The 112,508-nt window shown below is 57.2% G+C and carries 120 protein-coding genes, 1 tRNA gene, 1 pseudogene and 1 other annotated feature (1 of these 123 running past the window's edge); of the genes and pseudogenes, 63 read left to right on the forward strand and 59 right to left on the reverse strand.

Features of this window, described 5'->3' with window-relative positions:
* Positions 1-122: 122 nt before the first annotated feature.
* Positions 123-374 carry a hypothetical protein gene (locus VB780_RS03835; protein WP_323349818.1) on the reverse strand — a complete coding sequence of 84 codons (252 nt, stop codon included), beginning with the start codon at positions 372-374 and terminating at the stop codon, positions 123-125.
* 278 nt (positions 375-652) lie between these two features.
* Between VB780_RS03835 and htpG the strand changes: the two genes are divergently transcribed.
* The 6 genes from htpG to VB780_RS03865 all read left to right on the forward strand — a co-directional run bounded on the left by htpG (position 653) and on the right by VB780_RS03865 (position 6,744).
* Positions 653-2,632, forward strand: coding sequence for a molecular chaperone HtpG (htpG, locus tag VB780_RS03840; RefSeq protein ID WP_323349819.1), 1,980 nt, complete (start codon positions 653-655; stop codon positions 2,630-2,632).
* Between the two features lie 201 nt (positions 2,633-2,833).
* The gene (locus tag VB780_RS03845; protein ID WP_323349820.1) at positions 2,834-3,154 is read left to right on the forward strand and encodes a hypothetical protein; all 321 of its coding nucleotides are present in this window, start codon (positions 2,834-2,836) and stop codon (positions 3,152-3,154) included.
* Positions 3,155-3,235: 81 nt separating this feature from the next.
* Positions 3,236-3,826 (forward strand): hypothetical protein, encoded by a 591-nt coding sequence (locus VB780_RS03850; protein WP_323349821.1) that lies wholly within the window; start codon positions 3,236-3,238, stop codon positions 3,824-3,826.
* 267 nt (positions 3,827-4,093) lie between these two features.
* Positions 4,094-4,552, forward strand: a complete 459-nt coding sequence (locus VB780_RS03855; RefSeq protein WP_323349822.1) for a hypothetical protein — start codon at positions 4,094-4,096, stop codon at positions 4,550-4,552.
* A 354-nt stretch (positions 4,553-4,906) separates the two neighbouring features.
* Entirely contained in the window at positions 4,907-5,365 is a 459-nt protein-coding gene (locus tag VB780_RS03860; protein WP_323349823.1) for a hypothetical protein, read from the forward strand.
* A complete protein-coding gene (locus tag VB780_RS03865; protein ID WP_323349824.1) occupies positions 5,365-6,744 on the forward strand; it encodes an FAD-containing oxidoreductase in 1,380 nt (459 codons plus the stop codon). The genes VB780_RS03860 and VB780_RS03865 overlap by 1 nt, the downstream gene beginning before the upstream one ends.
* A gap of 14 nt (positions 6,745-6,758) precedes the next feature.
* Here VB780_RS03865 and VB780_RS03870 read toward each other — a convergent pair whose 3' ends face one another.
* The 3 genes from VB780_RS03870 to VB780_RS03880 form a co-directional block, all read right to left on the reverse strand.
* The gene (locus VB780_RS03870; RefSeq protein WP_323349825.1) at positions 6,759-9,158 is read right to left on the reverse strand and encodes a phosphoketolase family protein; all 2,400 of its coding nucleotides are present in this window, start codon (positions 9,156-9,158) and stop codon (positions 6,759-6,761) included.
* Positions 9,159-9,690: 532 nt separating this feature from the next.
* The gene (locus VB780_RS03875) at positions 9,691-10,221 is read right to left on the reverse strand and encodes a ComEA family DNA-binding protein (RefSeq protein WP_323349826.1); all 531 of its coding nucleotides are present in this window, start codon (positions 10,219-10,221) and stop codon (positions 9,691-9,693) included.
* Between the two features lie 10 nt (positions 10,222-10,231).
* Positions 10,232-10,603: an NINE protein gene (locus VB780_RS03880; protein WP_323349827.1), complete on the reverse strand. Its 372-nt coding sequence runs from the start codon at positions 10,601-10,603 to the stop codon at positions 10,232-10,234.
* A 166-nt stretch (positions 10,604-10,769) separates the two neighbouring features.
* Between VB780_RS03880 and VB780_RS03885 the strand changes: the two genes are divergently transcribed.
* The 5 genes from VB780_RS03885 to ileS all read left to right on the forward strand — a co-directional run bounded on the left by VB780_RS03885 (position 10,770) and on the right by ileS (position 20,110).
* Positions 10,770-11,723 carry a J domain-containing protein gene (locus VB780_RS03885; protein ID WP_323349828.1) on the forward strand — a complete coding sequence of 318 codons (954 nt, stop codon included), beginning with the start codon at positions 10,770-10,772 and terminating at the stop codon, positions 11,721-11,723.
* A 150-nt stretch (positions 11,724-11,873) separates the two neighbouring features.
* A complete protein-coding gene (gene acnA, locus VB780_RS03890) occupies positions 11,874-14,555 on the forward strand; it encodes an aconitate hydratase AcnA (protein WP_323349829.1) in 2,682 nt (893 codons plus the stop codon).
* Positions 14,556-14,760: 205 nt separating this feature from the next.
* The gene (locus tag VB780_RS03895) at positions 14,761-15,786 is read left to right on the forward strand and encodes an anti-sigma factor antagonist (RefSeq protein ID WP_323349830.1); all 1,026 of its coding nucleotides are present in this window, start codon (positions 14,761-14,763) and stop codon (positions 15,784-15,786) included.
* A 160-nt stretch (positions 15,787-15,946) separates the two neighbouring features.
* The gene (locus VB780_RS03900) at positions 15,947-17,056 is read left to right on the forward strand and encodes a Ycf66 family protein (RefSeq protein WP_323349831.1); all 1,110 of its coding nucleotides are present in this window, start codon (positions 15,947-15,949) and stop codon (positions 17,054-17,056) included.
* A gap of 171 nt (positions 17,057-17,227) precedes the next feature.
* Entirely contained in the window at positions 17,228-20,110 is a 2,883-nt protein-coding gene (gene ileS / locus VB780_RS03905; protein WP_323349832.1) for an isoleucine--tRNA ligase, read from the forward strand.
* On the opposite strand, the gene VB780_RS03910 is transcribed toward ileS, so the two are convergent.
* From VB780_RS03910 to VB780_RS03920, 3 genes are all read right to left on the reverse strand, one after another.
* Positions 20,093-20,644 carry a DUF1697 domain-containing protein gene (locus VB780_RS03910; protein WP_323349833.1) on the reverse strand — a complete coding sequence of 184 codons (552 nt, stop codon included), beginning with the start codon at positions 20,642-20,644 and terminating at the stop codon, positions 20,093-20,095. The two genes, ileS and VB780_RS03910, sit on opposite strands and share 18 nt — an antisense overlap.
* Positions 20,645-20,668: 24 nt before the next feature.
* The gene (locus VB780_RS03915) at positions 20,669-21,730 is read right to left on the reverse strand and encodes a potassium channel protein (RefSeq protein WP_323349834.1); all 1,062 of its coding nucleotides are present in this window, start codon (positions 21,728-21,730) and stop codon (positions 20,669-20,671) included.
* Positions 21,731-21,877: 147 nt separating this feature from the next.
* Complete coding sequence (locus VB780_RS03920) at positions 21,878-22,075, reverse strand: hypothetical protein (RefSeq protein WP_323349835.1); 198 nt, start codon at positions 22,073-22,075, stop codon at positions 21,878-21,880.
* Positions 22,076-22,303: 228 nt separating this feature from the next.
* Here VB780_RS03920 and gloB point away from each other — a divergent pair, with 228 nt between their 5' ends.
* The 6 genes from gloB (at position 22,304) to VB780_RS03950 (ending at position 29,903) form a co-directional block, all read left to right on the forward strand.
* Complete coding sequence (gene gloB / locus VB780_RS03925) at positions 22,304-23,101, forward strand: hydroxyacylglutathione hydrolase (RefSeq protein ID WP_323349836.1); 798 nt, start codon at positions 22,304-22,306, stop codon at positions 23,099-23,101.
* A 94-nt stretch (positions 23,102-23,195) separates the two neighbouring features.
* Positions 23,196-23,543 (forward strand): NAD(P)H-quinone oxidoreductase subunit M, encoded by a 348-nt coding sequence (locus VB780_RS03930; protein WP_323349837.1) that lies wholly within the window; start codon positions 23,196-23,198, stop codon positions 23,541-23,543.
* A gap of 191 nt (positions 23,544-23,734) precedes the next feature.
* On the forward strand, positions 23,735-26,113 hold the full coding sequence (locus tag VB780_RS03935) for a PP2C family protein-serine/threonine phosphatase (RefSeq protein ID WP_323349838.1): 2,379 nt from the start codon (positions 23,735-23,737) through the stop codon (positions 26,111-26,113).
* A gap of 47 nt (positions 26,114-26,160) precedes the next feature.
* Complete coding sequence (locus VB780_RS03940) at positions 26,161-27,804, forward strand: CHAT domain-containing protein (protein WP_323349839.1); 1,644 nt, start codon at positions 26,161-26,163, stop codon at positions 27,802-27,804.
* Between the two features lie 103 nt (positions 27,805-27,907).
* Positions 27,908-28,531, forward strand: a complete 624-nt coding sequence (locus VB780_RS03945; RefSeq protein ID WP_323349840.1) for a hypothetical protein — start codon at positions 27,908-27,910, stop codon at positions 28,529-28,531.
* 205 nt (positions 28,532-28,736) lie between these two features.
* Entirely contained in the window at positions 28,737-29,903 is a 1,167-nt protein-coding gene (locus VB780_RS03950) for a tetratricopeptide repeat protein (RefSeq protein WP_323349841.1), read from the forward strand.
* Here the strand turns inward: VB780_RS03950 and VB780_RS03955 are convergent.
* The gene (locus tag VB780_RS03955; protein WP_323349842.1) at positions 29,869-30,399 is read right to left on the reverse strand and encodes a phosphoribosyltransferase; all 531 of its coding nucleotides are present in this window, start codon (positions 30,397-30,399) and stop codon (positions 29,869-29,871) included. The two genes, VB780_RS03950 and VB780_RS03955, sit on opposite strands and share 35 nt — an antisense overlap.
* 245 nt (positions 30,400-30,644) lie before the next feature.
* On the opposite strand from VB780_RS03955, the gene VB780_RS03960 reads away from it, so the two are divergent.
* Positions 30,645-32,069, forward strand: a complete 1,425-nt coding sequence (locus tag VB780_RS03960) for an MFS transporter (protein WP_323349843.1) — start codon at positions 30,645-30,647, stop codon at positions 32,067-32,069.
* Between the two features lie 39 nt (positions 32,070-32,108).
* Here the strand turns inward: VB780_RS03960 and VB780_RS03965 are convergent, their stop codons facing one another.
* The 3 genes from VB780_RS03965 to VB780_RS03975 all read right to left on the reverse strand — a co-directional run bounded on the left by VB780_RS03965 (position 32,109) and on the right by VB780_RS03975 (position 35,726).
* Positions 32,109-32,552: a hypothetical protein gene (locus tag VB780_RS03965; protein ID WP_323349844.1), complete on the reverse strand. Its 444-nt coding sequence runs from the start codon at positions 32,550-32,552 to the stop codon at positions 32,109-32,111.
* A 190-nt stretch (positions 32,553-32,742) separates the two neighbouring features.
* A complete protein-coding gene (locus VB780_RS03970; RefSeq protein WP_323349845.1) occupies positions 32,743-33,399 on the reverse strand; it encodes a DUF2301 domain-containing membrane protein in 657 nt (218 codons plus the stop codon).
* Positions 33,400-33,473: 74 nt separating this feature from the next.
* A complete protein-coding gene (locus VB780_RS03975) occupies positions 33,474-35,726 on the reverse strand; it encodes a GAF domain-containing protein (RefSeq protein WP_323349846.1) in 2,253 nt (750 codons plus the stop codon).
* A gap of 194 nt (positions 35,727-35,920) precedes the next feature.
* Here VB780_RS03975 and rplS point away from each other — a divergent pair, with 194 nt between their 5' ends.
* From rplS to rplL, 8 genes are all read left to right on the forward strand, one after another.
* Positions 35,921-36,286 (forward strand): 50S ribosomal protein L19, encoded by a 366-nt coding sequence (gene rplS / locus VB780_RS03980; protein WP_323349847.1) that lies wholly within the window; start codon positions 35,921-35,923, stop codon positions 36,284-36,286.
* A gap of 45 nt (positions 36,287-36,331) precedes the next feature.
* Positions 36,332-36,404, forward strand: a tRNA-Trp gene (locus VB780_RS03985).
* Between the two features lie 235 nt (positions 36,405-36,639).
* Entirely contained in the window at positions 36,640-36,864 is a 225-nt protein-coding gene (gene secE, locus VB780_RS03990) for a preprotein translocase subunit SecE (RefSeq protein WP_416349198.1), read from the forward strand.
* Positions 36,864-37,571 carry a transcription termination/antitermination protein NusG gene (nusG, locus tag VB780_RS03995; RefSeq protein ID WP_323349849.1) on the forward strand — a complete coding sequence of 236 codons (708 nt, stop codon included), beginning with the start codon at positions 36,864-36,866 and terminating at the stop codon, positions 37,569-37,571. The genes secE and nusG overlap by 1 nt, the downstream gene beginning before the upstream one ends.
* 3 nt (positions 37,572-37,574) lie before the next feature.
* Positions 37,575-38,000 carry a 50S ribosomal protein L11 gene (gene rplK / locus VB780_RS04000; RefSeq protein WP_323349850.1) on the forward strand — a complete coding sequence of 142 codons (426 nt, stop codon included), beginning with the start codon at positions 37,575-37,577 and terminating at the stop codon, positions 37,998-38,000.
* 93 nt (positions 38,001-38,093) lie between these two features.
* Entirely contained in the window at positions 38,094-38,810 is a 717-nt protein-coding gene (gene rplA / locus VB780_RS04005; protein WP_323349851.1) for a 50S ribosomal protein L1, read from the forward strand.
* 43 nt (positions 38,811-38,853) lie between these two features.
* Positions 38,854-39,012, forward strand: a sequence feature (ribosomal protein L10 leader region).
* 79 nt (positions 39,013-39,091) lie between these two features.
* Positions 39,092-39,652, forward strand: coding sequence for a 50S ribosomal protein L10 (gene rplJ, locus VB780_RS04010; protein WP_323349852.1), 561 nt, complete (start codon positions 39,092-39,094; stop codon positions 39,650-39,652).
* A 61-nt stretch (positions 39,653-39,713) separates the two neighbouring features.
* Positions 39,714-40,121: a 50S ribosomal protein L7/L12 gene (rplL, locus tag VB780_RS04015; RefSeq protein ID WP_323349853.1), complete on the forward strand. Its 408-nt coding sequence runs from the start codon at positions 39,714-39,716 to the stop codon at positions 40,119-40,121.
* A gap of 479 nt (positions 40,122-40,600) precedes the next feature.
* Here the strand turns inward: rplL and VB780_RS04020 are convergent, their stop codons facing one another.
* Positions 40,601-41,935: a TrkH family potassium uptake protein gene (locus VB780_RS04020; RefSeq protein WP_323349854.1), complete on the reverse strand. Its 1,335-nt coding sequence runs from the start codon at positions 41,933-41,935 to the stop codon at positions 40,601-40,603.
* A 133-nt stretch (positions 41,936-42,068) separates the two neighbouring features.
* Here VB780_RS04020 and VB780_RS04025 point away from each other — a divergent pair, with 133 nt between their 5' ends.
* Positions 42,069-42,929, forward strand: coding sequence for a methyltransferase domain-containing protein (locus VB780_RS04025; RefSeq protein WP_323349855.1), 861 nt, complete (start codon positions 42,069-42,071; stop codon positions 42,927-42,929).
* A 91-nt stretch (positions 42,930-43,020) separates the two neighbouring features.
* Here the strand turns inward: VB780_RS04025 and VB780_RS04030 are convergent, their stop codons facing one another.
* Complete coding sequence (locus VB780_RS04030; RefSeq protein ID WP_323349856.1) at positions 43,021-44,355, reverse strand: DUF3747 domain-containing protein; 1,335 nt, start codon at positions 44,353-44,355, stop codon at positions 43,021-43,023.
* Between the two features lie 514 nt (positions 44,356-44,869).
* Complete coding sequence (locus VB780_RS04035) at positions 44,870-46,909, reverse strand: hypothetical protein (RefSeq protein ID WP_323349857.1); 2,040 nt, start codon at positions 46,907-46,909, stop codon at positions 44,870-44,872.
* Between the two features lie 233 nt (positions 46,910-47,142).
* On the opposite strand from VB780_RS04035, the gene VB780_RS04040 reads away from it, so the two are divergent.
* A complete protein-coding gene (locus tag VB780_RS04040; RefSeq protein ID WP_323349858.1) occupies positions 47,143-47,325 on the forward strand; it encodes a CsbD family protein in 183 nt (60 codons plus the stop codon).
* 170 nt (positions 47,326-47,495) lie between these two features.
* Here VB780_RS04040 and VB780_RS04045 read toward each other — a convergent pair whose 3' ends face one another.
* Both VB780_RS04045 and VB780_RS04050 read right to left on the reverse strand, forming a co-directional pair.
* Positions 47,496-47,852, reverse strand: a complete 357-nt coding sequence (locus VB780_RS04045; protein WP_323349859.1) for a Spx/MgsR family RNA polymerase-binding regulatory protein — start codon at positions 47,850-47,852, stop codon at positions 47,496-47,498.
* Between the two features lie 237 nt (positions 47,853-48,089).
* Positions 48,090-48,317 carry a Calvin cycle protein CP12 gene (locus VB780_RS04050; protein WP_323349860.1) on the reverse strand — a complete coding sequence of 76 codons (228 nt, stop codon included), beginning with the start codon at positions 48,315-48,317 and terminating at the stop codon, positions 48,090-48,092.
* A gap of 355 nt (positions 48,318-48,672) precedes the next feature.
* Between VB780_RS04050 and VB780_RS04055 the strand changes: the two genes are divergently transcribed.
* Positions 48,673-49,923 (forward strand): FIST signal transduction protein, encoded by a 1,251-nt coding sequence (locus VB780_RS04055; RefSeq protein ID WP_323349861.1) that lies wholly within the window; start codon positions 48,673-48,675, stop codon positions 49,921-49,923.
* Between the two features lie 98 nt (positions 49,924-50,021).
* Here the strand turns inward: VB780_RS04055 and VB780_RS04060 are convergent, their stop codons facing one another.
* Complete coding sequence (locus tag VB780_RS04060) at positions 50,022-50,930, reverse strand: hypothetical protein (protein ID WP_323349862.1); 909 nt, start codon at positions 50,928-50,930, stop codon at positions 50,022-50,024.
* Positions 50,931-50,981: 51 nt separating this feature from the next.
* Positions 50,982-51,707, reverse strand: coding sequence for a M15 family metallopeptidase (locus tag VB780_RS04065; protein WP_323349863.1), 726 nt, complete (start codon positions 51,705-51,707; stop codon positions 50,982-50,984).
* A gap of 148 nt (positions 51,708-51,855) precedes the next feature.
* Here VB780_RS04065 and VB780_RS04070 point away from each other — a divergent pair, with 148 nt between their 5' ends.
* The 6 genes from VB780_RS04070 (at position 51,856) to VB780_RS04095 (ending at position 55,809) form a co-directional block, all read left to right on the forward strand.
* The gene (locus tag VB780_RS04070; RefSeq protein ID WP_323349864.1) at positions 51,856-52,320 is read left to right on the forward strand and encodes a hypothetical protein; all 465 of its coding nucleotides are present in this window, start codon (positions 51,856-51,858) and stop codon (positions 52,318-52,320) included.
* 63 nt (positions 52,321-52,383) lie between these two features.
* Positions 52,384-52,833 carry a hypothetical protein gene (locus tag VB780_RS04075; RefSeq protein WP_323349865.1) on the forward strand — a complete coding sequence of 150 codons (450 nt, stop codon included), beginning with the start codon at positions 52,384-52,386 and terminating at the stop codon, positions 52,831-52,833.
* 135 nt (positions 52,834-52,968) lie between these two features.
* The gene (gene chrA / locus VB780_RS04080) at positions 52,969-54,243 is read left to right on the forward strand and encodes a chromate efflux transporter (protein WP_323349866.1); all 1,275 of its coding nucleotides are present in this window, start codon (positions 52,969-52,971) and stop codon (positions 54,241-54,243) included.
* A gap of 65 nt (positions 54,244-54,308) precedes the next feature.
* A complete protein-coding gene (locus VB780_RS04085) occupies positions 54,309-54,542 on the forward strand; it encodes a toll/interleukin-1 receptor domain-containing protein (protein WP_323349867.1) in 234 nt (77 codons plus the stop codon).
* Between the two features lie 53 nt (positions 54,543-54,595).
* Entirely contained in the window at positions 54,596-55,318 is a 723-nt protein-coding gene (locus tag VB780_RS04090; RefSeq protein ID WP_323349868.1) for a GUN4 domain-containing protein, read from the forward strand.
* A 65-nt stretch (positions 55,319-55,383) separates the two neighbouring features.
* Entirely contained in the window at positions 55,384-55,809 is a 426-nt protein-coding gene (locus VB780_RS04095) for a hypothetical protein (RefSeq protein ID WP_323349869.1), read from the forward strand.
* A 21-nt stretch (positions 55,810-55,830) separates the two neighbouring features.
* On the opposite strand, the gene VB780_RS04100 is transcribed toward VB780_RS04095, so the two are convergent.
* Positions 55,831-56,457 (reverse strand): Uma2 family endonuclease, encoded by a 627-nt coding sequence (locus tag VB780_RS04100; RefSeq protein WP_323349870.1) that lies wholly within the window; start codon positions 56,455-56,457, stop codon positions 55,831-55,833.
* 34 nt (positions 56,458-56,491) lie between these two features.
* Positions 56,492-57,190: a response regulator transcription factor gene (locus VB780_RS04105; protein WP_323349871.1), complete on the reverse strand. Its 699-nt coding sequence runs from the start codon at positions 57,188-57,190 to the stop codon at positions 56,492-56,494.
* Positions 57,191-57,373: 183 nt separating this feature from the next.
* Here VB780_RS04105 and VB780_RS04110 point away from each other — a divergent pair, with 183 nt between their 5' ends.
* Positions 57,374-58,330, forward strand: a complete 957-nt coding sequence (locus VB780_RS04110; protein ID WP_323349872.1) for a hypothetical protein — start codon at positions 57,374-57,376, stop codon at positions 58,328-58,330.
* Here the strand turns inward: VB780_RS04110 and VB780_RS04115 are convergent, their stop codons facing one another.
* From VB780_RS04115 to VB780_RS04150, 8 genes and pseudogenes are all read right to left on the reverse strand, one after another.
* A complete protein-coding gene (locus VB780_RS04115; protein WP_323349873.1) occupies positions 58,331-58,639 on the reverse strand; it encodes a DUF3181 family protein in 309 nt (102 codons plus the stop codon).
* A 16-nt stretch (positions 58,640-58,655) separates the two neighbouring features.
* Complete coding sequence (locus VB780_RS04120; RefSeq protein ID WP_323349874.1) at positions 58,656-58,940, reverse strand: 2TM domain-containing protein; 285 nt, start codon at positions 58,938-58,940, stop codon at positions 58,656-58,658.
* A 30-nt stretch (positions 58,941-58,970) separates the two neighbouring features.
* Positions 58,971-59,504: pseudogene (locus tag VB780_RS04125) on the reverse strand (TrmH family RNA methyltransferase).
* Between the two features lie 97 nt (positions 59,505-59,601).
* Complete coding sequence (locus tag VB780_RS04130; protein WP_323349875.1) at positions 59,602-60,249, reverse strand: DUF3386 domain-containing protein; 648 nt, start codon at positions 60,247-60,249, stop codon at positions 59,602-59,604.
* A gap of 444 nt (positions 60,250-60,693) precedes the next feature.
* Positions 60,694-62,115, reverse strand: coding sequence for an aspartate aminotransferase family protein (locus VB780_RS04135; protein WP_323349876.1), 1,422 nt, complete (start codon positions 62,113-62,115; stop codon positions 60,694-60,696).
* A 90-nt stretch (positions 62,116-62,205) separates the two neighbouring features.
* Positions 62,206-62,979 carry an anti-sigma factor gene (locus tag VB780_RS04140; protein WP_323349877.1) on the reverse strand — a complete coding sequence of 258 codons (774 nt, stop codon included), beginning with the start codon at positions 62,977-62,979 and terminating at the stop codon, positions 62,206-62,208.
* A 4-nt stretch (positions 62,980-62,983) separates the two neighbouring features.
* Entirely contained in the window at positions 62,984-63,568 is a 585-nt protein-coding gene (locus VB780_RS04145; protein ID WP_323349878.1) for a sigma-70 family RNA polymerase sigma factor, read from the reverse strand.
* 165 nt (positions 63,569-63,733) lie between these two features.
* Entirely contained in the window at positions 63,734-64,381 is a 648-nt protein-coding gene (locus tag VB780_RS04150; protein WP_323349879.1) for a CHRD domain-containing protein, read from the reverse strand.
* A 223-nt stretch (positions 64,382-64,604) separates the two neighbouring features.
* On the opposite strand from VB780_RS04150, the gene VB780_RS04155 reads away from it, so the two are divergent.
* Positions 64,605-65,660: a dipeptide epimerase gene (locus VB780_RS04155; protein ID WP_323349880.1), complete on the forward strand. Its 1,056-nt coding sequence runs from the start codon at positions 64,605-64,607 to the stop codon at positions 65,658-65,660.
* Positions 65,641-66,684: a DUF1611 domain-containing protein gene (locus VB780_RS04160; protein WP_323349881.1), complete on the forward strand. Its 1,044-nt coding sequence runs from the start codon at positions 65,641-65,643 to the stop codon at positions 66,682-66,684. The genes VB780_RS04155 and VB780_RS04160 overlap by 20 nt, the downstream gene beginning before the upstream one ends.
* Before the next feature lie 5 nt (positions 66,685-66,689).
* Here the strand turns inward: VB780_RS04160 and infA are convergent, their stop codons facing one another.
* The 21 genes from infA to rplC all read right to left on the reverse strand — a co-directional run bounded on the left by infA (position 66,690) and on the right by rplC (position 77,870).
* Positions 66,690-66,914, reverse strand: a complete 225-nt coding sequence (gene infA / locus VB780_RS04165; RefSeq protein ID WP_017297627.1) for a translation initiation factor IF-1 — start codon at positions 66,912-66,914, stop codon at positions 66,690-66,692.
* 57 nt (positions 66,915-66,971) lie between these two features.
* The gene (locus VB780_RS04170) at positions 66,972-67,526 is read right to left on the reverse strand and encodes an adenylate kinase (protein ID WP_323349882.1); all 555 of its coding nucleotides are present in this window, start codon (positions 67,524-67,526) and stop codon (positions 66,972-66,974) included.
* Positions 67,526-68,839, reverse strand: coding sequence for a preprotein translocase subunit SecY (gene secY, locus VB780_RS04175; protein WP_323349883.1), 1,314 nt, complete (start codon positions 68,837-68,839; stop codon positions 67,526-67,528). The genes VB780_RS04170 and secY overlap by 1 nt, the downstream gene beginning before the upstream one ends.
* Before the next feature lie 110 nt (positions 68,840-68,949).
* Positions 68,950-69,396, reverse strand: a complete 447-nt coding sequence (gene rplO / locus VB780_RS04180) for a 50S ribosomal protein L15 (RefSeq protein ID WP_323349884.1) — start codon at positions 69,394-69,396, stop codon at positions 68,950-68,952.
* Positions 69,397-69,432: 36 nt separating this feature from the next.
* Positions 69,433-69,954 carry a 30S ribosomal protein S5 gene (gene rpsE, locus VB780_RS04185; protein WP_323349885.1) on the reverse strand — a complete coding sequence of 174 codons (522 nt, stop codon included), beginning with the start codon at positions 69,952-69,954 and terminating at the stop codon, positions 69,433-69,435.
* Between the two features lie 66 nt (positions 69,955-70,020).
* Positions 70,021-70,380 carry a 50S ribosomal protein L18 gene (gene rplR, locus VB780_RS04190; RefSeq protein ID WP_323349886.1) on the reverse strand — a complete coding sequence of 120 codons (360 nt, stop codon included), beginning with the start codon at positions 70,378-70,380 and terminating at the stop codon, positions 70,021-70,023.
* A 3-nt stretch (positions 70,381-70,383) separates the two neighbouring features.
* Entirely contained in the window at positions 70,384-70,923 is a 540-nt protein-coding gene (gene rplF / locus VB780_RS04195) for a 50S ribosomal protein L6 (RefSeq protein ID WP_323349887.1), read from the reverse strand.
* Positions 70,924-71,005: 82 nt separating this feature from the next.
* A complete protein-coding gene (gene rpsH, locus VB780_RS04200) occupies positions 71,006-71,407 on the reverse strand; it encodes a 30S ribosomal protein S8 (protein WP_035991897.1) in 402 nt (133 codons plus the stop codon).
* 26 nt (positions 71,408-71,433) lie between these two features.
* Positions 71,434-71,979 carry a 50S ribosomal protein L5 gene (gene rplE / locus VB780_RS04205; RefSeq protein ID WP_323349888.1) on the reverse strand — a complete coding sequence of 182 codons (546 nt, stop codon included), beginning with the start codon at positions 71,977-71,979 and terminating at the stop codon, positions 71,434-71,436.
* Positions 71,980-72,043: 64 nt separating this feature from the next.
* Positions 72,044-72,391, reverse strand: a complete 348-nt coding sequence (rplX, locus tag VB780_RS04210) for a 50S ribosomal protein L24 (RefSeq protein WP_323349889.1) — start codon at positions 72,389-72,391, stop codon at positions 72,044-72,046.
* Positions 72,391-72,756: a 50S ribosomal protein L14 gene (gene rplN / locus VB780_RS04215; protein ID WP_017297637.1), complete on the reverse strand. Its 366-nt coding sequence runs from the start codon at positions 72,754-72,756 to the stop codon at positions 72,391-72,393. The genes rplX and rplN overlap by 1 nt, the downstream gene beginning before the upstream one ends.
* 9 nt (positions 72,757-72,765) lie before the next feature.
* Positions 72,766-73,017 carry a 30S ribosomal protein S17 gene (gene rpsQ / locus VB780_RS04220; RefSeq protein WP_017297638.1) on the reverse strand — a complete coding sequence of 84 codons (252 nt, stop codon included), beginning with the start codon at positions 73,015-73,017 and terminating at the stop codon, positions 72,766-72,768.
* Between the two features lie 16 nt (positions 73,018-73,033).
* Complete coding sequence (gene rpmC, locus VB780_RS04225) at positions 73,034-73,306, reverse strand: 50S ribosomal protein L29 (RefSeq protein WP_323349890.1); 273 nt, start codon at positions 73,304-73,306, stop codon at positions 73,034-73,036.
* Between the two features lie 4 nt (positions 73,307-73,310).
* A complete protein-coding gene (gene rplP / locus VB780_RS04230; RefSeq protein WP_073609628.1) occupies positions 73,311-73,730 on the reverse strand; it encodes a 50S ribosomal protein L16 in 420 nt (139 codons plus the stop codon).
* 56 nt (positions 73,731-73,786) lie between these two features.
* On the reverse strand, positions 73,787-74,521 hold the full coding sequence (rpsC, locus tag VB780_RS04235; RefSeq protein WP_323349891.1) for a 30S ribosomal protein S3: 735 nt from the start codon (positions 74,519-74,521) through the stop codon (positions 73,787-73,789).
* A gap of 66 nt (positions 74,522-74,587) precedes the next feature.
* On the reverse strand, positions 74,588-74,944 hold the full coding sequence (gene rplV / locus VB780_RS04240) for a 50S ribosomal protein L22 (protein WP_073609630.1): 357 nt from the start codon (positions 74,942-74,944) through the stop codon (positions 74,588-74,590).
* 24 nt (positions 74,945-74,968) lie between these two features.
* On the reverse strand, positions 74,969-75,247 hold the full coding sequence (gene rpsS, locus VB780_RS04245; protein ID WP_323349892.1) for a 30S ribosomal protein S19: 279 nt from the start codon (positions 75,245-75,247) through the stop codon (positions 74,969-74,971).
* 62 nt (positions 75,248-75,309) lie between these two features.
* Positions 75,310-76,173, reverse strand: coding sequence for a 50S ribosomal protein L2 (gene rplB / locus VB780_RS04250; protein WP_323349893.1), 864 nt, complete (start codon positions 76,171-76,173; stop codon positions 75,310-75,312).
* Between the two features lie 53 nt (positions 76,174-76,226).
* The gene (locus VB780_RS04255; RefSeq protein WP_323349894.1) at positions 76,227-76,532 is read right to left on the reverse strand and encodes a 50S ribosomal protein L23; all 306 of its coding nucleotides are present in this window, start codon (positions 76,530-76,532) and stop codon (positions 76,227-76,229) included.
* A complete protein-coding gene (gene rplD, locus VB780_RS04260) occupies positions 76,525-77,157 on the reverse strand; it encodes a 50S ribosomal protein L4 (RefSeq protein WP_323349895.1) in 633 nt (210 codons plus the stop codon). Before rplD ends, VB780_RS04255 begins: the two co-directional genes overlap by 8 nt.
* Positions 77,158-77,234: 77 nt before the next feature.
* On the reverse strand, positions 77,235-77,870 hold the full coding sequence (gene rplC / locus VB780_RS04265) for a 50S ribosomal protein L3 (RefSeq protein ID WP_323349896.1): 636 nt from the start codon (positions 77,868-77,870) through the stop codon (positions 77,235-77,237).
* A 465-nt stretch (positions 77,871-78,335) separates the two neighbouring features.
* On the opposite strand from rplC, the gene ndhN reads away from it, so the two are divergent.
* From ndhN to VB780_RS04340, 15 genes are all read left to right on the forward strand, one after another.
* On the forward strand, positions 78,336-78,803 hold the full coding sequence (gene ndhN, locus VB780_RS04270; protein WP_323349897.1) for an NAD(P)H-quinone oxidoreductase subunit N: 468 nt from the start codon (positions 78,336-78,338) through the stop codon (positions 78,801-78,803).
* 64 nt (positions 78,804-78,867) lie between these two features.
* On the forward strand, positions 78,868-80,178 hold the full coding sequence (ldpA, locus tag VB780_RS04275; protein WP_323349898.1) for a circadian clock protein LdpA: 1,311 nt from the start codon (positions 78,868-78,870) through the stop codon (positions 80,176-80,178).
* Positions 80,171-82,057 carry a R3H domain-containing nucleic acid-binding protein gene (locus VB780_RS04280; RefSeq protein WP_323349899.1) on the forward strand — a complete coding sequence of 629 codons (1,887 nt, stop codon included), beginning with the start codon at positions 80,171-80,173 and terminating at the stop codon, positions 82,055-82,057. Before ldpA ends, VB780_RS04280 begins: the two co-directional genes overlap by 8 nt.
* A gap of 137 nt (positions 82,058-82,194) precedes the next feature.
* Positions 82,195-82,596 carry a photosystem II protein Psb27 gene (psb27, locus tag VB780_RS04285; protein WP_323349900.1) on the forward strand — a complete coding sequence of 134 codons (402 nt, stop codon included), beginning with the start codon at positions 82,195-82,197 and terminating at the stop codon, positions 82,594-82,596.
* Positions 82,597-82,753: 157 nt separating this feature from the next.
* Positions 82,754-82,867 (forward strand): 50S ribosomal protein L36, encoded by a 114-nt coding sequence (gene rpmJ, locus VB780_RS04290; protein WP_071527191.1) that lies wholly within the window; start codon positions 82,754-82,756, stop codon positions 82,865-82,867.
* Between the two features lie 212 nt (positions 82,868-83,079).
* Positions 83,080-83,463 (forward strand): 30S ribosomal protein S13, encoded by a 384-nt coding sequence (rpsM, locus tag VB780_RS04295; RefSeq protein WP_323349901.1) that lies wholly within the window; start codon positions 83,080-83,082, stop codon positions 83,461-83,463.
* A gap of 172 nt (positions 83,464-83,635) precedes the next feature.
* Positions 83,636-84,028 carry a 30S ribosomal protein S11 gene (gene rpsK / locus VB780_RS04300; RefSeq protein ID WP_035991933.1) on the forward strand — a complete coding sequence of 131 codons (393 nt, stop codon included), beginning with the start codon at positions 83,636-83,638 and terminating at the stop codon, positions 84,026-84,028.
* Positions 84,029-84,097: 69 nt separating this feature from the next.
* Positions 84,098-85,045, forward strand: a complete 948-nt coding sequence (locus VB780_RS04305; RefSeq protein ID WP_323349902.1) for a DNA-directed RNA polymerase subunit alpha — start codon at positions 84,098-84,100, stop codon at positions 85,043-85,045.
* Positions 85,046-85,142: 97 nt separating this feature from the next.
* Positions 85,143-85,493, forward strand: coding sequence for a 50S ribosomal protein L17 (rplQ, locus tag VB780_RS04310; RefSeq protein ID WP_323349903.1), 351 nt, complete (start codon positions 85,143-85,145; stop codon positions 85,491-85,493).
* Positions 85,494-85,539: 46 nt separating this feature from the next.
* Entirely contained in the window at positions 85,540-86,412 is an 873-nt protein-coding gene (gene truA / locus VB780_RS04315) for a tRNA pseudouridine(38-40) synthase TruA (protein WP_323349904.1), read from the forward strand.
* 71 nt (positions 86,413-86,483) lie between these two features.
* Positions 86,484-86,942 (forward strand): 50S ribosomal protein L13, encoded by a 459-nt coding sequence (gene rplM, locus VB780_RS04320; RefSeq protein WP_323349905.1) that lies wholly within the window; start codon positions 86,484-86,486, stop codon positions 86,940-86,942.
* Complete coding sequence (gene rpsI / locus VB780_RS04325; RefSeq protein WP_323349906.1) at positions 86,942-87,355, forward strand: 30S ribosomal protein S9; 414 nt, start codon at positions 86,942-86,944, stop codon at positions 87,353-87,355. Before rplM ends, rpsI begins: the two co-directional genes overlap by 1 nt.
* Before the next feature lie 119 nt (positions 87,356-87,474).
* Positions 87,475-87,735 carry a 50S ribosomal protein L31 gene (rpmE, locus tag VB780_RS04330; protein ID WP_323349907.1) on the forward strand — a complete coding sequence of 87 codons (261 nt, stop codon included), beginning with the start codon at positions 87,475-87,477 and terminating at the stop codon, positions 87,733-87,735.
* Between the two features lie 59 nt (positions 87,736-87,794).
* Complete coding sequence (prfA, locus tag VB780_RS04335; RefSeq protein WP_323349908.1) at positions 87,795-88,895, forward strand: peptide chain release factor 1; 1,101 nt, start codon at positions 87,795-87,797, stop codon at positions 88,893-88,895.
* Positions 88,896-89,021: 126 nt separating this feature from the next.
* Entirely contained in the window at positions 89,022-90,341 is a 1,320-nt protein-coding gene (locus VB780_RS04340) for a DNA repair exonuclease (RefSeq protein WP_323349909.1), read from the forward strand.
* A gap of 106 nt (positions 90,342-90,447) precedes the next feature.
* Here the strand turns inward: VB780_RS04340 and VB780_RS04345 are convergent, their stop codons facing one another.
* On the reverse strand, positions 90,448-91,194 hold the full coding sequence (locus tag VB780_RS04345; protein ID WP_323349910.1) for a sulfite exporter TauE/SafE family protein: 747 nt from the start codon (positions 91,192-91,194) through the stop codon (positions 90,448-90,450).
* Positions 91,195-91,553: 359 nt separating this feature from the next.
* On the opposite strand from VB780_RS04345, the gene VB780_RS04350 reads away from it, so the two are divergent.
* Together VB780_RS04350 and VB780_RS04355 are read left to right on the forward strand one after the other, a co-directional pair.
* The gene (locus VB780_RS04350) at positions 91,554-93,977 is read left to right on the forward strand and encodes a M48 family metalloprotease (RefSeq protein ID WP_323349911.1); all 2,424 of its coding nucleotides are present in this window, start codon (positions 91,554-91,556) and stop codon (positions 93,975-93,977) included.
* A gap of 675 nt (positions 93,978-94,652) precedes the next feature.
* Positions 94,653-95,099 (forward strand): RNA-binding protein, encoded by a 447-nt coding sequence (locus VB780_RS04355; RefSeq protein WP_323349912.1) that lies wholly within the window; start codon positions 94,653-94,655, stop codon positions 95,097-95,099.
* Between the two features lie 93 nt (positions 95,100-95,192).
* Here VB780_RS04355 and VB780_RS04360 read toward each other — a convergent pair whose 3' ends face one another.
* On the reverse strand, positions 95,193-95,648 hold the full coding sequence (locus tag VB780_RS04360) for an SRPBCC family protein (protein ID WP_323349913.1): 456 nt from the start codon (positions 95,646-95,648) through the stop codon (positions 95,193-95,195).
* A 242-nt stretch (positions 95,649-95,890) separates the two neighbouring features.
* Here VB780_RS04360 and VB780_RS04365 point away from each other — a divergent pair, with 242 nt between their 5' ends.
* Together VB780_RS04365 and ppk1 are read left to right on the forward strand one after the other, a co-directional pair.
* A complete protein-coding gene (locus tag VB780_RS04365; RefSeq protein ID WP_323349914.1) occupies positions 95,891-97,552 on the forward strand; it encodes a mechanosensitive ion channel in 1,662 nt (553 codons plus the stop codon).
* A gap of 240 nt (positions 97,553-97,792) precedes the next feature.
* Positions 97,793-99,955 carry a polyphosphate kinase 1 gene (ppk1, locus tag VB780_RS04370; RefSeq protein ID WP_323349915.1) on the forward strand — a complete coding sequence of 721 codons (2,163 nt, stop codon included), beginning with the start codon at positions 97,793-97,795 and terminating at the stop codon, positions 99,953-99,955.
* On the opposite strand, the gene VB780_RS04375 is transcribed toward ppk1, so the two are convergent.
* On the reverse strand, positions 99,952-100,824 hold the full coding sequence (locus VB780_RS04375; RefSeq protein WP_323349916.1) for a type II CAAX endopeptidase family protein: 873 nt from the start codon (positions 100,822-100,824) through the stop codon (positions 99,952-99,954). The two genes, ppk1 and VB780_RS04375, sit on opposite strands and share 4 nt — an antisense overlap.
* On the reverse strand, positions 100,817-101,104 hold the full coding sequence (gene clpS / locus VB780_RS04380; protein ID WP_323349917.1) for an ATP-dependent Clp protease adapter ClpS: 288 nt from the start codon (positions 101,102-101,104) through the stop codon (positions 100,817-100,819). The genes VB780_RS04375 and clpS overlap by 8 nt, the downstream gene beginning before the upstream one ends.
* Positions 101,105-101,449: 345 nt before the next feature.
* On the opposite strand from clpS, the gene VB780_RS04385 reads away from it, so the two are divergent.
* Positions 101,450-101,833: a hypothetical protein gene (locus tag VB780_RS04385; protein ID WP_323349918.1), complete on the forward strand. Its 384-nt coding sequence runs from the start codon at positions 101,450-101,452 to the stop codon at positions 101,831-101,833.
* A 158-nt stretch (positions 101,834-101,991) separates the two neighbouring features.
* Here VB780_RS04385 and VB780_RS04390 read toward each other — a convergent pair whose 3' ends face one another.
* Positions 101,992-102,225, reverse strand: a complete 234-nt coding sequence (locus tag VB780_RS04390) for a hypothetical protein (RefSeq protein ID WP_323349919.1) — start codon at positions 102,223-102,225, stop codon at positions 101,992-101,994.
* Between the two features lie 318 nt (positions 102,226-102,543).
* Here VB780_RS04390 and VB780_RS04395 point away from each other — a divergent pair, with 318 nt between their 5' ends.
* The 3 genes from VB780_RS04395 to VB780_RS04405 all read left to right on the forward strand — a co-directional run bounded on the left by VB780_RS04395 (position 102,544) and on the right by VB780_RS04405 (position 106,481).
* Positions 102,544-102,861 carry an STAS domain-containing protein gene (locus tag VB780_RS04395; RefSeq protein ID WP_323349920.1) on the forward strand — a complete coding sequence of 106 codons (318 nt, stop codon included), beginning with the start codon at positions 102,544-102,546 and terminating at the stop codon, positions 102,859-102,861.
* A gap of 78 nt (positions 102,862-102,939) precedes the next feature.
* Positions 102,940-105,618 carry a TIGR03960 family B12-binding radical SAM protein gene (locus VB780_RS04400; RefSeq protein ID WP_323349921.1) on the forward strand — a complete coding sequence of 893 codons (2,679 nt, stop codon included), beginning with the start codon at positions 102,940-102,942 and terminating at the stop codon, positions 105,616-105,618.
* A gap of 59 nt (positions 105,619-105,677) precedes the next feature.
* Complete coding sequence (locus VB780_RS04405) at positions 105,678-106,481, forward strand: hypothetical protein (protein WP_323349922.1); 804 nt, start codon at positions 105,678-105,680, stop codon at positions 106,479-106,481.
* A 78-nt stretch (positions 106,482-106,559) separates the two neighbouring features.
* Here the strand turns inward: VB780_RS04405 and VB780_RS04410 are convergent, their stop codons facing one another.
* Entirely contained in the window at positions 106,560-107,675 is a 1,116-nt protein-coding gene (locus tag VB780_RS04410; RefSeq protein WP_323349923.1) for an extracellular solute-binding protein, read from the reverse strand.
* Between the two features lie 193 nt (positions 107,676-107,868).
* Between VB780_RS04410 and VB780_RS04415 the strand changes: the two genes are divergently transcribed.
* Complete coding sequence (locus tag VB780_RS04415) at positions 107,869-108,840, forward strand: threonine/serine dehydratase (protein WP_323349924.1); 972 nt, start codon at positions 107,869-107,871, stop codon at positions 108,838-108,840.
* A 1-nt stretch (position 108,841) separates the two neighbouring features.
* On the opposite strand, the gene VB780_RS04420 is transcribed toward VB780_RS04415, so the two are convergent.
* From VB780_RS04420 to VB780_RS04435, 4 genes are all read right to left on the reverse strand, one after another.
* A complete protein-coding gene (locus VB780_RS04420) occupies positions 108,842-109,135 on the reverse strand; it encodes a hypothetical protein (RefSeq protein WP_323349925.1) in 294 nt (97 codons plus the stop codon).
* Positions 109,136-109,172: 37 nt separating this feature from the next.
* The gene (locus tag VB780_RS04425) at positions 109,173-109,835 is read right to left on the reverse strand and encodes a DUF938 domain-containing protein (protein WP_323349926.1); all 663 of its coding nucleotides are present in this window, start codon (positions 109,833-109,835) and stop codon (positions 109,173-109,175) included.
* Between the two features lie 107 nt (positions 109,836-109,942).
* On the reverse strand, positions 109,943-110,323 hold the full coding sequence (locus tag VB780_RS04430) for a hypothetical protein (RefSeq protein ID WP_323349927.1): 381 nt from the start codon (positions 110,321-110,323) through the stop codon (positions 109,943-109,945).
* A 418-nt stretch (positions 110,324-110,741) separates the two neighbouring features.
* A complete protein-coding gene (locus VB780_RS04435) occupies positions 110,742-110,981 on the reverse strand; it encodes a hypothetical protein (protein WP_323349928.1) in 240 nt (79 codons plus the stop codon).
* Positions 110,982-111,451: 470 nt separating this feature from the next.
* Between VB780_RS04435 and VB780_RS04440 the strand changes: the two genes are divergently transcribed.
* Positions 111,452-112,508, forward strand: partial view of a hypothetical protein gene (locus VB780_RS04440; RefSeq protein ID WP_323349929.1) — the 5' portion only. It continues 623 nt past the right edge of the window; only the first 1,057 of its 1,680 coding nucleotides appear in the window; it begins with the start codon at positions 111,452-111,454; the stop codon falls past the right edge of the window.

Below are 112,508 nucleotides of genomic sequence, written 5' to 3' on the forward strand. Positions count from 1 at the left end.
AGAAGCTAGAGAATCACATTGGTGCGATCTGGACGTTCATCCACGACTACAATCGCCGCGTCAGAGAGAAGTTGGCAGAACGGGAATCGCCTACGTTTTCCTCTGTCCTTTACTAAAGTGCACTACCTGAACGGAAACCCATTCTCGCCGCCAATTTTGAAAAACAGCAGCAGCGCCATCACGTCCACAATGGGCGCAAAAATCGCGTCTACCCCCGTGGCCGACCCTTCCTGGGCCAGGGCCGGAGGAACGATAATTAGCAGCAGCAGGGCCGTTAGCGCCAAAATTCCCCAGGGGCGGCGCTGGCCAATGGTCTGCCAAAAACCACCCGGGCGGGCTAGCGCAACGGGCGGCATGTTTTTGAGATAACTCATGGGCTTTTTGCGGTAGAGGTCTAAGGGGCCAGCGATCCACAGGGCGCGGAAGCATAGTAAATGTCGGGAGACAATGCACAGAGCATTTGACCTTCCCAGGTACAGATAACAAGTTTTTTGGGGCTTTACTGTTACTTCAGACACTCTCTGCCCCACCGCCAGCGGCCACAGTGGGGTCGACCGAACCTCTAAGTGCAGAAATCGCCGCTTGTGGAATTTGCCAACAGCGTCAAAAATTGCCTTTAAGTAACCACTAGCTGAACCACTACCGAACCGCCATGACGACGATTCTGGAACAGGGCAATATCTCGATCCATACCGAGAATATTTTTCCAATTATCAAAAAAGCGCTCTACTCGGAGCACGAGATTTTTCTGCGAGAGCTGATATCTAACGCCGTAGACGCGATCAAAAAACTCTCTATGGTGGCCCGCTCCGGCGAATACTCCGGCGACATTGGCAGCCCCGAAATCGAAGTCAAGTTTGACAAAGACCAGAAAACCCTCAGTATTTCTGACACCGGCATCGGCATGACCGCCGACGAGGTGAAGCAGTACATCAACCAAGTAGCCTTCTCCAGCGCCGAAGAATTCATCACCAAATACAAAGACAGCGCCGCCGCCGACCCAATCATCGGCCACTTTGGTCTGGGCTTTTACTCTTCGTTTATGGTGGCTAGCACCGTCGAGATCGACACCCTCTCCTACCGAGAAGGGGCTGAGGCCGTGCACTGGAGCTGCGATGGCTCGACCCAATTTGAACTGAGCGCCTCGGAGCGCACCACTGTCGGCACCACCATCACCCTGCACATGATGGAGGGCGAAGAAGAATACCTCGAACCGGCCCGCATTCGGCAGCTGATTAAAACCTACTGCGACTTCATGCCGGTGCCGATTAAAATCGACGGCGAGGTCGTCAACAAGCACGAAGCCCCCTGGAAGCAGTCGCCCAGCAGCCTCACCGACGACGACTACCTGGAGTTTTACCGCTACCTCTATCCCTTCCAGGAAGACCCGCTGCTGTGGATTCACCTCAACACCGACTACCCCTTCGTGGTCAACGGCATTCTCTACTTCCCTAAGCTCAAGCCCGACATCGACATCACTAAGAGCAGCATTAAGCTCTACTGCAACCAGGTCTTCGTCACCGACAACTGCGAAGAGGTGGTGCCCCGCTTTCTGCTGCCCCTGCGCGGCGTCATCGACAGCACCGACATTCCGCTGAACGTGAGCCGCAGCTTTTTGCAGGGCGATCGCACCGTGCGCCGCATCGCCGACTACATCGCCAAGAAAGTTGGCGACAGCCTCAAAGCCCTGTACCGCGACGACCCTGCCAAATACATCGCCAGTTGGCAAGACCTGGGCAACTTCGTCAAGTTTGGCTCCCTCAACGACGACAAGTTTAAGGAGCAGGTCAAAGACATCCTGATCTTCCGCACTACCGCTAAGCTGGGCGAAGCGGAAGAAGCTCCCAAAGTCGAAGTGCAAACCGACGAGGGCGACGCCTGGTCAGAAGTGGCTGACGCCGCCAAACCCGCCACCGACGCCAAGGGCAACTTCTACACCACTCTGCAAGAGTACCTGGAGCGCAACAAAGACAAGCACGAAAACCGCGTTTTCTACGCCACTGACGAGGTTTCCCAGGCCACCTATATCGAGCTGTTCAAGAGCCAGGGCCTAGAGCTGCTGTTCATGGATTCGTTCATCGATACCCACTTTATTCCGACCCTGGAGCGGGAATACTCCGATGTGAAATTTGTGCGGGTGGATGCGGATCTGGACGACACTCTGCTCGACAAAGAAAAGCAGAGCGAAATCGTAGACCCGGCCACCAACAAGACCCGCGACGATGAGGTCAAAGAGATGTTTGAGCAGGCGATCAACCGTCCCCGCGTCAACATTAAACCTCAGGCGCTGAAGGGCGAAGGGGCTCCCCCGGCGATGGTGCTGCTGCCCGAAGAAGCCCGCCGCATGCAGGAAACCATGGCGATGATTCAGCAGCAGGAGATGCAGTTCCCCGACGACCACGTGCTGATGGTGAATACGGCCCATCCGCTAATTCAAAACCTGCTGGGACTGAGCCAGAGCACAATCATCGGGGCCGACGGCGGCAGCTCCCCAGCGGGCGATCTGGCGACGATGATCTGCAACCAGGTTTACGACACGGCGCTGATGGCCCAAAAGGGCTTTGATGCCGATGGCATGAAGACTTTTGTGGAGCGATCGAACACACTGCTAACGAAGCTGACTGAGCGATAGAAAACTGCTTCTGTAGACAGACCCCTAGGTTCTTCAAGAACCTAGGGGCTTTTTAGGTTTTTCTTAATATAGTGAAAACGATCCGTGGCCAAGTATATAATTCGACGCTGATAGCATAAAAAAGCTTGATGCGGAGAAGATAAAAATATTCGATGGAGTGATCAAGCTAAAACTATCCAGTCCTAATATACACAGATACTCATGAACGAAAAAGATAATCAAGTCAGGGCAGAAAATAATCAAAATACTAGCATAAAAAATTGGCTAATTGGAGGAGGAGCAGTCGCTCTTCTTGGTGCCTTAGCAGCTGTTCTAACCCCACTTCCAGAATTGATTGAGTCTCTAAAGCCAGGTGAAAATGAGCCTCCTGTGGCAAAAGTTCACGTCATTCAACCAGAATCTGATAGTCACCTAAATGATAGCCTCAAGGCTCCTATCATAACCATTCCAGAGGGTGTTGAACTCCGCCTAGAATCCATTTCTTCTGATGCACAAGATGGCAGCGCATTGAAGCACATATAGTTGGTAAATGGCACAGAGGTTTCGAAAGGTAATTACTTTGCTATTACACTGCCCAGTCAAGGAGGCATCTATGCTGTCACTTTGAAGGTTATCGATAGGCGAAATACAGAAAGCACCGAATCCATAGGTGTAAAAGTAATTGACAATTCTCAGGAAGCTCCATCTTATCAATGGCTTGAGGCTACAGCAAGCAATGTCCCGTCAAATGCCTTCGTAGCTGCCGAAGAATTTACATCAGAGATCGAGGGGAATCGGCTTCTTTTCTTGTGTAGGGCGGAGATTTCTGGAAGAAAAGTTCCTGGCAAAGTAGTTAAAGGGCTCTGTAACATACCCAGCTATAAAGTAGAAGATGGAGAAATAAAAGAACCAGAAGAAAAACTGGCAAGAGACTATGAAATCCTAGTCTCTGAGCGCGAAATAAGCTGGGAAAGACCTAGTTCGAATTCTGAAAATGTTAACGGTCTACCAGAAGGAACTCTAATGTCAGACGATCGATTCTTAACAGTTATATGTCGCACCAATTATTCTCAGGAGGTTCCGGATAGTAAAGATCAAGAAACCGGCAGTGGAGATCATCCGGGAATATTAGAGCCTAGCCTAGGTTTATGCTTATTTCCATGGGGAGGAACTGTTAAAAGTAGCAGCAATTATGAAATTTTAATTGCCAAGTAGTAAATTGGATGAAACGGAGTGGAACCCGCCGCTGAACTTATTTCTGTTGAGTTTGAGGGTTGTGCCAGTTCACCCATGGTTGCTCATGTCTTCCAATGTCAAGGGTGGGGTTAAAAGAATAAACACCCTATATGGTCACCTGGCCTAACCCGCCGCTGCGCCTCTGTCATGCGATCGCTCATGGGTGCGATCACTCGAAAACTTTGAGATAAGCGCTATATCTTTGGTTATTCCCAGCTACAGCAAATTCCTCAACCTGTTTTCAAGATGAACGATCGCTCTTGGCAGAAGATTCACGGCATTGTAGAACGAGGGCATCAGGTAGCCTCCGGGTCTGCTCTAGATAGCCCGTATCCGGCTAGCACTATTGAAATGCAAACGCCTTTCTTTAGGGGTTTGGGCTTAGACCTGTCAGGCTATTTCCCAGGAACGCTCAATATTTCCATTAGCCCTAGCACCTTTCAGCTCACCAACCCTGAACTCACCTTTCGCCAGGTCGAGTGGACCGATCGCCATCCTCCCGAAGACTTTTCCTTCTCGCGCTGTCGAGTTTTGTTTCAAGCCTCAACCTATAACTGCTGGATCTACTACCCTCACCCAGAAACCAAAAAGCGCAACTTTCAAAACCCATCCATCATCGAAATAATTGCGCCACCAATACCAAATATCAAATACGGAGACAGGGTCGAGGTTGAGTACAATCCGTTAGAAGTCTCTGTAAATTAGCAACTTAAAGAGATGGGATGAGCGTATTCAAATGCGTTCTTTGGTCAATCTGCCAGAGCGCGATCGCCCATCAACCCTGTCAACCTACCACGCTATCCCTAGTTCTCAAACAGTCAACAGCAACGGTATTTTCGTGGGTAAAGCTTTCCTCACAGGAGCCGTTGACTCTACTAACTATGTATGCCATGATTTTCGCCATCGTAGTGCCCGTGACGATCAACCAATTCTTAACCTTTGGTTACTAGAATTCACAAAAGCCGGATTTTATAGACCGTCGCTCTATCGGTGAGTTCTGGACGAGATAGCTCAGAGGCCAGGCGATCGTAATTAAGTGCATACAGGTGAGGTTGCCCTATGGTTTACTTGCTGGCGCTGCTGATAGGCATCATCGCCGGTCTACGCACCATGACCGCGATCGCCGCTACAAGCTGGGCCGCCTACCTGGGCTACCTCAGCCTCGACGGTAGCTGGCTCGCCTTTCTCGGCTATCGCTTCAGCCCTTGGATCTTCTCAGCGCTGGCGCTGGGTGAATTTGTCACCGATCAACTTCCCTTTACGCCCAGCCGTAAGGTTCCGGCCCAGTTTGGCGCTCGCATTGTCAGCGGGGCCATCTCCGGGGCGGCGATCGCCCTACCTAGCGGCACGTGGATAGGCGGACTGATCGCGGGCGCGGTGGGTGCAGTGATTGGCACATTGGGCGGCGCGGCGGCACGATCGCGCCTCGCCACCGCCCTGGGTCGTGACCTACCGGCGGCGCTGATCGAAGATGCAATCGCCATCCTTGGCGCAGTATTAATTGTGGGGCTGCTGTAATGACTCAATCCTTTGATGCACTGATTATTGGTGCCGGTCAGGCAGGGCCACCGCTGGCCGGGCGGCTGACCGCAGCGGGCATGACCGTGGCGCTGATTGAGCGGCATCTAGTAGGCGGCACCTGCGTCAACACCGGCTGCACGCCGACCAAAACCTTGGTCGCCAGCGCCTACGCCGCCCACCTGGCTCGCCGCGCCGCCGACTACGGCGTGGTGCTCTCGGGTGCGATCGCGGTCGATATGGCCCAGGTCAAGGCGCGTACTAAGGCCGTGGTGGCAAACTCTCGTAGCGGCCTTGAGGACTGGCTTGGCAGCATGGAGCGTCTGACCCTGTTCCATGGCCAGGCACGCTTTGAAAGCGCCAATACCCTGCGGGTCGGTGACGAACTCCTGAGTGCGCCGCAGATTTTTATCAACGTGGGCGGTCGGGCGCGGGTGCCCGAGATGCCCGGTGTGCAAGAAATTGACTATCTGACCAACACCTCCATGCTGGCGCTCGACAGCCTGCCCCGGCATTTGGTGGTGGTGGGCGGTAGCTACATTGGACTAGAGTTTGCCCAGATCTACCGTCGCTTTGGGGCAGCGGTCACGGTGGTAGAAAAAGGCCCGCGCCTGGTTTCCCGCGAGGACGAGGATATATCCGCCGCGCTTCGAGCCATGCTCGAAGCCGAGGGGGTGCAGGTGCGCACCGGGGCCGAGTGTATTGCCTTTGCCCCCCACGCCGATGGGGCGTCGGTGCACCTCGACTGTGCCGACGGCGAGCCTGAGGTAATCGGCAGCCACGTGCTGCTAGCGGTGGGGCGTCAGCCCAACACCGACGATTTGGGTCTCGATCGCGCCGGTATCGCCACAGACAAGCACGGCTATATCACTGTTGACGATCAGCTCCGCACCAGCGTACCGGGCATCTGGGCCTTGGGCGACTGCAATGGCCGGGGCGCGTTTACCCACACTTCCTACAACGATTTTGAGATTGTTGCGGCCAATCTACTCGACGGGGCTGAGCGGCGGGTGAGCGATCGCATCCCCGCCTATGCCCTCTACACCGACCCTCCCCTGGGGCGCGTCGGCCTGACCGAGGCCCAGGCCCGCGCCACCGGACGCCCCCTGCTCATGGGCACCAGACCCATGAGCAAAGTAGGCCGCGCCATTGAGAAAGGCGAGACCCAGGGCTTGATCAAAATTGTGGCCGATGCCGAGACCCAGCGCATCCTTGGCGCAGCAATTTTGGGCGTTGGCGGCGATGAGGCCATTCACGGGCTAATCGACATCATGACCGCCGACCAGCCCTACACTACTCTGCAAAGGGCCGTGCCCATTCACCCCACGGTGTCTGAGCTGCTCCCCACCGTGGTGGGCGAAATGCAGCCGATCACCTAAGGGGATTACTGCTTCTAATAGGGCCACTGCCAGTTGACGATTTCATCCTGGTCTTTGCCCTCGGTGTGGGCATAGGTGAGGCACTCGATGATCTTGTTCTTCATCTTTTCCTTCACGTGGGCCGCCGCCGAACCCAGCTTGGGCACCCGATCGATCACGTCAATGACCAGGTTGAAGCGATCGATCTCGTTGTTAATCGCCAACTCTAGCGGGGTGTTGATGTTGCCCTGCTCCTTGTAGCCCCGCACGTGAATGCGGTCTTGGTTTGAGCGGCGATACACCAGCTTGTGAATCAGCCAGGGATAGCCGTGGAAGTTAAAGATAATCGGCTTGTCGGGGGTAAACAGCGAGTCGAAGTCGCGGTTGCTGAGCCCGTGGGGGTGCTCCCCAGACGAAATCAAGGTGAACAGGTCAACCACGTTGACAAACCGCACCTTCAGATGGGGAAACTCTTCCCGTAGAATGGCGGTCGCCGCCAGCGACTCTTTGGTGACAATGTCGCCGCAGCAGGCCATCACCACGTCGGGGGCATCGGGCTCGGTGCCGCAGTCGTCGTTGCTGGCCCAGTCCCAAATGCCCAGACCCTTGGTGCAGTGGATCACCGCCTGCTCCATGTCGAGGTACTGGAGATGGTTCTGCTTGTCGGAAACAATCACGTTGATGTAGTCCACGCTGCGGAAGCAGTGGTCGGCCACCGACAGCAGGCAGTTGGCGTCGGGCGGAAAGTAAACCCGCACCACGTCGGGGCTTTTGTTGGTCACCAGATCGACATAGCCGGGGTCTTGGTGGCTAAAGCCGTTGTGGTCTTGCCGCCACACCAGCGACGACAGCAAAATGTTCAGTGACGACACCGATCGCCGCCAGGGCACGTGGTTTTTGCAGATATCCAGCCACTTGGCGTGCTGGTTAAACATCGAGCTGACCACGTGGGCAAAGGCCTCGTAGCTGTGAAACAGGCCGTGGCGACCGGTGAGCAGATAGCCCTCCAGCCAGCCCTGGAGGGTGTGCTCGCTGAGCATTTCCATTACCCGGCCATCGCGGGAAAGCTCGCCGCCGTCGAGGTCTTCGGGCAAAAAGTCAGCCATCCAGGCTTTCTTAGAAACCTCGTACACCGGGTTGAGCCGGTTAGAGGCGGTTTCGTCTGGCCCCATGAGGCGAAAGTTGTTGGGGTTGTGGCGCATAATTTCGCGCATGAGAATGCCCAGGGCCTTGGTGTTCTCAAATTCCACGCTGCCGGGTTTGGGCACGGCGATCGCATATTCCCTGAAATCAGGCATCTTCAGCGCCTTGCGCAGCATGCCGCCGTTAGCGTTGGGGTTAGCGCTCATGCGGCGGGGGCCAACGGGGACCAGCTCCCGCAGTTCTGGAACCAGAGTGCCGTGCTCATCGAACAGTTCCTCAGGGCCGTAGCCGCGCATCCACTCGCCGAGCAGGCGCAGGTGTTCGGAGTTGCTGTGCATGCCGCCCATGGGCACCTGGTGGGCCCGCCAAAACCCCTCTACCTTATGGCCATCGACATCCTTCGGCCCCGTCCAGCCCTTGGGGCTGCGCAGCACAATCATCGGCCAACGGGGGCGATATACATTGCCGTTGACCCGCGCATCCCGCTGAATTTCTTTAATCTTAAGGACGCATTCTTCCATCACCGCCGCCATTTTTTGGTGCATCTCGGCGGGGTCGCTGCCCTCCACAAAGTAGGGGGTATAGCCATAGCCCACAAACAACGCTTCCAGCTCTTCGTGGGAAATGCGGGAGAGAATGCTGGGGTTGGCGATTTTGTAGCCGTTCAGGTTGAGAATCGGCAGCACCGCCCCATCGCGGGCCGGATTGATGAATTTGTTGGAGTGCCAGGAGGTGGCCAGTGGCCCGGTCTCGGCCTCACCATCCCCCGCCACGCAGGTGACGATGAGATCGGGGTTATCCAACACCGCCCCGTAGGCGTGGGAAATGCTGTAGCCCAGTTCGCCCCCTTCGTGGATCGAGCCAGGGGTTTCGGGGGTGACGTGGCTGCCGATGTGGCCGGGGAACGAAAACTGCTTAAAGAACCGCTGCATGCCGTCTTCATCCAGGGTCTTATCGGGGTAGATCTCCGAGTAGGTGCCCTCTAGGTAGACCGGCCCCAGCACCCCGGGTGCCCCATGGCCCGGCCCGGCCACAAAGATCATGTCGAGGTCGTATTTCTTAATCAGCCGGTTGCAGTGGATGTAGGTAAAGCTCAGGGCGGGGGAGGCCCCCCAGTGGCCTAGGAGCCGATATTTGACATGCTTAGACTCAAGGGGTTCTTTCAGCAGGGGGTTGCTGCGCAGGTAGATCATGCCTACGGCGAGGTAGTTACAGGCCCGCCAGTAGGCGTGCATTTTGCGCAACTCTTCGTCGGTGAGGGGTTTGGTTTGGGGAGGGGAAGCTACTACCATGGCGTTAATTCCAGCAAAAAGTGCTCGTTGTCCTTAAGGGAATCCAAAAAGAGCTTTCACTCGGGCGCATTTAGAGATGGGGAGACTACCGGCCAAAGATAGCAATCCCCAAACCGTTGCATATGCCCTTTTCACTCTTATTGAGCGATCCAGATAAATATCCATCCAGAGTTTTACCGCAACAGTCCTAACGGGCCGAGCTTGCATCCCTAAACAGAACGTTTATTTAGAGCGAGTGCTCTTTGGTTAATGTTCTAGAGCATTTTCTATTGTCTGGACAATACTCTTGCGAAATTAAGCTGAGATTATGGTTCCTAAAAAATGACTGCAAACCTTATTGAATAAGCGATTGAGGCGATTGAGCGATCGCAATTATCGTTTTGTTTCTATGCCTTTAGGAAACTATTCACTCCATAGAATCAAACCAATGGCCGATGCGATCGCCCATTTGGCAATCCCATCAAATAGCTTAAGCTAGCTGTTTTTGTGGGGATGGCTACAGCTATTTCTAGAGACCGTTAAACCTTAATTTTTAAGGCCGCAGATAGTACATCAGAGTCTGCACCAGGTCAGGAGCCAAGCCTAGGCGGCGCTGCAAATCAGCTAAATCTTGGTAGGGGCCACGGCGCGATCGCTCCTGCACCACAGCCTCAGCCACTGCGGGGGGCATCCCCGGCAGGCTGCACAGCTCATAGACCGTGGCCTGGTTGAGACCCACTCTAGGCAGAGTGCCGCAGTGCTCCTCGTAGTAGCAAAATGACAGCACCGGGGCTAGGGGAGTAAGCTGGGTCGGGGCCGCCCCCAGCGCCGCCGCCAGATCCTCCAGGCAGTGAAACTGTACTCCGGCCTGCCGCAGGCGCACCAGTCCCTGGGCTTGGCGAATCGACAGGCCCGGCAACCGCAGCCAATCATCAACCGTCGCCCGATTCACATCCAGCGTGAACCCTAGCTTGGCGGCTTGGGCAACCTCCTGATAAGACCCCAGCCGATAGCTCGGGTCTTGGCTCAAGCGAGCCGCCAGGGGATGTAACTGTGCCCTCAAAGCCTGCCAACGTTTTAGCACTGTCGTATCCCTAAGCTACTCGATCGAGCAGTTGGCGGCGCTTTTGCTCAAACTCCAGCTCCGAAATCAACCCATCCTGGCGCAGGGTATCTAACTCCCGCAGGGCTGTCCCCAGGGCGCTAACCTGGGCAGGGTCAAGACCCTCTTTAGCTCGACTGGGGGAAGTCTCCAGCGGGGCAAACGCGTCGCTGGGTTGAGCGAGCAGTAAAAATCCCTCAACGGCACAGGCAACCCGAGGAATCGGCGTCCAGCTCAGGAGCAAATAGAGGGTGCCCCAGACGGGCTGCCCCAGATAAAACTTATGGAATCCGGATACCGGGGCTAACACCCCTAGCCACGCTAGAATGACGGCTGTTCGACGGGAACGCTGTGCTAACATCATCGCCCTTCGCTGTTATGGGGAACCCGTAGAATCTAAAAGCTTTGAGCTAATCTTGTAAATTCAGTATAAGACGGGCGTAAAGAATCGACATCACCCGCTAGATTCTGATATGTCGTTCTCGCGAAATCCGTAACAATAGAAGAATCTTCTCTAGCTCTGCCCCTGAATGCCTCACGCTGCCTTCACCCCCGAATGGCTCAACCGCTATACCGATCCCTATGCGCTACTGGGTGTGTCAGTAGCGGCCGATGAGCGTCGCATTCTGAAGCGCTATCGAGTGGTGGCTAAACAACTGCATCCCGATGCTTTAGTCGAGGTGCCGGCAGAACTGCGCCTGTTGGCCGATCAGGTGCTGCCCAAGCTAGTCAACCCCGCCTACCAGCGCCTCAAGCAAGACAAGGGCCGCAATGAGGTGCTGGCAACCCTGCGCTTTAAGGTGCGACGCCTCAGCCGCGATCAGCAGATCCAGCCCACCAGTAAGCCTGGCAAATATTTGCTAGATGTGGCCGAGGCCGAAGTTGACGTGTTTTACGAGCAGGCGGTTGACCAGCTGTGCGGTCGCCAGTACGAGTCTTTAGCTGACTTTGAGACTTGTACCCAGCAGCTCAGCGAGATCAACCTGGTGTACCTGCGCCGCAAGATGGGTGCTCCAGTCATTCGCGAAAAGCGAACCGGGCTAGTGGCCGCCGCCACAATCTCCTCCGAGCCCCTGGCAGACCTACCCGCCAACGACGCCCGGGCGTCGTCGGGGCTAGCGTACGCTGAGCGCCATTTTGGCCGAGCCCAGGAATATCTCAAGGGTAAAAACATTCAGGCCGCTATTCAAGAACTCAAAGACGCCCTCAGAATTGATCCTCAAAACAGCAGTTACCACTGTCTGATGGGTCAAGCCTATCTGCTGCAAAAGCTGCCCGGTATGGCCAAGGTGCATTTTAAGCAGGCTCTGCGCCTCAACCCCAAGAACGCCGTAGCGCTCAAGTATGCCCGGCAGCTCAACCTGCCTCTGGATCAAACCCCGCCCCGCCCCGCAACTACCCCCTCTCAGAACAGAACTAACGATACTAACAGCACTAAGCGATCGCTGTTTGGCGGACTATTTTCTAAAGATCCCAGCCGCTAAGCTCTAGGCAATCCCTGGACAATCTTCGGGTTCAAAGGGTGATTGGCAACACAGCCTACAGCGCAGTGGTGCGACCAGTGTAATAAAATCGCAACGCTATCTATGATCTAGGTAGATAGATCCCCGTCGCGATCGGAGAGCCCAAGCCCTGTGAATAGTTTTGACGCCAAGACCCACCTCACCGTAGGCGATGCCACCTACACCATCTACAGCCTGCCCGCTGCGGCAGCGGCCCTAGGCGACATCAGCCGCCTGCCCTTCAGCCTCAAGGTGCTGCTCGAAAACCTGTTGCGCCACGAGGACGGGCGATCGGTTACCGCTACAGACGTGCAGGCCGTCGCCGACTGGCTCACAGACAAAACCTCCAGCCGCGAGATTGCCTACCGCCCGGCCCGCGTGCTGATGCAGGACTTCACCGGCGTACCCGCCGTGGTCGATCTGGCCGCCATGCGCGACGCCATGGTCAATCTAGGGGGCGACCCCGACAAAATCAATCCCCTCTCCCCGGTCGATCTGGTGATCGACCACTCGGTGATGGTCGATTCCTTCGGTAGTGCCGATGCCTTTGGCCAAAACGTCGAGAAAGAATTTCAGCGCAACTTTGAGCGCTACGCCTTTTTACGCTGGGGCCAGAGCGCCTTCGACAACTTCCGCGTCGTGCCCCCCGGCACCGGCATTTGCCATCAGGTCAACCTAGAGTATCTAGCCCAAGTGGTGTGGACGAAGGACGACAATGGCGAAACCGTTGCCTACCCCGATACCCTGGTGGGCACCGACAGCCACACCACGATGATCAACGGCCTCTCGGTGCTGGGCTGGGGCGTGGGCGGCATTGAGGCCGAGGCGGCTATGCTGGGTCAGCCGATTTCCATGCTGATCCCCGAGGTGGTGGGCTTTAAGCTCACCGGGTCGCTGCCCGAAGGGGCCACCGCCACCGACCTGGTGCTCACCGTAGTAGAAATGCTGCGGGCCAAGGGCGTGGTCGGCAAATTTGTCGAATTTTACGGCGATGGTCTCGACCACCTCACCCTGGCCGATCGCGCCACCATTGCCAATATGGCCCCCGAGTACGGGGCCACCTGCGGCTTCTTCCCCATCGATGGCGAAACCATCCGCTACCTGGAGTTCTCGGGTCGCGAGCCCGATCGCGTCGCCCTGGTCGAAGCCTACGCCAAAGCCCAGGGCCTCTGGCGCGATGCCACCGCCCCCGAGCCAGTCTTCACCGACTCCCTATCGCTGGATCTGGCGACAGTAGAACCTTCCCTAGCCGGGCCAAAGCGGCCCCAAGACCGCGTCACCCTGGCGGCGCTGGCCAACCAGTTCAAGACCTCTGACTTCCCCGGCTTTAGCGGCAAGCCCTACGCCGAAAAGCAGTCCGTCCCTGTGGCCGGTACCGACTACAGCCTCACCGATGGCGATGTGGTGATCGCCGCCATCACCAGCTGCACCAACACCTCTAACCCTTCGGTAATGATTGGTGCCGGGCTAGTGGCTCGCAAAGCCAGAGCGAAAGGCCTCACCGTCAAACCCTGGGTCAAAACCTCCCTCGCCCCCGGCAGTCAGGTGGTGAGCGACTACCTCGAAAAGGCCAACCTGCAAGAAGACCTGGATGCCCTGGGCTTTAACCTGGTGGGCTACGGCTGCACCACCTGTATTGGCAACTCTGGCCCCCTGCCTGCCCCCATCGCCAGCGCCATTGAGGAGCACGACCTGGTGGTGGGCGCAGTGCTGTCGGGCAACCGCAACTTTGAGGGGCGCGTGAGTCCTCACACCAAGGCCAACTATCTGGCCTCGCCGCCCTTGGTGGTGGCCTATGCGATCGCAGGCAACCTCGCCATCGACCTCAAAACTGACCCCGTTGGCCAAGACCCCGCAGGCCACCCCGTCTACCTCAAAGACATCTGGCCCACCAGTGCCGAAATCTTCGAGGTGATGACCGCAGCCCTCACCCCCGAGATGTTCCGCAGCCGCTACAGCAACGTGTTCACCGGCACCGCCGACTGGCAACAGATCGAGACACCCGAGAGCCAAACCTACACCTGGAACGGCGACAGCACCTACGTGCAAAACCCGCCCTACTTCGATGGCATGCCCTCTAGCGTCAATGGCCAAGCCTTTGCCGACATCATCGGCGCACGGCCCCTGGCCCTGCTGGGAGACAGCATCACCACCGACCACATCTCCCCCGCTGGGGCGATTAAAACCGATAGCCCGGCGGGCAGCTATCTGGTGGGCAACCACGTCACCGCCGCCGACTTCAACTCCTACGGGTCGCGCCGGGGCAACCACGAGGTGATGATGCGCGGCACCTTCGCCAACATTCGCCTCAAAAACGAAATGGTGCCTGGTTCCTCCGGCGGCGTGACCAAATACATGCCCGACGGCACCGATATGTCCATTTATGATGCCGCCATGAAGTACCAGGCCAGCGGCATCCCCCTAGTCGTCATCGCAGGTAAAGAGTACGGCACCGGTTCATCCCGTGACTGGGCTGCCAAGGGCACCCGCCTGCTGGGGGTCAAGGCCGTGGTCGCCGAGAGCTTCGAGCGCATCCACCGTTCTAATCTGGTGGGCATGGGGGTGCTGCCCTTGCAGTTTAAAGATGGGGTGCACCGGGGTGTGCTGCACCTCGACGGCAGCGAAACCTTTGACCTCACCGGGCTCAGCGGCGGCATTCAACCCGGTATGACCGTCAACCTGCTGATTCACCGAGACGACAAGGGCAGCACCACTGTGCCGCTGCTGTGCCGCATCGACACTCTAGATGAGGTGGAATACTTTCGCCACGGCGGCATTTTGCCCTACGTGCTGCGGCAGCTTCTGGCGGTTTAGGACGGCGCTGGAACTGTGGCGCTCGGTGGCCGTCAAGGGTAGGAATACTCAGGTGCTCCTAATCAACTCATCAACGACTCGTTAAGACTCGTTGAAGTTGGAGGCGTGGTCAAGGCAACCCCCGACCGCGCCTCCTATAGTTTGGACATTGTCGAGGGAACCCTGACAGTACCTATTGCCACTAACCATTACCAGGGATGCCGGTATGACCTCATCCATTGCCCCAGATCAGGATCCACAAGTAGTAGCAGAGCAGCCCTCCGGTGAGGCGATAGAAACCGCCCGGGTCGTTAGCGTGCCGTCTACCTTAACCGTTGTTGAGGCGGTCGAGTTTGAGCAACAGGTTAAACGCCACTGCCTGAGCCAACCGGCCCCTGAAACCATCATCATTGACCTGAGTCAGACCCAGTTCATCGACAGCAGCGGCTTGGGAGCCCTAGTGATCTGCTACCGCACCTGCCACACCAAAGGGATTGCCATGGTGTTGCGGGGTGTACAAGAGCAGGTGCGCATGGTGCTGGCCCTGACCGACCTAGAGCAGCTGTTTACCTTCGAGCCCGTGGCGGGCGAACCCGAAGGCCCGGCAACAAAGCCCGAGATGCGCTTTGTTGCCCTCACCACTCATCCCTCGGTGGCCTCTAAGGGCAAACGCCTGATGGATATTCTGGGCGCGCTAGTGGGCCTGGTGTTGACTGCCGTGCTATCGGTGCCCATTGTGATCGCCATTAAGCTCGAAGACGGCGGCCCAATTTTCTTCAAGCAGGTGCGCTGCTCTTGGATGGGCAAGCGCTTCAATATCTGGAAGTTTCGTTCTATGGTGACCGACGCCGAGGCTCTGAAGGCCCAGGTCAAAAACGAGGTGGAAGGGCCGCTGTTCAAAAATGAAAACGACCCCCGCATTACCAAAGTGGGCCGATTTCTGCGCCGCACCAGCCTAGACGAGCTGCCCCAGTTTTGGAACGTGCTGCGGGGCGACATGAGCCTGGTGGGCACCCGACCCCCCACCCCCGATGAGATTGAGCAGTACAATGTGCCCGAGTGGCAGCGTCTCGACGTGAAGCCGGGCATGACTGGCGAGTGGCAGGTCAACGGTCGTTCTACGGTGAAAAAGTTTGAAGACGTGATTCGCATGGATCTCGACTACCAGAAGAACTGGAGTTTGGCTTACGATATCCAGCTCATTCTCAAGACCGTTCTGGTGCTGTTCTCGAAGAAAGCTGGTGCATCCTAGTGAGTGGATGGTTAGGTGGGTGGATGGGCTGAACAACTCCTGCCATCTTTGGGCTTAAGGAGAAGTGGGATTTTCCGCTTCAGAGAGGTTGTCCGATCGCGCCTGGTCTAGCAAGCCGCGATAGAGTAGTGGGGTCGAGGTAGCGGGCACGGCGGGCGGCATGGGGGTTTACGTTCTAGCGATCGCGGTTTGGTTGGGCAGCCTCTCGCTTTATGGGGCCGCCTTCTTTTTCCCTGAGGTGCATCGCCGCCACGATTTTTTTTGGAGCGGGGTGGGGGCATTCTATGGCCTGGTGCTGTGGTTTAGCGCCGTTCAAACCTCGCCTACTGAGCTGCTCGGGCATCTAGCTAGCGTGGTGCTGCTGGGCTGGCTGGGCTGGCAAACCCTGAGTCTGCGCCGCAAGCGCACGCCCCTAGATTTGCAGACGCCAGTTACCCAAGATTCTTGGCCCACCTTTGGGCGGCAGGTAAAGCAGTGGTCGCTCGACTTGCTGCGGAGTACTCCCCTAAAGCGCTGGCTGCCTGAGGTAGACGACGACAGACTGCCGGGCGATCCGGCGATCGCCACCAGCGAAATCCGAGCCTCATCCCTCAAAGATGTGGACTACGAATTTGTCGATGAGCTAGCGCCCAGCCCCCGTCAATCGAAGTTTGCTGGGAATATGGGCCACATTCCAGAAGCGATTGTTTTAGAGCCAGTCAAGCCTCCATCTTCACCCTCTGCTCGGGCGAAGCGATCGCCGCGCCCCTCCGCACCGCAGACTGCGCCAGCCCCTAAAAATCCCCAGGGTTCACCCAAACCGCCCTCAGTTCGGGCAAAGCAGCAGCCCGCTACGGCTGGGGCCAGGTTGGCCGGGTTCAAAGCCTGGGTAGGCGATGTGATGAAGGCCAAGACCAGTCCCAAACCCAAGCGAGCGGTGATCGAAATTCCGCCCCGCCCGTCGTCGTTGGCTAAATCCAAGCGTCCGCCCGTTCCCAGTGCCGATTCGATTGCCGAACCATCGAGCCTCGACCCGTCATTGACGGTAACGATTGTCGATACTGAGGCGATCGAGAGCGCTGACTGGGGCGATTCTCTGAGGGATACTCGTGCCGAGCCGGTTCCCGATTCTGGGATGCCGCAGACGTCATCCTTGGCGAATCGCAACCGTTCGATCCCGCCAGAACGTCAGCCTGATGCCGAGGAAGAAATTATCCCAGAGCCCCAGACCCGCGAGTCTCCCGGCATCCCTGACGGCGAGGAAGAGGAAAATTGGCCCGATGACCTCTAATGATTTGGGGAGCGTTCCCCCGGCTCTTAACGCCGAGATTAACCCTGCAATTGCCCTCAACCTGACCTAATGTATAGAGATGGCTCACCCGAGACTGGCCCCGGTCATAGTCGCGGGCCAAATCTGCCATAATGGCGCGAGCATTCTTTTACCTTTAGTCAATCTCCGGCTGTGACAGACACCAAAAGCTACAAAGATACCGTTCTTCTCCCCCAGACCAGCTTTGACATGCGGGCCAACGCCACCCAGCGCGAGCCCCAAATTCAAGCCTTTTGGGCCGAGAACCAGATCTACGAAACGCTGTCGGTCAACAACCCCGGCGAGGTCTTTGTGCTGCACGACGGGCCGCCCTACGCCAACGGCGACCTGCACATTGGCCACGCCCTCAATAAAATTCTCAAAGACACCATCAACAAATACCAGCTGCTCAAGGGCCGCAAAGTGCGCTACGTGCCCGGCTGGGATTGCCACGGCCTGCCCATTGAGCTAAAGGTGCTCCAGGCTATGGACCCAGAAGCACGGGCAAACCTGACGCCGCTCAAACTGCGCTATAAGGCCAAGGCCTTTGCCCTCAAGACCATCGATCGCCAGCGGGAGAGCTTTAAGCGCTACGGCATCTGGGGCGACTGGGATCACCCCTACATGACCCTGCTGCCCGAGTACGAAGCAGCCCAGATCGACGTGTTTGGGCAGATGTACCTGAAGGGCTACATCTATCGCGGCCTCAAGTCTGTGCACTGGAGCCCCACCTCCCAGACGGCCCTGGCAGAGGCCGAGCTAGAGTATCCCGAAGGCCACACTTCCCCTAGCATCTATGCCGCCTTCCCGATGGTGAGCGTCTCCCCCGACGCGAAGGCGGCGCTAGAGCCTTACCTGGGTGAGCTGGGCGTGGCGATCTGGACGACAACCCCCTGGACTATCCCCGCTAACTTGGGCGTGGCGGTAAATGGGGAGCTGACCTACGCCGTCGTAGAGGTCGCGTCTGGAAAGCCGTTTAAGTACCTGATCATCGCCAAGGATTTGGTGGAGCGGATGAGCCAAGTCCTCGGCTCTCAGCTCACGGTGAAATCCGAGATCAAAGGCGCAGCGCTAGAGCACTCTACCTATCGCCATCCCCTGTTCGATCGCACCAGCCCCATCTTGATCGGCGGCGATTATGTCACCACCGAATCGGGTACGGGCCTAGTGCACACAGCGCCCGGCCACGGCGAAGAAGACTTTAAAGTTGGCCAGCGCTACGGGTTGCCGGTACTGTCTCCCGTAGACGAAAAAGGCGATATGACTGAGGAAGCTGGCCCCTTCGCCGGGCTGAACGTGCTCACCAATGCCAACCCGGCGGTGATTGAAGCCCTCGACAAGGCCGGTTCGCTGCTCAAGCACGAGCCCTACGTTCACAAGTACCCCTACGACTGGCGCACCAAACAGCCCACCATCTACCGCGCCACCGAGCAGTGGTTCGCCTCAGTCGAAGGGTTCCGCGAGGCCGCGCTGAAGGCGATCAAGTCAGTGCAGTGGATTCCCGCCACGGGCGAGAAACGGATTACCTCGATGGTGGGCGATCGCTCCGACTGGTGCATCTCGCGCCAGCGCACCTGGGGCATGCCCATTCCTGTGTTCTATGACGAGGAAACCGGGGAACCCCTGCTGAATGAGGAGACCATAGCTCACATTAAGGCCATCTTTGCCGAAAAGGGCTCTGACTCGTGGTGGGAATTACCCGAGGCCGAACTGCTGCCCGAGCAGTATCGCAACAATGGCCGCACCTACCGCAAGGGCACCGACACCATGGATGTCTGGTTCGACTCCGGCTCTTCCTGGGCGGCGGTGGTTCAGCAGCGCGGCGAGCTGGAGTATCCGGTGGACATGTACCTGGAAGGCTCTGATCAGCACCGGGGCTGGTTCCAGTCGAGCCTGCTGACCAGCGTGGCGGTGAATGGCTGCGCCCCCTATAAAACCGTGCTCACCCACGGCTTTGCCCTCGACGAGCAGGGCCGCAAGATGAGCAAATCCATCGGTAACGTGGTGGATCCGGCGATTGTGATCAACGGCGGCAAAAACCAAAAGACCGAGCCCCCCTACGGAGCCGATGTGCTGCGCCTGTGGGTGTCATCGGTCGATTATTCCTCCGATGTGCCTCTGGGGGGCAACATCCTCAAGCAAATGGCGGATGTGTACCGCAAGATTCGCAACACGGCGCGGTTTCTCCTGGGCAACCTGCATGACTTCGACCCCGCTAAGGATGCGGTGCCCTACGACCAGCTGCCCGAGCTCGATCGCTACATGCTGCACCGCATGACCGAGGTGTTTGCCGATATTACCGACGCCTTCGAGACCTACCAGTTCTTCCGGTTCTTCCAGACGGTGCAGAATTTCTGCGCGGTCGATCTGTCGAACTTCTATCTCGATGCCGCTAAGGATCGGCTGTACATCAGTGCGGCAGATTCGTTCCGCAGGCGGAGTTGTCAGACTGTTCTTGCCATTGCGATCGAAAACCTGGCCCGTTCCATCGCCCCGGTGCTCTCCCACATGGCCGAAGACATCTGGCAAAATCTGCCCTACCCCACCGCCCACAAATCTGTGTTTCAGGCGGGCTGGGTGCAAATGGATGACCAATGGCAACAGCCCGCTCTAGCCGAAACCTGGAGCCAGATCCGCACCGTTCGCCAGGAGGTGAACCGGGTGCTGGAGCAGGCCCGCACCGCTAAAGACATTGGCTCTTCACTAGAGGCCAAGGCGCTGCTATACGTCGCCGATCTCGAACTGCGGGCAAAGCTGGCGGCGATGAATCCTACGGATGCAGTCGCTCCCGGCTCCAACCACGTGGATGAGCTGCGCTACCTCTTCCTGGTTTCCCAGGTCGAGGTGCTGGATACCCCTGAAGCTCTCGCTGGCGTCAAATGCAGTAGCGAATCCGACGCGCTGGGTATTGGCGTGGTGGATGCCGATGGGCAGAAGTGCGATCGCTGCTGGAATTACTCCAGCCATGTAGGGGATAGTAGTGAAGATCCGACGATCTGCGATCGCTGCATTGAGGCCCTAGCTGGAACGTTCTAGGCTCTGCGCGATGTCCCGAATAGCACTCACGGTTTTCCAGTTGCGGCTGGTCATGGCGACACCGAGCAGTTTCTCGGCGTTGGCAGCCAGCCTTGAGCGACCGATGCCTGCTGGCGCGTAGAGGTAGAACACCTTGTCGAGCAGTCGAAAATCTTCGCCGTCTTTCCTGAGTTCTGCTAGCTTTTCTAGTTTGAGATTTTCAGGAGCGGTGGCCAGAAACCCGAGATGTAGCGTTTTTGGGTCAGCCGCCGCTTGAGGAAAAGGGTTTTTTGCGATCGCCCGCTGCATTTCCTGGAACCCTAGAATGAGGACGTAGGGTTCAAATCCGCACTGCTGTCCAATAGCCAAGCTGATCTGATTAGCAAGCCTTAAAGCATCTTTTTCTTTACTTTCAAACACAGCATTGCCCGATTGAATGTACGTCTTAACCTGGCGGCAGCCAATCGCCTCAAGCATTGCCACCAGCGCCTGCATGGGGAGCCTATTTTTCCCACCCACATTAATGCCCCGAATTAGAGCGATATAGATTGTCATGGAGTATCCTCAGGTCTCCTTTTTCTAACGCGCAATTGGGCTGATGATCTGGCTCAGCAGCCGCAGCTGATCGGCGTTGCCCATGCTGATTACCATGTCGCCAGGGTAAAGCCGGGTGTCGGCAGTAGGGCCAAAAATCAGCCCCCCATCATCCCGGCGAATCGCCAAAATCAACGCTCCAGACCGGCTGCCCAGCTCAGCCTCCGACAGGGTTTTGCCAATGACGGGGCAGCTCTCAGGCAGCAGCAAAAACTCCTCGACGTAGACCGTGCGCTCGGCCCCGGTGAGCATGCCGTCCAAAAAATCCACCACCTGAGGGCGCAGGGCGGCGGCGGCCATGCGCTTGCCGCCGGTAATGTAGGGCGATACCACCACATCGGCCCCGCCCCGCTGAAGTTTGAGAATGGCCTCTTCACTACTGGCCCGAGCAATGGTGCGGATACCGGGGGCGAGGGTCTTGGCCGAGAGCACAATGTAGAGGTTTTCAGCATCGGAGGGCAGAGCCGCCACGAGGCAGCGAGCCCGATCTACCCCGGCCTGCATTAAAGTCTGATCCTGGGTGGCATCGCCCTGAAGCGAGATGTACCCGAGCTGCTGGGCAATTTGAATTGTGCCATCCTCAGAGTCCACCACGACAAAGGGAATTTGCTCCACAGAGAACTCGCTTGCCACCTGCCGCCCGGTGCGCCCTAGTCCGCAAATAATGTAGTGGCCCTGCAAAGATTCCATCAGTCTGCGCCGATTGAGTAACCGAAACCCAGCCTGAAAGTGCCCTTGTACAATGGCCTCGGTCAGACTGTTGAGAATATAGGCAATTACGCCAACTCCCATCATGATTAGCACAATGGTAAACAGTCGGCCTCGGGGACTGAGGGGGTTAATCTCCCCAAACCCAACGGTCGATAGGGTAATCACCGCCATGTAGGTGGCATCGAGCCAGCTCCAGCCTTCCACTAGGCGGTACCACAGCACTCCTGAAAGCACCACACCCCCCAGGGCGATCGCGCCACGAATCAGGTGTTGCCGGGTGCGCCGATAGTTTTCTTCGACAATCGTTTCGCCATAGCGGGGGCGGTTAGGGCGCACGGGGGTTGACCACTAAAACTTGGCTTTAAACACTGGCCCTAGAGCACGGCCCAGCTATAGGCTACCGTAGCTGTAGCTGCCCTAGGGCTTTAAAGGCAAAGCGCCCCGGGGTTAGCCAGGGCGCAACGTTTCCATCTGAAGAGAACTCTAGTCGGCCAAACGCACTCGCCCAGCGCGAATGCTGTCGAATATCTGATTGATGTACTGGCGATCGCGGCTGGACAGCAGAGGGTTGCTGAGCATCGCCGCCGATAGGCTGAGGTGGTCGCGGCGGCTCAGCGTTCCTTGCTCTAGGGCAACGCTCACCAGCGATTGAATATCTGGGGCAGGCAGAGACGACACCATGATTGCAAATCCTCGGTTCAGGAGTGACGATAGTAAAAGACCCTGGGCTGAGCCTCAGGAGCGATGTAGCGAAAGCTACAATTTAATGCTTCCTTCAGCATGCCCAATCTTTGGAGGGTACGGTTGAGCTACGGATAAAGATTCAGTAAACCTGTATTAAAGCTTGAGCAACAGCAGGTTTTCCATCGAGAAGTTACGGAAAAAACAGTGCAGAGCCAGAAGAACCGTTTGGAAATTCATCGGATAGCGGCCTTTCGCGACAACTATATCTTCGTGCTCCACGATGCCGTGCGGGGGCAGGCCGCCGTGGTTGACCCCGGCGATGCGCAGCCAGTGCTGCAAACCCTAGAGGAACTGGGGGCAACGCTGACCGCTATTCTCAACACCCACCACCACAGCGATCACGTGGGCGGCAATCGTCAGCTGCTGGAGCGATTTCCCCAGGCCCAGGTCTATGGTGGGGTCGAAGATCGGGGCCGCATTCCCGGCCAGACCCATTTTTTACGGGAGGGGGACAGGGTACCAATCTGCGACGGGCAAGCTGCGATCGACGATCAACGCACCGCCGACGTGATCTTTGTGCCCGGCCACACCCGTGCCCACATTGCCTACTACCTAGCTCCGGCCACCCCCAACGACTGGGGGGAACTCTTCTGCGGCGACACGCTGTTTGCCGGGGGCTGCGGTCGCCTATTTGAAGGCAGTCCGCAACAGATGGTTGAATCGCTGGGCAAGCTGCGTCAGCTACCCGACACTACGCGGGTTTGGTGCGCCCACGAATACACCCTGAACAACCTTAGATTTGCCGTTACCATAGATGGCACCAATGCCACCCTGCAACAGCGGCTGACGCAGGTGCAGGCCGCCCGTGCCCAAGACCAGCCCACGGTACCCGCCACCTTGGGGCTTGAGAAACAAACCAATCCCTTTCTTAGGTGGGACAATGCCAGTCTGCAGCGGGCGATGAATAGTACCTCAGCATTACAAACCTTTGCCCGGCTGCGGGGCAAAAAAGACCAGTTCTAGCCTCTCGCCAGGGAGCGGTTGCTATACAATCACAACAGCGCATCCTGGGGGCAAACACCCTAGATCACAATTAATAGAAGGGCAAAACCTGGCTATGATGCTCAAATCGACCACCCGGCACATTCACATCTACACCGCTATTGTTGCCAACAACGAGCTGGTGCCCAGCGACGACAAGCTCACCCTAGACATTGACCCCGACAACGAGTTCAACTGGTCTGAAGACGCCGTCAAAACCGTCTACGCCGAGTTTGACCGCCTGGTCGATGCCGCCGCCGGAGAAGATTTGACCGACTACAACCTGCGCCGCATTGGCTCTGATTTAGAGCATTTTGTGCGACAACTCCTGCAGCAGGGAGTCATTAGCTATAACCTCAAAAGCCGCGCCCTCAACTACAGCATGGGGCTACCTCGAGTTGAGGCTGACGGGTCGGCTAACTAGGGTCTGCCCTACTGACCTGGTGAAACTAGTCAACCGTCGTCGATACAGGGGCAAGATCATGTCCCCGCCTCTGTTCCTGGTCTGGCCCTGGTCTAGGTTAGCTACGCTGGGTCTAAAGATCCTGGCCTTAGATAGGCCGGGGTTAGATACCATGAGAGCTGAAGAGCTGTTTACCTGCCCCCAGACGGATCGTGATCCAGTGCTCTAACCCATCCTGCCGGTCGGTCTCGACCCCACCCGCTAGCCGCTGTAAGGTCTGCCAGACCCCTCTGCTGTATCGCTTTTTGCTGGCGGTTAGCGATGGGCCTTTAACGGTTCGATCTGGCACGTTGGTAGCCGGTCGGTTTTTGGCTTGGGGCGATGGCCAAAAACGGCCTCAGGGGGGGCATCAGCTCTGGCTTGACACGCGGCCCGACACGCCGACACCGCCCCTAGACAAAATTCCGGCTTCGGTGCTGGCTTACCAAAAGTTGTTTCACCTGGCCCAGCATGTCCCCCGTCCCTATGCCTACCTCACCTCAGAACAAACTGGCATAACGTCTACGGTGCTGCTTCTGGAGGGCGCTCCCATTGGCATGCGACTGCACCCCCAAGCAGCCAATGAGAAAGGAGAACTCCCCGGACAGGGCAAGATTGAGGCCGCTATTCTGCCTTCCCTATCTCAACGGTGGGCGGAAGGGTCGCCGTTGGAGCAGCTCAACTGGCTGCGGCAGGTGGCGGCCCTATGGCCCACGCTCGTTGGAGAGCAGGTGGCCACCACCCTGCTAGATCTCGACGACCTGCGGATAGATGGAGCCCTGCTGCGGCTTACCCGACTGGTGGCCGATGCCCCCAGCCCTACCCTGGCTCAGCTCGGCCAGCGGTGGCAGTCTCTGGGAGCTACCGCTCAACCGCCAGTACGTTCCTACCTGGGCTGGCTGATCAAGGCTCTCAAAGATGGCGGGTTAACCTCTGCCCAAGACCTCGTTGCTGAGTTGGAGGGGGCCATTGAGACCTTGGCTCAGGGGCTATTGGTGACCGTAGACTGGGCCGCAGATACCGACCAGGGGCCGACTCGCGATCGCAACGAAGATGCCTGTTACCCCGAAAACGATCCGCGCCAGCAGCGGCTGCCCTGTCCGGCAGACCGCATCACCACCCTGCCGCTGCTGCTGGTGTGCGACGGCATCGGTGGCCATGAGCAGGGCAGTGTGGCGTCCCAGACGGCCATCAAGCTGCTTCAGCAGGAGCTAGAACCTCTCACTCAGCAGGCTTACCCGTCTCCAGGGGCGATCGCCCAGTGCCTCAAGCAGGCCCTGATCTTGGCCAACGATGCCATTTCCGCCCGCAACAATGATGAGCATCGCTCGGCCCGCGCCCGCATGGGCACCACGGTGGTGGTGGCTCTGGTGCATTTTCCCTACGTTTCCATTGCCCACATTGGCGACAGCCGCGCCTACCGCATCAGCCCCCACACCTGCTACCAAATCACCGTCGACGACGACGTTGCGTCGCGAGAAGCGCAGATGGGCTATGCCCTCTATTCAGAGGCCGTGCAGCTACCCAGCGGCGGGGCACTCATTCAGGCGCTGGGCATTAGCGATTCGGGCCTGCTGTACCCCTCGGTGCAGCATCTACTGCTCGATGACCCGGCGGTGCTGCTGCTCTGCTCTGACGGTCTCAGCGACTACGATCGCGTCGAAGCGCTGGCCCCTCATCTAATAGCCCCCCTAACCACTGCCCCCGGCCCTCTCAGCCCGGCCGTAGCTGCTCTGATTGAGCAGGCAAATCGGCTCAACGGCCACGACAACGTCACCGTTGGACTGATGCGGTTTATACCCCAGCCCAGCCCGCTGCCGACCCTGCCTGCGGGCTCTCTGCGGCAGGCAGACAACGTCATCTCCAGTGTCCCAAGGGCTGCCAACCTGACCGAGGAGCCCGCAGCCGCCTCAGCCACTCGCCTTGTGGCCCCGGCCCCACCCGCCGATTTAGCTCCTACCCCTGCGCCTTCAGGTTTTCCCTGGGCAGCCTTTTTGGGGGGCATGGGTGCGGTGCTAGCGGTATTAGCGGGTTTGGGCTTAGCCGTTAGCCGCAGTTCCTCTGAGCCGGTTGCTCTGCAGCCGTTGGCCACCCGCTGGTCCTTACCGGCCCTGACCGGTCGACCGCTGCCAGAAGCGGCCCTAGCGGCGATCGTTGAAGTCCAGGTCGGATCGTTTTGGCAGTCCGCGCTGGGTGCGGTAGGCAACGGTGAATTACTGCGGTTGAACCAGCAGCCTGCTCTCAGTTCGGCTGCTGAAGCCCTCCCGATGGTAGCCACGGGTAGCGTGCTTAGGGTGGTCAGCCGCCAAACCACGGCGGATAATGTCGACTGGGTGCAGTTGCGGGTCTGCTCTATTCCCTCAGGCGAGTCCCTTGAGCAGCAGCCTCAGGAAACCGATCAAAGCCCCCCCGCTCTCTCCCCTGCCCCCGACCTAGGTCAACGCCTGTTGGCTCCGGGCGAAGAGGGCTGGGTGCAGACGCGGCAGCTCTACGGGGCCGCCGCGTTTCTAGAGCTTGTTACCCCGGCCCAGGCGGGTCGCTGTACGCCCTAGCCCCCGCGCCTATACTCTTCTTTGGCTCTACTGCCCTAGGCTTGCCTATGCCGTCGTCCGATGACCTCACCCTGTGCCTTGCCATCGATCGCCTCACCCAGGCCGACTCTACTCACTACGCAATTTGGGTGCTAGAGAGCCCATTCCCCGGTGGCTACGCCCACCACGATCGCCTCTGGGATAGCCAGATGGCTCAAATTTGGGAGAGTTGGCAGCAGTTTTTTTCGCTGCGGGGGCTGCCCCAGGTGCCCCACGTGCCCTCGGCCTACGTGCCGCAGTTTCACCTCGACGACCTGCTCGATCGGGTGGCTCCGGCAGCGGAAGCCGGGGGCTACACCGGGCGGCTGATGCAGGGGCTAGGGGTGAGCCTGTGGGAGTGGCTGTTTGACGGCCCCATTCGCCAGACCCTAGAGCGCAGTCTGGGCATGGCGATCGGCCAAAATCGACCGCTCAAGCTGCGGCTGGAGGTGCGCCCGCCCGAACTCATTAGCCTGCCCTGGGAAATTATGCAGCCCCAGCCCGGCTGCCCGGCCCTGTCGCTGGGGCCGCAGGTGTTGTTTAGCCGCACCGCCAGCGCCGTCGAGCCGCTGCCCGAGGCCGAGCTAGACACCTCGCTGAGAATTTTACTGGTGCTGGGCCAAGACGACCCCGGCACCAATGCCGGAGGCACCGAGCAGGTTCTGCAGCTGCCCCAGGAGGCTGAAGCTCTGAAACAGCTGCTAGAGCTGAGCGCCTCTCGCCTCAGCTACCAAGGGGCTAACCCAGTGGTTTGCCAAGTGCAGACCCTGCTAGAACCCGACGCTAAAACCCTGCTCACAGCGCTAGAAACCGGCTACTTCAACGTGTTCTTTTACGCGGGCCACGGGGTGCCGGCCCCCGACGGTGGACTGCTGTTTTTGCGCCGGGAGGGAGGCAGCCTCAGCGGCACAGAGCTGGCCCAGGGCCTGGCCCGCAACGGCATTCGCCTGGCGGTGTTCAACACCTGCTGGGGGGCTCAGCCCGATCTGAAACAGCAGCAGGTGATTCCCCGCAGCAGCCTGGCGGAGGTGCTGCTGCACCATGGGGTACCGGCGGTGCTGGCCATGCGCGACTCCATTGCCGATGAGGAAGCGCTGAGTTTCATTCAGGTGCTAGCTCGAGGTCTGGCCGAACGCCAGCCGGTCGCTCAGGCGGTGGCCCTGGCTCGGCAACATCTGCTGACGGCCTACCGCTTTAATCATCCGGCCTGGACGCTACCGGTGCTGTATCAACACCCCCAGTTTGGTGGACATCTGCTGCGCGAGGCGGCCCTGGCCGTGACCCAGCTGCCGGGACAAGATCTGCGCATGACCCAAGCGGTTGTGCTGCGCTGTCTGGCTACCCCCACCCGCCTGTGGCGGCTCTACGACGGCTACCTGCGGGTGGGGCGACTGCCCGACAACGACCTGGTAATTTTAGAACCCTGGGTCTCGGGGCAGCACGCCGAAATTTTTTGCCGCACCCAGTTTGAGAATGGCGTACAGGAGACCTACTATTACCTGCGCGATCGCTCCCGCTATGGCTCGTACTACTTTGACAACCACGGCTGGCACCACGTTCACCGGGATGAGGTGCCCCTGACTCTGGGTACGGCCATTCGGTTTGGCAGTCCGGAGGGCGAGCTGATGGAATTTACCCTGGAGGGTAACCCCAAATCGTCCCCGCCCTGCTAGGAAAATCAGAAAATGGTTCACTCTGTACGGAATCTCCCCGCAGCGCATTGTATCCACAGTCATCAGGCTTTGTTATCCCTCTTGTGCATCTGTAGTTAACGCTATGAACCAGTCCTCCCCGTCTTCTAACTCCGCCTCTGAGCCCGCTATGGCCACCGAACACGATCTGCTTGCCAGTATTCTCACCCCCGAAACCGGGTACCCCTGGCAGCCGCTGGCCCCCGAGGCCGAGGGCTATCTAGCCCGCCTAGAGACAGAGTTTGACGCCGTAGACGATGGAGAGCTGACTACCGCGATCGCCGCAGGATGGCAAGTTCTGGCCGCCCAGATGGCGACCCAGATGGGCAGCATAGAAGTTTCTCCAGCGGTCAGCTCGGTGCTTGAGCATCTGCGACAGTTCCAGAGTCGTGTGCCCAGCGCGCTGCTGCACAGTCTGGCGACCTCGGCTACGGCCCTGGCCCGCAGTGGCCAACCCCTCATCGAGCAGCTGGTACAGTGCGTCGATGACATTCTGCCCGGCTGGAACGCCGACGATTTGGCGGTACTGGCGCGTCCTCTGGCCTACTCTCTTCGCGATGGCCGGGGCGAAATTTTAGAGCTTAACCTGCGGGCAATTCCGGCCACCGACTGGGCCTCACTCTCTGATCTGGAGCGGGCGCGCCTCACCCTGACCGTGGCTTCGGTGGCCCTTAAGATGGCCCAGGTCGAGGGCAGCGAGTCGCTGTAGGCGAATTTTTCTGCAAACCCTGCTTTTTTCTGCAAATCTTTCTGTTGAGAGGGGCGATCGCGGCTGCCGGTCAGCGACTCTATAGGGCAGCGGCTACCGCGACCAAAGACCCCGTTACGAGATCGTAACGCTTCACTGACAGGGGCAGTTTCCTGGGGAACCATGGGGATAGTTGCTTTTCTTCGCCCCCCTATTTTTAAGTTTTATGGGACTTTACCTAACCCCCTGGCTACGTCGTCAGCAGGCTCGCTATTGCTATCGGCAGGCTTTAACCCAAATTCGCAAGGGCAATATCGAGGCCGCGATCGCGGTGTTGCCCCAGGCCCTAGACCACGCTCCCCATCCGGCCAATATTCACATTGAGCTGGGCAAGGCCCACTGGCAAATCGGGAATACGGCGGCGGCGCTGGAGCAGTTTACAGCTGCGATCGCCCTTGACCCTGCCAACGTGCGCGCCTACGGCAATCGCGGCCTGCTCCACTGCCAGCAGGGGCAAGACGACCTGGCCCTGTCCGACTGGCAGCAGGGGCTCCAGCACCAGCCCGGCCATGCTCTGATCCACTACAACCGGGGGCTGCTGCACTTTCGGCAGCAAAACTATGCCGCCGCCCTGGCCGATTTTGACGCCGCCATTGCTACCAACCCCAACCTGGCCGAGGCATATCTGCACCGAGGCCATGCCCACGAGCAGCTGGGCCAGTCCGCCGCCGCCGCCCACGACTGGGAACTGGCTCTCTGCAACGATCTCAACCTTGCCCAGGCACGGCTGAAGCTGCACCAGCTACAGCAGGTTGACCGCGATCGCGCCCTCTCCCAACGCTTGCAGGCGGAGCTGGGGCTAAGGCAAATTAGCGTTGAAGTCGAGCACCAGGATGACCGTCTGCGCATTCAGATCCATCGCCCCGTGGGAGTAGGTCTAAACTATTTCACCCTGCCTGAGCAAATTCGCGCCCTGCTCATCGGCTGGCAAATGGATGACATCTATAGCTTCGACCTCACCGGTCAGGTGCAAGACCAGTCGGTGGTTGAGTGGCGGGGCCACTACAAGGTGTTTCAAGGCCAGCCCTGCCCCCCAACCCGGTGGCATCGAGTGCTGCTGACTGCCTTCGTGATTTTTCCGCCCCTGGGGATTCCGGCCCTGGCCTACGCCATGAACCTGCGCCAGGCCTACCAGCAGGGCGACTACCTCAGCGCCCTGCGAGCCTCTAGGGCCATTCATGGGCTGTGCCGCGCCGGAGGCATTATTTCCCTAACGTTGGCCACGATGGTGGTGGGCTACTGGGGCTACCAACGTTTCTACGGCCCGCCCGAAGCCTCGGCGGCCCCGGCTGAGCTAGCTAAGCCGCCGGTTCCGGCTGAGGCTGATGACTAGCCGCCAACTCGGCCGGGCTCATGGTTTCGTAGCGCTCAAAGGGCTGATGAATCCAGGGATTGTCGGGCAGGTAGACCACGTGATAGTCAGGCTTGACGATCGATTCGGCTTTGTACCACAGCACCGCTGTCCGCACATCTTCAATGTAGAAGCCGTATTTGTGATGCAGCCAGGCCAGGGATTTCTTCAGGCTGTAGCCCGAGTCCACTAGGTCATCGACGATCAGCACCTGGCTGCCCAGGCTGGGGGTGGTCATGCTCAGATCGCGAGAAAAGGTAATCGACCCTCGGGTGCGGCCATCGGCCCCGCCGTAGGAGGCAGTGGACAAAATCGCCAGAGGCACATCGAATAGCCGACAGAGGGTATCGCCAATCCGCAGCCCACCCTTGGCCAGGCAGACAATTTGGTTGAATTCCCAGCCCGACTCATAGATCTGAATCGCCAGCTTTTCAATATCTCGGTGGTAGTCGTCCCAGGTTACGTAAAAATCAGCCATATCCATCCTCCTTTGGAGTAGCCCCCAGCCGGCCGCTAGGCTCAGTCCGGTTTAAGCCCAAGTGATTTAAGCCCAAGTGTAGAGTTTTGCCTAGGGAAGCGCTACAGTTCCTAAGCTGGACTCGGCGTAGAGCAGTAGGCGATGGGGAAATAATACACTGAGGACGCCTTGGGAATGGTGATCCCCCGAGCTGTTGCCGTTTCATCGATCGAGTATCGAGTGTGAATTCACTAAGCAGGTAATCTATGGCTTCTAACGTGCCTTCCGCCGCCGCTGCTCCCGCCAAGTTTTCCCTCTGGGGCAAGCTGGCCTTTGGAGCCGGCGATATTGGGCCAGGGATGACCGCCAACCTGCTGGCGTTTTCGTTTTTGATTTTTTTGACGACAGCGGCGGGCCTGAGCCCGGTGGCGGCGGGGTCGGTACTGGCGATCGGGCGCATTTGGGATGCGGTGAATGACCCGTTCATTGGCTACCTGAGCGACAAAACCCGCACCCGCTGGGGCCGCCGTTACCCTTGGATTGTGCTGGGGGCGATTCCGTTTGGGGTGACGTTTTTTCTGACCTGGGTGGTGCCGGGGTGGGAGAGCGACACCGCCCGGTTTTGGTACTACGTAGTAATGTCGCTGCTGTTTCAGGTGTTTTATACGGTGGTGAACCTGCCCTATACCACCCTCACCGCCGAACTGACCAAAGACTACGACGAGCGTACTGAGCTGACGGCCTTTCGGCTGGGGTCGTCGCTGTTTGGGGCGATCGCCGCTCTCGGCCTCGGCCTGGTGATCACCCAGGTGATTGCTGACCAGCGCCAGCAGTACTTAGTCCTAGGAGGCATCTGTGCGGTGCTATCGGTGCTGCCGCTGCTGTGGTGCGTGTGGGGCACCTATCCCTACGCGGTGCAGCGCAACGCCCTTCAGCCCGGCCCTACGGACGAAGTAGCGCTGCCCTTTCTCCAGCAGATTAAAGTGGTGTTTGCCAACCGGGCCTTTGTGTTTGTGGTCGGTATCTACCTGTTTGCCTGGCTGGCCCTACAGATGACCGCCAGCATCATTCCCTTCTACGCCACCTTTTGGATGGGGCTTGACTCTTACTTTTTGGCGGCGCTGCTGGTGCAGGGCACCGCCATTTTGATGATGGTGGTGGTGAACTATCTCAGCCGCCGTCTCGGCAAGCAGGAGGTGTTTTACATCGGCATCGGCACCTGGATCATTGCCCAGATTGCGCTGTTCTTTGTGCAGCCGGGGCAGGTGGCGGCGCTCTACCTGTTGTGCATTGTGATTAGCTTTGGGGTGGCCACCGCCTATGTGGTGCCCTGGGCCATGCTGCCCGATGTGATTGAGCTAGACGAGATCAAAACCGGCCAGCGGAGAGAAGGTATTTTCTACGCTTTTATGACGCTGCTGCAAAAGGTGGGCTTGGCCCTGGGGCTGTTTTTGGTCAGCCTGGCCCTGCAATTTTCGGGGTTTATCAGCGAGGCGACGGTGCAGCCCGAGTCGGCCCTACTGGCGATTCGCATTTTTATTGGCCCAGTACCGATGGTGCTGCTGGCTATGTCAATACTACTAACCCGCTTTTACCCCATCACCCGCCAAATGCACCAAGAAATGCTGCTGCAACTGGCTGAGCGCGATCACAACCAGGGACAGAACGATAGGGACGACTCAAGTGTTTGAAATGCCTAACCAGATTAGGCATAGCCGTTTTTGCCCCTGCTAGAGTTCTAGAAGCTCCCGCAGAAACTCGTAGGGTTCCACCTCCCATGGGGGTTCGGGCACCAGGTAGCTGAGGCGATTCAAAATATCGGCCTCTATGGCGGCCATATGGGCGTGGGTGAAGATTTCGGTCAGCGCTGCGCGATCGCGCAGCGGAGCCAGTGGGTTGGCCAGCTGAGGTGCAGTATCCGCCAGAGAATAGAACCCTGCGGCATGATCACCAGTGATTGATGGTTTAGCGGGTGTCAGCTCTGGTCGGGGACTGGGCGATCGCTCTCTGGCCACCGCAGTCTGGCTATAGCTAAACAGAGCCTTAACCCATGGGTCAGCTTTCAGTGACTCTGTACCTAAACCGGGGTGCGTCTGCTCTAGACCAGGCGCGTTCAACCCCGCCGCAGATTTCGCAGGGGGCAGGGCTGCCATAGGGCCAGAGATGTTGCTCATAGTACTCCAGGGGAATAAGGATCTGCCGAAGAAAGTGAGCCTCCTAAGCCGCCACCTCCCGCCAGCACAACATCCCTAGCAGGTCGTAGGCCTGCCAGGTTCGCCCATAGACGTATCCTCAGTATAAATGCGGAGGCGAATCGATGAATTAATCCCTAAGCCACCGTTACAAAGGGATTAACTAAATGGATCAGGCATTTGAGCGCTGCTGCTTTAGGTAGACAAAAACCGACTTATCGCCAATGTCGGGCACCAGGGGCTGCACAGCCTTGCGCAGGGCAAACACCCCAAACAAAACGGCCCAGGCTGCCAGCAGTCCCTGCTTTGCCGCCCAGGGCAGCACGTCAAACAGGTGACCTAGCAGCAGCAGTGGCACCAGCAGCGTCAGCAGTTTGGTCTCTAAACGGTCAAAACAGAAGGCTTCCTTGAAAAAAATACCGGTCAGGGCCACAAAGGTAAACCCAATCCCCCACAGCACCCCAGGCGTATCCACCACCGTTTGAGCCAGGGGGCCGTCAATGGCGTGGGAGAAGATCAGCGACGCCAGCCCTCCCACTAGCCAAACCCCTTGCAGCAACCGATGCAGCGGCACCAGATAGATGTGAATGGTGGCCAGGCTCAGCCCTAACCCAAGCCAAAACAGCGTGTAGAGCACACTGATGGCTTGCACCAGGCCAGGGTTTTGGTTAAACCCCAGCGCTAGAACAGTCCCTAAGCCAAACGCCACCGCCGCCACCATGAGGCCGCTACGGTATAGCACTACCCCTCGGCGATCGCTCTGGGTGATGGTGTAGTCGCCAAATTGCCCGGTATAGATCACCGGAGGCGGCAGGGGGGTCTCATTCATAGCGCTGTCCATTGCCGTTTGTCCAGTAAAGAAATCTACGGTTAACCCGTGTCTTTATCTTATCGAGTTAGGGCTTATCGAGTTAGGGCAGGCTGGGTAGGTAGAGTAATCGTAAAGCAGGTTTGGCTGGCATCGCTGGCCACCGCAATATCTCCCCCCAGGTGCGTGACCAGCTTTTTCACCAGGGCCAGCCCTAGACCGGTGCCCCCCTGCTTCCAGGGGTCGGCGCTGGGCACCCGATAAAACTTGTCAAAAATCCGCGTCATCTCTGCCGCCGGAATTGTCACCCCGGTGTTGGTCAGCGCCAGACACACCCGATCGCTGGCATCGTCCGGATGGGGCAGCACCTCTAAGGTGATGTATTCCCCCGGCGGAGTGTATTTACAGGCATTATTCAGCAGTTCGGCCAGCACTCGCTCTAGGCTGGCCAGGTCGGTGTACAACACCGGCAGAATCGAAGGCGTCATTAGCCGCAGGGTTTGGTTACGACTCTTGGCGCGGGTCACAAAACTGTCAATCCAGCCCGCTAGCCAGGTTTCCAGTAAAATGGGCTCGGGCTGAATGGGGTGATTGCCCACGTCTAGGCGCTGGAGATCGAGCAGGTCATTGATCAGGCTGATCTCACGCTCGCACTCCTCCTGCAGAATGCTGTAGTAGCGCCCAATCCGCGTCTGTTCGGTCTTGGGCTTTTGCAGGTCGGCGGTGAGGTCAAATTCCTGGTTTAAGGTAACCCCCAGCAGTTGCAGCGCTACCCGCATGCTAGTTACCGGGGTGCGCAACTCGTGGGAAACCGTGCTGAGAAAGTCGTCCTTTAAAGTATTGAGCCGCTCTAGCTCAGCCACCTGAGACTGGGCCGCCTGGTACAGTCGGGCCTGACGAATGGCGATCGCGCACTGGTTCGCCACCTGCTGTACCAGGCGAATTTCAAGGTCGTTGAAGCCGTAGTCGCGATCGTTGATCAGCCACAGATCCCCCAGCACGCCCCGATCGTCCACTACTGGGCAGGCCAGCATGGCCACGTAGCCCCGCACTGGGTTAGGCTCCACCGAGCAAAACTGAAAATACTGACCATCCAGCAGCTGATGGTACACCTCCGGAAAGGCCTCCATCTGGGCAACTCGCCCCTGGTAAGACGGGCTAGAGCTGTTGTACTCGTAATAGATGGTCGAAGTGCCCTGCTCCAGGTCGTAGAGCGAGGTATTGGATCCCTTCACATCCAGAGCCTCGGTCAGCTCCTTCACCGCCGTCAGCATGATTTGATTCACATCTAGGCTGTCGCGCACCCGGTCGGTGATGCGCTTTAGCGTCGCCTCAAACTCTAGGGCGGTCTGCAACTCCTCGGTGCGCTGGGCCACCTGCTGCTCTAGGTCAGTATTCAGTCGCTGCACCTGGTTATAGAGGCGGGCCTGCTTGATCGCCCCCCCCACTTGGGTAGACACCTCCCGCAGGGTCTCAATTTCCCAGGCCGCCCAAGGCCGGGGGCCGCTGCAATTTAAGGCACACACCAGTCCATAGAGGGCGTCTCCCTGAACGATTGGCATAATCAGGCAGGCCTTCACCTTGGCCTGGTCAAACTTAGCCAAGTAGGCTGGCGGCAGGTGGGCGGTGGCAATGTCGTCGATCACCTCCATCTCACCCTGGCGATAGCGCATCAGATCCGCAGGAATAAAGCTGAGATCTGTCTGGACATCCCCTGAGATCGCCATCGCACCGCTGGCCGACTCCGCCACCACCCCGTTGTAGTCAGGGTCAAAGCTGTAGAACAGCACCCGGTCAATGCGCAAAAAGCGGCGCACCTCATTGACCGTCGTTTGCAATAAATCTTCAGAGTTCAGCGATTGCAGCAGGTGCTGGGCGATCGCCCCCAGCAGCCGCTCTCGCTCAGACTGGCGTTGCAGCGTTTGCTCTACTGCGTGCAGCGGAGTCACATCCTGAAGGCTGACCAGCAGCCGAGGCTCACTGCTGTCTGCCCCAAATCGCCGCACGGTGGCCCGTAGGCGGCGGCGATCGCCCGCGGCATCGGTCATTTCGACCACGGTGATTTGCTCATCGCCGCTAGCCAGCGTCCGCTGTCCCGCCGTCAGCAGCGGCTGGCCAACCTCCGGCGGCAAGTCCTCGGTGCCTAGGTTGTCGGCACCCGCCAGCCCCTCGGCCCCCAGCAAAACCGTCCAGGCTCGGTTGCAAAAGTGCTGGCGGTAGTGCTCATCTGTGATCCAGATCGGCGTCGCGATCGCATCAAGCACCTCCCTCAGGGCAGCGTCGGCGACCTCAGGTTGAGGCCGCTCTCCCTGAGGCATCGGGTCAAGGGGCAGCATAGACATAACCATGGGGGCTTAGGAAGATTTCAGTAACAGCAACCTTGGCAAAACGGGGCGCATGCTCTATAAACACTATGCCCAGAGCCGCTAGAGAATACCCAGTCCGCCCCACAAAAATCCATTGCAGAAAAATATTGTACCCAGCTATTTGCTTAGCACCTCCTATGGTCTATAATCGTAGACCGTGCACATTTGCAGGCCCTATGAACGCAGAGGAAATTATCCGCTCAATTGAGGCGGAGCAGTTAAAGACCGACCTTCCCACCATCTACGTCGGTGACACCATTCGTGTTGGCGTACGCATTCAAGAGGGTGGCAAAGAGCGGATTCAGCCCTACGAGGGCACTGTTATTGCCATGCGCAATGGCGGCATCAATCGCTCCATCACGGTGCGAAAGATTTTTCAGGGGGTCGGCGTTGAGCGAGTTTTTCTGCTCCACGCGCCCAAGGTAGCCAGCATTGCTGTGCTGCGTCGGGGTAAGGCTCGGCGAGCCAAGCTTTACTACCTGCGCGATCGCGTCGGTAAGGCCACTCGCCTGAAGCAGCGTTTTGATCGCCCAATCAATTAGAATTGGAATATTGGGCAGCGGTGCTAAAGTAGCGCCTGGTTTCATGCGTCCTTAGTTCAGTTGGTAGAACGCGGGTCTCCAAAACCCGATGTCGGGGGTTCGAGTCCTCCAGGGCGCGCTGAGTAGCGGCAGCGACAACTCCCAAAGCTTTTAGGCCTTAGACCCCAGGTTTGGCCCAGGCGGCGGGGCTTGTCACTGCCCTTGACTCGTAACTAAACCAGGAGCCCTTAGTCCTCCGCCGATCCAATGTTTCTTTAGGTCAGCTGAGCCGGTTTGTAGGCTCATGCTTTCCCGTTAGTCAGTGTGGATAAGCGCCAACAGGAGCCAAGCCAGTGGTAAAAAAAGACGCCGCAATAGAGTCTAAGGGTAAGGCCGCAGACGCCCAGGCTGCTGAGCAGGGCTTTAGTGTAGGTGCCTTCTTGCAGGGCACTAAAGAAGAGCTGGGAAAAGTGGTTTGGCCCAGTCGGCAGCAGCTTATCAGTGAGTCTGCCGCCGTTATTCTCATGGTTAGCCTTTCCGCAACGCTGATTTATCTGGTTGACCGGCTGTTTGGGTGGGTTTCGGGGCAAGTATTTTAATGGCGGTAACTGAAGAAGACTTCAACTACGACGAGCCCCTCGACGAGCCCTTAGATAGCGATCTAGAGCAAGAACCTCTAGAGGGCGATTCTGGGACGGTTTCAGAGGACGGTAACGATGGCGAAGCGGCCCGTTATTACCAGCGCAAAGCTCGGTGGTACGCCGTGCAGGTCGCCTCTGGATGTGAAAAGCGCGTCAAGCTCAACCTGGAGCAGCGTATTGGCACGTTAGACGTGATCAACCGTATTTTCCAGGTCGAGATTCCCCAGACGCCAGCGGTTAAGCTCCGCAAAGATGGTAGCCGCCAAAACATTGACGAAAAAGTCTTCCCAGGCTACGTCTTGGTGCGTATGTACATGGATGACGAGGCTTGGTCGGTGGTTAAAAACACCCCCCACGTCATTAACTTTGTGGGTGCTGAGCAGCGTCGCGCTTATGGGCGCGGTCGTGGCCACGTCAAGCCCATGCCCCTGGGCATGAGCGAGGTGAAGCGAATTTTCAAGCGCACCGAAGAGCAAAAGCCGGTCATCAAAGTCGATATGGCCCCCGGAGACAAAATTACCGTGCTCTCCGGCCCCTTCAAAGATTTTGAGGGAGAGGTGGTGGAAGTCAGCCCCGAACGCAGCAAGCTGAAGGCTCTGCTATCGATCTTTGGGCGCGACACCCCAGTCGAGCTGGAATTTAACCAAGTGGAAAAAGAGAGTTAATTAATGGCTAAGAAAGTTGTAGCGCTGATCAAGCTGGCACTTCCCGCTGGAAAGGCTAACCCGGCTCCCCCTGTCGGCCCGGCACTGGGTCAGCATGGGGTTAACATCATGGCCTTCTGCAAAGAGTACAACGCCCGTACCCAGGAGAAAGTGGGTCTGGTGATACCGGTTGAAATCTCGGTTTTTGAAGACCGTAGCTTTACCTTTATTCTTAAAACGCCACCGGCCTCGGTATTGATTAAAAAGGCAGCTGGTATCGAGCGAGGTTCGGGCGAACCTCGCACTAAGAAAGTGGGCTCCATCACTCGGGCTCAGCTGCAAGAGATTGCCGAAACCAAAATGCCCGACCTCAACGCCAACGACATCGAGGCGGCCATGAACATTGTTGAGGGCACTGCTCGCAACATGGGCGTTACCGTTTCTGGCTAGGCTGTTGCTCTAGAGTGTTCGCGGTAGCTTAAATTTCACTTGTCCACAGTACGGGGAAGAGGCGTTGCTTCGTTTGACCCCAAGGAGATCACCATGGTTAAAGTATCCAAGCGCCTGCGCGATGCCCAGGCGAAGATAGAAGATCGCCTCTACGAGCCACTGGAGGCTCTGGAGTTGCTCAAAGAAATTTCTACGGCTAAGTTTGTTGAGTCGGCTGAGGCCCACATTCGCCTCGGTATCGACCCCAAGTACACCGACCAACAACTGCGTACCACGGTTATTTTGCCCAAGGGCACCGGCCAGACCATCCGGGTCGCCGTGATCGCCAAGGGTGAAAAAGTGGCTGAGGCCACCGCTGCTGGAGCTGACCTGGCAGGGTCTGAAGAGCTCATTGACGAAATTCAGAAGGGCATGATGGACTTTGACGTTCTGATTGCTACCCCCGACGTGATGCCCCAGGTAGCCAAGCTCGGTCGTCAACTCGGCCCCCGCGGCCTGATGCCCTCCCCCAAGGGTGGCACCGTGACCTTTGACCTGGCTAAGGCAATTGATGAGTTTAAAGCGGGTAAATTAGAGTTTCGCGCCGACAAAACAGGCATTGTTCATGTTATGTTTGGCAAGGCCGACTTCAGCGCTGAAGATTTGCTGGTCAACCTTAAAGCGCTGCAAGAGTGCGTTGACCGCAACCGCCCGTCTGGGGCTAAGGGTCGCTATTGGAGAACCGTAGCGATCGCCCCCACCATGGGGCCGTCTATTCGCCTTGACGTGAACGCCCTGCGCGACTTTAAACTGGCCGATGCGGTTTCCTAACAAGTTTTGCCCAACCAGGAGTTACGCCCACTGACAAAACCCCTTACAACTTCATAGATGACCAGAGACAGCAGGTGCTAGCCCAGCGCTGCATAAACCCTGCCGAGGTTGACATGAATGACTATGGTGCTCTTGCCTAAGCTGAGCACTTCTGGTTGTTGGTCTACCCCGGCATAGCTGTCGGGGTTTTGTTTTTGAGGTTCATTTCAATCAAGGGCGTAGCCCAAACCTGGATCGGGTAATTAAGTCCCAATCCCCAACTTAAAGGAGGTGAGATCGATATGGGGAGAACCCTAGCGAATAAGAAAGAGCTGGTAGCCGAAATTCAGGCGCTGCTAAACGATGCCCAGCTAGCCTTTGTAATTGACTACAAGGGTCTGACGGTGGCTGAAATTAGCGACCTACGCAACCGGCTGCGCCCTAAGGGTGCCGAGTGTAAGATTGCCAAAAACACGCTGATGCGGATCGCCGTTGATGGCGACGAAAACTGGCAGCCGATCACCGAGTTTCTCAAAGATTCTTCAGCTTTTGTGCTGGTTAAAGAAGACTTTGGCGGAGCCATTAAGGAGTACCAGGCGTTCCAAAAAGACACCAAAAAAACCACCCTCCGGGGCGGTGTCATGGAAGGCCAGGCCCTGAACGAAGACCAGATTAAGGCCATCACCGAACTGCCCACCAAAGAAGAGCTTATGGCTCGTCTGGCGGGGGCTATCAAGGCGATGCCGACTCGGATTGCCGTGGGCGTCAACGCCGTGCCGACCAAACTGGCGGTGGGTGTCAAAGAGGTGCCCGCATCTCTGGCCCGTGCCCTCAAGGCAGTCTCCGAAAAAGATGCGGCCTAGGCCCATCGGTAACGAATTTGTCTGTGTTTAATTATTTTCAACCAGGAGTTAACCGGTAACTATGTCTGCTAAAACTGATGAAATTCTCGAACAGTTAAAGTCCCTTTCTCTGCTGGAAGCCTCTGAGCTAGTCAAGCAAATTGAGGAAGCCTTTGGGGTTGACGCCTCTGCCTCCGCTGGCGGCGGCATGATGATGATGGCCCCCGGCATGATGGGTGGCGGTGGTGCCGCTGCTGCCGAGCCCGAAGAAGAGAAGACCGAATTTGACGTCGTGCTTGAAGAAGTGCCCGCCGACAAGAAGATCGCTGTTCTTAAGGTGGTGCGCAGCCTGACCGGTTTGGGTCTGAAGGAAGCCAAGGAAATGGTGGAAGCTGCTCCCAAGGCCGTCAAGGAAGCCGTCACCAAGGACGATGCTGAAGATGCCAAGAAGCAGCTCGAAGAAGCGGGCGGCAAGGTATCTGTCAAGTAACCTCACGCTTTCCCACTAGGGCTAAGACGTTTGGCAGCTCCCCGTGAACCATGGGGAGCTTTTTCGTTTAGCGTACTTTCTCTCAATACCTCTCAATCAATACCCTATGCAGAGATGCAGGCCCAGTCTATTAGTCCCCTGCGGCAACGTCCCAAATGGGTACGGAAATTTCTAAGGTGGTTTTTCTCTACCTCAGATATCGGGCTTCTGGGTATCCAACTAATCTTAGGAGCGCTAAATTAGGGATGTATCGATGGAACTACCCATGGCACAACACCTGAAACGATGGGAGTCGCCCCGCAAGCCGGGTCGCAATGACAAGGGCCGAGGCGGTTCTGCCCGCCAGCGACAGATGAGAAAGCGACAGCAAACTTTGCGCAAGCACCTGATCGGGCGATCGCCTTCAGATCAGGCCAATACCAACCTAGGGGAGTCAACGGCTCCCCTTTTTGCTGTTTATCCCAGTGGGGCTTTGGAGTTTAACCAATTAGCAGCTCTTCTTCCGGATACTGAACAGAAGACGGTTTAGGATCGCCCAGCAAAGACGCCATAAACAGCAGTACGCCTACCCGCCCTAGGTACATCGTAAAGATAATCACGTATTTGCCAAAAACGGAAAGGTCAGCGGTGATACCCGTAGACAGCCCCACAGTCGCAAAGGCAGAAACCGCCTCGAAAAGCACGTCGATGAAGCTGAGATTGGGGTTGCTGATGGCCAATAGTGCTGTGACACTGACCACCGCCAGGCCTGAGCCGACTACTACGGCGATCGCCTTTAGCACCCGGCTCGCCGGTATCTGCCGCCGAAAGCAGAGCACTTGCTCCTTGCCCTGAAGCGCCATACGAGTGGCCGCTAGCAAAATACGAATGGTGGTGGTCTTGATACCACCCCCGGTGCTACCCGGGCTTGCCCCAATGAACATCAGGGCAATCATGATAAACAGCGATGCGTTGCCCATGGCCCCAATGTCGATGCTGTTAAACCCGGCGGTGCGGGCAATCACCGATTGAAACCAAGCCATCAGCAGTTTGTGCTGGGGGTCTACCGCTCCCAGAGTCGAGGGGTTGGGGTACTCGATTACAAAGAAGGCCAGGGTACCCAGCACCAGCAGCACTGCGGTGGTGCTGGTCACAATTTTGAAGTTGAGGGAAAACAAATTGCGGCAGCGGTTGCCTGCAAGGCGGTTGCGCAGCCAGGTGAGAAATTCCATAATTACCTGGTACCCAATGCCGCCCATGATCACTAAGAGCGTGATCACAATGTTCACCCAGGGATTGAGGGCGTAGCGCACAATGCTGTCCTCAAACAGACTGAAGCCGGCATTGTTAAAGGCACTAATGCTGTGGAACACCGATAGCCACAGGCTATAGCCAGAGCCGTAGTCTTGGCTGAACACGGGGTAGAGGCAAAACAGACCCGTCAGCTCAAACACCAGGGTCATGCCAATGATGGAGAGAACCAGCGACTTGCCCCCGGCCAGGGCCGAATTATCCATCGACTGCTGAATGGCCAGGCGCTCCTTAAGGCCTAACCGTCGCCCCAGCAGCAGTACTAGAAAGGTGTTGGCGGTCATATAGCCTAACCCCCCCACCTGAATCAGCGCCAGAATAGTTGCTTCGCCAAAGGTCGAGAAGTAGGTGCCAGTGTCAACCACAATCAGCCCGGTGACGCAGACGGCAGAGGTGGAGGTAAACAGAGCAACTAGAGGATCGCCCCAGCCTTGGTCAGTGGTAGAGATGGGCAGCGTCAAGAGCAGGGTGCCAACGGTGATTAGTACTAAAAAGCCGAGGCATATGGTGCGCGGAACCGTCATCTGCATAGGCTGAGCATTCCGCAAGACACGGATTAGAGAGGCCACCTTATATTTTCACGAGTTGACGCTCTCGACCACTATGCCGCAAGATTTAACCGGCTAGGCTGCGCTGTTCTCTAGGTGTCGAGTTGTCATGACCAATGTTCTGTACAAGAAGATTCAGACCTTTTACGACGACTCTTCGGGGCTGTGGGAGCAGATTTGGGGTGAGCACATGCACCACGGCTACTACGGGGCCGATGGTCGCCAGCGCAAAGACCGTCGCCAGGCCCAGATTGATTTGATTGACGAGTGCTTAACCTGGGCGGCGGTGAGCCAGGCGGCGGATGTTCTCGACTGCGGCTGCGGCATCGGCGGCAGCGCCCTAGAGTTGGCCACCCGGTTTGGGGCTAGGGTAACGGGCATTACCCTGAGCCCGGTGCAGGCCCAGCGGGCCACGGAGCGGGCTAGGGCGGCAAATCTAGCAGGGGATGCCGTCCCTAGGGCTACGTTTCAGGTGGCGGATGCTTTAAACACCCCGTTTGCTGACCACAGCTTTGATCTGGTGTGGTCTATGGAGAGCGGGGAACACATGCCCGACAAGGTGGCCTTTTTGCAGGAGTGCTATCGGGTGCTAAAGCCGGGGGGCAAGCTGCTGATGGCCACCTGGTGCCATCGCCCCACGACCTCCCTAGGCGGGCCGCTGACCTGGCTAGAGCAGCGGCAGCTCGACTGGATCTATCGCGTTTACGGCTTGCCCTACGTGATTTCTCTGCCCGACTATGAGGCGATCGCGCAAAACTGCGGCTTTAGCCAGCTCAAAGCTGCCGACTGGTCGCTGGCGGTGGCCCCTTTTTGGGATGAGGTGATTGCCTCGGCTCTCAGCCCTGAGGGGCTGGCGGGCTTGCTTCAGGCGGGGCCTGGCACCCTTCAAGGGGCATTAGCGCTGGGGCCAATGCGTCAGGGGCTGCACAGCGGCCTGATTCGCTATGGGCTACTGTGTGCGGTGCGCTAGGCTCTTAGCCTAACAAGCGCCACAGTTCAAAGCGCAAAAAAGGGTGAGTCCCAAACGGAACTCACCCTGGAGTTATGCTCTGGTCGTTACCCTACTGGGGTCGAGCGGCGGGGCAGTCAATGGCCCGTACGGCAACGGCGGCGGTGTAGTCCCGCAGGGCGTTGGTGTTGGGCGCAAAGCTAGTGCCGGTTTCGTTGAGGGGGGTGGCGATCGCACAGAAGGCCGCCATCTGTCTAATCGTGGCCTCACCCCAGTGACCGCTGATGTCGGTGAAGGTGGGCGGGTTGCTGATGTTGGGAATGATGCCCCCGGTGGCCTGATCGCGCCCTGGCACCGGGCTGGTGCTCGTGGTATCGCCTGCACCCGCATCGGCCCGCACCAGCGCCAGCTTATTGGCCATAGCCATCAGCTCAGCGCGGGAGACGTTGTCGGTGGGGCGGAACCTACCGGTGCCAGCGTCACCCGTGACAATACCCAGCTGCTTAGCCTGCTGAATTTTGACCGCGCTCCAGCGATTGGCGGCTACGTCGCTGAAGGGGGCGCTAAAGACCGCCTGGGGGAGTTCAGCAATCAGGGAGGACGGTAGCACAACCCGAGCGGTTTCCATTATCACCGAAACTGCCTGCTCGCGGGTGAGGGGAGCAGTGGGCCTGAAGGTGCCGTCTTCAGGGAAGCCAGAGATGACGCCGAGGCCAGCAGCGCGAGTGATCTCGGCAGCGTAGCGGTTGCCCCGAATATCGTTGAAGGCCAGGGTAGGTGGCGTCACCGGTGGGGTTACCGGCGGGGTGCCACCGCCAGTCTCACCGCCCTGGAGCTGAGCCAAGGTGAGGTCATTTGTAAAGTACACCAGGTGCGAACTGACAATCTGGCCGTTGAAAGTTCGCTTAGTGAGCGACCAGCCGGGATTGAGGTCAAGTTGAGTAAAGCCGGTGGGGCTGATGCCGTTGGCCCGGCCAATGGTGATGCGATCGCGGGAAACGGTGCTGGGCGCAAATTGCAGCAGCAGGTCACCGTCGCGCTGGTTGACCTCAAAGCGCGCCCCGGAAATATCTTGCCCGTTTAGGCGCACTGCGTAGCCATTGCTGTCGCGCTGGAGCCGACAGACACCGGTAAAGTCGAAGGAGTTCCACAGGGCGTTGACCTGGGTGGGCTCACCACCGGGGTTGACAATGGTCCAGCAGGGCGGGTTGGCCTGAACTTGTTCAACAATGTAGAGTCGGTAGGGTTGGGCTACGCTACCGGGTACCGCCACCACTAGAAAGTTGGCTGCGTTGATGGCAACAGTATCGAAGGTCTGGGCCAGCAGCGTGCCAGTTTGACGAACTGTGGGCTGAACCGAGGTGGGGTTCTGGGCAATAGCCTGCCCCGCCCCGCCCAGTACCCCAAGCGTGGCTGCGGTCAGCGCAGCCCCTTTTAACATTGACATAGGATTCATTGTCACCCGTCCTAGATAGCGATTTGTGATGTGGGGATAGTTTCTCTACCTTAGCCCTGGCAATCGGAGGCAAACCTTTGACTTCAACCACTTGTCAGACCGTCTGAAAGCCAAGATATGGCCATAGTCATTTAGGTCAGGACATCCAGAAAGCGTTCTAACGCTTAGAGGAAAAATGGCTTAACCAACCTGGCTACAGCTATAACGACCCAATATCAGACGCTGGATCTAATCCGCCCAGACCCAAAAACCTGGTTGGCCAGACCTAAAGCTAACCATAGCCATGGGGCACGACCAAACTCTCCTAAGTTCAACCCAGATGAACCAGGCCAGCGACCTAATTCACCGGTTTAGCCCAGAAAAGCCGCAATCATTGTAGGGGTATCTCCGATATACAACCCTGCTTTTTGCAGCAATTACTTAGGATTCGTTGCAAAACCTCACGCTCAGCAAACCCTCACGCTCACCGCTATGCACTATGGCTTGGCCCCAGGGCAATGCCTTCTTAAAGCTGAAACTCGTCTAGGGAGGTTGAGGGTAGCCCTGCGGGAGCGATCGCGCGGCTGACCGAGGCCTTGTAGCTCTCCTGCTGGGTGACCATATCTACCGAAATTGCCTCAAACCAGGCCTCTAGACAGCCGAAGGGAGCCGTTAGCTGTAGACTGCCCTCGAGCTGCCCCTGGCCATTGGGCAGCAGGTTGAGCACCTGGCGGGGTTCGTCGGCCAGGGTGCGGGTTTGGGGGTCAGTAATCCACACCTTGAGGTACAGGCGGTTAGGGTGAAAGGGCACCCGCAGGGTCACCACCACCGGCTCACCGGCAGTGAGGTCACCCTCCGGCAGCTCTAGGCTGGGCATGGGCGGAGTCACTACTTCAGACGGCTCCTCGCTCTCTGGGGCAGGCACTGTCGCCGCTGTTTGTAAATCTTGCAGCGTAGGGTCTTCATCCTCATAGATCACCACCTCGCCCGCAAAGGGCACAAACGGCGGCGGCACTGCAATCGGGTCTTCTGCCTCGACGGAAGCAGGGGGGACAGCGATCTCGCTGCGCTGGTCGATCGCCTCCTGCTGGAGATTGACGGCCAATTCGTTGAGCCGACTCCAAAAGCGATCTTGGAGCTTGAGGTCTTTAAACCCCATGGCCTCGTGGGAAATCAGCTGGGGGGCGGCGCCGCGGGGCTGACCGCTGCTGCTACTGGGGGTCTGCCCGGTCAATACCGCAATCGGGTCGTCGGCCTTAGGCGGCGGAGCGATGGGGGGCAAACTCAGCCCTCGGGCCGGTTCGGGGCTAGGGTCGGCGGGGGTGGTAGAACTGCGATCGCCAGGAGTTGGGGTAGCAGGCCGAGGGCGACCCACTAGCGGTAGCGACGGCTGATGCGCCGCCGCCTCGTGGGGAGAGGGATAGTAAATTTTGGGCGGCAGCTCAGGGCTGTTGCGGGGCAGGGTGAGAATGGGCATCTCCCGAGGCGGGGCCGCCCGGCCCACCAGATCCCAGGCTTTGATATCGGGAGCGGGCGGCGGCGGCGAGTCAGCGCCCGCCTCCGGGTCATCGGCAGGAAAGACAACGTCTAGATCGGTGTCAGTTTCGGCCTGGTTGGCGATCGCATCAAACAGCGAGGCCACATCTACCGTCACCGTAAATTGCTGTAGGGTCATCGCCTCAGCACCCACAAACAGCCCCACGTCTCCCAGCAGCAGCCGGGTTGACAGCTGCGTGGGGACGCTCACCGTCAGCGCCATGGTGCTGGGCAGGGTCGCCACCGCCAGCGGTACCGGGGCCATGGCCACCGTCGCCGACGTCTGGGGGTCAGAAAGCCGCACCACCAGGGTTAGGGGCGGGCAGGGTTCACCGTCGGCACGGCCCGTCACCGTGGCCACGAGCCCTAGGCTTTCCCCCGCGCTGCCTAGGAGCGCGGTGTGGGGCAGCGTGAGCCCGTAGGGCAAAGTGTCCTCGGCCAGACCATTGGCAAGCTGGGTTTGCAGCGCATCCATCGCGGCCGCTGCGGTCTGGAGATCAATCACCGGGACGGGGGCAGCTGCGGGCGTCCCGGCCGCCAGGGGGGAGGGAGGAGCCGCGATCGCACCGAGGCCAGCACTGCCATCGTCGGCAAACCAGTCGCCGTCATCAGCCGAGTCTTGGGCCACTACCCGCAGCTGCACCGCGTAGCACCAGGACGAGGGAGCGGCAGCACTGGCATTTTCTGGATTTGCGGCGATCGCGCTAGCGCACTGGATATCCCAAGCCCCCTCTCCCAATCGGGTAAAGGGCATGACGACCATCAGTCCATTTTCATTGATTTGACCCTGGCGACGCAGGCTGCGTCGTGCCGGAGGCTCGGGCTCGCCCCCAGCGCCCTGGCGATTCCGGGACGGATCGCTTCGCGAATCGGTCAATACCTGGTCGATCTGAATGTGCACCGGGGTGTTGGCATGGCTGGTGTGGGCCATCACGCGGTAGCGGCCCTCTAAAATTTCTACCTGGGATGTATCGAGGGGCAACCAGCTCTGGTCACCCTCTTTTTGCAGCAGAAATTCCCAATACTCCATAGTTCAAGCCCCAGTTTAAGTCCTGAGTTTAAAGTCTGTCAGGAGACAAGTCACCCATGATGCTTCAGGATACTCCCTCGAGGCAAACCCGCACTGTTCACCCCAGCAAACATTCAGGCCCAACGGTAGCAAAGCCTACATTTTGGCAGAGACTCCTCTATACCCTGCTGTAGATGGGGCGGTCTAGGTCTCGTTCTACTCTAGAAAAGTAATCTCTAAGGAGACAATGCGTTATGTCTATTGAAGATAGAGCTAAGGCCGCTGCCAAAGATGTCGAAGGCAAGCTCCAAGAAGGGGCCGGCAAGCTGACCGGCGATCGCGAAGCTCAAGCCAAAGGCAAGGCTAAGCAAGCTGAGTCTGATGTCCGCCACGGCGTAGAAGATGCGAAAGATAACGTCAAGCGCGCCATTGACTAATGACCTGGCGACGCTGAGTCAGGTCATTTGACCTAAAAAAGCTCCGACTCTTTACGGGTCGGAGCTTTTTTATGGGCAGGGACGAAGGGGCTAGCGATCGCGATCGCCCTTTGAGGGGCATTGCAAAGGGTCATTACAGTACTGATTTCTCCTGGCCCAGCCAAATTTGTCTAGTGGCTCAAAATATCGTTCAGCTCTGCCTCGGTAGCCCGGAAACCCACTAGCACCGCCTGGCCGTCTTTGACAAAGAGAGGGCGCTTCAGCAGCATGGCATCGCCGCTGAAGGCGTCAATCCAATCGGGGTCGCCCCAGGTCTGCTTGTCATCGCCCAAACCGCGGTAGGACTGCCCTGAGGTGTTGCGCATGGGTTTGCTGCCCAGAGCTTCTACCCAGGCTGTAACCATAGCCCGGCTGGGGGGGTGCTCTTTGGTGTCAATAAAGTCGTAGGCAATGGCGCGGCTATCCAGCCATTGCAGGGCTTTTTTGCAGGTTCCACAGGTGGGAATGCCGTAGACCGTTAGCGTCATAGCAGTACTAAATTGAAGGGATATTGAGGTGTAGCCACAGTCACTTAGGTTAGGACATCTAGAAAACATTCAAACGTTGGAACGTCTAAATGTTTAGAGGCGCTTGGCGGAGAAATGTCTCCACCCAATTGACTACAGCTATATCAATTAGGGACTATCGAGGGCTAAAAACGCCAAAAACGCCCCGGCGATCGAGACGTTTCTGGTGTTTTTAACTCTACGAAAACAGCCTGTGGCCTAGTTGTCGTAAACCCGGCACTCGTCGGCTTCAGGATTGCTGTCGCAATAAGCTTCTAGGGAGGTTCTGTCGGTGCCTTTGTCGCGCTGGTGGGAAGCCTCTGCCTGAAGCTCCTCTACCGCATCCCAGGCGGCGGCGCACTCCTGGGAGCCGCCACCAGTGGCATCACAGGCGGCCCGGGCACCTTCAATTTCTTTTTCAATGCGCTCTTTAATGTTCTCGCTCATGTCCTTTCTTACCGTGTGTAAACAACTAGCGGGGGCCTGCGGCCTGGTCAGCAAGGGGGCAAACCATCGAGTGGGTTGGCATATCCCGACTCCAGGCTTAGTATACTGCACTGATTCAGAGGGTCTGGCGGGGGAACCTCTACCCCATAGAGGCAGGGTTATGCCCTTGACAGTTCCCCAAATTATCCTGAGCTAGGTCAGTATAAGTACTCATCACTCATTGTACACATCTCCACAGGGGTCGGGGTAACCGCTGAACATTATGGGCCAGTCAACATGACGGGCCAGGGGCAATTGACTCAGGGGAAAGAGCAATCCGATCTAGACTGGAACCACCCAAGCAGGGGCGTACCCAATGACCGACATTTCCCAATTCAACCACCCACCCATGGAATGGGCCAATGCTGTCTCGACCCGTCCCTCGCTGGAGGGGGCCGTGAAGGACGTGGTGGAGCAGCTCAGGCAGCGGCTGACGGGAGCACCGGATCTGGGCATTGTGTTTATTTCATCCTCGTTTACCAGCGAGTTTGCCCGCCTGCTGCCCCTGCTGCAAGACCTGCTGCCCCTACCGGCTCTAGTCGGGTGCAGCGGCGGTGGCATTGTCGGTATGGACGCCCAGGGCCACCCCCAGGAACTGGAGGATACCCCGGCCCTGAGCCTGACGCTGGCGCGGCTGCCGGGGGTGACGGTGCGGAGCTTTCATCTGTCGAGCGATGACTTACCGGATTTAGATAGCCCGCCCGCCGCCTGGTCTGAGCTGATTGGGATTGCGCCGGAGGATAACCCTCAGTTTATTTTGATGGCCGATCCGTTTTCATCTAACGTGACGGATCTGCTGCAGGGGCTTGATTTTGCCTACCCCAGCGGCGTGAAGATTGGTGGTCTGGCCAGCGTTGACGGGTTTAATCGCCACAGCGGGCTATTTTGCGATCGCACCCTGCACACCGAAGGCCTGGTCGGGGTGGCCCTGGCGGGGCCGATCGTGCTCGATACCATTGTGGCTCAGGGCTGCCGCCCCATCGGCCCGGTCTACCGGGTGGACAAGGCCGAGCGTAACATTCTGCTGTCCTTAAGCGACCCGGAAGACAGCGACTCAGCGCGCCCACCCCTGGAACTGCTGCAAGAGCTGTTTGAGACCCTGCCCGAGGGCGATCGCAAGCTGGCCCAGAGTTCGCTTTTTATTGGCATGGCCCAGGACAGCTTTAAGCTCAGCCTCAGCCCCGGCGACTTTTTGATTCGCACCCTGCTGGGGGTGGACCCCAAGATGGGCGCGATCGCTGTGGGCGATCGCCTGCGCCCAGGCCAACGCGTGCAGTTTCACCTGCGCGACGCTCACACCTCCGCCACCGATCTCGAAACCCTCCTCCAGCGCTACCAGCAGCAGGCTCCCGCATCAACCGTCCCCGCCGGAGCGCTGATGTTTTCCTGCATGGGGCGCGGTGCCGGGCTCTACAACCAAGCCAACTTTGACTCAGGCCTGTTTGCCCAATATTTACCCGGGCTCCCTCTGGGAGGCTTTTTCTGCGGTGGCGAAATCGGCCCCGTTGGGCAGACGACGTTTCTGCACGGGTTTACCTCAGTGTTTGGGATTTGTCGGCAGCCGTAGGGGTTGGGGAGAAGGTGAGGAAGGTAAGGGAGATAGGGAAGCTGAGAAGTTTCGATCCTCTTCATCTCCCCACCTTCTGCACCCCCTATCTTCCCTCTCTACCGCAAACCCAGATCTAGGGAGGGCGTCAGGCCGTCAATGGTGAGGGTGTAGGTAATAGCGCTGGTGCCAATGCCCTGCCAGCCGGTGATAAACCCACCTTCATCTAATAGGGGACGATGCTGAGGGGTGGTGACGGCTGCATAGTACACCCCGTTAGCGGGCAGGGTTGTAGCGGGTAGGCGGGGTTGAATGCCCTGGGTGGTACGGGCTTCGGCCAAAAGTCGGCCTTCGGCGTCGAACAGAAACAACTGGGCCGCATCGTCGGTGTAGAGCACCCCAGGGCGCTGCTGAATAACGGTTAGATCGAGGTCGGCGCTGTCTCCCTGGGCACCCAGAAAGGCGTAGATGTCAATGCGGCGGCTCACGGCTCCGGTGGTGACACCGCTGCCGCTGCGGGTGTTGATGCGCTGGGCCTCGGCTAGGGGGTCTAAGGTCGTGTCGGCGGTAACGCCCAGCCCGGCCTGCCAGAGAGCTTCGTACTGCCGCAGGGTCTGGTCGGCGGCAACAACAGGGGTCCCTGTCCCGATGCTGGAGTAGACCCCCCGGTCAAAATCGAGCGGCCGACCGGTGTAGCCCGGCCGACCAAACCCGGCTAGCACGGGTTCACAGCCATCAATCGGGCTCACCACCGTTTGGTTTTGGCGAAATAGCTGCATTTGGCGGCGAAACGTTACGAGTTGGGCGAGGGTTTTAATGGGCAGGCCGGGGACTTGCTCAAGCTGGCTGGCGTGGGCGATCGCCGTATCCCAGTCATTCAGGCAGACCGCTAGCTGAAGCGAGTTTTGCAGCGTCGCTATAGACTGAGCGCGCACCGGAGCGGCAGCAGCGAGGGCGGCCACTAGGGCAATGCCTAAGGAAAGCCGTCCCGGAATCGCCGCCAGTCGTAACCATGACCTAACGTGCATCGCCCCTTCCATCGTCCCTGGCTCCTCTAGGTACTGCCGAACTCGCTGGCCTCACTGTACCCACAAGTCTACCGAGGCTCGCCCATAGTGGGCCAAAAACTTGTCGCTGCCGGTTTCTTGCCGCCGCAGCCAGGCCCAAAGCTGATCGCCCAGAGAAAAGTGCCACCACTCGTTGGGGTGGCGACGAAACCCCGCCGACACCATCACCTGGTTGAGCAGGGTGCGGTGGGCGTGGAAGGTTTGTTCGGCCGGGGTCGGGCTAGCGGCAAAATGGCTGGGGTGCGATCGCATCGACACCTCGTCAATGGGCGACCCCATATTTACCACGTCCCCCGTGGCAGTGAGCAGCGTAATGTCTAAGGCGGCCCCGGTGCTGTGGGGTGGCGGCGTTGCCGGGTCATCGCTGGGGATAGCCCAAAACTGGGCTACCTCTGCCATCACCTCACTGCGCTGGGCGGGGGTGAGAGCCTCAGCCAACCATCCCCGAGCCTGCGCCTGTTCTGCGAAAGTGTGCTCCACCATAAACCGCTGCACTGCCAAAGGGCGAAAGGCGTCAAAAATTTGAATGCGCCAGCCGGGACGCTGCTGCTGAAGCTGATCCTGGGCTTCGGCCAGGGCAGCAAGCACGCCTGCTCTGAGGGAATAGGGTGACTGGTTGCCGTAGGGTGCCCCTAGCGCCTGGTAAGGGTGGGGCTGCACCAGCGCAAAGCGATCGCGGGGAATAGGTACCAGCGGCTCGCCGCGATCGCAGATGGGAATCGCCTGGTAGGGTTTCATCGCACTTTTCCCCAGCTTGAAGAATTCGTAAATAGTTAGCCTAATTCCATCATCGGGCCATTGGTCAACCCCAAAAGCGTCGATAGTCAGAAGGCAGCAGGCCGCCGTGGCGGTCACTAGTATTGGTTGTGCTCTAGCAGTCTCTCCCATGAACATTGGCACAATCTTGTCCCTAGCTGGACGGTTAGTCAGCGTCATCTTAGGTGTAGGGGTTTGGGGGTGGTGGCTCGCCGCCCTTGCCGCCCCAAAAGCCGCCGTTCTCATGACCGGACTGCTGCTGGCCTACGGGCTGGGGGTGGGCTGGGGCAGCGTAGTGCCAGCTAGCGCGGCGGTTTCGATGGCGATCGCCCTAGTGGTCACCTTCGACATCTTTCCGCCCTTTTGGCCCGACAACAGCCACTACAAATATTGGGCCTACACCGTACTGCTGCTGTGGGCGGCCAGTGTGGCTCTGGTGTGTCTACTGGCCGCCATCGGTCAACGCCTGCGCCATACAAAATCTGCCCATCGCTGGGGCGGGCGGTTGACCCTATTGGCCAGTTTGCTGGGCATGCTGTGGGTCGGAGCCCGGCTCTACCAAGCCCAGTGGCCGGGCTGGATACCCTGGTCTTAGCGAGCTTCATCTACCCATCAGTCAGGCTTTAGGGAAACTGTAGCAACGGGTTCTAACCATTCCATGAAAGCCTACTTCCAAAATCTGCGTTGGCTGAGCACCTCTGAAAACGCTGCCGTCAGACGGCCCTTGCCCACCCCCGCCACCTACTTAACCCAAATTGATCCCGATGTGCAGGCCAGTTTAACCACCCAACAGTGGGCAGAACTCGAGCGGATAATTGACCTGGCGATTCCTAAACCAGCTCCCAAATTAGTAGATCTCAGGTTCGAGGTTGACCTGTTGATCAGCCGCTACTTTATTGTGCTGATGGTCGGCAAAGATCGCCGCCGTGCCCCTCGCAGTGCGCCAGTCTCGCGGTTCACCCAGTTTGGCAACTGGATGGCGGCGGTTATACTGCTGCTGGGGTTTAACCTGGCCATCAGCACTAGCGTGTTGATGGCGGCCTACCTGATTAAGTCGGCCCTCGGCATCGACCTGCTGCCCGGCCACTTTCGCGGGTTTGGCAACTAGACTCGGAATGATGCCGTCCCCTCTACACCCCTGATCTCTTCGCGGTGCCATCAGACCCGGCCCAATGTAGCGCCCGATATAGGGCTTCATGATCGAATTTCGATACAGTGGGCTTCAGCGTTGTTGTTTTGCCCCATGAGCCAGCCGTCAGAATTGAATTCTCCAGCCGTAGAACCGGTTCAGGAAAGTTTATCGGCTCGGTTAAAAGAACTGGCTCGACTCTTTCTAAAGCTAGGGGCGATCGGCTTTGGCGGCCCCCAGGCCCACATTGCCATGATTCACGATGAGGCAGTGGTGCGGCGCGGCTGGTTCACCGAAGAGCAGTTTCTTGAAGGGGTGGCAATCTGTGAAATGCTGCCCGGCCCGGCCTCGACCCAGACCGGCATTTACACTGGCTACCTGCGGGCAGGGCAGTTGGGGGCGCTGGTGGCGGGTCTATGCTTTATTGCCCCAGCATTTTTGATTGTGCTGGCGCTGTCATGGGCCTATTTCAAGTTTCAGGGCGTACCCCAAATTGAGGACTTGTTTTTGGGGATTTCGCCCGTAGTGATCGCGATCATTTTTGGCTTTTGCTGGAAGCTGGGCAAAAAGGCAATTAAAGACTGGCAGGGAGTGGCGATCGCCCTTACCGTCCTCATCCTCTCTTTGGTCTTCCGTATCAACATTCTGCTGCTGTTCTTGCTGGCGGGTCTTGCAGGTCTAGCAATCTATCGCCCTACCTCGCCGCCTCCCGCCGGGCCATCTTCCCGCACCAGCGCCTGGCTCGCCCCCCTGCTACCCATCACCCAGGGCATCCCCAACCTGCTGGCCAACGTCACCGCAGAACCAATTGCCGTCACCGGCTTCTGGGGACTCGATCGCATTCAAGAATACCTCGTCCCCCTCACCACCTTTTTCCTCAAGACCGGGGCCTTTATTTTCGGCGGCGGCCTGGTGATCATTCCTTTACTCGAAACCGCTGTGGTGAATGACTTTGGCTGGATGACCCGCAACGAGTTCATCGACGGCGTCGCCCTGGGCGAACTCACCCCCGGCCCGGTGGTGATCACCGCCGCCTTTGTGGGCTATAAGGTCGCCGGGGCGCTGGGTGCCTTGGTAGCCACGATCGCTATCTTCACCCCATCCTTTCTATTCATCATGTTTGCCTCGCCGTTTTTGGTGCGGCTGCGGCAAAACCCCTGGGTCAAGAGCTTTCTCAAGGGGGTGATGCCGGGGGTTTTGGGGGCGATCGCTGCCGCCGCCATCCCCCTGGCCGCTGCGGCCCTGCTGCAAGACACTGTGCCCCGCACAGTTGTTGCCGTCACCGTGGGCCTCGCGGCCCTGGTGGCCCTGGTGCGCTTTCGCTGTCCGACCTGGCAGTTAGTGCCTGTTGGTGCGATCGTGGGGCTGGTTGCAGGAGCCATAGTCTAGGCTGCGGTAAAAAAAGAATACTCGTAAGCCATACTGGGCTTGGGAGCCGAAGACACCACGCCGCAATGAGCTTTATTTTCATCAGCTACAGCCGCCAAGACCAGGCATACGTGAGCCTGCTGGCCCAGGCACTAGAGTCTTACCACCTGCCCGTATGGATTGATGACCGCATCGACTATGGCACCACCTGGCCCCGTGTGATTCAAGACCATCTGGAGCAGTGTCAGGCATTTTTGGTGGTGATGTCGCTCGCTCCGAGAAGTCGCACTGGGTACAGTGTGAACTTAGCCTGGCTCTAGAACTCAAAAAGCCGATCTTTCCGCTACTGCTAGAGGGTCGCCGTTGGCTCTCCATGGCAGCCATTCAGTCGGTAGATGTGGCTGGTGGAAAACTCCCCCCAGCTCGCTTTTTCGATACGCTACGCCCCTATTTCTCGAACTTTCCCTCAACTGCTAAATCTCTATCCCTTCAGGACATAGCAGGAGAGCCCATCTCTGCAGACCTCGCCCCCGTAGGATGGGCTCCGCCCACATTCACCTCTGCCACCCCAGCACAAAAACCTATACCCTCTCAAGCTGTTCCAGAAAATGACCTCAGCTCTGAGAAAGGAGTTGATTATCATAAACTCCATGATTTGTTAAAAGCTGGCAAATGGAAGGAAGCCGACCAAGAAACAGACCGTCGCATGCTAGAAGCTGTCGGGCGATCAGAAAATGACCGGATACGACCAGCAGAAGTCTTGAGTTTCCCTAGTGCCGATCTGCGAACGATTGATGCGTTGTGGGTCAACTGCAGTGAAGGCAAATGGGGTTTTAGCGTGCAAAGGCGCATTTATGTAGAATGCGGTGCCAAACTCGACGGAAACTACCCCGGCAATAAGATCTGGCATGAATTTTGCCGTCGTGTGGGTTGGCGAAAAAGAAATGCTTACGTGAGCTACTCCAGCCTAACCTACGATCTCAAAAATTCTCCTCCAGGAGAATTTCCAGCTATTTGTGGGTTGGCTTATGGTGAGGTTGAGGGTGGAACGGGTTGGTGGGTATGGTTTTTTCTTATCTCGCACAAAGACTTATAAACTTTAGCCTGTAGGCTCCAGCTCGATCTCAAAACATATTGCACAGCCTCCTCTTACCAATTACTATGAGCACCCAGCAAATTACCATCGATCTGCCAGAACCAGTAATGCGACAACTGATGCGAATTGCGGCTGCTACCCATCAATCGATCGAGGCGCTGGTGGCTCAGAGCGTGCTGAGTAACCTGCCACCCTCTGTCGATAATGCCCCACCAGAGTTGCAGACCGAACTGCTGACTATGCAGGGGCTGAGTGTGGAAGAGCTATATGCGATCGCCCAAGCCCAGAGCGAGCCAGCACAGCGCGATCGCCACATCGAACTCCTGCAAAAAAACGAAGCCGAGTTACTCACCCCCGAAGAACGGCAAGAACTCTCTGCTCTCAGGCAATCCGCCGATCATCTGATGCTGCGTAAAGCCTACGCCTGGTCGCTGCTTCGCTGGCGAGGCGAGAAAATTTCTGCCTTAGCTGACCTACCTGTTCCAGCATGAGCATTTCTGAGCGCTATATTTTTACCGACCAGCGTTCAAAATCTGGTCAGCCGTCAGTATCAAATCTGGAAAAGTAATCGAAACAACTGTTTGGTTGCCTTGAATCTGCTGAATTTCGTACTCTCCATTGACCAATGTACAAATTGAGAGAGTCGGTTGCTTAGGCTTGCCAATGTGTCGAGTACCCCCCAACCCTGCATAGTCGGCAATCCAATACTCTGGAATGCCTAAAACGGCATAGTCCTCAACTTTACGAGCATAGTCATTTTGCCAGTTGCCGCTCACCACTTCCGCCACAAACTTAACTGAGCTACCCAACGTCAAAATCGACTGCTCAGCCCAAAGCGGCTCTTGAGAAAGCTCGTTGCGATCGAAGATCGCAACGTCAGGGCGAAAGGCTGTCATACCGCTGTTAGACGGGCGCAATAGCCCTCGCTGAAGCACAAACCAAGGTAACCCCAGCCCATCAATCTGCACGCAGAGCTTTGCGGTAATGAAAGCAGCAACTTCCTCATGGGGGCCGGTGGGTTCCAAATCGAACACCTCGCCATCGATCAATTCGTAGCGGTTATCGCCACCATAGCGAGCTAGAAATTCGTCAAAGCTAACGGGCTTCGGCTGGATGGGTTGAGCGATCGCAACAGCCACAATTTACCTCGGTGCCATCAGTATCTCTAGCCTATCAAGTCGTCACCATGCCGTGTTCTAGGGCGAAGCGTACCAGTTCTGTGCGGCTGTTGGTGCCGGTTTTGCTAAACAGGCGGCTGACGTACTTTTCCACATTGCGCACGCTGGTTTCCAGGCGGCTGGCGATTTCTTTATTCATCAGCCCCTCGGCTACCAGGTCAAGCACGCTCTGCTCGCGGGGGGTGAGGTCAATGCGAATGTCAGAGGCCACCTTGGCGATGCCGCCCTTTTGGGTCAGCATGGCTTTGATTTCTTCGATTTGGCGAGCCATAACGGCAATATCGGGGAGGTCGCCATCGGCAATAGTTTGGGCAGCGCGGCGTCCGATCAGATTGGTGACCACCGCCACCAGTTCTTCGGGGTCGAAGGGTTTCGAGAGGTAGGCATCGCAGCCCGCGTTGTAGCCGTGAATGCGATCGCTGGTCATGCCCCGCGCCGTCAAAAACAGCACTGGTAGGCCCTTAAAGCGAATGTCGTCGCGCACCTGAGCCAAAAAGGCGTAGCCATCGACCTGGGGCATCATAATGTCGGAGATCAGCACGTCGGGGGTCTCCTGTTGCAGCAGATCCCAGCCTTCTTTGGCGTTGCTGGCGGCCCGCACTGTAAAACCGCTGTCTTCTAGGTAGGCTTGTACCGCCTCGCGCAGACCTGGCTCATCGTCTACCAGTAAGATATTCCCGGTTTGCTCAGACATAACATCGCCCCAGATGACCTATTCATGCTCACTTTAACGTGTAATTGTAAAGGCAGAATCAGTTACCTCCCAGAAGGCAGGCTAAGACAGTCCTAGATTGCGATCGACTACCATTAAAGACAGACCCCATCCAGGTCAAAGACGCATTTGGGCCTGGGCTAGCGATCGTAGGAGTGCTGATTTATGGACGGGGCATTTTCCCAGGGCATGCTGAAGAGCGAGTTGCTCCACCGCCTGGCCATTAACCTCGACACCGCCGAGGAGTTTGGCCCCATTGCCGAAATTTGGGTGAATGGGCGCACCCACCAGGTCAGGGGGATTGGCTGTAGTGCTGGCGGGCTGTTGAACCGTCAAAGCCGCAGGTTTCTGTGGTCTCAGATTGGCTCTATCGGGCGCGATGGGGTGGTGGTCAAGGCCGGGGCGCGAGTCGAGGCCATTGACGAGCATTTGCAAGACTGTCTGCCCCTGGGGGAAGTCGAGCTGTGGTCAGACCACGGCGATCGCATCGGCCAGCTCACCGACTACCGCTTTGACCCCACCACCGGCAATATTCTGGAATACCTGTTTATTCCTGAAGTCACCAGCGCCCTAGCCCCCGGCGTTTACGCCATCGACCCGATCGCGGTGATCAGCACCGGACGCCGCCGCATGATGGCCGAAGATGCCGCGCTGCGTAGTGCACCCCTAGTGCGAGAAGGATTACCCCAGCCCCCGGAGCCAGCAGCTACGCGATCGCCCTTCGATCGCATCCCCCTCGATCGCATTCCCCTCGACAAAATGCCCGACCCTCGCCGGGGATGGGATGCCGCCGTCAAGGGCACCCAAACCATGCGCGATCAGGTGAATGAACAGTTTCAGGAAGGTCGCCAAAAGCTGGGAACCGAAGCCCAAGATCGTCGCCAAAAGCTTCAGGCCGAGGCCCAAGACAAGCTTGGCGGCCTGCTGGGCAGCGTCAAAAAACGCACGCGCGGTCTGCGCAATCAGCTACGTGAGGCGGTCGGCGATGTCACTGCCGGGCTGCCCCAAGGGCCAAATCTGCGCGACGATAAGGTGCCCACCATCGATGTGGATGCCATGGAGCTGTGGCCCGAGGATGACATCCCCCCAGAGCACCCCATTCGTCGGCCCGAGCGGCGGTAGCTACAGGTCGCGCTGGTAGTCGGCGATCGCCTCCAGCAGATCGGCCTTGCCCGCAGGTGGGATTAAATCGGCCAGGGTGACGGTTTTTTGCCCACCGCCAATGGCCACCGACGTACTGGTCAAGATATCGGTTACGGTAGATTCGGTCACCTTGTCGCCAGCGACTAAGGGATACAGCTTTTCGGCCAGGGGGGTGTGCAGTTTGGCATCGCCCAAATACAGGTGCCACTTGGCCACATCGAGATACACCTTATCGCCAATGGTGGCGGCGAGGGATTCTATGGCGCGGGCGGTAGAGGCATCAGACATGGCTTTGGTTCTCCATCTAGGGCTCTGCGTTGGGGTCAGGGTCAGCGGTGGGCGAGAGGGGCGCAGGGGAGTAGTCTGCGATCGCAAAAATATACACAGCGTTGGCCAATAAAACAGGCAGCCAGGTCAGGGTGACCTTACTGACCCAGGGCACCCACTCCGGGTCCAGGGTATGAAAAAACCACAGCCCAGAGTTGACGGCGGTAAACGCCGCCACATGCACCGCAAAGTTAATTCGGTCTTCTAGCTTGCGGTAGGCGGGGTCTTCTCGGGTGGGTTTACGGGGCCAACGGGGCGGCATAGGCCAAATATCACAATTACGCTACACCCTTCATTCTAAAGGTGCAGGGGGCGAAAGGCGCGGGGCCATTCCCCACTGGCTAAGGTAGGCATATATCGCCAGCGCCGCCGCCGTCTGCACATTGAGCGACTGCACCACCCCGTACTGCGGGATCGCTACCGCTTGGTCGCAGGCCGCCGCCACCACTGGGGAAATGCCCGTCAGCTCTCGCCCCAACACCAGTACCGCACGCTCAGGAAAGCGCGTCTCAGGCAGAGGCGTAGCCTGGGGTTAAAGGTCTAGGGCAATGGGGCTGTAGCCCTGCCGCCGTCGCTCCGCCAGCCACTGGGGTAGCTGCTCCACAGCGCATTCCACCACGGGCTGCCATTGGTAGGTCGCCACCGCCACTTGGCGAAACTTGCGATTCTGAGTCAGCGCTAAACCGCTCAACACCAGAGACTCCAGGCGAAAGGCTTCGGCGGTGCGGCACAGCATGCCCAAATTCATGGGGTTTTCGACCAAAGAGGCGCACACCACCAAAGGGTGGCGGGGCAAATCTGGATATTGGTTACGAAATAGCGCCATGGATAATCCCGATGCGCGCAAACCTGAGATTAATGAAAACCCGTGCTGCCCAGGCAGCACGGGTGAGGAGCCATCATCTACCAGATGGAGACAATTTTTACGCTTTGATCAGCGCGATGTTAGAAAACACAAACTCCTGCTTATCGGTGTCGTCGTCAACACCGGTTTCGATGGTACGGCGAGAGAGAATGTAGTAGCCGCCCACTTCGGTGTATTCGTCTTCAAAATCGCTGAGACCGCCCTTTTGCTCGCCGGTTTTGGGGTCGTGGTAAACCGAATCGTAGCGGTGCGATAGGTAGCCTGACCCAGTGTCGTGGCTGCTGTAGGTGTGAATGGTTACCACGACGCCGTGGATGTGGCGGTGCACCATCGACACTTCATTATCTTTGAGCTGGTAGCGATCGCCCTCAGCCTTGCCGCCCATGAGAATTTCCACTGACCCATCGGCCAGAGTCTCGCCATAGCGGAAGGTATTGTTGCCGTGGGAGTCTTCAAACTCGCGCCGCACCCGGTGAATGGAGACCTCAAACAGCTGGCCGTGCACCATTTTCTGAGCCGCCTCATCGGCAATGCCGGTCACTTCAAGCTTGAGGTCAGCGCTGATTTTGGCCTGGCCGTTGTAGGTCTGGCCATTGTGGGTGAAGGTAACATCAGCGGTATAGCCAGGGAAATTTGCGTCCCAGGTGTAGCGGTTTTCGTAGGCGGCGCGAAAAAAGTCTCGTGCCGCGAGTTGAGTTCCAACCATTAAAAAAAGTCTCCTGGGTAGGTTTTTGCACAGTCAGCATTCTGCCGCTGTGCAGGGACTTCTCTAGCATACCGATTTTAGTCTTCGTCTAGCCCCCAGCTGGGCGTGAGGATGGCTAGCGGCAACTATCAATTACAAAGAAATGTATCGTGGTTTACCGTGCAGCCGAAGTCGCTTCCCTACAATGGGAGTCCGATTCGCTTAACTCGCGTCAGTGCTGCCGCAGTTGCGGGTTAGGTAACTGATTATTTAGCGCTAAGTTTAGCCATGGTTTTCCACAGGCCGATCTTGGGCATCAGTTTTAATTAATACGCTAAAAGGCCTGTAGAGTCAGGGCTTTTAACACCAATTATTTTCTTAAATTGCGAAAATCGTAAGTTATCCACAGTTTTTTGGCTGTCTGTGGATAACTGGTTTTGGGTAAATCAGCGGGCGATCGCACCGTTACCCTGCCGCCCTACCTGCGTACTGATCAATTGCCAAAAATAGCTCGCTGACCTGAGCCGTCGTGGTAAATGGGTTGAGCAGCACCGCCTTTAGCCAGCGCTGCCCTCGCAACCCCGGCACCGACAAAAAGGTTTGGTGCTGGCTCAACAGATACTTTTGCAGATCAACATTCCAGGCATCCCACTGGTCGGGCGGCAGTTCTGCCGGACAGCCCCGAAAGCAGACCAGGTTCATTTCGGGGTCGCTGGCCAGTTCGAGGTAGTGTCGCTGGCGCACCTGAGCCACAAAATGGTCGGTCAGCGCGTAGCTGGCCTCAATCAGTTCGGCGCAGCCCGCCTTGCCCAGATGCTGAAGGGTGAGCCAAAGCTTGAGCACATCGCCGTGGCGCGTACCCTGCACCGACAGTTCCCCCAGGTTGACCCAGTCGGCTTCGCTGTTCATGTAGGGGGCCGACACCCGAAAGTGGCTTTGTAGCAAGTCTAGATTGCGAAACAGCACTGAGGCACAGGTTTTGGTGACGTACAGCCACTTCTGCGGGTTGAAGGTGACGGAATCGGCCTGCTCAATTCCCGCCAGCCGATGACGGTGCTCGGGCGAAAAGGCGATCGCCCCGCCGTAGGCCGCATCCACATGGAACCACAGCCCGTAGGCTTGGGCGATGCGGGCGATTGCGGGCAGCGGGTCGATGTTGCCGGTGACGGTGGTGCCCGCTGTCGCCACCACCGCAAAGGGTCGCTGCCCGCGGGCGATCGCCCCCTGAATTGTCTCGGTCAGGGCCGCTGCATCCATTTGAGCCTGGGTGTTCGTGGGCACCAGCACCACTCCCTCCAGCCCCAGCCCCAGCACCATCGCCGCCTTTTGAATCGAAGTGTGAGCCATCTCCGAGGCCAAGATTACCGGCGGCGGCCCTCCGGCCAATCCCTGCCGTAAACAGTCCAGTTTTACGTTGCGAGCCACGGTGAGCGCCTGCAAGTTGGCCAGGCTGCCGCCGCTGACCAGCAGCCCCCCGGCCCGTTCCCCTAGCCCAAACATCTGGGCCAATTCGGCCAGCAGCAGCGGCTCTAGCCGCGACAGAGCGGGCGACATTTCGACACTCAGCATATTGTTGTTGAGGGCTGCCGCCACCCAGTCGCCCACAATAGAAGCCGTGCTGGGCAAGGGGTCCATGTGGCCCATATAGCCGGGGTGGGCTGGGTTCATCGACTGAGCCATGAGGTCGCCCAGGGATGACAGCAGGGGGGCGATCGCCGTCGGCTGGGCGGGAATACCGCCAAAATCAAAGTCTTTTACCGCAGGCAGCGGGACGTGATTCCCCGCCCCCGTGGAGTAGTCGAGAATCTGCTCAACCACCTGCTGCAACACCGCTGCGATCGCCGCTCGGTTGTGGCCCTGGGGGTCGATGAACGCGGTAGCAGGCAAAACCGATGGAGCCAACGTACACCTCTAGCGTGATCTATGGCTCTGATTATCTCGCCAATGCTCGCGCCTAGGCCAGAGGAACCTGAGTTTCTACAGGAGCTGTATCAGCAAAGGGGCTGACAGGTGCGCCTGGGGATCGGCGGCATCTTCTTTGGTGATGGCTACGGCCCGCACCAGATCGCGATCGCGACGGTACACGGGCGGCAGATCAATGGGCTGTGACACCTGACCCTGCTCATCTACGGTGAATACGGTAGTGAGAATTGCATTTTTTTGATCTACCGTTGCAGTGGCATTAGGATCTACCACCGTCCACAGCACGTAGACGCTGCCCGGCTCTAGAGGAGGCAAGTTCTCTACGGTGAGCGAGCCTGCCAGGGTGTCGGGGTTGATCACCACCTGCGCCTGCCCCGGCCCATCGTCCTCTGGGGAACCCAGGGCAATGGTTAAGGTTTCACCGTCCGGCTGGCTGGCGCGCTCAAGCTGTAGCGTGCGCCAGAGCAGCAGGTTACTCACGCTGAGGCCGGCAATTAAGGCCGCTGCCGCTGCCCCCCAAAAACCTCCCCAGCGGCGAGGCCGCAGCAACGGAGTAGACAGCGGCGTTGCGCTGACCGAGTCGGACTTAGACTCAGCCAACTTTGAAGCAGATTGCAGCAAAGCCGCCCTCAAATGGACGGGTGAGCTCCCTGGATCGCCGTCATAGACCATTTCCAGCGCCTGCTGAAGCTGGTCAATATCGCGCTGTAGAGCAGGATTTGTCGCCAGCAGTTCCGCCAGGGTCGTCGACTCTTCGGCGCTGAGGTCGTAGAGGACGTAGCCCGCCAGCAAATGCTGCAATTGTTCTGGTGAAATCGACCCGGTCATAAGGCTATTGACCCCAGTGCTCTTGGAGAAGTTGCCGGAGCTTCAGCAAGCCCCGGCGAGAGTGAGTTTTAACAGTGCCCAGGGGGGTGTCAAGCTGTTCGGCAATGGTGGACTGAGACAGCCCTTCGTAGTAGGCTAGGCGCAAAATTGTCTGCTGGCTTTCAGATAGCTGGGCTAAAGCAGCCTGCACCTCTTGGGTTCGCTCGGTCTGGGCTAGAGCATCAGCGGGGGTGTGGGCTGGGGAAGTCACCTGGGTCGACTTCAGCCGTTCCACCGAGGCCCGAGCCACCTGACGCGATCGCAGACGGTCAATGGCGCGCGATCGCGTCAGAATCGCCAAGAAGGTGCGAAACGAACCCCGTTGGGGGTCATAGGCTGTCGAGTGGGTCAGCTTGACAAAAATATCCTGGGTCAGATCCTCGGCTTCCTGGGCGTGGCCCAGAACTTTGAGGGCAATGCCATAGACCAAGCCACCATGGCGATCGTACAGAGTCCCTAGGGCGCTGGTTTGCCCCGCCTTGAGGGCCAACCACAGCCTCGCATCTGTGGGAGTGCCAGCGCCAGCCGAGGTCAGTTGCTCAAAATCCATATTGCCGGATGCTTAGACACTATCCCTGTCATGGCTGCTAAGCCAGGGCGCGATTGTACCGCAGTCACTTTCTATACAATGCCATGATTTGTGTCTATTGCCATCCCAGCGGGCCGTCACCGATTCCAGCTACGGCCCGACCGAGATCGAGAGCATCGCCTTAGCCTAAGCCGGCATCAGAATGCCGCGCAGTTCACCAGCTCGGTAGCGAGTGGTGTGGAAGTCGACATACAGCATGCCGTTTTGCAGCGCCTGAAGCTGCTCAGGCGTGAGGGTATAGTCACCCATGGCGCTGCCGCCTCGGCCGTTGGCATTTAGGGTGACATCCAGCGCGTACTGGAACGGCCCATTTTCGCTGGGGCTGCCCTGGTGGACATGAAACGCCGAAGTAATACTGGGGTTGGGCGGATCGAGCGGGTCGGTGGCATAGTCGCGCGGGGCACTGGTCAGCTCACGAAAGCTGCCGCGCACCACCAGGCGGTTGCCCGACAAAGCTGCTCCGACAACGCCCCGGGCATCGGTCATGGCAGCTTTGGGCACAACATTTTGGCCGCTGAGCATGGCGATGTAGGTCACGATGGGTTCATTCAAACCCTGGGCCAATAGGGGGGCCGTCGCCGCCGTCAGGTTAGCATCAATCTGTTCTCCCAGGGCAAAGGTGTCACTGGAGGCAGTAGACCAGGAAGCGGCTGAAACAGCGGCGGGGGCCTGAGCCATCACCCGACCCATGACAGGGGAGTACAGCACGGTTACAAACAGACAGGTGGCTAGGGCAATTAAGCCATTGCGCAGATTCTTTCGTTCTCTAAACATAGTGCTTGAATTTATCCAACAAACGGCTAGCGGTCTCCTGATGGAAGACTCATACCCGGTACGCAACACTCTACCAATTGGATGCAGGCATTGTAGGCTGGGTCGGTAAGCCCAGTGATGCCCAACCCAACCGCTCCGCTGGCGTTAGGCCGATCGCCCAAACATCCCCTCAAAGCGCTATAGGGTTGAAGTACCTGTTCGCCCCTGAGCTAGCAAATTTCCCATGGAACTGACCTACCAACCGTTTACCGTCCATAAGCGCGTCCCTCTCACCATCAGTCGCGGCACCACGGCTGAATCGACCAATCTTTGGCTGCGGCTCAGGGCCGAAGGCCTAGAGGGCTGGGGCGAAGCCGCGCCTTTTTCCATTGGCACCCACCGGCAAACCCTGGCGATGCTCACGGCAGACATCGCTCAGGTGCAGAGCCGTCTAACGTCCTACCATCCCTTCGATCGCCAGGCCATTGAAGCCGCGATCGCCCCCCTATCGCTTCACTCTGCCACCCGCGCCGCGCTGGATGTCGCCCTGTGGGACTGGTGTGGCAAAGCCACCGGCCAACCGATCTGGCGGCTGCTGGGGCTCGCACTAGACCACATTCAGCCCACCTCCGTCACCGTCGGGATTTCGTCCCCCGAGGCCGCCCGGCAGCGATCGCAGGATTGGCTACAGCAGACCTCGGCCCGCGCCCTTAAAATCAAGCTCGGTAGTCCCCAGGGCATCGCCGCCGATCAAGCCATGTTCCAGGCTCTGTCCGACCATATCCCCGCAACCGTCAGCCTCAGCGTCGATGCCAACGGCGGCTGGAGTCTAGACGAAGCCAAGCACATGGCGCATTGGCTCGGCGATCGCCGCGTTACCCACCTAGAGCAACCCCTGCCCGTGGATCAGGATGCCGATCTGGCCCAGCTCAAGCAGCAGTCTCCAATACCAATTTTTGTCGATGAGAGCTGCTTCAACAGTGCCGATATTCCATGCCTAACGAATTTAGTCGATGGCATTAACATTAAGCTGATGAAAGCCGGGGGGCTAACCGAGGCGCTGAGGATGATCCACACCGCGCGGGCCTGCGGTCTTCAGGTCATGTTTGGCTGCTATTCCGACAGCAGCCTAGCGAATGGGGCCATAGCCCAAATCTCCCCTCTAGCCGACTACCTCGACCTCGACAGCCACCTCAATCTGCGTGACGACCCCTTCACCGGCCTGACTCTATCTGACGGACGCCTTCTCCCCTCTGCCCACCCAGGACTTGGACTTAGCTATGTACCTCAAGCCCGATAGCCGCATTGCCCTGCTCATGCACGAAGGCACCCAGAGCACCATGGGCAAGACGGGGCTAGCCCTGTTGCGCTTTAGTCAGTCGCCCATTGTGGCGGTAATTGATTACCAGGCGGCGGGGCGATCGCTCCACGACCTCACCGGCATCGACAAGCCCATTCCGGTGGTTGCATCCTTGACTGAGGCGCTCACCTTCACCCCAGACGTGCTGGCGATCGGCATCGCTCCCTCTGGCGGCAAGCTACCCGATCCCTGGTTCCGAGAAATTGAACAGGCCGTCAAAGCGGGATTGAGCATTGTCAATGGCCTCCACACTCCCATGGCCGACCACCCTGCCCTCCAACCCTGGTTGCGGGACTACCAGTGGGTGTGGGACGTGCGCAAAGAACCTGAAGGTCTCACAGTGGGCTCCGGGCAGGCCAGTCAGCTAGCCTGCAAACGTATCTTGACCGTGGGTACCGATATGTCAGTGGGTAAAATGTCCGCCACCCTAGAGCTACACCGCGCCTGCCTTCAGCGAGGGCTACGCTCTAAGGTAATTGCTACCGGGCAAACCAACCTCATGCTGGGAGATGACGGCGTCGCTTTAGATGCCGTACGGGTTGATTACGCCTCAGGTGCCGTCGAGCAACAGGTGATGCGCTACGGCACCGACTACGACTTCATTTTTGTGGAAGGTCAGGGATCGCTCCTCAACCCGGCTTCCACGGCTACACTGCCCCTGCTGCGCGGCACCCAGCCCACCCACCTGGTGCTGGTGCATCGAGCTGGGCAAACCCATATTCACAATTTCCCCGCCGTTAAAATCCCCGACCTGCCCAGCGTAGTAGCGCTATATGAACAGGTGGCGACAGCGGCGGGGGCATTTTATCCGGCTAAGGTGGTGGCGATCGCCCTCAACACCGGCCATCTCACCGTAGAAGCCGCCGAGGCTGCCATTCAGTTAACCGAAGCCCAAACAAAACTTCCCTGCGCAGATATTTTCCGCACAGGGGCCGACAAACTATTGGTACCAATCTTGGCCTAACCGGACTACTTTTTGCGCAGACGATAAGTAATGCGCCCCTTGGTGAGGTCGTAGGGGGTAAGCTCTACCTTGACGCGATCGCCCGGCAAAATCTTGATATAGTTACGACGAATCTTCCCAGAAATGTGGGCTAGCACATTGAACCCATTATCCAAATCGACCCGAAACATCGCGTTCGGCAACGACTCAGTAATGGTGCCCTCCATTTCAATTAGGTCTTGCTTAGACAAGCTGAACTCTCCCTCAGTACACAATCAACAGGCTGAACTCTAGCATAACCGCAGCGGCTACTCTATCACCAGACGCTTTAGGTCGGCATGAACTACGTCCATAGTCTGATTCCCATCTACCGAAACCAACTGCTGGCGACTGCGATAAAAATCAATCAGCGGCTCAGTTTGCTGACGATACACCTCAAGCCGATTGAGAATTACCGACTCTTCGTCATCGTCACGGCCCCGCTGCAGCAAGCGGGCCACAATCACATCGTCTTCAACATCTAGATTGACCACAAAGTCAACAGGCTGCTCAATTTGCTCCAGCAGCTTCTGCAAAAACTCGGCCTGGGGCACATTGCGAGGAAACCCATCGAGCAGCCAGCCCTTCTGAGTGTCCTCCTGAGCCAAGCGTTCCTGAATCAAGTCCAGAATCAGGTCATCGGGCACAAGCTCCCCAGCACTCATGTACTGCTCTGCCTTTTGGCCTAGCTCACTCCCCGCCGCCACCGCCGATCGCAGAATATCCCCGGTAGAGATATGGGGGACTTCACAGTCCTTAGCCAGCAGCAAAGCCTGAGTTCCCTTGCCCGCCCCCGGCGGACCCAGAAAAATAAGTCGAGTCACTACTGCTTCACCATCCCTTCGTAACGTTGGGAGATTACGTAGGTTTGAATCTGCTTGGCGGTATCAATGGCAACACCTACCAAAATCAGCAAAGAAGTAGCTCCAAACCCCCGAAAGGTCTGCACCCGAGTCAAGCTCTCTACAGCACTAGGCACCACGGCCACCATACCGAGAAAAATAGCCCCCAAGAAGGTTAATCGGTTAAGAATCCGGCTGATGTACTCAGTGGTTGCTTTGCCGGGACGAATACCCGGGATACTAGCTCCCATCTTCTTCAGGTTTCGCGATACATCGTCAGGGTTCATCACCAAAGACGAATAGAAATAGCTAAAGAAGAGAATGAGAACTAGGTACAGCGAAACGTAGAACAGCGAGGTTGGGTTCAAATAGTTATTAACAAACTGGCTGAATCCAGGATTTGTGATGTACTGCGTCAGCGAAATCGGCAGCACCAGCACCGCAGAGGCGAAAATGATCGGCATTACCCCACCCTGGTTCAGCCGCAGGGGTAAGTAGTTGCTCTGCTCCAGATAGAGCTTGCGACCCACCTGGCGGCGGGCAGAAATAATCGGAATACGGCGAGTTCCTTCCTGTACAAAGACAATCCCTACAATCATCGCTAGGAAGGCCAGCATCAGGATGATGATGCCGCCCACCAAACCGCGATCGCCGCTCTGGGCTAGCTCAATGGTTTGTCCTAAAGAGCGCGGGAGGGTAGACACAATGTTGAGGAAAATCAGCAGAGAAGCCCCGTTGCCAATACCCCGCTCTGTAATCAGCTCACCCACCCACATCACAAACATTGAGCCCGCTGTCAGGGCAATTACCGTCTGAGCGATAAAGGCAGGGCCAGGAACCTGTGCAAACTGATACAGCAAAAAGGACGACAGCAAAGTGCTTTGCAAAATCGCCCAGCCTAAAGCTACGTAGCGAGTAATCTGGGAAATCTTGCGTCGCCCAGCTTCCCCTTCATTCTTTTGCAGATCCTCTAGCTGGGGAAGAGCCGCCGTCAGCAGCTGCATGATAATCGAGGCGTTGATGAAGGGTAAAATCCCCAGGGCAAAGATACCGAGGGCAGATAGACCACCCCCCACAAAAATATCTAAGAATCCCACAAAGCCAGCCAGACTACCCGATTGAATAGACGCAGCAAACGCCTGGCGATCAATACCCGGCACCGGGATAAAAATCCCTAGCCTGACTAACACCAGCAGCCCTAGGGTAACTAACAGACGGCTACGCAGGCCAGCGGCCTGGGCCATCTGCATAAATGTTTCCTGCGCGCTTGGATTTTTACCCCGACTTACGACCATGCAACAGTACCTCAGCCCTACGTTTAGCAATATATTGACGGCAGCACATAACCGTAGACCCTACGGTTACAATCCCCAGCCCTAGTCTAAGGGATGAGCGAGGCATCTCGCTATGCGATGACTTCCCAGGTGCCGCCAGCCTGCTCAATCTTCTCCTTAGCCGACTGAGTAAACGCTGCCGCTTTAACGGTCAGGGCCACGCCAATTTCGCCATGGCCCAGTACCTTTAGAGGGCCATCGTTAGTTGTCAATATGCCTGACTCTAACAGTGACTCAAGGGACACTTCCGTACCTGCCGCCAGGTCAGAAAGTCCTTTGACATTGATGATGGTGTATTCCTTCTGGTTGACCAGAGGAAAGTGCTTAAGCTTAGGAATGCGGCGGTAGAGGGGCATTTGACCACCCTCAAAGCCGGGCCGAGTACCGCTACCCGAACGAGACTTTTGTCCCCGCATGCCAAAGCCACAGCTCGCGCCCTGGCCAGCAGAAATACCGCGACCGACGCGGCGACGGCGGCGTTTAGAGCCTGCTTGTGGTTGTGCGTCGTTGATTCTCATAACTGAGGAAATTAAAAACAGCGATACCGAAAGGAATTAAACGTACAGACTTTCGACAGGAATATCACGCTCTTCAGCCACGTCGGCAAAGGTACGGAGGGAGGCCAGTGCATCCGCAGCAGCCCGAGCGTTGTTGAGAGGATTATTAGAACCCAGCTGCTTAGCTAGAACATTGCGTACCCCAGCCAGTTCAAGCACCGTACGTACGGCACCACCAGCAATTACTCCAGTACCCGGTGCTGCAGGGCGCATAAACACCTTAGCACCGCCACCAATCCCATTGGAGGGGTGGGGAATGGAATAGGAGCGTGTGAGAGGCACATCTACCAGATGTTTTTTGCCATCGGCTACGCCTTTTTTGACGGCGCCAATGACGTCGCCAGCTTTGCCAACTCCGACACCGACCTGGCCTTTCTCATTGCCAACAACCACAATGGCGCGGAAGCTAAGTTTTTTACCTCCCTTCACCACTTTGGTCACACGGCGAATTTGAACGACGCGTTCTTGCCAATCGGTTTTCTTTTCTTTGGTGCGCGCTTCTTTGCGACGATTTGCCATACCTTTCCCCAGCCTTGTTTACATCAAGCAAAATCAGGTGTTCTCTATCCGACAGTCATATTTGGCTTACAGGCTCAAGCCTGCTTCACGAGCCGCGTTGGCCAGAGCCGCTACTCGCCCGTGATAGAGCTTGCCGCCCCGGTCAAAAACAACTTGAGTGATACCAGCCTTTAGAGCGCGCTCAGCCACAAGCTTGCCAACTACGGCGGCAGAGTCCTGAGTAGCACCTGACTCATCTTTCAAAACATCAGGCTCAACGGTTGAGGCCGCCACAAGGGTGTGGTGGGCTGTATCGTCGATAATCTGCGCATAAATATGCTGATTTGAGCGAAATACAGCCAAACGAGGCCGTTCAGAGGTGCCAAACACACGGCGGCGAATACGGACGTGGCGGCGACGGGTTAATTCTTTGCGACTTGCTTTCATGGCTTATTTCTTCCCTGACTTACCGGCCTTACGTCGGACTTGTTCACCGGCGTAGCGCACGCCCTTGCCCTTGTAGGGCTCGGGGGGGCGACTAGCCCGAATGCTAGCGGCAATGTTGCCTACTAGTTCTTTATCAATGCCGTTGATTACGACGTTGGTGTTGTTCTCAACCACAAACTCAATACCTGCGGGAGGCTCAAACACAACGGGATGGCTATACCCCAGACTGAGGTTGAGGTTGCGGCCCTGCAGCTGTGCCCGGTAGCCAATACCCTGTATTTCTAAGCGCTTTTGATAGCCGTTAGAAACGCCCTCAACCATGTTAGCGACTAGGGTACGGCAAAGACCGTGACGCTCACGAGCGAGGCGTGAATCGTCTTTACGGTTGACTAGAACAGTTTCTCCGTCCTGAAGTACCACTACCCCGCTGGGCAAGGTACGAGACAGCTCGCCCTTGGGCCCTTTGACCTGAATATCCTGACCGTCAATCGTGATTGACACTTTAGCCGGGACTGGAATTGGCCGTTTGCCAATACGTGACATGATGCAAAACTCCTAAATCCTTAGCACTCGATAACGCCCTTGATGCCTAGCGGTGGACCAGCGCCATCGCTACTTCGCCGATCTACCACACATAGCAAAGCACTTCGCCACCAATACCCTGACGACGGGCATCGCGGTCGGTCATGATACCGCTAGAGGTGGAGACAATGGCAATGCCGATGCCACCTAGCACCCGAGGCAACTCTTTCCGGTTAGAATACACGCGCAAACCGGGCTTGCTAACGCGAGTAAGGTTGCGAATGATGGGCTGACGAGTCTTGCCCTTGTATTTGAGGGCGACCACTAGCTGAGGACGCTCTTCCACAGTGGTCTCAGAATAGTCAGTGATGAAACCTTCTTCCTTGAGCACCTTTGCAATACTCCGGGTCATCCGGGTAGAAGGAATACCCACAGTTTGGTGCCGCGCCAGGTTCGCATTTCTGATGCGAGTCAACATATCCGCAATTGTGTCGTTAGCAGCCATAGTTCTAGTACGCGTATAAACCTGTGTTAGTTGTCACGGAACGGCATACCCAATTCCTTGAGTAGCGCTCGGCCTTCTTCATCGGTGCTGGCGGTAGTCACAATGGTGATGTCCATACCGCGGACTTGATCGATGGTGTCGTAGTCAATTTCAGGAAAAATTAATTGCTCCCGCAGACCCAAGGTGTAGTTGCCACGGCCATCAAAGCTCTTAGGGCTGATGCCGCGAAAGTCGCGGATGCGAGGTAGGGTCAGGTTAATAAGGCGATTTAGAAAGGCGTACATGCGGTCAGAGCGCAAGGTAACCATTATCCCTACGGGCATGCCTTGGCGAATTTTAAAGCCTGCGATCGCCTTCTTAGCACGGGTTACCACCGGACGCTGACCGGTGATTAAAGCCAGTTCGCTCAGAGAAGACTCCAGCGCTTTGGCATTCTGAGACGCTTCACCCAAGCCTCGGTTGACGGTTACCTTAACAACCTTAGGGACTTGGTGAATGTTGTCGTACTTAAACTGTTCCATCAGCTTAGGTACAACGGTGTCTTTGTATATGGTCTTTAACTGGTCGGTCATGGGTCGTTTCTATCACTTTCCTGGGCTTGGTCAGGACTAGAGGATGATCGTAAGACTAAAAGCCTTAGTCAATGATTTCACCGGTCTTTTTCAGCATCCGAACCTTACGCCCGTCATCGGTAAAGGTGTAGGCAACTCGGCTGGCCACTTTTTCCTTTTCGGAGTAAAGCATGACATTAGAGCTGTGGACGGGGGCTTCTTGGGTCACAATCTGGCCCGACTCCCCTTCTTGTTGGGGCTTAACGTGCTTAGTGCGAATGTTCACGCCTTGCACTACCACCTGGCTGGTCTTGGGGATAACGGTCAGCACTTCACCCACCTTGCCGCGATCGCGTCCAGCAATCACCTGTACGGTATCGCCTTTACGCACATGCACCTTGTGGCGCACGGGCTGTTTCGATGTTGTTGCCATTAGAGAACCTCCGGTGCCAGCGACACAATCTTGGTAAAGTTTTTGTCGCGCAGCTCACGGGCTACCGGCCCAAACACGCGAGTACCTTTAGGGTTGCCGTCTTGGTTAATAATGACAGCGGCATTGTCGTCAAAGCGAATGCTCATGCCGCTACTGCGGCGCAAACCCTTTCTAGTGCGCACAACGACAGCCCTTACCACATCCGACTTCTTCACACCCATGTTGGGCAGCGCATCTTTGACAACGGCAATGATGACATCGCCAACTCCGGCGTAGCGGCGATTACCACCCAGGACACGGATGCACATTAGCTTCCGAGCACCGCTGTTATCTGCCACATTTAAATACGATTCTTGCTGAATCACAATTTCCCCCTATGCGTCCGCTGCGCGATTAACAATGTCAGCCACCACCCAGCGCTTAGTTCTGCTCAAGGGACGAGTCTCAAGAATACGTACCTGGTCTCCCTCCTGGCAGGTGTTCTCCTCATCGTGAGCCTTGTAGCGCTTTGTTCGCACTACGATCTTTCCGTACTTGGGATGGGAGGTGCGACTCTCCACGGCAACCACGACGGTTTTATCCATCTTGTTGCTAACGACCATTCCCACTCGTTCTTTAACCGCCATCTAGTTCACCTATTCCCTACGCTGATACCGATTCTGTTGCGGCCGCTGCCACGGCAGTGTCTTGAGCCTCTGCCTCCGCCGCAAGGGCAATTAGCTGGCGCTCCCGCTGAACCGTCATAAGCTGAGACAGACGATGACGGAGATGCTTAAACTGATGCACCTGCTTATCGAGTTGGCGAGTGGCCTTTTGAAACCGCAGTTGAAACAGCTCGCGCTTGGTTTCAGCGATCGCAGTTAGCAGCTCTTCATCGCCCAGGCTGCGCGCCTCTGTAATCTTGGTTAGTGCCATTGACCTATGCCTCCTTGCTTTCGCGCGCAATGAACTTGGTCTTAAACGGCAGCTTGAAGGCAGCTAGCCGCATTGCTTCCCGAGCGGTTGCTTCAGGTACCCCAGCAATCTCAAAAACGATACGGCCGGGTTTAACCACAGCCACCCAAAACTCAGGGTTGCCTTTACCAGAACCCATGCGGGTTTCTGCCGGGCGCATGGTCACAGGCTTGTCAGGAAAAACCCGAATCCAGATCTTCCCGCCCCGTCGTACATAGCGGGTCATGGCGCGACGAGCAGCCTCAATCTGACGAGCAGTGAGCCAACAGGGCTCAGTTGCTTGAAGGGCAAAATCGCCAAAGTTGATATCGCTACCCCGCTGAGCCATTCCGCGCATACGCCCGCGGTGCTGCTTGCGAAATTTAGTTCGTTTTGGACTAAGCATGGATCGGCACTCTTGAAGTCACAGGTCAAAATCAATCGAGGAAACGCGGGGACAGTCTAATCGTCATTAGAGCGGTCTTCAAACTGCTGGCGACGGCGAGGCTGACGGCGACGGGGTTGGGCGTTGGGGGCCGCAGCCGGAGTGTCCTCTTGGCCTGGAATAATCTCGCCCTTAAAGATCCAAACCTTGACACCCAAAATCCCGTAGGTGGTTTGAGCAGTGGTATAGGCATAGTCAACATCAGCCCGCAGAGTGTGAAGAGGCACCCGACCTTCCCGAGTCCACTCAGTACGGGCAATTTCTGCACCGTTCAGACGACCGCTCACCTGAATTTTGATTCCCTCCACACCAGCACGCTGGGCTCGCTGAATGGCCTGGCGCACTACCCGGCGAAAGGAGACCCGACGCTCGAGTTGCTGAATAATGTATTCGGCCACCAAGGCTGCATCAGCATCCACCCGGCTCACTTCCACCACATTGACGCGGATCTGACGGTTTGAGTCTTTGAGCAGCTTCTGGACGCCCGCTCGCAAAGACTCAATACCCGCGCCACCGCGCCCTACCACTACTCCAGGGCGAGCCGTGCGCAACTCAAGATCAATCTGATCCGCTTTCCGTTCAATGCGAATATCGGCAATACCAGCATTGTTCAAAGTTTTCTGAACATACTCGCGAATTCGATAGTCTTCCTGAAGCAAATCAGGGTAGCGAGTGCCCTCTGCAAACCAGCGAGAACGGTGCTCTTGAACGATGCCAAGGCGAAACCCGGTTGGATGAATCTTGTGTCCCACGAACTAATCCTCTGGAAATTGGTGTTTGAGCAACTGGTGTTTGAACAATGGAATCAACAGTGCAAGCTACTCGGCTGCAGGAGCCACAGCAATGGTGATGTGGCAAGTCGGCTTACGAATTTGGTAAGCTCGGCCTTGGGCCCGAGGCCGGAAACGCTTCAGAGCGGGCCCCGCATCGGCAAAGGCTTCACTCACCACCAGACCCGCCGGGTCAAGACCATTGTTGTGTTCAGCATTAGCTACGGCTGAACGCAAAACTTTAATGATGGGTTCGCACGCTTTATAGGGCATAAACTCTAGGATGATCAGCGCATCCCGATAGCTCTTGCCGCGTATTTGGTCTAGCACCCGACGCACCTTACGGGGCGACATGCGCACATAGCGGGCTACCGCCTTAACCTGCTCTGAGGTATCCACAGCCATTTCTCCAGTTCCTCTACCTAATACCTAACGACGAGCTTTTTTATCGGATTTAGCGTGGCCGCGAAAGGTTCGCGTGGGAGCAAATTCACCCAATTTGTGGCCCACCATCTGCTCAGTAACGTAGACCGGCACATGCTGGCGGCCGTTGTGCACCGCAATGGTGTGACCAATCATCTGGGGCAAAATCGTCGATGCCCGTGACCAGGTTTTAATCACCTGCTTATCACCCTTGATGTTCAAGGCTTCAATTTTAGAGAGAAGATGATCGGCCACAAACGGCCCTTTCTTTAACGAGCGAGACATGGTGCTTCAGCCCCCATAAACATCACAACAGCCACAATCCAGAACCACCAACCAATTGCCGACTAAGCGTTACGACCGCCACGGCCCCGCTTAGATACGCGACGGCGACGGCGTACCACGTATTTGTCACTGTCCTTATTCTTCTTGCGCGTCTTGTAGCCTAAAGCCGGCTTACCCCAAGGAGTTACAGGGCCAGAGCGACCGATGGGAGCCCGACCTTCACCACCACCGTGGGGGTGGTCAACCGGGTTCATCACACTGCCGCGTACTTCAGGACGACGACCCAGCCAGCGCTTACGGCCAGCCTTGCCAAGACTGACGTTACGGATATCAGCATTGCCGACCTGACCGATGGTGGCATAGCACTCACGACGCACCAAGCGCACTTCGGTTGAAGGCAGCTTGAGAGTGACATAGTCACCTTCCTTGGCCACAACCTGGGCACCAGTACCAGCGGAGCGAACCATCTGTCCGCCTTTCCCGGCCTGCATTTCCACGTTGTGAACCGTGGTGCCCAGGGGGATTTTGTACAGAGGCAGGGCATTGCCCACTTCCAAAGGCGCATCAGGGCCAGCAACAACCGTTGCCCCTACCGATAGCCCAGCGGGACAGAGGATATAGCGCTTCTCACCGTCTTCGTAATGAAGCAGGCAAATACGCGCATTACGGTTGGGGTCGTACTCAATGGAAGCGACCTTAGCCAGCACGCCGAGCTTATTGCGGTGGAAATCGATGACGCGATATAGGCGCTTGTGACCGCCGCCTCGGTGGCGACAGGTAATTACCCCTCGATTGTTACGCCCTTTGGGACGATGGGTGGAGTGCGTCAGAGACTTCTCTGGCTCGCTACGGGTAATCTCGGCAAACTCAGAAACGGTTCGCTCACGAGTACCAGGGGTATAAGGTCGATAGGAACGGATGCCCATGGGAGTACTTGCTGGCTACACGGCTAAAGGTCGGAACAGTGAAACCCTGGATTCTAGAGATCAGGGAAGAGGGGGATTGAGCTTCCGGGGGCCAAGGTGACCACAGAACGCTTGTAGTGGGCACGATGCCCGGCAAAACGACCCATCCGTCGCTTTTTCTTGGGAGGATTGTAGGTGTTGACCGAGACAACTCTCACATCAAACAATTCTTCGATCGCTGCCTTGATTTGCAGCTTGTTAGCCCGAGGGTCAACCTCAAAGACGTACTGATTGTTCTCTAACAAAAGAGTGGCCTTTTCGGTAATCAGGGGCCGACGGATGAGATCAGCCAAAGACGGGGTATTGGCGGCGTTAATCACTGTAAACCTCCTGGATAGCCTCTAAGGCCGGGGATGTAATGACAAGATAGTCAGCATTGAGCAGGTCGTGAACATTGAGATTGACAGCGGTAATTAGCTTGACGTTCTCAAGGTTACGAGCTGAGAGGTAGACCAACTCTTGCCGCTCGGCAATGACCAGCAGAATTTTGGCGTTGGGGTCAATACCCCAGCGAGCGATCGCATCGAGCAGCTCCCGAGTTTTGGGCCGAGAGAACTTGTCCTCAAACCCTTCAACCACTACTAAGTCATCCACACGACCTTGGAGCGCGGTGCGCAAAGCTAACCGCCGCTCTTTGCGGTTCATTTTGACGCTGTAGTCACGGGGCTTAGGGCCAAAGATAACGCCGCCGCCACGCCACAGGGGAGAGCGATTAGAACCAGCTCGAGCTCTACCAGTCCCCTTTTGACGCCAGGGTTTGCGGCCACCGCCTCTGACCTCCGCACGGGTCTTAGTAGAAACCGTACCCTGACGGGCATTGTTCATCTGGCGCACTAGGGCACGGTGAACAATGTGGGAGGCAGACTCTTCTTTGGCAACCTGAAGATCTAGGGATGCCGTGCCCGCCTCTTGGCCCTCCCAGTTTTTTACGACGCACTCAACCATTGTCTGAACCTATCTCTGTAAAAAGCTTTGGATGCCCGAAAGTCAAAGGCTTAAATCGCTTGCTGCAACCCTAAAGTCTATGCCTGAACCCACTTGGCTGGAGCGATGCTCAACAATCCACCGGGCTTGCCGGGGATAGCACCTTTGATCAATAGGAGGTTGCGATCGCCATCAACCCGAATCACCTCCAACTTGCGAATAGTCACCCGGGCGTTGCCCATTTGACCGGCCATCCGCTTACCAGGGTAAACTCGTCCGGGCGTCGTACCCGCACCGGTAGAACCCGGAGCGCGGTGGTTCTTAGAACCGTGGGCCATGGGGCCACGACGGAAGTTGTGACGTTTTTGATAACCAGCGAAGCCGCGCCCCATGCTCTTGCCAGTGACATCCACCAGCTGACCTTGGGTAAAGGTATCAGCCGTCACGGCCTGCCCCAGCTCAAACCCATCGGCGGCATCAACCCGATACTCTTTTAGATGGCGGAGGGGAGCACTGCTAGAGCGGGCCAGGTGGCCAATCTCAGGCTTGTTCAGCGCTTTCTCAGTCACTTCATCAAACCCCAGCTGGATAGCCGCATAGCCATCGGTATCCGAGGTTTTAATCTGAGTAACAACACAGGGACCGGCCTGCACCACCGTGACGGGGATAGCATTGCCTGCCTCATCGAATACTTGGGTCATGCCCAGCTTTTTGCCGAGAATACCGACTGCCACAGTCCTGTCTCCCTACTAACACACTACGAAATGCGCAGGACTCTCTAAATGGAGAGCTTTGCGCATCTACAACGACATCAACTTTTGAACACCCCAGACCAGAAGGCTCACCGGGGGTAAGCGCTGCCGGCCTAAACCGGTCACGATTCAAAAGAAAGTTAACTTGCTCCAATGGAAACTGACTCTTCGGCCAGAACCACAAACACCTTGGTGTCAGGGCATTAGAGCAGTCAAATGCCAGGACTTGGGTAACCCTCCGGACTACTCAGTATCCTTCTTTGTCGGCGATTTACTATGGTACACCCCTTGTCGGCACTTGTCCACACCTATTTTCAGGAAAGTTCTAAGGTTTGCTTTGACGCGGCATGGCCGAGAACATTGCAGGACAAACGTGCCTGCCAGTAGGTTTTACTCTCAACTTGAACACAGTACAATATCACCTGATAGCCAAAGGCTGAGGTAATTATGGCGCTGCTGACAACGGGCAAACCTTTTATTAAGGCTCTAGAGAGTAACGGGGCGATCGCCGTACGCATGCCCCTAGAGGGAGGGTTTGAGGGTCGCTACGAGCGGCGGCTGAAGGCTACTGGTTACGAAACCATGAACCTCACCGCCCGTGGGTTGGGGGATGTATCGTCTTATCTCACCGCTATCCACGGCGTGCGCCCGGCCCATTTGGGCAAAAAAAGCCTGGGCAGCGGGGCAGCGGTGGGCTACACCTACTTTATTCCCCCCATGCTCACCTACCGCCTCGATACGATGTCAACCAAGGCCAAGGGTATGGTGCTGTGGCTAATTGAAGGGCATATTCTGTCGCGCCAGGAGCTGGCTTATTTGGTCAGCCTGCCCACTATTGAACCGCGGGTCAAGGTGGTGGTGGAGATGGGTGGCGATCGCGTCTTTAGCTGGGAGCCCTTGGCCAACCTGATTTAGGCCGGGCGACAAGCCTAAAAGGCTAGCTGGCAAAAAGCTGGGTTTATCCCGCTGGAAGTTCCCCATGGATATTGAAATCGCCCCTGGATCTGCATCTGGGAGCCAACGCCGAGATCTCTCACTGCCGTTTCCCCATCGATCGCTACAGATGGGGCAGTGGGTGAAGCTGATTTGCGGTGCCAGCTACCAAGACATGCCGACGATACGGCGGCTGGTGATGATCTACGCCCTAGCGGGGGTGGATTGCCTGGATGTGGCCCTCGACGGGGCGGTGGTCGCCGCCGCTCGCCAGGGGTTAGAAGATGCAAATCGACTGGCTGGGTACTTGGGTGATCGCAGCCACCTGATTCCCGGCCTGCCCTGGCTGATGGTCAGCCTCAATGACAGCGAAGACCCCCACTTTCGCAAGGCCCACTTTGATGCAGCCCGCTGCCCAGCGGAGTGCGATCGCCCCTGCGAACCCATCTGCCCCACTGCCGCCATTCAGTTTCAGGCTCCTGCCCAGGGGAACGTTGCCTCAGATCTCTGCTACGGCTGCGGTCGCTGCATTGCCGTCTGCCCCATTGGCAATATCGAAGCCCAATCCTATCTGGCTAGCCCCGAAGCCTTCTCAAGTGAGCAGCTTTCCCACATTGACGCGGTAGAAATTCACACCCAAACCGGGCATCAGGCTCAGTTCGCGCAGCTCTGGCAACGGCTTCAGCCCTGGCGACCTCACCTCAAGCTGGTTTCCATTAGTTGCCCCGATCACGATCAGGTGGTGCCTTACCTATGGGATCTTTATCACCTCATGGCCCCGTTGGAAGTGCCGCTGATTTGGCAAACCGATGGTCGCCCCATGAGTGGTGATCTGGGTAAAGGCACCACCCATGCCACCATTCATCTGACCCAAAAGATTCTTGAGGCTGGGCCACCGGGCTACGTGCAACCCGCTGGCGGTACCAATGGCTACACTGTAGATAAGCTGCTCAATCTCGGTTTGACCAATCCAGCATTGCCTGTTTTTCAACCCAATGCGCATCAGAGTGAGGCGCTGTCTTCTCCCCAGGGTGCCAGGGTTGCCAACCTCGATTTAGCGTTAGCCCCCCAAACTATTGCCGGTATTGCCTACGGTAGCTACGCGCGATCGCAGGTGTTACCACTACTCGACGCCCTTGACCAAGAGCTTCAACCCTGGCTAGGGAATGACGCCCTTGACCAGCCTTTAAACGGTCAAAGCGTCTCATTACAAACCGGTGATAGACGATCCAAACTTCCCATTGCCCCCTGGCAACGGCTAGATGGCAGTGCCCTAGGCCAAGGCCTGGCGCTGGCTCGACAACTGGTGGGGTCGCTCAAATCCCATAGACATTTTTTACCAACACGTTATGGTTAGCTATAGCGACGACCGCTCGATGCGTGACGGATCGAGCAGCAACGCCCCTGCCGACGACATTTTTGCCCCCAATAACTTCGCCGTGGACTTTTTACCCACTGAATCTGAAGGGACAGCCCAACATCAGTCTGCCCCTGCCCAAGACCAACCTCAAGACCAACCGATTGATGACCTCGATCAAATTCTCAGCATTTTGCCCCCCTCTATTCGCGCCCAGCTGCTGCAACACCCCCAGCGCCAGAGCCTGATTGAGGTCGTTTTAGACCTGGGTCGCCTGCCCGAGGCCAGATTCTTCGGCAGCGTCGAGTACCTGTCTGAAGAGCCCGTCACCCACGCCGATCTAGACCACTGCATCAAGCGGGTGGGCATCTTTGGCGGGGATAACCGCGCTGGTATCGAGAAAACCCTGCACCGCATCAGCGCCATCCGCAACCGCTCGGGGGAAGTGATTGGCCTCACTTGCCGCGTGGGTCGAGCCATATTTGGCACTATCGGCATGATTCGCGACCTGGTGGAAACAGGCCGGTCGATTCTGATGCTGGGTCGTCCTGGGGTGGGTAAAACCACCGCCCTGCGAGAAATTGCCCGCGTGCTGGCCGACGATCTACAAAAGCGGGTCGTGATTATCGATACGTCTAACGAAATCGCTGGCGATGGCGACATTCCTCACCCCGCCATTGGTCGAGCCCGGCGCATGCAGGTAGCCCGCCCCGAAGAACAGCACCGGGTAATGATCGAGGCGGTGGAAAACCACATGCCCGAAGTCATTGTGATCGATGAGATTGGCACCGAGCTAGAGGCTTTGGCCGCCCGCACCATCGCTGAGCGTGGGGTGCAGCTGGTGGGTACCGCCCACGGCAACCAGCTCGAAAACCTGATTAAAAATCCCACCCTTTCAGACTTAATTGGCGGCATTCAATCCGTCACCCTGGGAGATGAAGAAGCTCGCCGCCGAGGCAGCCAAAAGAGCGTGCTGGAGCGCAAGGCTCCCCCCACGTTCGACATCGCGGTAGAAATGCTGGAGCGGCAGCGCTGGGCCATCCATGAGGATGTTACCGTCACCATTGACAATCTGCTGCGGGGGCGGCAGCCAGGGCTGCAGATTCGCACCGTGGATGAGAACCAGAAGGTGATTGTGACTCATGAGCTACCCGGCTCTGGGCGAGAGGTATCGAAGCCGTCGCGCACCGGCATGGGCTGGCGAGCCGCAGGACAGATGGTGCCGCCAGCTAGCTCGGCGATCGCCCAGCGCACCCTAGGCAACGGCAGCAACATTCGGCCTCTGGGCCAGGTCTATAGCTCACAGCCCACCACCGACCCCATGTTTGCCCACCTGCTGGAGGTGACCCCCGATGACGCCATCGTTGGCCCTAACGGGGAAGATGCCATGCGCCTCTACCCCTACGGCCTCAGTCGTCACCAGATCGAGCGGGTGATTCAAACCCTGCACATGCCTGTGGTAATTACGAAAGATTTAGATAACGCCGATGCGGTGCTGGCGCTGCGATCGCACGCCAAAGCCCAAGCTAAGCTCAAGCATATGGCCCAGGGACGCCACATTCCCGTCCACCTGGTCAAGTCCAATAGTATTCCTCAGATCACCCGCGCCCTGCAGCGGCTGCTGGATATGGACGACGACCCTGCCGCCATCGATCTAGGGCTGTTCAGCCACAGCGGTGGCGACGATGAACTCGAGGCTCTAGAAGAAGCCCGTCTAGCCGTAGAGCAGATTGTGATTCCCAAAGGCCAGCCGGTAGAGCTGCTGCCGCGCTCGGCCCACATTCGCAAAATGCAGCACGAGCTAGCCGAGCACTACCGGCTCAAATCCCTCAGCTGTGGCGAAGAACCAAACCGACGGCTGCGAATTTATCCAGCCTGAGGCAGAGAGGCCTGATCCAGGTAGAGAATACTATGATCACCGTGCGCTATAGAATAAAAACACCGAAATGACACCAGCGCGGTTTTAGCGCAGGACTGAGTGCCTGTCGTTCGACTTGATCTCTTTCAAAGAATCCTATGAAATCTCTAATTGCCCGTCTTTTTGCCCTGGTACTGGTAGCCTTCATTGGCCTGACAGGTTGCAGTACAGGCACCAGCGGCATGCTCACTGGCGACTATCGCCAAGACACGCTGATGCTAGTAGATAGCCTCAGAACCTCTATCAACCTAGCCGACGATGACCCGGCTAAGGCTGAAGCCCAGGCTGAGGCCAAAGCCGTGATCAGCGACTTTGCCTCCCGCTACCGTCGAGATACCGCAGTGGCTAACCTGAGTTCGTTTACGACCATGCGGACGGCATTGAATGCGATCGCAGGCCACTACAGCAGCTACCCCAACCGTCCCCTGCCCGAAAAACTCAAGACCCGAGTCGAGCAAGAACTCAAGCAGGTAGAATCCGCCCTCAAACGCGGAGCGTAGCGCCAGAGCAGGCCTGTTCTTCTAGGACAATTTTGCAAAAAAGACCGTCCCAGAGACGGCTTTTTTGTTCATAGCTAAACTTAAAGATCAAATTTAATTTGACGGGCTGGCGTCAGTTTGCTAGCATAGCAATTCTGTAGTGAAGTGCGAGTTGGACATGAAAGTCCGTGCGTCTGTGCGCAAGATGTGTGATAAGTGTCGTGTGATCCGCCGCCGTGGCCGGGTCATGGTGATATGTTCAAACCCCAAGCATAAGCAACGTCAGGGGTAACGATTGAATTGGCAGGGTGTTCACAGCGTTGTGAATGTCGTTTTAATGTGCCAAATAATGCTGAGTATACGATCAAGAACAACTGACTAAACTCTCTGTTCTAGTTTTTGTATAAGGCTTTTGATGGTTTGGGCAGCAGCCCAGCTGAGTAGACTAGGTAGCCGCAATTGGGCTGCAGAGTTAAAACCACACACTGGGGGAGATAGTTAAAGGTGGCACGGATAGCAGGCGTGGATTTGCCACGCGACAAACGAGTTGAAATTGGCTTGACCTACATCTACGGAATTGGTCTTACCCGTTCTAAGGAAATCCTGGCTAAAACCGGGGTCAATCCTGACATACGCGTCAAAGACCTGACCGATTCTGACGTGGCAAAGCTGCGTGATTCCGTCGAAAGCGATTATCAGGTAGAGGGTGACCTGCGGCGGCTTGAGAGCATGAACATCAAGCGATTGATGGACATCGGCTCCTACCGTGGGCGCCGCCACCGAGCTGGGCTACCAGTCCGGGGACAGCGCACCCGCACAAATTCTCGTACCCGTCGGGGTGGTACCCGTCGCACGGTTGCTGGCAAGAAGAAGGCCCCTCGCAAGTAGAGCTGTTTCGCTTCTTGAGCCTCCGGCTAGCCCTGGGGATTTAAAAGGCAGAAAGCTCGCTAGACTTTGTAGCGAGTTTTTCTGACTGTTTGCCGGTGTTTCCTAGCGCTAGCCGCTCACCGAATAACTGTATTTAATCAAGTTTTCTCGAATTGAATTTAGTGACAACGCCATGGCCAAACCGACTCGAAAGACTGGACCTCGCAAGAGTAAGAAGAACGTACCAAGTGGCGTAGCCCACATTCGTTCGACCTTCAATAACACCATTGTGACCATTACCGACCAGTCGGGGGAAGCGATTTCCTGGGCATCGGCAGGGTCCAGCGGATTCAAGGGAGCTAAAAAAGGGACGCCCTTTGCTGCTCAAACGGCCGCCGATGGTGCTGCTCGTCGAGCGATGGATCAGGGAATGCGTCAGATTGAGGTGATGGTAAGTGGCCCTGGCGCTGGTCGGGAAACTGCCATTCGTGCTCTGCAGGGAGCGGGTCTAGAAATTACCTTGATCAGAGACGTGACTCCTATTCCCCACAACGGTTGTCGGCCACCCAAGCGTCGTCGGGTTTAGGCATTTACTACTAGTGTCGTCGGCTCAGTGGTTGGGCAGGGTATCGCGAGGTTTAAGGGAGATAGGATTTTGGCACAGTTTCATGTTGATTGCGTAGAGTCTGTCGTTGAAAACGACCAAAGCCAGTACGGTCGATTTGTCATCGAGCCTTTAGAGCGCAGCCAGGGCACCACCGTGGGCAATTCCCTTCGGCGAGTGCTTCTATCTAACCTGGAGGGCATTGCGATTACGGCGGTTAGAATTGCTGGGGCTACCCACGAATTCTCAACCATTGTTGGGGTGAGAGAAGATGTTCTCGATATTCTCCTCAACATGAAGGAAATTGTGCTGCGAAGCTACACCAGCCAGCCCCAAATTGGTCGCCTCCTGGTTCAGGGGCCGGCTCGGGTGACGGCGGGTCACTTCGAACTACCGTCTGAAGTAGAAGTCGTCAACCCTGAGCAGTACGTGGCTACGGTGGCCGACGGTCACACTCTCGAGATGGAGTTCAGAGTTGAGCGGGGTCAGGGCTATCGGGCTGTGGTTCGCAGCAAAGACGACGCCACTGCGCTTGATTTCATTCAAATTGACTCGGTATTTATGCCGGTCAAAAAGGTCAACTACACCGTTGAAGAGGTTGTGGTTTCTGGCTCTATACAGCGCGACCAGCTGATTATGGACATCTGGACGAACGGCAGCATCACCCCACAGCAGGCCATGAGTCAGGCCGCCGATATTTTGGTGAGCCTGTTTATGCCCCTGAAGGATGTCACCCTAGAGCCCAAGTTTGACGAAGAGGTCAAGGAAGAGGATCCGAACAATCAAATTCCTATTGAGGAACTGAGACTTTCGGTGCGGGCTTACAACTGTTTGAAGCGAGCTCAGATCAACTCCGTAGCCGATCTGCTGGACTTTAGCCAGGAAGATCTGCTGGAGATCAAGAACTTCGGTCAGAAGTCTGCTGAAGAGGTGATCGAGGCTCTTCAGGAGCGTTTGGGCATTACCTTACCCCTTGAGAAAGCCTCTAAGACAGCCTAGCTAGCCTGAGGGCAGAAATCGGTAAATGCGTAGACGCTCTACCTGTTTCTTTGATGCATTCGTTCTTTCATTTTGTTGTTCATCTGAGTTCAGTATCATGCGTCACCAGTGTCGCGTTCATCAACTTGGGAAGCCCGCAGATCAGCGCAAAGCTCTGCTGCGTTCCCTGACTACAGAGCTTATTCGCCACGGTCGGATTACTACGACTAAAACTCGGGCTAAGGCTGTGCGTGAAGAAGCCGACCGTATGATTACCCTTGCCAAAGATGGGTCTTTGCCTGCCCGTCGCCAGGCCATGGGCTACATCTACGACAAGCAGCTTGTCCACGCTCTGTTTAGTCAGGCTGCTGAGCGCTACGGTAGCCGCAACGGTGGCTATACCCGGATTGTCAAGACGGTCCGTCGCCGGGGTGACAACTCCGAGATGGCGATTATCGAGTTGACCTAGTTTTTCTATCCCGTTGTACCCGTTGTTAGTGATCTGCTCGTATTCCATGGAGAAGCCGTCGCCCATACAGCGCAGCATAAAAAGTCAGCCAGCAGAGTTTGCTGAGTCAATTCAGCGGGTTGCTTTAGCTGTGCAGTATGTAGGTACCCGTCTCCACGGTTGGCAGTGGCAGCCCAACGCCAGGACGGTGCAGGGAGAGATTGAAACGGCGGTGCGATCGGTGTTGGGCTATGATGTACGCCTCAGCGGCGCCGGGCGCACTGACACTGGTGTGCACGCAGCGGCTCAGGTGGCTCACTTTGACGCCCCTGATTTTATCCCGGCGCACCGCTGGGCTGACGTGCTCAATGCTCGACTGCCGGAGGATGTTTTGATTCGGGCCTCGGCGGCGGTAGCTGATACCTGGCATGCCCAGTTTTCGGCCTGCTGGCGGCGCTATCGCTACACTCTTTATACTGGACAGCGGCCCAACCTGTTCGTACGTCCCTTTGTGTGGCACTACTACCGTCAATATCTAGATCAGGGCAAGATTCAGACTGCGCTTGATGCCATGGTAGGCCACCATGATATGACGGCCTTTCACCGAGCGCGATCGGGCAAGAGCCATTCTTGGGTAGATTTACAGATTGCCGAATGCCGACGACAGGATACGTTCCTGACCGTTGAGCTTCAAGCAAAGGGGTTTTTGTACGGCATGGTGAGGCTCATTATGGGGCTAGTGGTAAAGGTCGGTAGTGGTGAACTCACCCCATCAGAGTTTGGTGAGCTGTGGCAGCAGCGTCAGCGTCATAGAGTCAAGTACTCAGCCCCGGCCCAAGGGCTATGCCTACTGCGGGTCGGCTACGACGATCCTCCCTTTCCTCAAGAAGTTTGGTTTGACACCCAGCCGCAGTTTTTTTGGGGTTCGGCTGTGGCCTGAGGGTTATTCAGTTTTGTTTAGATCGTTTGTTTCATTCGTGTGGTTCATTCAAGAAAGGCAGCTCAAGCGCTATGACTACTAAGACTTATGTTCCTCCTGTCGATTCTATCCAGCGGCAGTGGCACGTGATCGATGCCGAGGGTCAGCGCCTGGGACGGCTGGCCACCGAAATTGCCACTATTCTGCGCGGCAAGAACAAGCCTACGTTTACGCCTCATATGGATACTGGTGATTTTGTCATCGTTGTGAACGCTGAGAAAGTAGTGGTTACTGGTCGTAAGGCCAGCACCAAGCTCTATCGGCGGCACTCGGGTCGCCCCGGCGGCATGAAGGTTGAGACCTTTGAAAAACTCCAGGCCCGTATACCTGAGCGGATTATTGAGCAGGCTGTGAAAGGCATGCTGCCGAAAACCTCTTTAGGTCGCAAGCAGTTTACCAAACTCAAGGTGTACGCTGGGCCGGAGCACTCCCACCAGGCTCAGAACCCTGAAATTCACGTTGTCAACACTATTCCTGGAGAAGCGAAATAATGCAGGCTACTGATCAATCTGAACGGGCTGTGTACTGGGGTACCGGTCGCCGTAAAACCTCCATCGCGCGGGTGCGTCTCGTGCCCGGCAACGGCCAGCTGGTGATTAATAAGCGCCCTGGCGACGACTATTTACAGTTCAATCCGGCCTATCTCAATGCGACTAAGGCTCCCTTAGAGGTGCTAGGCCTAGAGAATGCCTACGATATTCTGGTAAATGTCAAGGGTGGTGGACTCACGGGGCAAGCTGATGCTATTCGTTTGGGAGTGGCTCGTGCTCTGTGTGAACTTGACCCTGAGAACCGCAAGCCTCTAAAGGTTGAAGGGTATCTCACCCGCGACCCCCGAGCCAAGGAGCGCCGCAAGTACGGTCTGAAGAAAGCCCGTAAGGCACCTCAGTTCTCCAAGCGTTAGACTTATCTGGGTGGTTTAAGACATTTTCTGACCGGAAATCTAGGTTTGATTTTCGGTTTTCGCTCTGTCTAACCACTGTTTGTATTCTGTTGTTGATGTTGTTGATTTAATCTACTGCTATGGCAAAGCCTGATATTCACCCTACTTGGTACCCTGAAGCCAAGGTCTTCTGCGATGGTAAAGAAATTATGACTGTGGGCTCTACCAAGCCTCAGCTCAGCGTAGACGTTTGGTCGGGCAACCACCCCTTTTATACCGGTACTCAGAAAATTATTGACACTGAGGGTCGCGTAGAGCGCTTCATGCGTAAGTACGGGATGGCTGACACTTCTGCGGCTCCAGAGCCAGATGCCGGTAAGACAGACGCCGACAACGCCTAGCCTGGCTGCGATCGCACACAGGCAAACCATTTTGGCTAGGCAGCGGACACGAGGAGACCATGGCTGAGGCGTACTTAATTGAAAAACTCAACTCCGTGGAGCAAACGTTCCAGGAGTTAACCCGGAGGATGGCTGACCCCGATGTCGCCAAAGATCCCGATGAGTTTCAGCACATTGCTAAGTCACGGTCTTCGCTAGAAGAAACGGTTACCACCTATGCCGAGTGGAAGTCTACTGGTGAAGAGTTAGCTGGGGCACGGGAGATTTACAAAGAAGCCAGTAGCGATCCTGAAATGAAGGAAATGGCTGGCTTAGAGGTAGATACCCTGGCAGAAAAGCTGGCGGGGTTAGAAGCTCGCTTGAAGCTGTTGCTCTTACCCCGTGACCCTAACGACGACAAAAATATCATGCTAGAGATTCGTGCGGGTACCGGCGGCGATGAGGCTAGTATTTGGGCCGGGGATCTGGTGCGGCTTTATTCTCGCTATGCCGAGACCCAGGGATGGAAGGTAAAGCTGCTGAGCGAGTCAGCGGCGGATATGGGTGGCTTTAAAGAAGCGATTCTGGAAATTGCGGGCGATCGCGTCTACAGCCAACTCAAGTTTGAGGCCGGAGTTCACCGTGTCCAGCGGGTTCCTGTAACTGAAGCAGGTGGGCGTGTCCACACATCCACAGCTACCGTGGCCATTATGCCCGAGGTCGATGAGGTAGAAGTTCAGATTGACCCTAAAGATATTGAGCTGACCACGGCGCGATCGGGCGGTGCAGGTGGTCAGAACGTCAACAAGGTGGAAACGGCGGTTGACCTGATCCACAAGCCTACGGGCATTCGGGTATTTTGTACTGAGGAGCGATCGCAGCTCAAGAACCGCGAACGAGCGATGCAGATTCTGCGGGCCAAGCTCTTTGACATCAAGATGCGTGAGCAGCAAGAAGCGGTATCGTCGATGCGCAAGTCTCAGGTGGGCAGCGGGTCGCGGTCTGAAAAAATTCGCACCTACAACTACAAAGACAACCGAGTCACTGATCATCGCCTCAATCAAAACTTTACCCTCACCCCTGTTTTGGAAGGGGATATTGACGATTTGATTCAGTCCTGCGTGAGCCGCGATCAGCAAGATCGCCTGGAAGAACTAGCAGCAGAATCCTCTGCGGTTTAGGGGAGCAGGATCGCTATCCTTACGGCTGACGTCAATAAAGCCGCCGACAGGATGTTTTGAACCCAAATCGCCATTCCAAAATTCAAAATCAGACTAGGCTGAGGAAGCAGCGCTGCGGATCGCCCAATGGCCAAGTTTCTCCACATTGCCGATATTCACCTGGGGTTTGACCGCTACGATACTCCAGAGCGCACTAAAGACTTCTTTCGCGCTCTGCAAACGGTGCTGGAACGCTACGCGATTGAGGAAGGGGTGGATTTTGTCGCGATCGCGGGCGATCTCTTCGAGCACCGCAACATCAAGCCCGCCACCCTCAACCAGGCCCAGGTTTGTCTTCAATCGCTGAAGGATGCCAACATTCCGGTAGTGGCCATTGAGGGCAACCACGACAACCGTCCCTACGGCACCCGCACCAGCTGGCTCAAGTACCTCTCCGAGTGGGATTTGCTCAAGCTGCTAGAGCCTAACGATGGGGCGAGTGCTGAACATCGACTTACCCCGTGGGACGAGAGCACCCGTTCTGGCGGCTACATCGACCTGCCCTGCGGCGTACGAGTAATTGGCTCTAGCTGGTATGGGGCTACAGCCCCCCGCGCCATTGAGCTGCTGGCCGAGGCCATTCAAGACCTCCCTACCGGCCCCGACCACACTGTTTTGCTGTTTCACCATGGTTTAGAGGGGCAAATTTCTCGCTACGCCGGGGCGCTGCGCTACAGCGAACTGCTGCCCTTGAAGGAGGCTGGGGTAGACTACCTAGCCCTGGGTCACATCCATAAAAACTACACTGCTGAGGGTTGGGTGTTTAACCCCGGCTCGCTCGAGGCCAACAATGTGGACGAGAGCCGATTTCAGCGCGGAGCTTATTTGGTGGAGCTTTCTGCCAAGGGCGTTGACGCGCAGCTTAAGAGCGACTATTTTCAGCGGCCAATTGAGCGGGTCGAGGTGGTGGCTAAGGGCCAAGAGAGTTTGGATGAGCTGACTGAGTTGGCTATGGAGCGGGCGATCGCCGCTGCCACTAAGCACCAGAACGATATCCCGCCTATTGTGGAGCTAAAAATCACGGGTCAAGTGGGTTTTGACCGTCTCGAACTCGACACGCGCCGATTACAGGAGGCCATTAAAGCCTCCTGTGATGCGCTAGTAGTGCTGGTTAAGTACGACGTTGAAGATGTCGCCTACCAAACGCCCCTCAACGACGGCCAAAATCGAGTCGAAATTGAGCAATCCATCTTTGAGGATATGCTCACCGCCCACCGCGACTACAAAAGCCGAGCCCCTGAGCTGGCCCAAGGTCTCACCGACCTTAAAGATCGTCAGCTCTCTGGAGCCGATGAAATCGCGCTCTATGGGGTAGTCGAAACGTTGCTGGGGTTAGATGGCCCTGCACAATATTCCGAACTGCCAGAAGCAGCCTCGGATAGCTCAACCGATCTGTTGTCCACGTAGAGTATTTCAGCAAAAAAACATCCTTCCTGGGGACTCGAACTCGGCCCATTAGTTTGGTCGCGGCGAGATCCCGAACAAGTATTTAGCTGCAACACTCTTAGCCGGTTTACATAAACCAGACGGTTAAAAAGTGGCGCTGCTGCCAGATCATGGCTACGCCGCTGATCGCCACAAAGGCAAAAACTAGCTGTCTAAACTGCTGGGCCGACATTTTGGCTAACACTATCTTACCTAGCCAGTTGGCCGGTATGGCACCCAACCCAATTACCAGGCCGTAGGCTAAATACTCAGAACTCAGGCTGCCAAAGGCGGCATAGGCGGTCAGCTTAACCAGGTGCAGCACCGCCTTGTTGAAGGCTTTGGTGGCCACCATGGCTTCTTTTTCTAGCCCGTAGTTGAGATACAGCGGGTTCATGACTGGGCCAGTGCTGCCAATCAACCCAGACCCAATAGCATTGACGAAGGCCAGCGGCAAAAAATACCAGGCTTCAACCGCAAACTGCGCATCGTGCGGTGCCAAAAGGTAGTTGGCCACCATAATTAGCAGCCCCATACCGAGCAACAGCTGCAAGCCTTCTACATGAATTTGGGTCAGGCCATAGCAGCCGATCAACGCCCCCACGGTGGCTCCCGGTATGTACCAGGCCGTGACCCGCCAGTCCACATAATGCCAAAAGGAAATTCCCCGCTGGGTATTACCAATCAGCAGCCCCGTGGTAATGACCGGGGCTACTGCCGAGGCTCCTAGCAGCAGCGAAATCATGGGGATGAGAATGAATGGGCTACCGCCCCCGGCCAGCATGCTGAGAAACCAGGCCAGAAAACTCGCAATAAACAGGCTGAGAGCAATCATGGGGCAGGGGCACCGCTGGCAATGACTTTTAGTCTAGATTGCAGCTATAGCCTTCCGCCAGAGTTGGAGCTTCCTAATTGTCTTGGGTTGGTGTTTTTCTCCCTAGGCATATCCCAACTAAAAAACATCTCCAAGAACGCGAACTCGGCCCGTTGGGCCGGGCGCGGTGAGATCCAAAATGATTATTGAGTTGGAACACGCCAAGACAAGTAGGAAGAAACAGAATGGGAATAGTTGGTTATGCTTGAACTTTTCTACCCTTGTCCTGGCGTATGGCCCAGCCCATAGACCCTAAAACCCCTGCTCCAAAACCTGAGCGTTCCCCAACTCCATCGGTAGAGAGCGTTTATCAACGGGCAGTGGCGGCTTTTAAAGGCCAAAAGTACCCCCAGGCCCTGGACTTGTTTAAGCGCTTGGAACAACTGCCACCGAGTTCGCCTTATCACCTCAAAGCTCTGATGGGTCAGGTGCGAGTGCATCAACGGCTCAATCAGGTTGACCAGGCCCGTATCAGTTGCCAAGCCTTGCTGAAGAGCACCTCGCCCCAGGCCCAAGAGTGGGCCCACCAGGTGCTCCGCCAGATCCCCGAGGTGGCCGAGGCAAAATCTTCTCCAACGGAGGCACCTACCTCGGCCTTACCTGGAGCAGACCTAAGCGGCTTTATGCCGTTGGCAAGCACTGCTCAGTCTTCCCAGCCATCTGGCGCTTCAGCCCCCAATCCTGCTGTTTCCTCCAGCTCCACCTCGTTTCCAACCCAAAGAGAAGCGACTAGGTCAAGTGGGGAAACGAAGAAGCAAGCCGCCGCGAAGGAACCGGAGGAGACGTACCAATCGCTGTTTCACTTTCAGCAGCTCAACCAGCAGCCGGGCAGAGGGGAAACCGACGATGACCTCACCACAGCTACCACCGTCGAGCCAGCCCCTCCCGATGTTAGCCCACGCCCAGCCGCTGCACCCAGCGCTCGACTGCGCCCCCAGGTTTCTTTACCTCAGCGACCACTGGGGCTGTGGCTAGGACAGGGCTTTACGGCGATCGCCCTGCTCTGGCTGATTAACTGGGTCATCCATTTTGCCCTCAGAACAGGGGACAGCGCCCTGCGACGAATCCGGTGGCCGGTACAGCTCAGTTTGCCGGGGGCTAACCAGACCTACACGCCGTGGGTAGTCGGTGGGCTGATACTGCTAGCCCTGGCCAGCCCGTGGCTGATGGATTTTGCCCTGGCGCGTTGCTACGGCCAAAAGCCCCTATCAACGCGCCAGCTTCAGGAGTTCAGTCCGGGAGCCCTGCGCCTGTTGCGCCAGGTATGCCGCCAGCGAGGTTGGCAGCTACCCGAGCTGCGGGTTATACCCGACCCGGTACCTCTGTGCTTTAGCTATGGCTGGCTGGCCCGTAACAGCCGCATCGTCGTCAGCCAGGGAAGTTTAGACCAGCACTCCGATGAAGTCCTGACGGCGCTGTATGGGCATGAACTCGCTCGCATGGTAAACGGCAGCGGATCAGTTCTCTCAGCGGTAGGATTACTGCTGCTGTTGCTCCATACGGGCTATCACCGCCTGGCCCAGGTTGGGGAGCGGTTAACTCAGTCCCTAGGACGCAATAGCTTAGGGCTCCTGTCCAGCGGGCTCTATGGCCTGTTTTGGTTGCTGCGGCAGTCTGTGCTGTGGCTGTCGCGGCTGTGCTGTAGCTGGGGCGATCGCCGCGCCATTGCCCTCACCCAGCACCCCGACCACCTGGCCGAGGGATTGCTGCGGTTTACCGAGGCGATCGCCGCCGACCTTCAACAGCGAGGTACCCTCCATCCCCTGCACACCAGTCTGGAAGTTTTAATGCCCGTCAGCGGTCGCCAGGCGATTACCCCAGGCAGTCTGCTGACGAGGGCCAGCAGCAATAGCCCAAGCCCCGAGGAGAAAAGCCCCCAGGATAGCATCGCTGATCGCGCCACCACTGTCGCCACTTTGGTAGCCGTAGACAGCCTAAACCCCTACCGGCATTGGCTGCGCGTCAGCGCCTCCCATCCATCCCTAGGGGAGCGCTTAGTCGAGCTAGACCGGCAGGCAAGCCTGCGACAACAGCCCACCTCAGTCGCGCGATCGCTAGAATCGCCGCCGCCCAGCCGTCTTTCGCCATCCCTGCTGCTGCTCCAAAAAGGCCCCCTGGCGGGGCTGCTGCTGGGCGGCGGCATTGCTATGGGGCTGTGGTTTGTCGGCGGCATCGTCAATCGACTGGGCTGGCAATGGCTGAGCTGGCTCTACCAAGATCCCAGCGTTCTGATGGGAGGCCTGTGGCTGGGTTTAGGCCTAGGTCTCCTCCTGCGGATCAATACGCTATTTCCCGACTTGGGGAGCCCAACGGCTATCGGGCCAACCAGCGCCGCTGCCCCAGACACTATTTCAGATCTACTGCACCACAATTCGACGCTACCGGTTCAGGGCAAGCCGGTAACTTTACAGGGCCGTCTATCGGGTCGCGCCGACTTGGGAAATTGGGGGTGCCAAGACCTATATCTCGACGATGGATCGGGTCTAGTAAAGCTGACTAACCCTGTCCCTCTGGGCAGCCTTCAGGGGCTATTTCAGCCTCGCCACCACCCCCGGCACTGGATTGGCCAAACCGCCACGGTTACCGGTTGGAGTCGCTACGGCGGTGGCATGCTATGGGTCGACATTCACCAGGTGCAGATCGATTCTCGCCGTAGCTTCCCGGCCTATGGCCCGATCTGGGCAACTCTTTTGAGTATCTCCATCAGCCTAGTAGGGATTTTCACCATTCTCAGAGGGGGCTAGTCAATGAAGTTATGTTGCAACAAAAGCGCTTCGATGTTACATTAATTTACAGAAACACATGCCTGGGTTCTCTGGCCAGCCGTTTAAGGCTGACTTTAGGGATTGTTAGGTAATGGGTTCTCCTACTCTCAACACAGCAAATGAACCAGCCCTCGTCGGCTGGTTTTTATTTAGGAATCGATTTTGGTTCGTGGCGTTGCCAGTTGCTGGTCTTCTAACGTGTTACCTTGATAGAAGATTCTACGACGGCATGGAGCGCAGGTATTTTGCCACCTAGGGTATCTAGTTCATGACTCTATGAATGCTAGGTCTTTCCTTAGGAAGATGATTAAGACGGATAGCTTCTGAGAAACTTGAAAGGTGGATAGATCGTTTCTTTCTGTAGCTTTTAGAGGCATCCACCTACTGCTTGAGGTTTTAGAGTGAGCCCCATTGGGAAATAAGGCCCAGAAGCAGTTGCACACAGTAGAAATTTGTTAAGCTGCCAAAGGATTTAGATTTGACACTTTAATGCTACTTCACTGGGTTTTTGGGGGCAAAATCTGCGATCCTAGTGGAGTTGGTTGCGCAAATAGGGTTGTCAAAGGCGACGGTTAGCTTGTTATTCAAACTTTTTTGACAAGGTTATCGGTCTAAATTTTTGCCCTTTGTTTTAGAACACCAGAGGTATCTCAAATGTCAATTCGCCTTTACGTTGGTAACCTGTCTAAGGATCTAGAGCGGCAGGAGTTTGAAAACGTTTTTGCTGAATTCACCGATGACCTAGTTTCTATCAAGCTGATTGCCGACAAAAAAACCGGTAAATGTCGAGGATTTGGCTTTGTAACCGTGAAAACCGACGAAAAAGCCGATGAAATCGTCGAGAAACTGAACGGCCAAATGCTGGTGGAGATGCCTATCAAAATTGAGAAGGCGCTACCTCGCACCAAGCCTGAAGGTGAAGGAGAAGCGCGTCCGACCGGCGGCGAGCCCAGCAGCGCCAAGCGCTCGGGCAAGGGAAGCGCTCGTAAGTCATCTACTCCGGCGGCGGCTGCCAGTTCCTCGGTACAGCCCGATCCGCGCTGGGCCGGTGAGCTAGAAAAGCTGAAGCAGATGCTAGCGGCTCAAACCACTTCCAGCTAGGCTATACAGAAACGTTAGCTTCTAGAATTTTCTAAGGCCACAGAGGCGATCGCCTCTGTGGCCTTTTTGGTTGGCTAGGTTAAATGCTCAGGGTCAACATGAGTTTGTCTGGGTTTCGGCTACCTGTTTAAGGCGGCGCAGTTGGGAGGCCATGTCTCGCTGAGTCCAGTCGGCGGCAAACCAGTTGAACCCAGCCTGTACGAGCGGATTGGGAATCTCAAACTCAAACCGGTTCAGTAGCCGGGTGCCAGCGGGCTCAGGGGTACATTCCCAGCGATCGCAGCCGTCAAAAAATCCTTCAAACGCCCACACGATCAGCCCTGGCCCGCGCTCAACCACCGTGCTTACCAGCGCGGGCTGCCACAGCGGCACCTGAATGACAAATCGGCTCTTGGCTCCCAGATCGGTGCTCCAGTCACCGATGGGGTCACAGCGCAGGGCCGGGTTGAGCCAGCGGTGCATGAGGTCTTGGCGGGTTAAACACTGCTCTACCTGGCTGGCGCTAGCGTCGATAGAAATGCTGTGTTCAAAGACTTGACGGGTAGACATCTTGGCGGTCTCCTGAGAGAATCAGCCCGGGTGAAGGTACCAAAATCCTCAAAAACTTGTATTTTGGGGAAATTTCTATCGTACCTGCTCTGAGCGGTCTCGTTTCTAAGCTGAAGCGGTGATTCATGGGATGACATGATCTGGCTATCAGTTTATTTGCCTGTAGTTAACGGCCAACAGTCGAGATCGCGCAACGGCCCCCTGCACGATGCTCTTTCAGCACGCTCTCAACTACAAGGATCATGATAGATTTTCTCTCCTTAACGCTGCTTCAGGTCACAGAGCCTGGAGCAGAACCTGTCAACCCTGGGTCATTGCCTAGCCCGGTAGAATCTCCCAGTCGCTTTGTGCAAGAGGCCTCTGCGGAGCTGGGGCGGTTTTTACCCAGCTTAATCTGGGCGATCGCGCTGTTGCTGCTGGGCTGGCTCCTAGCCACGGTAGCGGCTCTGGTGGTTCGCAATCTACTGCGGCGCACGAACCTAGATAACAGAATCGCCAACTGGGCGATGGGGCGACCGACGGATCAGCCCATCGCCATTGAGAAATGGATTTCTACCCTGGTGTACTGGGTAATTTTTCTGTTCGCCATTGTGGCCTCGCTCAATGCCCTCAACCTGGCGGGGGTATCAACTCCGCTCAACAATTTTCTCGACCAAATCTTTCTATATCTGCCCCGCATTGGCGGTGCGCTGCTGCTGCTGGGGCTTGCCTGGCTGGCCGCAACTCTGGTGCGATCGCTCGTTGTCAACGGCCTAGGCCGCTTTAACCTAGACGATCGCCTGGCCCAGCAGGCGGGCCTAGAGCAGGGCAGCTCGCCGGTCGTGCTGAATGAAACCATCGGCAACGTGCTGTACTGGTTCATTTTGCTGCTGTTTATTCCGCTGATTTTAAGCGCCCTACAACTGCCCGGGCTGCTGGCCCCGGTAGAAGGGCTAATTAATTCCTTCCTTCAGGCCATTCCCCGCATTGTCACCGCCGGGATTGTGCTGGCGATTGGCTGGGTGATTGCTCGGATTGTGCGCGGGGTAGTCACCAATTTGCTGTTGGCCACTGGAATCGATCAGCTGGGTCGCCGCATAGGGCTGCAGACCGGCACGACGGGGGGCATTTCCCTCGCTAACCTGGCCGGCACCCTCGCCTACGTGCTGGTACTCATTCCGGCGGTGGTAGCCGCCCTCAACGAACTCAATATCGACGCCATTTCGACCCCCGCCATTCTCATGCTAGAGCGGGTGCTGACGGCCATTCCCCAGGTGCTGATGGCCGGGGTGGTGATCGCCGCCGCCTACGTAGTAGGGCGATTTGTGGCCGACCTGGTCACTAGCGTGCTGCGGGGCGCTGGCTTTGACAACATCATGGGCATTTTGGGGCTACCCGAGTTAAACCTGGGTACAGGGGCTACGGTACAGCCAGGACTCGATGCCGAAGGCCGCCCGATGGCTACGGTACAGACCCCCAACCGCACCCCCTCAGAGATCGTCGGCATTGTCACGCTGGTGGCGATCGTGCTGTTTGGGGCCGTGACCGCCACCGAAATTCTCAATTTTGCCGGTTTGACGGAGATTGTACGGGCTATTCTGCGCATTGGGGCGCGGGTGCTCAGCGGCGTGGTGGTGTTTGCGGTGGGCCTCTACCTGGCCAACCTGGCCTTTCGCCTGGTTAACGCCATGGGTACCGGGCAGGCTAGGGTGCTGGCCCAGGCCGCCCGCATCGCCATTTTGATCTTTGTGGGCGCTATGGCTCTCCAGCAGATGGGGGTAGCCCCCGACATCGTCAACCTGGCCTTTGGCCTGCTGCTGGGGGCGATTGCCGTGGCGATCGCCATCGCCTTTGGCCTGGGTGGGCGCGATGTCGCCGCCGCCGAGCTGCGAGAATGGCTGACGGCCTTTAAGCAGCGCCAATAGCCACAGCCATTGATTAGCTAAATAACCATCTGGGGCCGGGGGGTTTTCCCTCCGGCCTTTTGTCGCGCTAGTATTGTTAACTTAGCCTTAACAAACCTGCCTTTAGTTCAGGCGTGCTCTTCTGCCACAGACAGCTACGACTGGCCCAAGACACGGGCTGAGCAAGAGGGACTTGATGGCCAGAACAGCAGAACACTGGATTGGGTACCCAGGAGTTGTTTTCGCGGGAATCTTGACACTATGGCCATCGTAGAGCGTCGCAGTGGTAAACCAGCGGCAAATCTCAGCGACCCTCAGTTCTACATTAGCCGCGAGCTGAGCTGGGTAGAATTTAACCGGCGGGTGCTCCACGAGGCCTTAGACGAGCGCACCCCACTGTTAGAAGCGCTGAAATTTTTGGCGATTTTTAGCACCAACCTGGACGAATATTTTATGGTGCGGGTGGCCGCTCTCAAGCGGCAGATCGAGGCTCAGGTTACCCAGCGATCGCCGGATGGGCGATCGCCCCAAGAGCATCTCGATGCCGTCAGTGCCGCTTTGCGTCCCATTGTCGAGCAGCAGCACCTGGCCTTTAGCACTGAACTCAGGCAACAGATGGCCGACCAGGGCATTTGGCTGCTCGACTATGACAATCTGACCACAGCCCAGAAGGTCTACTGCCACGACTACTTTGAAGACCAAATCTTCCCGGTGTTAACGCCCCTAGCGGTCGATCCGGGCCATCCTTTCCCATACATTTCGAACCTCAGCCTAAATCTGGCGGTCGTGGTGCAAGACCCCCGCACCCAGCAGTCCCACTTTGCCCGAGTCAAAGTGCCGCGGGTACTGCCCCGATTTGTTCCCTTACCAGCACCGCAGGCAAGAGCGCGAAAAACCAGCACCTGTCGCTGGATTGGGGTTCCCCTTGAACAGGTGATTGCCGCCAACGTTTCCGCCTTGTTTCCGGGCATGGCGGTGCAAGAGCACTACAGCTTTCGCATCACTCGCAACGCCGATCTAGCCGTCGAAGAAGACGAAGCCGACGATCTGATGCTGGCCATTGAGCAAGAGTTGCGCAAGCGCCGCCGGGGCGGTTCAGCCGTGCGCATAGAAATTCAGCGGACTACCCCAGGCCCGGTGCGAGCCATGCTGATGGAAGAACTGGGCCTGGCCCAGACCGATGTATACGACATCGATGGACTGTTGGGGTTAGGGGACTTAATGACGTTTATGGCTCTGCCCTTGCCTGACCTCAAAGCCCCAAGCTGGACAGCCACCGTACCACCCGATCTTAACCGCCTCAGTCCCCCAGGGGTAGATGAAGACGACCCCTGGGGGACTGAGGCGGCCGAAGATCTGTTTTCACTATTGCGGCAACAGGATCAGCTGGTGCACCATCCGTACCACTCGTTCTCAGCGACGGTACAGCGATTCATTACCCAGGCGGCCCACGACCCCCAGGTGCTGGCGATTAAAATGACGCTTTACCGCACCTCCGGCGATTCTCCAATCATCAATTCTCTGATTTCTGCGGCTGAAAACGGTAAGCAGGTAACCGTTTTAGTTGAGATCAAGGCGCGTTTCGACGAAGAAAATAATATTAACTGGGCCCGCAAGCTAGAGCAGTCTGGGGTGCATGTCGTCTACGGCTTAGTGGGGCTCAAAACCCACTGCAAGGTGACCCTGGTGGTGCGTCGCGAAGGTCAGCAGATTCGCCGCTACTACCATATCGGCACGGGCAACTACAATTCTAAAACCGCTCGGGTCTACACCGACCTCGGCTTGCTCAGCGCTCGAGATGACGTGGGTGCTGACATCTCCGATCTGTTCAACTACCTCACCGGTTATTCGCGCCAGCAGATCTATCGACATCTACTTGTGGCCCCGATTAACCTGCGTTACCAGTTGGTAAGCCTGATCGAGCATGAAATAGCCTGCCACAAAAAGGATAAGAGTGGTCGAATTATCCTCAAGATGAATTCTCTGGTTGACTCCGAGCTGATTGCGCTGCTCTATCGGGCTTCCCAGGCGGGGGTGGTAATCGATTTAATTGTGCGGGGAATCTGCTGCCTGCGACCGGGGGTGCCGGGGGTAAGTGAAACCATTCGCGTCATCAGCATCGTAGGGCAGTTTCTGGAGCACTCGCGCATTCTGTACTTTCAGCAGGGCGGGCAGGAGGCGGTACTGCTGGGCAGCGCCGACTGGATGCCGCGCAACCTCGATCGCCGGGTGGAAGTCATGGTGCCCATTGCCGATCCAGCGCTACGGGAAGACCTGAAGACCATTCTTGATTTGTGCCTGGCAGACAACCGCCAGGCTTGGGATATGGCCGCTGACGGCAGCTATCGCCAGCGGCACCCGGCGACGGACAAAGAGAGCCACAGTGTCCAAGCCTGGCTGATGGCAAAGGCCCAAGGGCTTTAGCGGGATGGATGACTCCAGCGGAACATTAGCACCCCTAACCCTGACAGCAGCGTTAGCCCCAGCAGACCGGCTAAGGGGTTGCCGTCTAGGCCCGTCACCCAGGCGGGAACTACCCCTGTGGGCTGAAGTAAGTTACCCACCTCCAGCAGGTAGTAGCCCCACACCAGCCCGGCGTGGAGACCCACCGGATGACCCAACCCGGTTTTGTCGGTTCCTATAGGTATACGGCGAGCCCAACCGAGCACCAACCCCAGCAATAACAGCCCTGCAAACTGGGGCAGCAGGGCCAAAATGGCGTCGAGGGGCTTGATGAAATGGGCGATCGCAAAAATCAGGCTAGTTCCCCCCAGAGCTACGGCGGGCGACCAACCCTGCCCTAGCTCCCGCAGCAGCCAGCCTCGAAACAGCACTTCTTCCGACCAGCCGACCGCCGTAGCCGCTAAAGCCCCAACTAGAGCCGTTTGCAGCAGACTAAATCCTCGCTCACCGCTGGGATCAAGCTGCGCCCAGCCCAAACTCAACTGCACTACAGCGAGTACGGCCAAGCTCACGGCACCAATCAGGGCACCCGTGGCCATCCCCTGCCCTAGCGCTCGGTGGCCAGCAAACCCGACCTTGGCCCAGGGGCGAGTTTCAGCCCGCACCGCCCGCTCCCAGCGGGGCAGCACCAGCAAAAATACGACGTACAGCAGCGCCGTTGGGAATAGATCGCCCCCCGGCAGCAAGCCGCGCCTGGCCAATCTGTACAGCGGCAGCGCAAAGGGTGTCCAGAGCACAACCACGATTAATAAAAAAATTGCCACTCGCACCAGTGGTGAATACTGGGCCAGCTTGGCCCAGGGGAGCTTAACCCCAGGGAAGTTATTCATCTGGCTCGATGGTGCTGGTCAGCCCTAGATTGCACAGCCCCTCGCTGTAAAACTCAGCATGTTCGAGGGCGCAGGTAATCACCAGGGCCACCCCAGCGGTGTGGGCCTGCATCATAATGTCAACCGCCTGGGGCATCGTTAGACTGGGCACCACCTTCAGCAGCGACTCCACCACGTACTCCATCGAGTTGACGGGGTCGTTGTGGAGCAACACCCGGTAGCGGGGGGCAGGCTTGCGAACGGTGGATGTCGTAGTCCGCTCGATGGTTTCAACTGACACAGCAATACCTCTTTGCGAAGCTCCAGGGCATGCAGTGTTTCAAGAGCACCTCTGCCCGGGCCAATCTTCTCATCATAAAACTTCACGATGGTTTTGGCATAACCCCAAGGCTGGCTCTGAGAATCTCAACCGCTGATCTTATAGCCTAAAGTCTGCAGCCCTTTCAACTCCATATCAACGCCCCCGGAGCATCGGCCTAAGGGGATACGCCAATCGGCCCAAGCCTGGCCTATCCGAATTTTGGCTTCAGCCGCTGGCTCCGCGCAGTGGCTACCATAGGAAACGAACTAGCGATCGCTAGAGCAAGAGCATATCGGGCACCGTTGTCTCCCTGTTTTACTGTCTATGACCTCTCTGGTTGCAGGCCAAATCGTCTTTTTAGAGTGTCGCCAAACCCGACTTTATGCCGAAGTGATTCAGGTGCTAGAGCCCCGTTCCGTGGGCTGGATTCGCCCCCTAGCAATGGTCAGCGAAACCCAAACCATCGCCTTAGGCACCGAGCTCGACTCCGCAGCCCTAGCGAGCAACAAGGCAACGGTGCCCGACATGCTCTGGCCCCTCGATCAGCTTCAGCCGGCCTTAGATACTGAGGTCATTCCGCTGCTCGCCACCCTCTCGGCTAAAGCCGGTGATTTGGGCACCACGCCACCGTTGGCAAACGACGTCAACCCACTCACCGTTGGCGAGTTTGTGCGCTGGCTCTGGGCCGATCGCCAACTGCAGCCCTGAGCCGTCTCACGCCCGGGGGCTCCGCAACGATCCGGACGAATTTCATAAAGCTTTTATAAAGACGACGGGGCCACTCCGGGGAAATCCCTGAGGTGGCCTGACAATGCAGGCATCAAGGCTTTACGGGAATGGCGCCGGGAGTTTCCTCCCCTGCTCAGCTAGCCCAATACCGTCTGCTGTAGCGAACCGCCGTAGGATAGCCCGCTTGGAACCAGTCGGATGCGCCCTTCGTCCATTTCGTACATAAGGAGTTCTAAGGCTTCAGAGTCACCAATGGGCAAATACCCGAGCCGAGACAGTTCAGCGTTAATGCCCTGTTCAATGTCAGGGGTCAGCAGCCCGCTGTGGAGTGCTTTTTCTACCAGTCGACGAATGGAAAATGTGGGGGCCATGAACCATTACCTGAATGCGCTTTGACTACTGCCCATTGTCGGGTTTAACGGCCCCCTAGGGCGTGATGACACCCCGAAAAAGGTGTGAACTCTACCACAGTAATTCGTGATCCAAATCACAAAATGATTCAAGCGTTGGGGATATGTTCGGTAGATTCACGGAAGCGTTGAATGAACCAGGTCTGAATCTATATCAAGATACGACCAACCGTGCCCCCAAATGTAGTCAAGGTGAGGGGATTCCGATTACCTTCAGGGTATAGCCACTGGCTTTAATAGTTCTTAACATTATCCATAATTTTTTGGAGTGTACCGATTATGCAGACTGTGACTAAGGAAATGGCTATTTTTCAAGCACAGGGCTCTCTCAACGCCTCTAATGCCCACGATTTCCACTCGTCTTTGGTACAAAAAATTCAGTCTGATCTGGCCGATGGCCTGTTCGTAGACATGAGCCAGGTTGAGTCTCTCGACAGCGCTGGGCTGATCTCCCTGGTGTCGGCACTCAAGCAGGCGCGTCAGCTGCAAAAGCGTCTCTGCCTCTGCTCTGTGCCCCCTGCCATTCGAATTGTGTTTGAGCTTACCCAGCTCGATCGCGCCTTTGAGATGGTGGATGAGCTGCCCGCCGCCGCCTAGCCCTGGGCTCGACCGAGCCCGCCAACTGCCCGCTATAGTATGGTGGTCAGGCTGGTGATTGTTTGGGGCGACTAGGTTGTGTCTGTATTAGTTAATACATTGGTCAATGCCGGGATTTCCCGGCCGGGTCGCTATTTAGGTAACGAACTCGGTGCTGTTCATAAGCCCTGGTCTGAGGCGGCAGTTCGCTGGGTGCTAACCTACCCCGAGGTTTACGAGGTTGGAGCCTCTAACCTAGGCCACATCATTCTCTACAGCATTTTAAATGCCCAGCCCCGGCAGCTTTGCGATCGCGCCTACCTACCGGCCCCAGATCTAGCTGCCAAACTCAAGGCTACCCAGACGCCGCTGTTTGCGGTGGAGTCGCAGCGATCGCTGACCGACTTTGACATTCTTGGCTTTAGCCTCAGCTACGAGCTCGGGGCCACCAATATTCTCGAAATGCTCTCCCTGGCGGGCATTCCGCTCACCTGGCAGGAACGCGCCCAGGTCCAAGCCTTTGCCCCCGAGGCAGGCTCCTGGCCATTGATTTTTGCGGGGGGGCAAACCGCCACCTCGAACCCCGAGCCCTACGCCGACTTCTTTGACTTTGTGGCCCTGGGGGACGGCGAAGAGCTGCTGCCCGAAATTGCCTTGGTGATGGAAGAGGGCAAGGCCGCTGGCCTCAGCCGCGAGGCCCTGCTGCTCGATCTGGCCCAGGTGCCGGGGGTCTATGTGCCCCGGTTTTACGACATGGCCGAGGATGGCTCGGTGCATGCCAACCGGCTTGATGTGCCTGCCCGGGTGCTGCGGCGGGTGGCCACCCCCATTCCCGCCTACGCCATGGGCCTGGTGCCCTACGTGGAAACCGTTCACGATCGCCTGACGGTGGAAATTCGGCGGGGCTGCACCCGGGGCTGCCGGTTCTGCCAGCCCGGTATGCTGACTCGCCCCGCCCGAGATGTGGAGCCCGAAGCGGTGGTCGATGCCATTGAGACCGGCATGCGCAAGACCGGCTACAACGAGTTTTCGCTGCTGTCGCTGAGCTGCTCTGACTACCTGGCCCTGCCCGCAGTAGGGGTCGAGGTCAAGAACCGCCTCAAGGACGAAAACATTTCGCTGTCGCTGCCCAGTCAGCGGGTTGATCGCTTTGACGAAAACATCGCCAATATTATCGGCGGTACTCGCCTCACCGGGCTCACCTTTGCCCCCGAGGCAGGTACCCAGCGCATGCGCGACATCATCAACAAAGGGCTGACCAACGAAGAGCTGCTGCGCGGCATTAAGACCGCCCATGAGCAGGGCTGGGGCCGGGTCAAGCTCTACTTCATGATCGGCCTGCCCGGCGAAACCGATACCGATGTGCTGGGCATTGCTGAGACCGTGCGCTGGCTGCGCCAGGCCTGCACCCAGCCGGGACGGCGGCCGATGGCGTTTAACATCACCATCTCTAACTTCACCCCCAAACCCCACACCCCTTTTCAGTGGCACTCGGTCTCGACGGAGGAGTTTCGGCGCAAGCAGCGGCTGCTGCGGGAGGAGTTTCGCGCCCTGCGCTGGGCCAAGGTCAACTTTACCGACGTGCGCATTTCGGCGATGGAGGACTTTGTGGGCCGGGGCGATCGTCGCCTGTCCGCCGTCGTGCGCCGCGCCTGGGAGTTGGGAGCCGGCATGGACAGCTGGTGGGAGAACTTAGAGAATGCCTTCAACGCCTGGACCCAGGCCATTGACGAGGCCGATCTGACCTGGAAATACCGCAAGGTCGATCAGGGCGAGTGGAACGTGATGGACACTGATGTGACCGACCCCGAGGGCGATTCCCCTGCGTGGACAATTCGTGAACGTGCTCGCCTCGATGCCCCCCTTCCCTGGGATCACCTCGATACCGGCATCGACAAAGCCTGGCTCAAGGACGACCTGCTCCGCGCCCTAGAGGCCGCCACCGTGCCGGACTGCTCCTTTGAGGGCTGTAGCCACTGCGGCGTCTGCGGCCCCGACTTTGGCCACAACGTAGTCGTGCCGCCGCCGCCGATTCCTGCCTTCTTAGGCCACAGCCAGCCCAGCTCTGAGCGAGTTCAGCGTCTGCGGGTCACCCTGGGCAAGCTCGGGTCAATGGCACTGCTTGGCCACCTAGATATGGTGCGCCTGTTCGATCGCGCCCTGCGGCGAGCCGGACTGCCCATCGCCTTTACCGGCGGCTTCCATCCGGGGCCGCGCCTGTCGCCCGCCAACGCGCTACCGCTGGGGGCCACCAGCAGCGGCGAAGTGGTAGATTTTGAGCTGACTGAGGCGATCGCCCCCGCGGACTTTCTCCAACAGCTCGCGGTCCAGCTGCCGCCCGAGATTCCGCTCTACGACATTGTTGAGGTGCCCCTAGACCAGCCCTCGGCGACTAAGCTCCTCGACCAGGCCGAATACTACCTGCACGTGAGCTTAGAAGACATTGACGCAGCATCTCCAACCTGGGAGACCTGGATTGAAGGTGTTCTGGCCCTCGATGAAGTGCTGTGGGAAAAGAAAACTAAGTCTGGGAAGACGCAGCTGATCAACCTGCGAGAGCGCCTGCACGAGCTGACGATGGTTAGCCCAGACCACCCCTTACCCGTGGGTCTGGAGTATCCTAAAGATAGCCCTGGAGTCTGGCTCAGAGCCGTGGGTAATTGCCGCAACGACGGGAACCTACTGCGCCCAGAGCACGTCGTCTCTATGGTAGAGAAGGTCGCTAACCAGCCACTAGCGCTTCAGCACGTGCATCGCAGCCGACTCATATTTCTTTAGAAAAACCCTGAGGGGACACCACCATGGACGGAGCACCAGGCCATTCACCACAGGTATCCGTGAAGGGGAAAAATTGGGACTCTGAGGCCCAGGTCAAGTCGAAGGTGTTTCGGCGGCTCTGGTTGGCGATCGCTGGGGCGGGTCTGCTGATGGTCGGGGGTGCCAGCCGTTCTCAGGCGCAGTCGTCTGAGGCCTGCGCCGTGCAGGGAGGAGAGGAGGTAGCCATCCTCGATGCGGCCTGCTGCCCCGACGAGCTGCTCACCGCCTACTGGCCCGGGCGATCGCCCCAGCTCAACCAAACGTTTTGTCAGCTGCTGGTGTTTCCCACTGCCACCTTGGGCAACGGCGACGACTTTACCGATCGCATCGTCGATGGCTCCCTGTCTAGCGATAGCCGCCAGGCCTCGGCTGACACCATGACCACGCCCAGCCTGTGGTGGAACCGCGACTCGCTGACATCGCATTTAGGCGGGCGTCGCCTGGTAGAGTCTTGGATTTCTTACCAAATTGAAGATTCGGGCACGACTGTGGTCGATGTGATGGTTAACCCCCAAATGTGGTCGGTGTTGACCTATAACGAGCGCTACGCGGTGCTCAACCAGTTCGGCACCGCCACTCGAGACTTTGGGTATAACCTGCGCTTCTTTCAAGGCAATCCTCGCAATGCTCGAATGGTGGGGCTTTACGCCTGCAATTTTGTCGATCAGCCGGGCCTGCCCCTGGGCGCTGAGGATGACGTGTATGCCTGCTCGGCCAACCTTGACGCAGGGTTAATTGTGCAGCTTCAGCGCAATCTGCTGGCGGAGGGAGAGCGCCGTTACCAATCCACTGCCCAGGTTGTAGCGCCTGCTGAGAGACCTTAGGCCATTGTCAAATCATCCCCATCCCAATCCCAGGATAGAGGCGGCGAAACCGCCCACCGCTGGCCTCGCCCCCTTGTCCTAGGCGCGCAAGCTTTGCCACAGACGACCATAGCGGGCTTCGGCCTCGGTGCTGAGGGGGAGTAGAAACTCGCTCTGATCGGCGATCGCTGGCGTGAGCACAATCCCCGGCGGCGTTTGCAGCGGCTCGGGCCACTGCGGCGGCGTGCCGCCCCAGAGCAGCGGCGAGGGGGTCTGGCCAAAGATAGCGAGCTGGGTCGCGAAGTCATCGCCTAGGCAAAAATCGAGCCAGTCGAGGGCGGCGGGCGCAGGAGCAGGCGCTGGCTTGGGCCTCACCCACAGTTGAGCGCTGAGGAGCGTACCCTCGGGGGGCACCGCCACTGCCAACTGGCGATACTGGCGCAGCAGCGGCAGCACGTCGTCTGACCAGCCCACCACAGCCGTCGCGTCGCCAACAATCAAACTTTCTAGGTAGTGGTTAGAGTCGTAGGTGCGCACCTGCTGATGCAGATCGGCCATAAAGGTATCAAGACCCGCTACGGCCGCTGGGTCTGCGCCATTGGCCGAAGATCCTAACGCCTTTTGGGCTAGCCCTAGCACCAGGCGAGGATGGTCGGGCAGCACCACGCGCCGCGCCAGCTCGGGCCGCAGCAAATCGGCCCAGGTCTGGAGCTGAGCAGCACTCTTGGGCAGCCGAGTGGGATCGTAGAGCAGCACCAGGTGACTCCAGCGATAGGGCACGGCCCAGATGCTGCCCTCGGGGCTAGGGATGCCGCTGCGATCGCGGCGCACCAGCTCTGGCCATACCGGATTCAGCGCGGCCCAGCGCGAGAGCGTCGCCACCTCAATCGGCTGCACCAGCTCCTGGCGAATGGCGGGAGCCAGCCAGTAGTCAGCCAAACTCACCCAGTCGGCGATTGGCGCGGCTCCCTGCGCCTGAGCATGCCAGTCTTGCAGCAGACTATACAGCTCCAGCAGCGAATCTTGCGGTGTCACCGCCACGCTGCTGCCCCGCTCGGGCAACTGCTGAAACGCATCGAGCAGCTGAGCAGGCACCGAGTTGACTACCATGGCCAGCCGCAGATTGGCAGAGCTAGACCGCTGGCACCCGGCCAGCAGGGTAGCCAGGGTGACCCCGCTGGCCCCGGCCAAAAAGCTGCGACGATTCATGAGCATTTGGCCCCCGTGCCCCCTTATCGGGGGAGAATACTGAATCTAAACCATAGCGCTTTAGTCTACGCCCATGAAAGCCGTCCGCGATATTGTCAGCGTCTCAATCACCGTTATTTTGGTGTCGTTTATTGGTCTCAGCCTGGCCCGGCTGGTGTACTTTTTTCTCCATAGCCAGCAGATTATTTAGAGCAACTCTGTGACCCCTAATCCACCCCATCCGCTGAATGAGCCCCCGACACTAAAGGACATTGAGGCCGCACGCGATCGCATCGCTCCCTACATCAGGCACACGCCCCTGGTACCTGCGATCGCCCTCAAAGACGCCATCCCTGGCTGCCCCCACCTGTGGCTCAAGCTCGACTGCTTGCAGGTGACGGGTTCCTTTAAGGTCAGAGGGGCGGTGAATACTTTGAAAAGCCTTTCGCAAGACGAGTTACAGCGGGGCATCATCACCGCCTCGGGGGGCAACCACGGGTTGGCGGTGGCCTACGCTGGCTGGCTCGCCCAGGTGCCCGCCACCATTTACCTGGGCAGCAACGTGCCTCCGGCAAAGGCTGAGAAGCTGCGGCAGTGGGGGGCAGAGGTGGTGTTTGAAGGCCACGACTGGGACGATGCCAACCGGGCCGCCATGGCCGTGGCCGAAAGCCATGGGCTCACCTACATCCACCCCTTTAACGACCCGCGAGTGATGGCCGGGCAGGGCACCCTGGCTCTAGAGATCTTGGCCGACCTGCCCCAGGTGGATACACTGCTGGTTGCCATCGGCGGCGGCGGCTTAATGAGCGGGGTCAGCCTAGCGGCTAAGGCACTCAAGCCCAATATTCGCATTGTGGGTATTGAGCCGGTGGGAGCACCCACGCTCAAAGCCAGCGTGGCAGCGGGCAAAATTCTGGAGCTAGAGGCCACCCCCACCCTGGCCAATACTCTGGCTCCCCGCAAGACAGAGCCCTTGAATTTTGAGATTATTCGCCACCATGTCGATCAATTTGTGCTGGTAAGCGACGAGGAGATGGCCGAGGCCTGCCGCTGGCTGTGGTTTGAACTGGGGGTAGCGGCGGAGCTGAGCGGGGGAGCGGCGATCGCGGCCCTGATGACCCACCAATATCAACCGCAGCCCAGCGAAGTGGTCTGCGCGTTAATCTGTGGCACCGGGACAGCAGGACTTTAGACTAGGCCGCGACGGGGTCAAGGGTGGACGAGATGCGCATTGCCAGCTCGGTCAGATGGTCGCTATCGGTGCAAAATTGCTCAGCGGCGGCGCGTTGCTCTCCAGCACTAACCAAATATTCCACCAGCAGGTTAAACAGCATGGCTTCGGCCAGCTCGCGCTGGTCTGCCCAGCCCCGCTGCTGGTAGTGCAGATATTCTTGGCAGCGCAGAGCTAGATCGTGATAGGTGGCATCGCTGGTTAACAACTGAAGGCTGCTGACAATCATGGCGACCTCAGAACGCAGGTTAGCCACAGTCTAACGAAACGCTCCTAATGAAATGGCCGTCGGGCTAACCGATCGCTCTGAACACGACCGACAGATTGTTGGCAGGCATGGCGATGGTTTCGACCAGCGCCAGCTCGTGGACTTTGGCGGCGGCCACCACCGCATCTAAATCGCGCACGCCCCACTCGGGGTTTTGGGCCTGCAAGCTGGCGTCGAAGGCGGCGTTGCTGGGGGCAGTGTGCTGCCCGTTCTGTTGGTAAGGCCCGTAGAGATACAAAATGCCGCCGGTTGGCAAGATGCGCCCCGCCGCCGCCAGCAACCCCAGGCAGGCCGCCCAGGGAGAAATGTGAATCATGTTGACGTTGACCAGGGCGGTGATCGGGTGCTGCTGCAAGTCGAGTGGTGAGAGCAAATCGCTGAAGTTTTCAGATTCGACTGGCCACAGGGGGGCAGCGGCATCTAGCGCAATGGGCGCGTGCAGGTTTTCGGCAGGAGCGGCCTCTCGCCAGGCGGCGATGCTGGCTCGGGCACCGGGGTCGAGGTCTGAGGGCAACCACTGCCGGGGCGCGAGGTGGGGCGCAAAGAATACGGCGTGCTCTCCGGTGCCGCTCGACACTTCGAGCACGGTGCCGGTGGGGGGCAGCACTCGCTGGAGCACCGCTAAGATCGGCTGGCGGTTGCGCTCGGTGGCGGGGGCATAGCGACGGGCATCGGGCGAGGGGGGCATGGCAAGGGGTGGGGCGAGGGGCGATCGCTTAACGTCTAATGGGGCGCAAGCTTTGCCTATGCTACCGGGATATTGTGTCGCTCAAATACCTGTTCTCCCCTTTGAGGCTACTGGGATAGGTCTTCGCCCATGGCCAGAGGTTTTTGGCGGGAGGATGGCTTGCGCTTTGAGCTTTTGGTATAGCCAATGGCCTGAATTTCGTCGCTGTTTGGCCCAAACTGGCCGAGTATGGACTGCTTCATGGCCAAGATGGCGTTGTGAAAGTCCCACTCGGCCTGGCGGGCATGGTCGCGGCTGGCTTTTAATGTCGCTTCCATCAAAGCTTCGTCTTGCTGGCTCTGCTCCATGGCCTGGTAGGCCTGCTGCAAGGCTTGATGCGACGCTTCTGGCCGCATGGGTGCGTAGTTGGCGATCGCCCCCAAACTGTTGAGGGCTTGAATGTCTTGGGCAATGCGCTTGGGCGCGAGGCGACGGGTTGTATCGGTCATGGCGGCTGGGGTGGGTGGTGGGAATGGGGCAAAACGCACCCCGTTAACCCGGTGCTGTCTCGCCTAGATTCACAATGCCCAGTTGGTAGGGGCTTCGCCCAGGGGCAAACCGAGTTGTGGCGGCTGAGAATGGCTTTGGGAGCGATCGCAACGCTATTGCTGTGAGTGACAACGGCATTGTGAGCGGGAACAACGGCGTTGCAGAGGTTGGCAATTTCCTTGCGATAGGCGGCAACAGGATTGTGAGGCGATCGCGCTGGGTTTGCGATCGCAGCAACGCTGTTGCGAGGCCAAGCAATGGCTCTAGCCCTAGAGATGCCTCTACAGACGCCGCAGACTGGGTTAAAACAAAGCGGAACCCAACAGCCGTGAGACTGCCGGATTCCGCTGGTGCTTAGTTCAACCTACAGCGCAAGCGCTAGAGTCTTGTGACCCCTCGGCGGCGGGTCATGACGCTGATATATTCGCCGCTGCGACCGGTGGGGATGGGCTCTGACCAGGCAACTCTGTCGCAGTAGCCCAGCGAGACCAGGTGGTTGATGCCGTCAATGAGCACACCATGGTCGCCGAGCAAAATATGGCGCAGGGTTTCTTGCCGATAGGTCGGCAGAGCAAAGGTGTCGGGGCGGCTGCCCTCGGGAAGGTTGTCTAAAAACATTCGGTTGTCTCCGTTTTCGGTTAAGAAAACGAGGAACTATTCAGATCCCTCTATATTCAGCAAACCGAGAGACCGGATCTAGAATGATGCCAGTCGTCACTGCTTACCTGTACTAAGTTGGGACGATTAGGGGGCTTGAGGAGGTGCAACTCCCCAGGCCCCCGCCTGAAATCATTCCCCGCAGTCTTACCTTGCCAGAAGTACGCCATAAGTTCAACCGTATTGGCTGGTCGATATATCAAAGTTTTATGACGGCTCTGGTATGTGGATAGTTACCAGGTGTTGACGGAGATGCGATTGGCTCAGCTTTGTTGAGATATGCAGAAGGTTTCGTGCGATCGCCCCAAATCGGAATACTATGCGGAAAGTTTCTTGCGATCTGCCCTAATAGGGGCAATATGCGGAAAGTTTCTCTCCAATAAGATTGTCAGACACCTACAAAGAAACGTATCTCCGCTGCCATCTTAAGCATGAATAAAGTCAGGATTCTTTTCATAGCCGCCGATCCAACTGATGCTGTTCGGCTGCGTTTAGGCCAAGAATTACGAGATATTCGTATCAAACTGCAACTTTCTAAACTGCGAGACTTTTTTGTATTAGAGTCCCGTGAATCTACTCGCCCAGATGACATCACTCAGGCTATTTTTGACATTAAACCCCAAATCATTCACTTTTCCGGACATGGATTGAAAACTGGTGAGCTTTGTTTTGAGGATGACTCAGGCAAAACTCAATCAGTACAACCTGATGTATTAGAAGATTTATTTAAGTTATTTTCCAACCAAGTAAAATGCGTGATATTGAATGCCTGTTATTCAGAGAGTCAAGCGAAGTCAATAGCTAGGCAAATTCCTTTCGTCATTGGGATGGATCAAGCTATTGAAGATAAAGTAGCAATAGCTTTTTCGGTCGGATTCTACAAAGCGCTGGGGGCTGGGAGAGATCTTGAAGATGCATATGATTTTGCTTGTTTAGAGATTCGATTAAGAGGTTTTTCAGGGCACCTAAATCCTGTCCTACACAAGAAAAAGGGTTTTGCTTTAGAAGATCTATCTACAGCCCTGGGAAAGACAGACCGAATGACAAATTTCCTCGATCTTCTTTTCAAGAAAAGTAAAAATCAAAAAATAATTGATCCTTATTCCGAAACAAATTTTTCAGCAAGTCCTTATCAAAAAGATCTCCTGATCTCTATTCTCAAAGATTTGAAAAGACATTTTCAGCACAGCCAAAATCCCTTGTTAAATAGTTATCATCAGGATAAAGCTACTCGCAAATGCACAGAAAATCTTCCAAGCAATCGCATGATGACATTATCTATTCCACTTTATCCCTTAGGAAAACCGTGGGCTCCAGAACTACTTTGGGCGGGAGAAGCAGATTATGAGAGCATTAAGATGCTCCGAAACTACACTTCTAAGATCCAAATAAGTGTGCACTCAATGATGGTATCTACCATCGCTGCGTCTTTAGAGCTGAGTAGTATTCGCGGAATTGAAACTATTTTATCTTGTCCTTCAAGCACAT

This window comes from Leptolyngbya sp. CCNP1308, from assembly GCF_034932455.1.
Classification (GTDB): domain Bacteria; phylum Cyanobacteriota; class Cyanobacteriia; order Phormidesmidales; family Phormidesmidaceae; genus Nodosilinea.

Coding starts and splice junctions, on each gene's coding strand:
- nusG (WP_323349849.1), top strand. CDS start 36,864: ATGGCGGTAACTGAAGAAGACTTCAACTACGACGAGCCCCTCGACGAG.
- VB780_RS03975 (WP_323349846.1), bottom strand. CDS start 35,726: ATGGTTATGTCTATGCTGCCCCTTGACCCGATGCCTCAGGGAGAGCGG.
- VB780_RS04065 (WP_323349863.1), bottom strand. CDS start 51,707: ATGAAACCCTACCAGGCGATTCCCATCTGCGATCGCGGCGAGCCGCTG.
- VB780_RS04095 (WP_323349869.1), top strand. CDS start 55,384: ATGAGCACCCAGCAAATTACCATCGATCTGCCAGAACCAGTAATGCGA.
- rplS (WP_323349847.1), top strand. CDS start 35,921: ATGAACGCAGAGGAAATTATCCGCTCAATTGAGGCGGAGCAGTTAAAG.
- VB780_RS03835 (WP_323349818.1), bottom strand. CDS start 374: ATGAGTTATCTCAAAAACATGCCGCCCGTTGCGCTAGCCCGCCCGGGT.
- VB780_RS04410 (WP_323349923.1), bottom strand. CDS start 107,675: ATGCTCATGAATCGTCGCAGCTTTTTGGCCGGGGCCAGCGGGGTCACC.
- secY (WP_323349883.1), bottom strand. CDS start 68,839: ATGGTCGTAAGTCGGGGTAAAAATCCAAGCGCGCAGGAAACATTTATG.
- rplB (WP_323349893.1), bottom strand. CDS start 76,173: ATGGGCATCCGTTCCTATCGACCTTATACCCCTGGTACTCGTGAGCGA.
- VB780_RS04360 (WP_323349913.1), bottom strand. CDS start 95,648: ATGTCTACCCGTCAAGTCTTTGAACACAGCATTTCTATCGACGCTAGC.
- VB780_RS03880 (WP_323349827.1), bottom strand. CDS start 10,603: ATGATGTTAGCACAGCGTTCCCGTCGAACAGCCGTCATTCTAGCGTGG.
- VB780_RS04030 (WP_323349856.1), bottom strand. CDS start 44,355: ATGTCAATGTTAAAAGGGGCTGCGCTGACCGCAGCCACGCTTGGGGTA.
- VB780_RS03950 (WP_323349841.1), top strand. CDS start 28,737: ATGGGACTTTACCTAACCCCCTGGCTACGTCGTCAGCAGGCTCGCTAT.
- VB780_RS04110 (WP_323349872.1), top strand. CDS start 57,374: ATGGACGGGGCATTTTCCCAGGGCATGCTGAAGAGCGAGTTGCTCCAC.
- VB780_RS04375 (WP_323349916.1), bottom strand. CDS start 100,824: ATGAATAACTTCCCTGGGGTTAAGCTCCCCTGGGCCAAGCTGGCCCAG.
- rplO (WP_323349884.1), bottom strand. CDS start 69,396: ATGAGAATCAACGACGCACAACCACAAGCAGGCTCTAAACGCCGCCGT.
- prfA (WP_323349908.1), top strand. CDS start 87,795: ATGGCTGAGGCGTACTTAATTGAAAAACTCAACTCCGTGGAGCAAACG.
- VB780_RS04365 (WP_323349914.1), top strand. CDS start 95,891: ATGATAGATTTTCTCTCCTTAACGCTGCTTCAGGTCACAGAGCCTGGA.
- rplM (WP_323349905.1), top strand. CDS start 86,484: ATGACTACTAAGACTTATGTTCCTCCTGTCGATTCTATCCAGCGGCAG.
- ppk1 (WP_323349915.1), top strand. CDS start 97,793: ATGGCCATCGTAGAGCGTCGCAGTGGTAAACCAGCGGCAAATCTCAGC.
- VB780_RS04045 (WP_323349859.1), bottom strand. CDS start 47,852: ATGACGCTAACGGTCTACGGCATTCCCACCTGTGGAACCTGCAAAAAA.
- VB780_RS04280 (WP_323349899.1), top strand. CDS start 80,171: ATGGTTAGCTATAGCGACGACCGCTCGATGCGTGACGGATCGAGCAGC.
- chrA (WP_323349866.1), top strand. CDS start 52,969: ATGAGCCAGCCGTCAGAATTGAATTCTCCAGCCGTAGAACCGGTTCAG.
- VB780_RS04345 (WP_323349910.1), bottom strand. CDS start 91,194: ATGATTGCTCTCAGCCTGTTTATTGCGAGTTTTCTGGCCTGGTTTCTC.
- VB780_RS03945 (WP_323349840.1), top strand. CDS start 27,908: ATGAACCAGTCCTCCCCGTCTTCTAACTCCGCCTCTGAGCCCGCTATG.
- psb27 (WP_323349900.1), top strand. CDS start 82,195: ATGAAATCTCTAATTGCCCGTCTTTTTGCCCTGGTACTGGTAGCCTTC.
- VB780_RS03870 (WP_323349825.1), bottom strand. CDS start 9,158: ATGGTAGTAGCTTCCCCTCCCCAAACCAAACCCCTCACCGACGAAGAG.
- VB780_RS04055 (WP_323349861.1), top strand. CDS start 48,673: ATGACCGACATTTCCCAATTCAACCACCCACCCATGGAATGGGCCAAT.
- VB780_RS04035 (WP_323349857.1), bottom strand. CDS start 46,909: ATGGAGTATTGGGAATTTCTGCTGCAAAAAGAGGGTGACCAGAGCTGG.
- VB780_RS03955 (WP_323349842.1), bottom strand. CDS start 30,399: ATGGCTGATTTTTACGTAACCTGGGACGACTACCACCGAGATATTGAA.
- VB780_RS04120 (WP_323349874.1), bottom strand. CDS start 58,940: ATGCCGCCCCGTTGGCCCCGTAAACCCACCCGAGAAGACCCCGCCTAC.
- VB780_RS04355 (WP_323349912.1), top strand. CDS start 94,653: ATGTCAATTCGCCTTTACGTTGGTAACCTGTCTAAGGATCTAGAGCGG.
- VB780_RS03940 (WP_323349839.1), top strand. CDS start 26,161: ATGCCGTCGTCCGATGACCTCACCCTGTGCCTTGCCATCGATCGCCTC.
- rplL (WP_323349853.1), top strand. CDS start 39,714: ATGTCTGCTAAAACTGATGAAATTCTCGAACAGTTAAAGTCCCTTTCT.
- VB780_RS04070 (WP_323349864.1), top strand. CDS start 51,856: ATGAACATTGGCACAATCTTGTCCCTAGCTGGACGGTTAGTCAGCGTC.
- rplF (WP_323349887.1), bottom strand. CDS start 70,923: ATGTCACGTATTGGCAAACGGCCAATTCCAGTCCCGGCTAAAGTGTCA.
- rplD (WP_323349895.1), bottom strand. CDS start 77,157: ATGGTTGAGTGCGTCGTAAAAAACTGGGAGGGCCAAGAGGCGGGCACG.
- VB780_RS04435 (WP_323349928.1), bottom strand. CDS start 110,981: ATGTTTTTAGACAACCTTCCCGAGGGCAGCCGCCCCGACACCTTTGCT.
- rplX (WP_323349889.1), bottom strand. CDS start 72,391: ATGGCAACAACATCGAAACAGCCCGTGCGCCACAAGGTGCATGTGCGT.
- VB780_RS04395 (WP_323349920.1), top strand. CDS start 102,544: ATGCAGACTGTGACTAAGGAAATGGCTATTTTTCAAGCACAGGGCTCT.
- rpsH (WP_035991897.1), bottom strand. CDS start 71,407: ATGGCTGCTAACGACACAATTGCGGATATGTTGACTCGCATCAGAAAT.
- rpmE (WP_323349907.1), top strand. CDS start 87,475: ATGGCAAAGCCTGATATTCACCCTACTTGGTACCCTGAAGCCAAGGTC.
- truA (WP_323349904.1), top strand. CDS start 85,540: ATGGAGAAGCCGTCGCCCATACAGCGCAGCATAAAAAGTCAGCCAGCA.
- VB780_RS04085 (WP_323349867.1), top strand. CDS start 54,309: ATGAGCTTTATTTTCATCAGCTACAGCCGCCAAGACCAGGCATACGTG.
- VB780_RS04145 (WP_323349878.1), bottom strand. CDS start 63,568: ATGGATTTTGAGCAACTGACCTCGGCTGGCGCTGGCACTCCCACAGAT.
- VB780_RS04425 (WP_323349926.1), bottom strand. CDS start 109,835: ATGCCCCCCTCGCCCGATGCCCGTCGCTATGCCCCCGCCACCGAGCGC.
- rpmC (WP_323349890.1), bottom strand. CDS start 73,306: ATGGCACTAACCAAGATTACAGAGGCGCGCAGCCTGGGCGATGAAGAG.
- rpsE (WP_323349885.1), bottom strand. CDS start 69,954: ATGGCAAATCGTCGCAAAGAAGCGCGCACCAAAGAAAAGAAAACCGAT.
- VB780_RS03855 (WP_323349822.1), top strand. CDS start 4,094: ATGAACGATCGCTCTTGGCAGAAGATTCACGGCATTGTAGAACGAGGG.
- rpsI (WP_323349906.1), top strand. CDS start 86,942: ATGCAGGCTACTGATCAATCTGAACGGGCTGTGTACTGGGGTACCGGT.
- VB780_RS04060 (WP_323349862.1), bottom strand. CDS start 50,930: ATGCACGTTAGGTCATGGTTACGACTGGCGGCGATTCCGGGACGGCTT.
- VB780_RS03910 (WP_323349833.1), bottom strand. CDS start 20,644: ATGACAATCTATATCGCTCTAATTCGGGGCATTAATGTGGGTGGGAAA.
- rpsQ (WP_017297638.1), bottom strand. CDS start 73,017: ATGGCGGTTAAAGAACGAGTGGGAATGGTCGTTAGCAACAAGATGGAT.
- rpmJ (WP_071527191.1), top strand. CDS start 82,754: ATGAAAGTCCGTGCGTCTGTGCGCAAGATGTGTGATAAGTGTCGTGTG.
- rplR (WP_323349886.1), bottom strand. CDS start 70,380: ATGAAAGCAAGTCGCAAAGAATTAACCCGTCGCCGCCACGTCCGTATT.
- VB780_RS04160 (WP_323349881.1), top strand. CDS start 65,641: ATGTACCTCAAGCCCGATAGCCGCATTGCCCTGCTCATGCACGAAGGC.
- VB780_RS04150 (WP_323349879.1), bottom strand. CDS start 64,381: ATGTTTAGAGAACGAAAGAATCTGCGCAATGGCTTAATTGCCCTAGCC.
- VB780_RS03965 (WP_323349844.1), bottom strand. CDS start 32,552: ATGAGCAACATCTCTGGCCCTATGGCAGCCCTGCCCCCTGCGAAATCT.
- VB780_RS04155 (WP_323349880.1), top strand. CDS start 64,605: ATGGAACTGACCTACCAACCGTTTACCGTCCATAAGCGCGTCCCTCTC.
- VB780_RS04430 (WP_323349927.1), bottom strand. CDS start 110,323: ATGACCGATACAACCCGTCGCCTCGCGCCCAAGCGCATTGCCCAAGAC.
- VB780_RS03970 (WP_323349845.1), bottom strand. CDS start 33,399: ATGAATGAGACCCCCCTGCCGCCTCCGGTGATCTATACCGGGCAATTT.
- VB780_RS04020 (WP_323349854.1), bottom strand. CDS start 41,935: ATGACGGTTCCGCGCACCATATGCCTCGGCTTTTTAGTACTAATCACC.
- VB780_RS03900 (WP_323349831.1), top strand. CDS start 15,947: ATGGGGGTTTACGTTCTAGCGATCGCGGTTTGGTTGGGCAGCCTCTCG.
- VB780_RS04385 (WP_323349918.1), top strand. CDS start 101,450: ATGACCTCTCTGGTTGCAGGCCAAATCGTCTTTTTAGAGTGTCGCCAA.
- VB780_RS03865 (WP_323349824.1), top strand. CDS start 5,365: ATGACTCAATCCTTTGATGCACTGATTATTGGTGCCGGTCAGGCAGGG.
- ldpA (WP_323349898.1), top strand. CDS start 78,868: ATGGATATTGAAATCGCCCCTGGATCTGCATCTGGGAGCCAACGCCGA.
- VB780_RS04140 (WP_323349877.1), bottom strand. CDS start 62,979: ATGACCGGGTCGATTTCACCAGAACAATTGCAGCATTTGCTGGCGGGC.
- VB780_RS04130 (WP_323349875.1), bottom strand. CDS start 60,249: ATGGTTGGAACTCAACTCGCGGCACGAGACTTTTTTCGCGCCGCCTAC.
- VB780_RS03920 (WP_323349835.1), bottom strand. CDS start 22,075: ATGGTGTCGTCTCTGCCTGCCCCAGATATTCAATCGCTGGTGAGCGTT.
- VB780_RS03895 (WP_323349830.1), top strand. CDS start 14,761: ATGACCTCATCCATTGCCCCAGATCAGGATCCACAAGTAGTAGCAGAG.
- rplK (WP_323349850.1), top strand. CDS start 37,575: ATGGCTAAGAAAGTTGTAGCGCTGATCAAGCTGGCACTTCCCGCTGGA.
- VB780_RS03885 (WP_323349828.1), top strand. CDS start 10,770: ATGCCTCACGCTGCCTTCACCCCCGAATGGCTCAACCGCTATACCGAT.
- VB780_RS04340 (WP_323349909.1), top strand. CDS start 89,022: ATGGCCAAGTTTCTCCACATTGCCGATATTCACCTGGGGTTTGACCGC.
- VB780_RS03860 (WP_323349823.1), top strand. CDS start 4,907: ATGGTTTACTTGCTGGCGCTGCTGATAGGCATCATCGCCGGTCTACGC.
- VB780_RS04390 (WP_323349919.1), bottom strand. CDS start 102,225: ATGGCCCCCACATTTTCCATTCGTCGACTGGTAGAAAAAGCACTCCAC.
- VB780_RS04090 (WP_323349868.1), top strand. CDS start 54,596: ATGGCAGCCATTCAGTCGGTAGATGTGGCTGGTGGAAAACTCCCCCCA.
- VB780_RS04115 (WP_323349873.1), bottom strand. CDS start 58,639: ATGTCTGATGCCTCTACCGCCCGCGCCATAGAATCCCTCGCCGCCACC.
- VB780_RS03845 (WP_323349820.1), top strand. CDS start 2,834: ATGAACGAAAAAGATAATCAAGTCAGGGCAGAAAATAATCAAAATACT.
- VB780_RS03960 (WP_323349843.1), top strand. CDS start 30,645: ATGGCTTCTAACGTGCCTTCCGCCGCCGCTGCTCCCGCCAAGTTTTCC.
- rpsS (WP_323349892.1), bottom strand. CDS start 75,247: ATGTCTCGCTCGTTAAAGAAAGGGCCGTTTGTGGCCGATCATCTTCTC.
- VB780_RS04025 (WP_323349855.1), top strand. CDS start 42,069: ATGACCAATGTTCTGTACAAGAAGATTCAGACCTTTTACGACGACTCT.
- rpsK (WP_035991933.1), top strand. CDS start 83,636: ATGGCCAAACCGACTCGAAAGACTGGACCTCGCAAGAGTAAGAAGAAC.
- VB780_RS03930 (WP_323349837.1), top strand. CDS start 23,196: ATGATGCTCAAATCGACCACCCGGCACATTCACATCTACACCGCTATT.
- VB780_RS04040 (WP_323349858.1), top strand. CDS start 47,143: ATGTCTATTGAAGATAGAGCTAAGGCCGCTGCCAAAGATGTCGAAGGC.
- VB780_RS04105 (WP_323349871.1), bottom strand. CDS start 57,190: ATGTCTGAGCAAACCGGGAATATCTTACTGGTAGACGATGAGCCAGGT.
- htpG (WP_323349819.1), top strand. CDS start 653: ATGACGACGATTCTGGAACAGGGCAATATCTCGATCCATACCGAGAAT.
- VB780_RS04075 (WP_323349865.1), top strand. CDS start 52,384: ATGAAAGCCTACTTCCAAAATCTGCGTTGGCTGAGCACCTCTGAAAAC.
- rplP (WP_073609628.1), bottom strand. CDS start 73,730: ATGCTTAGTCCAAAACGAACTAAATTTCGCAAGCAGCACCGCGGGCGT.
- VB780_RS04050 (WP_323349860.1), bottom strand. CDS start 48,317: ATGAGCGAGAACATTAAAGAGCGCATTGAAAAAGAAATTGAAGGTGCC.
- rplE (WP_323349888.1), bottom strand. CDS start 71,979: ATGACCGACCAGTTAAAGACCATATACAAAGACACCGTTGTACCTAAG.
- rplA (WP_323349851.1), top strand. CDS start 38,094: ATGGTTAAAGTATCCAAGCGCCTGCGCGATGCCCAGGCGAAGATAGAA.
- ndhN (WP_323349897.1), top strand. CDS start 78,336: ATGGCGCTGCTGACAACGGGCAAACCTTTTATTAAGGCTCTAGAGAGT.
- rplV (WP_073609630.1), bottom strand. CDS start 74,944: ATGGCTGTGGATACCTCAGAGCAGGTTAAGGCGGTAGCCCGCTATGTG.
- rplJ (WP_323349852.1), top strand. CDS start 39,092: ATGGGGAGAACCCTAGCGAATAAGAAAGAGCTGGTAGCCGAAATTCAG.
- rplQ (WP_323349903.1), top strand. CDS start 85,143: ATGCGTCACCAGTGTCGCGTTCATCAACTTGGGAAGCCCGCAGATCAG.